Below are 115,343 nucleotides of genomic sequence, written 5' to 3'. Positions count from 1 at the left end.
GACCGCGCCCATGGTCTCGACGTCCACCTTGCCCTTGGCGATCTCGGCCCCAAGGCGGTCGAGGATGCGCTGGGAGCGGTAGCCGTACGCCCAGTCCTTGGTCAGCATGTGCGGGTAGCGCCCGGGATCGACGACCGCGTTGTTCGCGGTCACGACGTAGCCCTCCGGCGGGTTGTAGGCGCTGGGCAGGTCCTGGAAGGGGATGGTCGACTGCCAGGAGTACTCGCCGGTCCAGCCGGGGACGGGCCAGGTGCCGTCGCCCCTGGTCCTGACGGGGATGCGGCCGGGTGCCTGGTAGCCGATGTTGCCGTCCACGTCGGCGTAGACCATGTTCTGCGAGGGAACCTCGAACTTGCTCGCCGCCGCCCTGAAACTCGGCCAGTCACGTGCCGTGTTGAGGTCGAAGATCGCGTCCGCGGTCCTGCCGGGTTCCAGCGCGGTCCACTTGAGGGCGACCGCGTCCGCCGGTTCCCTGAAGACCGTGGCCGCGCCGGGCAGGGCGTCCTTCGCGTCGCCCATGACGTCGGAGATGATCGGCCCGTGCAGGGTCTCGCGCACCGTGAGCGTGACCGGATCGCCACCCGCGACCTCGATCTTCTCGGCCCTCGTGGTGAGTGGCCGCCACTCGCCCATGAACAGGTAGGAGTCGTCCTTCACCCGTTCGAGATACAGGTCGGCGACGTCGGGGCCGAGGTTGGTGAACCCCCAGGCGACCCGGTCGTTGTGCCCGATGATCACGCCGGGCAGCCCGGAGAAGGTGAACCCGGTGACGTCGAAGGAACACCGCTCACTCTTGGTACGGCAGTGCAGCCCGGCCTGGTACCAGATCGAGGGCATCCCCGGCGCCAGGTGCGGGTCGTTGGCCAGCAGCGGCTTGCCCGAGGCGGTGTGCGCGCCGCCGACGACCCAGGAGTTCGAGCCGATGCCGTTGCCCCCCTTGGGGTCGCCCATCAGGCTCGGTACCGCGGCGACGGTCGCGGCGGCCCCGGTCAGCGCCGTGGGGTCGGCGCTCTCCTCGGGGCCGGGCGAGGCGCCACGCGGCTCCTGGGCCTGGTCGAAGCCGTGGTCGGTGACCGAGCCCTTGGTGACGATCGGCCGGTGCGTGCCGAAGGGGTAGCCGGGCCAGAGCTGCTCGACCCGTTCACGGGGCAGCTTGCTCGCCGCCACCGCTCTGCCGATCTCGTCGGAGAGGTTGGAGCGCAGGTCCCAGGCCATGGCCTTGAGCCAGGCGACCGAGTCGACGGGGGTCCACGGCTCCGGCTGGTAGCCGGAGTTGGTGAGCCTGAGCAGGCCGTACTCCAGGCTCTTGCCGAGGGCGCCCTCGTGCTGCTCCATCCAGGAGTTGACGCCCCTGGCGTAGGCGTCGAGATAGCGGCGGGTCTGCTCGGAGAGCATCGGCAGCTCCCGCTCGGCGATCCGCCGCCAGCCCATGGTCCTGATGGCCTTGTCCTCGGGGAGCGTCGAGGGGCCGAACATCTCGGACAGGCGTCCGGCCGTCACGTGCCTGCGGAAGTCCATCTCGAAGAACCGGTCCTGGGCGTGCACGTAGCCCTGGGCGAGGAACAGGTCCTCCGAGGAGTCCGCATAGATATGCGGCACCCCTGTTTTATCGCGATATACGGTGACTTTTCCGGTCAGGCCCTTCACCTTGAGGTCGCCCGACACCTGCGGGAACGACGCTCGTACGGCCAGCACCCCCGCTCCGGCCAGAGCCAGGCAGAGCACCACGAGGGTGGTCACCACCCGCGCGAGCCACATGAGCGGTCGGGGCATCCGGGCATATGGCCGGAACTTCACAAACACCTCCTAGGCGGCGTGCTCGAACAAGTTTGGCAGCTCTTCGCACGTCAGAACGCCGCTTCCACCTCCGCGACCCCCGGGGAACCGCGTGGCGGCCCCGTGTACAACAGGGGAAAACCCGCGGTGAGACGGGAAAAGACGGTGGAACGGCTCAAGGAGGACGGTGACAGCCGGTCACCGGTGACGACGGTGGGTCACAGCGGTGTCTCCAGGACGACGGAGCGCGTGGCGAAGCCGTTGCGCTGGTAGAAGCGGACCGCCCCCTCGTTGCCCGCGTAGGCCGTCACCCCGGCGTACTGCGCCCCGTTGCCCCCGGCCCACGTCCTGAACTCGGCGACCAGCCTGCTGCCGATCTTCTGCCCCCGGTAGGCGGGCTGCACGTAGATGCTGCCCAGCGTCGCGACCGCGACCGGCCGCATCGGGGTCGGCCCCGACAGCGAGCCGGTCATGTGGCCGACGACCCTGCCCCCGTCGTCGGCGACCATCACCAGGCGCGCCGGGTCGCCCAGCGCGGCGGCGAAATGGACCGGGCCGTGCTCCTTCGGCCAGTTCACGTCGAGAGAGGGGTCACGCCTGCCGGCGTCCTCGGCGAAGAGGGCCGAACTGCACGCCACGACCCCGTCGAGGTCGGCGGCCGTGGCCGGCCGTACGACAACGCCATTGTCACTCATGATCGGGACGCTACCGGTCGCCACCGACAAACGGCTTTCAGGAGGGCCGCACCGACCAGTCCTGCCCCTCGGGTGTGTCACGGACGAGCACCCCGAGACCGGCCAGCTCCGCGCGGAGACGGTCGGCGGCGGCCCAGTCTCCGGCCTCCCGCGCCCTCGGGCGCCGCTGGAGCAGCTCGGCCGCGCCCGGCGGCAGGCTCTCGGAGCGGCCGATCCCGCAGGACAGGTCGAGGCCCAGGACACGGTCCAGATGCAGGAACGCCTCAAGCCTGGCGCCGGGCGCGACCGCCTCGTCGCGTTCGAGCCCGCGCAGCAGGCGCAGCGCCAGCGGTGTGTCGAGGTCGTCGTCGAAGGCGTCCTCGATCGCGGAGACCGGCCCCGAGGGCATCGGGCGGCTCGGCGCCTCCGCCCACCCGGCCACCCGCGAACGCCAGCGCCGCAGCGTGGCGTCGGCGACGCGCAGGGCCTGCCAGGTGAGGTCCAGCCGCCCGCGGTGGCGGTGTTCGAGCAGCGCCAGCCGTACGGCCAGCGGGTCGAGACCGGCCCGGGTGACCTCCCCGAGCGCCGGCGCCCCGCCCGCGCGTCCGTCCAGTTCGTGCCCATCGAACAGCAGGTGACCGGAGTGGGCCCAGTGGGCGACCACCTCGTGCCCGGTGACCGCGTCCGACTGGGCGCGTTCGTTCTCGTGGTGCGGGAAGCACAGGTCGATCCCGCCCACGTGCAGGTCGATCCGTTCGCCGAGAGAACGCAGGGCCATGGCCGAGCACCCGATGTGACGGCCGGGCACCCCCCGCCCCCACGGCGCCCGCCAGGCGGGTTCCTCCTCGGTGGGACGCCACAGCACCCAGTCGGCGGGATGCCGCTTGCGCGGGCCGGCCTCCCCGGCGCGGGGCCGCAGCCGCTCGGGGCGGTTGCCGGACAACTCGCCGTAGGAGGGGAAGGAGGTGGCGTCGAAGAGGACGGACCCGTCGGAGGCCGGATAGGCGTGCCCCCGCTCGACCAGCCTGGCGATCATCTCGATCACCGGGCCGACGGTCTCGGAGACCTCGGGGGAGTGCTGGGGCGGATGGATGTTCAGCGCGAGAGCCTCGGCCTCGAACGCGTCGCGCCGACCACGCCCCTCGGCCCCGTGGCCCGCGGGAGGGCGGCCCAGGTCGGTGAGGCCCAGGCAGCGGACGACCCGGACGCCCCGCCGTTCCACCACCCGCCTGACCAGGTCGGCCAGCAGACCGGCGCGCAGGTCGCCCAGGCTCGTCACACGCCCGGCGGCCGGGCCACAGCCGTAGACGCGCATCGAACGGGCGCCCTGCGGGAGGACCGGTTCGACGCGGCGGTGCCGCGTGTCATACAGCCGTAGCATTCTTCGAGCCTACGGGAAGCCTCAGACGGCCCCCTCAAGAAGGACGAGAATGTCGCGATCGCCCCGGTCACGCAGCCGGGCGCCGACATCCTCCTTCGGAGAGCCGTCCGGCAGGCCGATGCGGGCGCCGATGAGACGTATGCCCTCGGCCTCCGAGGCGACGGGCGCGGTGTAGCCGATCAGGTGCAGGGCCCGGTTCAGTGGGGGCAGGGTCGCCGCCGCCGAGGGCAGGTAGCGGGTCAGCAGCTCACCCCCGTCGGAGACCGTGAGGAAGACGTGGTCGCCCTCCGCCGCGTTCGCGGCCACCAGGATGGGACGGATGGAGCCCATGGTCGGCTGGTTGTGCCAGCTGATCACCACGTCGCCGGACGGGGTCGAGGCGGTCAGCTGGCCTCCGGGGGCCATGCCCAGGTAGGCGGCGAACCCGGTGGGCAGCGGGGAGCCGGAACCGCGCAGGTGCTCGGCGTTGACGTCGACCCGGTGCCACCAGCGCCCGTCACGGCTGCGGAAGCACCGCCTGGTCGAGGAGACGTCCCTGCGGGGCTGGTAGTCCGACTGCTCCGAGCCCGCGACCCTGATCCAGCCGCGCTGGGTGCGCTCGAACCCGGGGCCGCCCGCGTAGGCGCGCACCGAGCTCTCACTCACGTCGTAGCGCGAGGTCAGGTTCGTCACGATGGTGTTGACCGAGGCCTCTCCGTTGGCCCGCTCGATCTCCCTGGCGATCATCTCCCGGATGCCGAGATACTCCTCGCCGCCCCACCTGGCCAGGCCGTACTTGTTGCGGTCGAGGCGCAGGAAGCGGTCGTCGGCGGTCAGCTGGTTGCGGATGCCGACCAGGCTGTAGTCCTCGCCGATGCGCTCCTGGATCTCCTCCGGCGTCAGCGCGGTGCCCGCGACCGCGAGCACCGCCTCGGCCTTGTCGTTGACGCTGCGCGGCCAGGGCACCACGTGCCCGTCGAGCACCCGCAACTGGGGTACGGCGATGAGCCAGCGTTCGGCCACGTCCTCGCGGATGCCGAGCTGGCTGACCAGCGAGACGGCCTCCTCAAGGGGGCGCGGCCCGTCGGTGAACAGCTGCCTGGTCTTCTCCCGCAGCTCGTCGGCGCCGCCCGCGACGAGCCAGCCGTCCACCTGGTCGTAGCCGGTGAGCAGGGTCCGCACGAACCGCCAGGACGGGATGCCCAGCGTGGCCAGGTCGCTGCGGTGCCACGGGACGGCGGCGGCCAGGTCGTCGGCGGGGACCGCGGAGCCGAGCCTGCCGCGCAGCCAGGAGACGTGCCCGACCAGCGGGGCGGCGTCCTCGCTCGCCAGCCAGGCCTCGACGTGGTCGCGCAGGTCGCGTTCGATCTGCCTGATGCGCTCCCTGGTCACGGAGAAACGCTGGGCCAGGTCGTCCAGCGTGGCCCGCTGCGAGGCGTAGAGGCGGTCCCTGGCGATGGCCCGCTGCCGCTCGTCCAGGGTCGCGAAGACCTCGTCGATCAGCTCGGGCAGCGGCCGGTCAGGGCGGGTGGGGCGGGTCTGGCCGACGCTCTCCTCGGTGACGGGCTCCAGGAGGCGTTCGATGACCCCGGTGAACATCCGGTGCACCACCTCGCGTCCCAGGCCCTCCGGCGTGCTGACGCTCGAAGCCGGGTCGGAGAACCTGAGCAGGGGCAGGACGTCGCCGAGCATCAGGTGGCCCCAGCACGTCAGGGCGAGGTCGGCCAGGCGTCCGGCGACCTCGGACGTCCCGATGGTCGAGCAGGCCCGGTCGAGCGGGAGCGCCTGCCACCACGCCTCGGGAAGACGGGGGTCGGTTGCGATCGGCGCTACCTGGCCGGGAGAGGTCCAGCGCAGGGGGGGCGCGATGTCGCTCAGGCTGAGGTTCATTGAGGTCCAACCGGCAAAGGGGAATATATCCGCAGTTCAGAGTATGTCGTTAGGTCGGGAGAAAGGGGCTTGCTCGTCCGGAGTGGGACACGTAAAGAAGCTCCCTGGCTCGGGTACACGCGACATAGAGCAGGCCACGCTCCCGTTGGAGGTCGTGCGCCCGCGCGGTCGGGTCCTCCTCGGCCGGGGTGAGGGAGTCGGGAGCGGGCACGACACCGTCGGCGACTCCGATCACGGCGACCCGGCGGAACTCCAGGCCCTTCATGCCGTGCAACGTCGTCACCCTCACCCCCACCTCGCGCAGGGCGTCACGGGCGTCGCGCACGAGGCCCGCCGTCCTGGCGGCCACCCCGATCTCCTGGGGCGGCACGCCCTCCTGGACCCACTGTCCCACCTGTGTGGCCAGACCGGTCAGCTCTTCCTCCGGTGAATCGTAGGCACGGACCATCGGACGTGCCCCGTTCCGCGTCGCGCGGAAGCCGTACAGCTCCTGCACTCCGTCGACCAGGCCGTCCGCGGGGCCGCCGCCGCGCAACCGCACGCCCCAGGTGAGGATCTCCTGTGGAAGCCGGTACGACACCTGCAGACGCCGTCTGATCGCGTCGATTCCCACCGAACCGAGTGTCACCCGGGTGTCGAAGATCCGTTGGTGCGGGTCTCCCACGATGAACAGGTCGTCCCGCCCGTACGGCACCGCCGCCCGCAGCAGCCGCCACTGCGCCGGATGCAGGTCCTGCGCCTCGTCGACCACGATGTGCCGGTACGGCTCCCGCCGCGGCGCGCTGTCGGCCAGCAGGTCCCCGGTCGTACGGCCGAGCAGCTGACAGGCGTCGCCCGCGAGCTGGAGCAGGGTGCGCTTGCCGCGCTCCCTGAGCCGCAGGGTGACGTGCTCGACGGCCCGCCACACCTCGGCCCGCTCCTCGGCGGAGAGCCCGACGCCACGGCCCGACCTGGGGGCGTCGAGATACTCCTGCAGAGTCTTGAGGTTCTGCGCCAGCACGACCTGTTCCCACTCACGCAGCAGGAAGGCCGGGCTGTGGCCGGTGTCGGTCTCCAGCCAGAGCGCGTTCACCTCGGCGGCCCCGGCCAGCGCGGGCGCCCGTCCCTCGGCCTCGGCGACGATGCGGTGGGCCAGCCGGTCCACGTTGCCGACCTCGATCCGCTTACGGGTCACCTCGTCCTCGATCAGCAGGTCGAGACGGGAGGCGAGGTCGGCGCTCAGCCGCTGGGAGAAGGTGACCAGCAGGATCTGGCCCGCGCCACGCCTGGCCAGGAAGGCCGACCGGTGCAGGGCCAGCAGGGTCTTGCCCGTCCCGGCCCCGCCGGTGACCAGGGTCGGCTGCTCGTGGGTCTCCCAGCGGGCCAGGCGGTGCAGCGTCGGCTGGAGGAACACGCACCAGGCGGGCGCGTCGAGGACGTGGTTCAGCTCACGCGGGCTGCCCACGAAGATCGCACGGTCGGGGCTGCGCAGCAGCGCGGCGGTCAGGTCGTCGGGGTCGATCGGCCCGGAGGGGGGCGCGGTCGCCCGGCAGGTCTCAAGCTCCCGCCAGGCCCCGGCCATCGACTCACCCCTGGCCAGCGCGGCCAGCGGGGCGTACTGCGTGGCGGGCAGCAGGGGTTCGAGCGCCTCCAGGGTCAGCTCGTCGGTGATCTGCCTGACGAGGCCGAGCAGCCCGCGTTCGACGCCCAGCTCGGCCATGTCGGTGTCACAGGTGTCGGCGAACAGCCGGACCGAGGTCGCCCCGGCCGCCCTGAGCACGGCGGGCTCGATCCGTTCGAGCGCCTCGGCGTCCCACATCTCGACCACGCCGAGCGCGGTGTTGACGCTGAAGCGGTGGCGTCTCGCGTAGGCCCAGGCCTCCGTCTCCGGCAGGACGGTCAGCAGCCAGTGGACGTCCCGGTGCCTGACCATGACGCCGCGATGGCCCTCGGCCAGCCTGAGGGTGACGACCCTGGGGTCCCTGGCCCCCCTGACCCGTTCCGGGTGCGGAGCCCCCGCCACGTTCTGCATGAAGCGGCGTACCGCGACGACGGCGTCCCGGCGCGCGGGCTGGGCCAGCGCGCCGAGTTCGGCGGGGAAGTCCGGGGAGATCGCGAGTCGGGGCATGGGCTAGGCCAGCAGGGACAACAGATCGCGGTCCCCACGCTCTCTCAACCGGGCGAGCAGGTCCGGCAGTCCGACCTGCCCGGTCATGCCGACGCGGGTGGCGATGACCCTGGCCGCCTGCTCCGCCGTACCGCCGGGTGCCGTGTAGCCGACCAGCCGCAGCGCCCGCGCGACCGGCTCCGTGTCACCGCCCGCCGCGGGCAGGTGCCTGGCCCGCAGGACCCCCTCGTCGGACAGCGTCACGAACAGGTGGCCGCCGGGCTTGGCCCCCGCGTCCTCAAGGAGTGTCCTGAGCGATTCGAGGACGGGACGCTCCTGCCAGCTCAGGCCCAGCTCGCCGACCGCGCTCTGCACCCTGCGGGCGCTCCCCGGCGACAGGCCGAGATAGGCGGCGAACCCGCTGGGCAGCGGACACTCGACGCCCTGGAGGTGCTCGGCGGTGACGTCGATCCTGAGCCACCAGCGGCCGTCGGGCTGCCTGAAGCAGCGCCGGGTCAGCGAGACGTCCTTCAGCGGGCGGAACGGGCCCTCCCTGCGCTCCTCGTCCTCCTGGACGGGTTGCTCCTGCCGCGGAGGCGGGGATCCCTGCTGTGGGGGCCCCTGCTGCGCAGGACGCTGCCCGGCGCCGAGGATGCGCAGCTGCGGGACGCCCGCGAGCCAATCCTTGGCCACCTCGTGGTGGATGCCCAGGGAGGCGACCAGGTCGAGGGCCTTGGACATGGTCAGCGGGGGCTTGGCGCCGCTGATCACGTCGCGGGTGAGGTGACGCAGCTCGGTGATGTCCCCCTCGACGAGCCAGTCCTCGGCCAGCCGGTGGTGGGGCAGGGTGGCCAGCACGAACTGCCAGGCGGGCACGTCCAGCGAGCGCAGCTCACGGGCGTGCCAGGGCGCGACCGTGGCCAGACGGGCCTTGGGCGCGGCCTTGCCGAGCGCCCTGCCGACCTCCGCCAGATGCTCCCGGTACGGCTCCGCCTCCGCTGAGGCGAGCCACTCGCCGAGCCGGTGCCGCAGGGCGGCCTCGACCTCGTCGATGACCTCGGGCGGCACCGCGAAGAGCTTGGACAGGGCCTCGACGGCCGCGGGCGCGTCGGTGAACACCCTGTTCTGCGCGACGGCCCAGCTCCTGTCGTCGAGGTCGGCGAAGGCGCCGTCGAGCAGCGCGTACAGGTCGTCCGGCTGAGGGGCCCGCTCGGCGACGGGCTCAACGGCCTCAACGGGCTCGGCGGACTCAACGGGCTCCGGTTCCGGCTCCCGCAGGGCCTCCGGTTCCGGTGCGGCCTCAGGCTCGGGCCGAGGCTCGGGCTGAGGTTCCGGTTCGGGCTTCGGCTCGGGTCCGGTCTCCGGGCTCACGGCGGTCATCGGCTCGAAGAGCCCGCGCTCGGGAGTGGAACCCACCTGGGGCGGCGGCTTGGGGAGCGTGGACCCGGGGGTCCGCTTCGGCCGTACGGGAAGGGGGATCGGCTTGGGCTCGGGCGGGGCCGGGGGAGCGGCAGGGGAGACGGACAACGGGACGTCCGGGGGAGCCGGAGCCTCCACGGGCTCCTCCCCGGCCTTGTCCGTGGCCCTCTCCGCGTCCTCCTTCTCGGCCTCGGGAGCCTCAGGCGTGCCCTCGGACACGGCCTCAGGCGTGGCTTCGGGTACGGCCTCGGCGTCGTCCTGCGGGGCCTTCTGAGGGGCTTCCTGAGGAGCCTCAGGGGCGTCCTGTGGCGCGGCCTCCTCCCCGGAGTCCTCGGAACCCCCGATGCCCCCGGCATCCTCGATGCCCTCGGCGCTCGCGACGTCCTCGGTCTTCCCGGCACCTTCGGCGCTCGCGGCGTCCTGGGTGGCCTCGGTGGCCTCGGCGTCCTTGACGTTTCCGGCGGCCTCGGCGTTCTCCGCGACGTCCTCGACGGTCCCACCGGTACGGGCGGGTGTGACGCCGGGGGCGGCCAGACGGGCGAAGACCGCGCCGAACAGCGCGTTCAGCACGGGGAGCGGCTGAATGAAGGGCTGTTCGCGCAGCTCGTGACCGGTCAGGGCCAGCAGCCCCGCCCACGAGCCCGCGCGGTCGAGGGCGATGGCCGTACAGGGTTCGTCGGCGTCCTCGGGGTCCAGGACGTACAGGGCGGGCAACACGTCGCCGACGGCGGCGGCGGGCCAGTGCTCCAGGGTGATCCCGGCGAGGATCCCGGCTAACCGCTCGGGGCCGAGCAGGGCCAGCACCCGGGAGACGGGCAGGCTGCGCCACCACGCGCCGGGCAGTTCAGACTGGTCGCGCAAGAGTGGAATCGTGGCCGCGTCGCTCCAGCGGAGCGGCGGCACGAGGTCACTCAGACAGAAGTTCATCCGTTCCCTTCACCAGCCCCTCAAGCCGCCCGAGTCACTCCTCGTCGCCGGGGAACGAGACTCATGGAACAGACCATAGTCTGGCAAATCGCCCCAGCGCATCGGGTCTGGTCAGCGTCGTACGGCCGCGAAGCGGAGCCGCACGTAGTCGGCCATCCAACCGGTCTCCCGCCGCAGGGCGGGAGCGGCCAGTTCGTTCACCCGAAGCAGCAGGGATTCGACCAGCTCCACCGGCTTTCCCTGAATCAGGGAACCGGCGAACGTTCGCACCCAGTCGGCGGCTCCCCCCGGGCACTCGTCGAGCGGGGTCGGCCGGTCGAAGTACTCAAGCAGGCGGAGGGTGAAACCGCCCTTCTCCAGCCGTGTGGCGTATTCGGCCGGACTGGGGAAGTACCACGGAAGATCGGGTTCGGGGAGCCCGTGTTCCCGCCAGGCGGTGGACAGCGCCGCCGTCAGCGCGGCGCAGTTGCCGGCGCCGCCCATCTCCGCGACGAACCGCCCGCCCGGCGTCAGCGCCTGCCACACGTTGGAGATCACCGTGTCGGGCTCCCGCCCCATCCAGTGCAGGGCCGCGTTGGAGAAGACCGCGTTGTACGGCTCCGCGACCGTGAAGTCGCGCCCGTCCCCCACGATGAACTCAAGCCCGGGATGCAGGGAGAGCGCCTTCTCGATCATCGCGGAGGAGCCGTCGATGCCGAGCACCCGTGCCCCCCGTGAGCTGATCTCGGCGGTCAGCAGCCCGGTGCCGCAGCCGAGGTCGAGGACACGCTCCCCCGGCTGGGGGTCGAGCAGGTCGACCAGGGGCGCGCCGTGGGCCGAGACGTATCCGAAGCTGCTGTCGTAGGCGCGAGCGTTCCACCTCATCTGACTCGGGGTGTCGTATCGCAAGACGATCAGCTCACATTCCGAGACGCCACGGCCTCTTATCGGTCCTCCCCAGACACTTTAGAGCCTCAAAGATGTCCCGACATATCAGTCGCATCAGCCTCCGGCTTAACCGACCCTCTCCCCCCACTCCTTCTTGAGGTAGGTCTTGGCCGTGTCGGTCTCGGGGATCGTCAGGATCACCGGCTTCGCGCCGGTCACCGGGAGTCTGGCGGCGGCCTCGGTGTCCAGGGTGCCACGCATCTGCAGGGCCTCCATTCTGACAGGTCTGGCGTACCCCTTGAGGAAGAGGTTCTGACCCCGGTCGGAGAAGAGGAACTCCTGCCAGAGGCGGGCCGCCGCCGGGTGCGGGGCGTCCTTGTTGACGGCCTGGACGTAGTAGGCGCTGAGCACGCTGTCGCCGGGGATGGCGACCTTCCAGCCGTTCGCCTCGTGGGCCGCCCGCTCGGCGTTGTGGTAGTCCCAGTCGACCACCACGGTGGCCGCCCGCTCGTTCGCCGCGAGGTTGCCCGCCTTCTTCAGGCGGCCGAAGAAGGCGACGCCCCTGGCGGCCTCGGCCTTGCCCGCGCTGAGCGAGGCGGCCATCACCCCGTTGAAGGCGGCGGCCGTCTGCCGGGGGTCGCCGGGCAGCGAGACGCTGTAGCCGGGCTTGAGCAGGTCCTGGTAGGAGGCGGGCGTCGCGACCTTGCGCGGGTCGTAACCGATGGACATGTAGCCGCCGTATCCGGCGTACCAGCGCCCGCCGTAGTCCTTCAGGTTGTCGGGCACGTCCGGCCACTGCTGCACCCGGTAGGGGGCGAACATCGGGGCGTTGGCGACCGCGACCTCCAGGCTCAGGTCGAACACGTCCGGCTTGAGCTGCGCGGCGGCCTCGATCTCCCGGCGGCTGCTGGCCGCGGGCTCCACCTGGTTGACCTTGATTCCGTACTCGTCGGAGAAGGTGTCGATGATCTCGCCGTAGTTCACCCAGTCACGCGGCAGCCCGATGACGGTGAGCGAACCCTCTTTCCTGGCGGCCTCGACGAGGCGGTCCATCGTCGAGAAGCCGTCCTTCAGGGAGGCGGCCTGCGGCTTGATCGGCGGGAGCTTCCCGTCGTCCTGTGCCTGTGTGCCGCCGCATCCGGCGGTCGTGGCGATGAGGAGCATGGCGGCGGCGCTGATGCGTACGGTCACTCATCGAATACTCTCGGTGATCGCGCGGTGGGTCGAGGAGGCGCGGCCTTTTTTGGGAAACGACTGGGGAACGACTTACGTCCGGCCGGGCCGTCCGCCCTGGACGACCTTCGCCGCGACGAGTTCGGAACGGCGGATCTCAACGAGCGTGCCGTCGCGTTTGCGCACCCCGAGAAGATCGTCACGCCAGAACTCAAGTTCGCCGACGGCGTCACGGAAGCCCTCGGGAACACGACGCCGGGTAGTTACCCTTTTGCCCACGTCGGAAGGGGTTAGGGTGATTTTGAGGGCAGCGCTGATACCGAGGATCATCGTCTTTTGCCCCCTCCCGTTTCAGACATCTGGTGGGCACGGCAATACTAGGGCGTAGCAACCCGCGGTCGAAGTCGTGCCTAGGTGCGGATAAAAGAAGGAGCCCGAGGTGACCTACGTCATCGCGCAGCCTTGCGTGGACGTCCTGGACAAGGCGTGCATCGAGGAATGCCCCGTCGATTGCATCTACGAGGGCGAGCGCATGCTTTACATCCACCCCGACGAGTGCGTGGACTGCGGCGCGTGCGAACCCGTCTGCCCGGTTGAGGCGATCTTCTACGAGGACGACCTTCCCGATCAGTGGAAGGACTTCTACAAGGCCAACGTCGAGTTCTTCGACGACCTGGGCTCCCCGGGTGGCGCCTCCAAGATCGGCAAGATCGCCAAGGACCACTCCGTCGTCTCGGCGCTGCCCCCGCAGGCCGAGGAGCACTAGAAAACATCCCCGCGGGCGGGGGGCGACGCCGTCCGCCCGCGAGAGTCAGTCACCCGGACGTCCCGGGCGAAGAGGTCCCTTCTCCCGGCCGGTGAGGCGGGGGGACAGTCATCAGCGGGGAGAGCTGTGATCGGCCTGCCAGATTTTCCGTGGGATCGGCTCACGCCGCTCAAGACGCTGGCGCAGGAGCATCCCGACGGGATCGTCGACCTCTCCGTCGGCACCCCCGTCGACCCGGTGCCCCCTCTCGTACGGCAGGCGCTCGCCGACGCCTCCGACAGCCCCGGCTACCCGCTGACCTACGGCACCGAACGGCTGCGCTCCGCGGCCGCGGGCTGGCTCTCCCGCCGTCACGGGGTGAACCTGGACCAGGCCGACGTGCTGCCGCTGATCGGCTCGAAGGAGTTCGTCGCCTGGCTGCCGACCCTGCTCGGTGTCGGGCCGGGGCAGCGGGTGGTCTTCCCCGCGCTGGCCTACCCCACCTACGACGTCGGAGCGCGCCTGGCGGGGGCGGAGCCGTACGCGACGGACGGGTTGTTCTCCCTCGGTCCCGAGCGGGTGCCGCTCGTCTGGGTGAACTCCCCCTCGAACCCGAGCGGCAAGGTCCTGCCCGCCGAGCACCTGCGCAAGGTGGTCGCGTGGGCCCGTGAGCGCGGCGCCGTCGTGGCCTCCGACGAGTGCTACATCGAGCTGGGCTGGGAGGAACAGCCGATCTCGATCCTGCACCCCGATGTCTGCGGAGGCTCGCACGAGGGCCTGCTCGCGGTGCACTCGCTGTCGAAGCGCTCCAACATGGCCGGTTACCGGGCGGGCTTCGTGGCCGGAGACCCGGCGCTGGTCGGGCGGCTGCTCGAAGTCCGCAAGCACGCCGGGATGATCATGCCGGGGCCGGTCCAGGCGGCGATGGCCGTGGCGTTCGACGACGACGCGCACGCCGACGAGCAGCGCGCGCGCTACGCGGCCCGTCGCGCGCTCCTGCGCCCCGCCCTTGAGGCGGCCGGCTGGCGGATCGAGCACTCCGAGGCGGGCCTGTACCTGTGGGCGACCAACGGCACCGACTGCTGGAAGCAGGTGCGCTCGCTGGCGGACAAGGGCATCCTTGTCGCGCCCGGAGACTTCTACGGCAGGGCCGGCGCGGAACACGTCCGGATCGCCGTGACCGCGAGTGACGAGCGCATAAGTGCGGCGGTGAGCCGCCTCCAGTAGGATCGCGCGCCATGACCCCTGAGGTCGCCGCGATACTGGGACTGAGCGCGGTCACGCTCGTTCTGCTGCTGGGCGCGCTGTTCGCGACCACGCGTCAGGACAGGAGGCCACGCGGGTCCGGGGCCCCCGGCGAGTCCCCCGTCCAGGCGGCACAGGCCGCGGAGCCTGCCAGGCCGAGCGCGGGCCATGTCGGCATCGACTACCCCGACCCTCGCACGATCAAGGTCGGTGACACGATCGACTGCCAGGGCGTGCGGACCCGTGTCCTGGGCGCCCTGTACCTGTCGTCGCAGGGCGTCGAGTGGACCGAGTACCTCCTCGACGACGGCAGCCGCCGCTACCAGTGGCTGTCGATCGAGACGCGGACCGGTTCCGACTCCGACGCGCCGCACCTGGAGGTGCTGCTGTGGACGCCGGTGCCGACACAGGGCATGGTCCCGGCCAGGACCACGCTGAGCGTCGAGGGCGTCGAGTTCTTCCCCGTCGGCCGCGGCACCGCGGCCTTCCGTTCGGAGGGCGTCACCTTCATGCCCGAACGCGGCCTGCTCGACTTCGCCGACTACCGGGCCTCCGACGGCCGCCTGCTCTCCTTCGACCGTCCCCAGGACGAGCCCTGGACCTCCTCCTACGCCCAGCCCCTGGCCCCGGGCTCCATCACCATCCAGAAACGGGCCTAGGAGATGTCGACCTTGCCCTTGGGGGTGGTCGTGTCGGGCCGCCAGCCGTTCTCGCCGTCGGCGGACGTCCACGCCTGGCCGCTGTAGCGGACCCGCCGCAGCCCGAACTTCTGCGCGTGGGCGACCGACCAGCTCGCCATCAGCCAGCCGTCACGTGAGGACGCCGCCTCGAACGTGGCATTGGCGCCGAGCGCGTGCACGAGCCCGCGCATCGCCCTGTCCGCAGGGGGGCGCGGTGTCGTGGTGGCCGTGCCCGACGTGCGGGGGGTCGAGGTCGGCTCGGGGAACCAGCAGTGCACGGCCTTGGGCACCCGCCCGGTGAAGGCCGCCGCCAGGATCTTGCCCTCGTCCTCGTGCTGGGCGTAGGCCGACCCGTCGGCGGAGCGCTGCACCCGCTGCGCCGCCTCGTGGAGCGGCAGCTTGAGGTAGCCCTTCACCTTGACCAGCGCGGAGAAGAACTTCCCCGACGCGTAGACCGGGTCGATCAGCTGCTTGGGGGTGCCCCAGCCCTGTGAGGGCCGCTGCTGGAAGACCCCGACGGAGTCACGGTCGCCGAAGGGCAGGTTCAGCAGCTTGGACTCCTGGATGCCGGTGGCGTAGGCGATCACCACCGCCCGTTCGGGCAGCTTCCTGCGGGCGGCGACCGCCGCGATGACCGAGGCGACCTGGGCCTGGTCGATCTCCAGTTCGAGCGTGCCGCCGGGCGTTGTGATCTTGCACCCCTCACCGGTCTCCCGGAACGGCGTCACCCGGTTGATCAGGGTGAAGACCCCCACGGTGATGGCCGCGGCGAGCACGGTCACGATCGCGACGATCGCGATGACCCCTTTGGAGAAGCGCCGACGCACGCTGAAGAACCTACCGATCGCAGACAGCGGGAAGGCGACGGCACTTCCTGCGAACCCCCGGAGGAGCCGTCGCGCTCTGTTATCGTTTCACAGGTTTTGCGAACGGGATCGCCCTTCGTGACGGCGGACGGCCGGGTCCGGGGCGGCCGAAGACCGGCTGAGGATAGGGTCGCCGCATGAGTACGCGGCTGGACCTCACACAGGACGTCGGCGCGCTGACCGCGCGAATCGTGGACATCGAGTCGGTCAGCGGAGACGAGAAGGTCCTGGCGGACGCGGTCGAGGAGGCACTGCGGGCACTGCCGCACCTTCGTGTCGACCGTGACGGCGAGTCGATCGTGGCCAGGACCGGGCTCGGCCGGAGCGAGCGGGTGGTGATCGCGGGCCACATCGACACCGTCCCGGTCGCCGACAACCTGCCCAGCCACGTCGAGGACGGCCTGCTGTACGGCTGCGGCACCTCGGACATGAAGGCGGGCGTCGCGGTCGCGCTGAAACTCGCCGCCGCGCTCGACGAGCCAGCCAGGGACGTCACCTACGTCTTCTACGACTGCGAGGAGATCGAGGCCGAGCGCAACGGCCTGCGCAGGCTCAGCCTCGACCACCCCGACTGGCTCACCGGCGACTTCGCCGTCCTCATGGAGCCGACCGACGGCGAGATCGAGGGCGGCTGCCAGGGCACGCTCAGGGCCGAGATCACCGTGCGGGGCAGGAGGGCGCACAGCGCCAGGTCGTGGCTCGGCGTCAACGCCGTGCACCGGGCCATGCCGGTGCTGGAGATCCTCAACGCCTACCAGGCCAGGCAGCCGGTCGTGGACGGGCTCGAATACCACGAGGGGCTCAACGCGGTGGCGATCCGCGGCGGCGTCGCGGGCAACGTGATCCCCGACGAGTGCGTGGTGACCGTCAACTACCGCTTCGCCCCCGATCTCTCCCTCGACGCCGCGCAGGAGCACGTGCGCGAGGTCTTCGACGGGTTCGAGCTCCGTTTCACCGACCTCGCCCCGGCCGCGCGTCCCGGGCTGACCGACCCGGTCGCCGGGGCCTTCGTCGCCGCGGTCGGCGGCACGCCCAGGGCCAAGCTCGGCTGGACCGACGTCTCGCTGTTCTCCGGGCTCGGGATTCCCGCGGTCAACTACGGTCCCGGCGACCCCAATCTGGCGCACCAGCGGGGGGAGTACGTCTCGCTGGAGAAGATCGCCGACTGTGAACGCAGGATGATCGGCTGGCTCCGCGGCTGAGCGCCGCACGGTACACGGGCACAAATGAAAGTGGCTTTCCTCGCCGGCCATTTGGCGGGGAAAGCCACTTTCAGTCCCGAGCAGCACCCTCGGCAGTTAGACGTGGCTCCGGAGAAATCCGGTTCCCGGTTTTCCCCCAGAATTTTCAAGATTTTTCCAGAAGCGGCGCTAGCGTGTTCGGCATGAAGAAGACACGCCCCGAACGCCGTCAGGGAGCCGCGGTCGTCCGCGGTGACCTGGTCTCCGACTCCACCCACGACCAGCGCCTTCTCGACCGCAGGGGCCCCGCCGACTGGCTGCACATGGACCCGTGGCGGGTTATGCGCATCCAGGCGGAGTTCGTCGAGGGATTCGGTCAGCTCGCCGAACTGCCCGAGGCGGTGACCGTCTTCGGGTCCGCGCGCACCCCGCAGGAGTCGTCGGACTACAAACTGGGCGTGGAGCTCGGCCGCAGGCTTTCCGAGGCGGGCTACGCCGTGATCACCGGTGGCGGTCCCGGCTGCATGGAGGCCGCAAACCGCGGTGCCAGGGAGGCGGGCGGCGTCTCCGTCGGCCTGGGCATCGAGCTGCCCTTCGAACAGCACATGAACGAATATGTGGACCTCGGCATCGAGTTCCGCTACTTCTTCGTACGCAAGACCATGTTCGTGAAGTACTCCCGCGGCTTCGTCGCGCTGCCCGGCGGCTTCGGCACACTGGACGAGCTGTTCGAGGCGCTTACGCTGGTCCAGACGCGCAAGGTCACCTCCTTCCCCGTCGTGCTGCTCGGCACGGAGTTCTGGGGCGGCCTGTACGAGTGGATCAGGACGACCCTTGTGGACACCGGCAAGATCTCCCCGGCCGACCTCGACCTCATCCAGGTGACCGACGACGTGGACGAGGCCGTACGGATCATCGTCGAGGCCGACAGGGACCGGGCGAGCGGTCTCGGGAAGGGACAGCAGGCCGCGCGGAGCACGGTCGCCGACGCCGAATAAGGGTTTCCCCGCGATCCCGGGCCACGACTATGGTTCCGATGTGTTCATATGCGTTTTCCTGGCATCACACCGGAAGATCGACAGGAAGTACCTGACGCTGGCGGAGGAGGTCGGGGCCGAACTGGCCCGGCGCGGGCACACCCTGGTCAGCGGCGGGGCGACGGTCTCGTGCATGGGGGCGGTCGCCAGAGCGGTCAGGGCGGGCGGCGGCCGTACGGTCGGGGTGATCCCGCAGGCCCTGGTGGACGTCGAGGTCGCCGACCACGACTCCGACGAACTGGTCGTCACCACCGACATGCGTGAGCGCAAGGGGGTCATGGACGCCCGCTCGGACGCCTTCCTCGTGCTGCCCGGCGGCATCGGGACGCTGGAGGAGTTGTTCGAGATCTGGACGACCAGGACTCTGGGTCTCCACGACAGGCCGCTGGTGCTCCTCGACCCGTGGGGGCTCTACGCGCCGCTGCGGAGCCTGGTCGAGGGCATGCACGCGGAGGGCTTCACCCGGCCCAACGTCTTCGACGCGATCTCCTGGACCACCACGGTCGAGGAGGCCTTCGAGCACCTGGAGAAGCGGACCAGGCACCTGGAGCCGGGCATCGAGGAGCTAGGCGAGGCCACGGCGGGTTAGCGCGGGGGGACGCCGCCCGGCCAGCGACTCGGTCATCTCGACCGCGAGCCGTACCTGCTCGGGACGGTTGGTGCGGAACACCCTGGCTCCGGCCCACGCGCAGACGGAGGCCGCCGCGAGTTCGGCGGCCTCTCCGTCGTGCCCCGCGAGGTCGGCGGGCGTGACGACGACGGTGTGCCCGGCCCGGACGAACTTCTCGATCTCGGCGATCGATCTCGCCTCGGCCCAGGAGGAATCGCCCTGGTCGCCGGGGGTGAGCACCGTGAGAGCGGTCATGAGGCGATCCTAGATCAGTGGGAGTTGTGGCACGATTCGTATGTGCTGGTCGTACTCGCCCTCGCCGCCTTAGCCGTCATCGCCGCAGTCGTGGCGGTCTCCATGGGGCGGGGTGGTGAACTGGCCAGATTCGTCCCCGACGTCCCCCCGCTTGAGCTGCCCGAGCCGAAGAGACTCGGGGCCGCCGACTTCATGGCCCTGCAGCTGCCGGTGAGCGTGATCGGCTACAACACGCAGAGCGTCGACGAGACCCTCAACCGCGTGGTGAACGCGCTGAGCGAGCGTGACACCAGGATCGCGGTCCTCGAACAGCAGATCGCCGAACTGCTCGCGGGCAGGCTCCAGGCCCGCCACGACGCCGCCCTCACGGCCCCGCCGGTCATGCGCGAGGCCCTCCCCGGGCCCACGGACACGGTACGGCGCGCGGACCCCGAGTCCGAGGAGCCGCCGGCGGCCGGAGAGACGGACACGGACGAGGTCGTGGAGCCCGGGAAGGTTCAGGAAGCTCAGAAGGCTTCCGAAGCCGGCGAACCGGTGGAGACCGGTGAGGTGAACGCGCCCGAGAAGGTTCAGGAGCCGGACGAGCCCCAGGCCGTTCGGGAAGTTCAGGAGGCCGAAGAACCCGGGGAGGCCGCAGAGCCCCGGAAAGCCTCGGAGCCTCAGGAAACCGGGAAGCCCGCGGCCGAGGAAGCCGCCAAACCCGAGGAGCCCCTGGAAACCGTACGGTCCCCTGAGGAGTCCGCCGCGGGCGCCGTCGAGCCCGCCGAGAGCGCCGACAAGGACCCGGACGAGCAAGATGAGAAGGACAAGAAGCGGGAGAAGCAGGGCGTGAAGGAGGGCCGGTGACGGAACCGACACGTTGCGGCTGGGTGAGCTCCGCGCCCGAGTACATCGCCTACCACGACGAAGAGTGGGGCCGTCCGGTCACCGGTGACGACCGGGTGTTCGAGCGCCTGTGCCTTGAGGCCTTCCAGTCGGGCCTGTCGTGGATCACGATCCTTCGCAAACGGGAGAACTTCCGGTCGGCCTTCGCCGATTTCTCCATCCCCGCCGTCGCGGCGTTCGGCGCGGCCGACGTCGAGCGGCTGCTCGCCGACACCGGCATCGTCCGCAACCGGGCCAAGATCGAGGCGGTCGTCGCGAACGCGCGGGCCGCGCTCGACGTCGACCTGTCCGACCTGATCTGGAAGCACGCCAATCCCGGCGCGCCCGTCCCCAGGACACTGGCGGACGTGCCTCCCCAGACGCCCGGGTCGAAGGCCCTCGCCAAGGAGCTCAAGGCGAACGGCTTCCGCTTCGTCGGCCCGACGACCGCCTACGCCCTGATGCAGGCCATCGGACTGGTCAACGACCATCTGGAGGACTGCTGGGTGCGGGGCACCTACTGACCTCGGACCTGACCCCGCCGAGCCGGAACGCCTTCCCGGCGACCCCCGGGCCGTTCAGTTGATCGTCTCGGTCCGGTAAATTCTCCGCGCCGCCACGCGCGCCCGTCCCGCCCGCTCCGGGACCGCTTTGTAACCTGCCACCTCTGTGGCCTGGTCAGGGAAGTGAGAGGTCCCGCGGACCGCGACGGCCCGGATGTCCGCGGGGCCGTCCCCGAGCGCGAAGGACGGTCTTGATTGCCCGATGAGTCGATGCTGGGGCTGATCGTTCCCATTCCGAGCGCGGAGACGGGATAATAGGACATCACAGAAGACGTGAATGCGTCGGCCACCCTCGGGTCAGTCGGAGATCCGGAGCCCGAAGCAGGAAGGGATACACGCATGGCGGCTATGAAGCCGAGGACCGGTGATGGTCCGCTGGAGGTCGTCAAGGAAGGCAGGGGCATCGTCATGCGGGTTCCCCTTGAGGGTGGCGGCCGGCTCGTCGTCGAGCTCTCGGCGGACGAGGCCAGCGCCCTTGGCGAAGAGTTGAAGAAGGTCGTCGTCTGATCCCGGCCTGAGACCAGCGGTGACGCCGGGCCCCGACTCGATCTCGTTCGCGGAGCACGACAGCCACTGCGGCCCGTGCGCCCCTGATCGACGAACACGGCCCTGGCCACCGGACCGCCGGAGCGCGGCTCGTGCCAGGGCCGCGGTGTCCCCCGGCTGATGACTGGAGTTCCACATGCCCATCTCTCCGTACACCCTGCTCACCGGTGCCCCTTCGGAACCCGGGGCCGCCGTCCCGGCGGGGGTGCCGCCGCTCGGGGAGGCAGGGCTGCTCGCCGTACCCTTCTCCGCCGACCGCGCGCCCGAGGTGGAGCTGCCACTGCCCGTCGAGGCCCTGCTGGCGCACTACGAGGCCAAGGGCGAGGCCGGTGAGGTCGTCGAGGTCCCGGTGGCCAACGGCGACGGCGTCGGCCGGGTGCTGCTCTACGGGGTCGGCGACGGCTCGGCGGGCGCGCTGCGCAAGGCCGGCGCCACGGTCGTACGGCGGGGCAGGGGCAGGTCCTCCATCAGGGTCGTGCTGCCGGAGGGGCCGGTGGCAGCGTTCGTCGAGGGCGCGCTGCTGGCCACCTACACCTTCAGGATCGGCGAGACCAGGTCCGCCCCCGCGGCCCTGGTCGAGCTCGTCGGTGACGGCGTCGAGGCCGAGGTCGCCAGGGGCGCCGTGGTCGCCGAGGCTGTCTCGTTCGCCAGGGACCTGGCCAACACCCCGGCCTCGATCAAGACGCCGCAGTGGCTCGCCGAGCGCGCGACGGAGCGCGCCGAGGCGGCCGGGGGCGTCGAGGTGAAGGTGTGGGACGAGCGCGAGCTGCGCGCCGAGGGCTTCGGCGGCATCCTGGCGGTCGGTCAGGGTTCGGTCAGCCCGCCGCGCCTGGTCCGGCTCTCCTACAGCCCGCAGGGCGCCACCAGGCACGTCGTCCTGGTCGGCAAGGGCATCACCTTCGACACCGGCGGCCTGTCCCTGAAGCCGAGCGACGGCATGAAGTTCATGAAGACCGACATGGCGGGCGCCGCGACCGTCATCGCGGCCGTCGCCGCGCTCGCCGCGCTGGGCGCGCGGGTGCGGGTCACCGCCCTGGTCGCCGCCGCGGAGAACGCCTTCTCCGGTACGGCCCAGCGCCCCTCCGACGTGATCACCCAGTACGGCGGGCGGACCGTCGAGGTGCTCAACACCGACGCGGAGGGCCGGCTGGTGATGGCCGACGCGCTGGCCTACGCCGACGCCGAGCTCGACCCGGACGTCATGGTGGACGTCGCGACGCTCACCGGCGCGATCAGTGTGGCCCTGGGCAAGGACGTGGGGGCCGTCTTCGCCTCCGACGACGCCCTGGCGGCCGAGCTGACCGAGGCGGGCACGCAGGCGGGGGAGCGGCTGTGGCGGATGCCGCTCATCGAGGACTACTCTCCGGCGCTGGAGTCGAGCGTGGCGGACCTGGCCAACATCGAGGCCGGATCGACCTACGGCGCCGGTTCCATCACGGCGGCGCTGTTCCTGCGCGAGTTCACCGGCGGGCGGCCGTGGGCGCACCTGGACATCGCGGGCGTCGGCAGGAGCACCGCGGACGAGGGCTTCCTCAGCAAGGGCGCCACCGGCTACGGCGTGCGCCTGCTGCTCGACTGGCTGACCAGGAGCTGAGCCGGGCGGCTAGGAGCCGAGTTTGACGGCGGCCAGGACGCCGTCGCCGAGAGGGATCATCAGGGGGCGCAGTCGTTCGTCACCGCGGACCAGCTTGCCCAGCTCCCGCAGGGCGACGACGTCCGGGTCACGCCGGGTGGGATCGGTCGCCCTGTGCTGCCACAGCGCGCTGTCGAAGATCACGATGCCGCCGACACGCAGCAGGCGGACCGCCTCGGCCAGGTAGTCGGCGTACTCCTGCTTGGCTCCGTCGCAGAAGACCAGGTCGTAGCCGCCGTCGGACAGACGAGGCAGCACGTCCAGGGCCCGTCCCGTGATGAGGCGGGTCCTGCCGCCGGGGAAGCCCGCCTGGGCGAAACCCTGCCGGGCGAGGCGCTGGTACTCCGGCTCGACGTCCACGCTGGTGAGCGTGCCGTCCTGGCGCATGCCGCGCAGCAGCCACAGCCCGGACACACCGCATCCCGTGCCGACCTCCACGACGGCCTTGGCGTTGGTGGCCGAGGCGAGGAAACAGAGCGCGGCGCCGGTGCCGGGCGGGATGGGGGTGACCCCGACCTCCGCGGCGCGTCGGCGCGCCTCCCAGAGGATCTCGTCCTCCCGGTGGAATTCCTCGGCATAGGCCAGAGCGGCCTCCAACGGACTTGTCGGCGTCTCTGCCATCGGCCTCTCCTTCCCGCTTTCTCCGTACAGAGCCATATAGGGACTGGGTCGCAGCCTAGGGGAGCCAAGCCCGATCGGGAACTCATGTCATGCCTGGTGCGTTGCACGGTTTAAGCGGCCTTTGCCGGTCCTGAGGGTAGTGAGTGCGCACGAAGGGACGAAACCAGGCACTATGGCGATAGCGGTGGTCCCGGAGAGAGGAGTGCTGGTGGACGAGTTCGACCACCAGACGGATACTCCCGTGTCTGAATGGACACCTCCCACCTGGGAGGAGGTGGTTCGGACCCATTCGGCGCGTGTCTACAGGCTGGCCTATCGGCTGACCGGTAACGTCCACGACGCCGAGGACCTCACACAGGAGGTCTTCGTCCGGGTCTTCAGGTCCCTGTCGAACTACACTCCGGGGACCTTCGAGGGCTGGCTGCACCGCATCACCACCAACCTGTTCCTCGACATGGCGCGGCGCAAGCAGCGCATCAGGTTCGAGGGCCTGGCGGACGACGCGGCGGAACGGCTGCGTGGCCGTGAGCCGTCTCCCGCCCAGGTGTACGACGACACCCATCTCGAACCCGACATCCAGGCGGCACTCGACGCGCTCGCGCCCGAGTTCCGCGCGGCCGTCGTTCTGTGTGACATCGAGGGGCTGTCCTACGAGGAGATCGCCGCGACACTCGGCGTGAAGCTCGGCACGGTCCGCAGCCGTATCCACCGTGGCCGGGCTCAGCTGCGTGACGCGCTGGAACACCGCGCGCCCCGCGGAGATCAACTCCCCCCGACCATCACCCGCGGGGAGGAACTCGCATGAGAAGCCGCAGTTATGACGAATGTCACGACGAGCCGCTTGGCAAGGAGTGGTCATGAGTCATCTTGGAGAACGTGTTTCCGCGCTGGTCGACGGCGAGCTGAACCACCACGAGCGTGACCGGGCGCTGTCCCACCTCGCCTTCTGCGCCTCCTGCAGGGCCGAGGTGGAGGCCATGCGGGCGCTGAAGAGCCGCCTGAGGTCGCTCGACGGGCCCGCGATGCCCGCCGACCTGACGATGTCCCTGCTGCGGATGGCCGACCCCGGCGACCCGCTACCGCCGCGTGAGCGGCCTTTTCCCAGCGGTTCGCGGACCTTCGGCGGGGCGCCGATCCCCGGCATGCACACCGTCGCGCCGCCGGACAACCGGCCGCGCGGGCGGGCCGCGTCGACGCGCCGTGCCCGCAGGGTCGGCTACGTCGCGGTCGGCGTCGCCTCCGCGGCGGTCGCCATCGGCACGCTGTTCGTCGTCGGCGGTCCCGACCCCGGCCCGCGTGTGCCTCCGGTCGACATGTTCGCCAACCAGCACAGGAACACCGCCCCGTACGGAGGCTCGGCGACTCCGAGCTTCTCGCCGACTCCGTGATCCGGCTGCCCGCCTGCCTGGCCGTGGTGGTCGCCATGGTGCTGGGCCTGGTGGCGGGCAGCCCGGCGCGAGCCGTACAGCAGTCTGTGCAGCAGGGCGAGCGTGACGAGGACACGGGCCTGCGGCTGCTGCGTGAGGCGGCCGCCGCGGCCAGGGGGCGCGGTTACTCGGGCACCCAGTACGTCACGACCTGGGGCCGTTCCGGGTCCTTCTCCTCCATGGTCGAGGTCCGCAACGTCCCCGGGCGCGGCCTGTCGGTGAGCTCACGCCCCTCGGGTACGGCGGGCTGGGTCGACCCCGGCACCCCCGCGGGGAGCATGGCCGCCCCCTCGGAGACGATGCTTGAGGTGCTGGCCCGCAACTACCGGGTGGTCGACGCGGGCAGGACCCGTACCGGCGGACGTGCCGCCCACCTGGTGGACGTCCTGCGCACGGACGGCACACCCGCGGCGCGTTACTGGCTGGACGAGTCGGGGGGCCTGGCGCTGCGCCGTGAGTTGTTCGACGGCCGGGGCCGGACCGTCCACGTGGGCGGCTTCCTCGACCTGACCCTCGATCCGGTGGCGCGTGGGAGCGTCGTCCCCGTGCCGCCTCCGGGCGGGCTCGACCTGGGCGAGGTGCCCGAGCTCCTGGACCGGGGGTGGCGTTTCCCCGCCGAGTTGCCCGGTCGCCTTGAGCTGTTCGCGGCGCACACCGCACCTGCCGGATACTTGTATCTGGGATATTCGGATGGGTTGTCGGTCGTGTCGGTTTTCGTGGACTCTGGTGTGCTTGATGGGGAAAAGCTCCGTGGGTGGCATGCCCAGCGTCATGACGGGCATACGATCTGGATGCGGAACTCAGCCGAGCAGGGGACGATCTGGGCCAGTGGGGACCATGTCTACACCGTCTTCGCGGACGCTCCGGCCGACACGGTCGACGCCGCGGTCGCGGCACTGCCCCACGAACCCGCCCCGAACCTGTGGAACCGGCTGGGCAGAGGAGCCCACCGCCTGCTTTCCTGGGTCAATCCCTTCGGATAGGGCGCGTTTTACGTCTCTCGTATGCCGTTCAGGGGAAGATTGCCGGGTGCCCCCCGGTGAGTTGCCTCATGCGAGGCGAGGAGTGGTGAACATTCGATGACCGACGAGAACCGTACCCACGAGGCGGACGACGCCGAGGGGCGTACGCAGTCGGGCCTCACCGACGACAGAGGCGGTGCAGGCGCGACCTCGGAGTTCTCCAGGCCGGAGTTCCTGCCCGCAGGGCAGACGCCTCCCTCGCCGGTGGACCGGTCCCACGGAGTCCAGGGCTCCCAGGGGTACGGCGAGGGCTGGAGCCAGCTCGGTGAGCCCCCGGGGCGTGCCCGCTGGGGCGCCCGGGAGCCCGAGGGGCCCGGATACGAGGACTGGACCGGGCGTCAGGCCGCGCCTCCCGCCAACGGCGGCTGGGGAGACCCGTCGGGCAGGACCTACCGCGACACCGCGGTCTTCGCCGCCCCCGGGGGCTTTCCGGGGAACCAGCCGCCCCCGCCGTCGCGGGCGCACGGCCTCGGGCTGGGCTGGGCACCGCCGCCCGCGCCTCCGGTTCCCGGTGGGCCGGGGCCGTACGACGGGACCTTCGGCGGGTCGGCCGTCACCGAGCGGCGTGGCCCGCGCACCGGCACGCTGGCCGTACTGGCCGTGGTGATCGCGCTGCTGGCCTCCGCGGCGGGCAGCTTCGGCACCTACCTGCTCACCCGCCCGGCCAACTCCGACCTCGACCCGTCCTACCGGCTGGGGACGGCGCCGAGCGGCTCCAACTCCAGGGCTCCGGAGTCGATCGCGGGCGTGGCCTCCAAGGTCCTGCCCAGCGTGGTCTCGCTGTCGGTCAACGCGGGCACGAGCGCGAGCACCGGCTCCGGCTTCCTGATCAAGGGCGGTTACGTGGTGACCAACAACCACGTGGTCGCCGGGGCCGAGCCGAACAACAGCCAGATCCAGATCCAGTTCAGCAACCGCAAGTCGACCTCCGCCCACGTCGTGGGCCGTGACCCGGAGTCCGACCTCGCGGTGGTCAAGCCGGACGAGACCTTCGGCGCCCCGGAGATCGCCCTCGGCAACTCCGACAACGTGGTCGTCGGCGACCCGGTCGTCGCCATCGGCTCCCCGCTCGGCCTGACCGGGACCGTCACCTCGGGCATCGTCAGCGCCCTCAACCGTCCCGTCCAGGCCGGTGAGGAGAACAGCACCGACACGACCTGGCTGAGCGCCATCCAGACCGACGCGGCCATCAACCCCGGTAACTCGGGCGGACCGCTGGTCAACTCGGCGGGTGAGGTGGTCGGCGTCAACTCGGCGATCGCCACCCTCGGCAGGTCGGTCGGCGGCCAGAGCGGCAGCATCGGCCTCGGCTTCGCCATCCCGGTCAACCACGCCCGCAGGGTCGCCGAGGAGCTGATCACCACCGGCACCGCGAAGAAGTCCCGGATCGGCGTCACCATCGACCAGTCCTACCAGGGCGCGGGCGTCCGCATCGACACCGAGGTCAGGGGCGCCACCAAGCCCGTCGAGCCCGAGGGGCCGGCCGACAAGGCCGGGCTCAAGCCCGGGGACATCATCACCGAGGTCAACGGCATCGTGCTGCAGGACGGCTACGAGCTGATCGCGCTGATCCGCAACAAGGCGCCGGGGGAGAGGCTGACGGTGAAGTTCCAGCGCGGCGGCCAGGAGAAGACGGTCGTCGTGACCGTCGGTGCCGCGTCCCCGCAGCCCACGCCCAGTCCCTCATGATCGATGGAGGGGCTGGTGCGGGCACGGGTCGTGGGCATTAGTCTGGAAAAGGCTCCGGGCGTGTGCCCGGAGCGCCGCCTTGGTGTCATCCCGCTAGGAGATCACGGTGTTCGGACTCGGCTGGCCTGAGATCTTGGCGCTTGTGGTCATCGCGCTCCTCGTCTTCGGGCCGGACAAGCTGCCCCAGGCGGCCGCGCAGGCGGGCAAGACGCTGCGTTCCCTGCGGCAGATGGCCAACAACGCCAAGCAGGATCTGCAGGACGGTCTCGGGCCGGAGTTCGCCAACTTCGACCCGACCGACCTGAACCCGAAGAACTTCGTCCGCAAGCACCTCACCGGTGACCTGGAGGACGAATGGCGCGGCGCCACGGCGGGCGTCGCCGGAGGGGCCGCCGTCTCCGGCCGCACGGGGACCGACGTCCTGGACGACTTCGACGAACTGGGGTACGGCGAGCTCCCGCCCTACGACTCCGAGGCCACCTGACCTCTCGGTGACCCCGCAGTGGCCTCTTGAGGCCCGCCGTACGTCCCGCTCTAGCGGCCCCTGGTCGGGGAGATGCCGAGCTGCATGCCCTTGAGGCTGTTCGACCTCCTGCTCAGGCCCGAGGCGATCTTGATCAGCTCGGCGGCGGCCGGGGCGTCGGGGTCGGTCAGCACGAGCGGCTTGCCCTCGTCGCCGCCCTCGCGAAGCCGCATGTCGATCGGCACCTGGCCGAGCAGCGGCACACGGGCGCCGAGGGTGCGGGTGAGCGCGTCGGCGACCGTCTGGCCACCGCCCTCGCCGAAGACGGCGATCCGCTCGTCACAGTGCGGGCACGGCAGCCAGGCCATGTTCTCGATGACGCCCGCGATCTGCTGGTGGGTCTGCACGGCGATCGAACCGGCGCGCTCGGCCACCTCGGCGGCGGCCTGCTGCGGGGTCGTCACCACGAGGATCTCGGCAGAGGGCATCCGCTGCGCCACCGAGATCGCGATGTCACCGGTGCCGGGGGGCAGGTCCATCAGCAGGACGTCGAGGTCGCCCCAGAAGACGTCGGCGAGGAACTGGTGCAGCGCCCTGTCCAGCATCGGGCCGCGCCACACCACCGGGGTGTTGCCCTCCGGCTTGAACATGCCGACCGAGATGACCTTGATGTCATGCGCGACCGGCGGCATGATCATGTCTTCGACCTTGGTCGGGCGGTCGGAGACGCCGAGCATGCGGGGCACGCTGTGGCCGTAGATGTCGGCGTCCACGACACCGACCTTCAGGCCGCCGGCGGCCATCGCGGCGGCGAGGTTGACGGTCACCGAGGACTTGCCGACTCCGCCCTTGCCCGAGGCGACCGCGAACACCCGGGTCAGGGAACCGGCCTGGGCGAAGGGGATCTCCTTCTCCGGCCCCCGGTTGCCGCGCAGCTTCGTCTGGAGAGACTTGCGCTGCTCGGTGCTCATGACGTCCATCTCGACCTGGACGCCGGTCACCCCTTCGACCTTGGAGACGGCCGTGGTGACGTCGCGTGTGATGGTGTCACGCATGGGACAGCCGGACACGGTGAGGTAGATTCCGACGCGCACCACCCCCTCGGGGGAGATGTCGACGCTCTTGACCATGTCGAGTTCGGTGATCGGCCGACGGATCTCAGGGTCGTTGACGGTCGCCAGCGCGGCCGTGACCAGTTCCGGGGTAGGTGCCATCGAAGTGTCGGCAACGGGCGTCGCGATGAGGCGGCGGGGCTGCCGTCCCTCCTTGTCTATTGTCGTCCAGGCGTTTCACGGACAGTTCGTGCCGCTCCCGGCTGAGAGTGGGAGGGGTCACGGACCCATGGTATGAACCGGGAGTTGACGCCGGGAATTCCGGGCTCCCGCACCCGGGTGATCCCCTATGTAGGTGCGCGTGCAACAGTCTAAGGTTACTGCGTGACCGTTACGGCGGACGAGCCGAAGGAGGCCGTCAGTTCAGAGGAGCTGGTGGTCTGGAGGGTGCTGCAACGCGTCCAGGCGCGTGTCACCCGGGCACTGGAGACCGACCTGCTCGTCGGTCACGACCTCGCCCTGGCCTCCTACGACGTGCTCTCCCATCTGGCGGAGGCGCCGGAGGGCAGACTGCGCATGAACGACCTGGCCGAGCGGGTCCTGCTCTCCCGCAGCGGCCTGACCCGGCTGATCGACCGCCTCCAGCGTGACGGCCTGGTCGACCGCGAGGCCTGTCCCAGCGACGCGCGTGGCCTGTTCGCGGTGCTCACCGAGGCCGGTGCCGTACGGCTGGCGCAGGCACGGCCCACCTATCTGCGGGGCATCCGCGCCCAGCTCCTCGACACCCTGGGCCCTGAGGAACTGCGCCGGTGCGCCTCGATCCTGACCGAGCTCTTCCCCGCGGACGACTGACCCCTCAGAGGAGGTCGTTCGCCGGGGGCCGGGGCTGCTGGAGGTCTTCCAGCAGGCGCTGGAGTTCGGAGCGGACGTAGTCGCGGGTGGCCACGTCGCCAAGGGCGATCCTCAGAGCCGCGATCTCCCGGGTCAGGTACTCCAGGTCTGCCTGGTTGCGTTCGGCCGCGGCCCGGTCTATGTCGGTCTGGACGCGGTCCCGGTCGTCCTGCCGGTTCTGGGCGAGCAGGATCAGCGGCGCCGCGTAGGAGGCCTGGAGCGAGAGCATCAGGGTGAGGAAGATGAACGGGTAGGGGTCGAACCTCCCCTCGCCCGGCACCAGGGCGTTCCACACCACCCAGACCCCGACGAAGACGGTCATGTAGACGAGGAACCTGGCGGTGCCGAGGAAACGCGCGATGCGTTCGGACAGCTTCCCGAAGGCCTCGGGGTCGTAGTGCGCGCGCAGACGCAGGCCCTGCTGTCTCGGCTGGTCGAGACGGTCAACCATGTTCGGCTCCCGGTTCGTGGTTGCGCTCCCGCCAGTCCTCGGGCAGCAGGTGGTCGAGAACGTCGTCCACGGTGACGGCGCCGACCAGACGGCCGAGCTCGTCGACCACGGGCACCGCCATCAGGTTGTAGGTGGCCATGTAGGAGGCCACCTGGTTGAGCGTGAACTCGGGCCTGATCGGGTCGAGCGAGCTGTCCACGACCCCGCCGAGCAGCGTCGAGGGAGGCTCGCGCAGCAGCCGCTGGAAGTGCGCCAGCCCGAGAAAGCGGCCGGTCGGGGTCTCGATGGGCGGCCTGGCCACGTAGACCTGCGCGGCAACGGAGGGCGTGACCTCCCGCTGGCGGATGTGGGCGAGCGCCTCGGCGACGGTCGCGCTCGGCGGGAGCACCACGGGTTCGCTGGTCATCATGCCGCCCGCGGTGTCCTCCGGGTAGATCAGCAGCCGCCGGATGGGGGCGGCCTCCTCGGGCTCCATCAGCGCCATCAGGGCCTCGGCCTGTTCGGCCGGGAGGTCCTGGAGCAGGTCGGCCGCGTCGTCGGGGTTCATCTCCTCAAGGACGTCCGCGGCGCGCCGGGGGGTGAGCCTGCCCAGGATGCCGATCTGGTCCCGTTCCGGGAGCTCTTCGAGCACGTCGGCGAGCCGTACGTCGTCGAGGGCGGCGGCGACCTCGGTGCGGCGTTTGGCGGGCAGCTCGTGCAGCGCGCTGGCCAGGTCGGCGGCGCGCATCGTCTCGAAGGCGACCAGCAGGCCGGCCGCGCCCTGGTCCTTCTGCACCGCGCTGAAACCGCTGACCTCGGCCCAGTCGACGATCCTGGCCGGGCCGCGCCGCCGCAGGCCGAGGCCCTGGCCCACCCTGACGACGGCGACCTTGGTGATGAGCCACTCGGCGCGTCTGACCTGCTCCATGGCCAGGTCCAGGACGGTCACGCGTTCGCCCTCGACCTGCACCTCCAGGTCGAGCATCTGGCCGATGACCAGGCTCTCCGTGGCCCGCTGCTCGAAGCGCCGCACGTTGATCTGGCCGCTGAAGACGACGGAGCCCGCCTCGATGCCGCGGACCCTGGTGATCGGCAGGAAGACCCGCCGCCTGGGCTGCACCTCGACGACGAGGCCGTGCACGCGTGGGGGAGCGGCGCCCGCGAACGCCACCACGACGTCCCTCACCCGCCCGATCTGGTCACCCACCGGGTCGAAGACCGGGGTTCCCGCGAGTCGCGCGATGAAGATCTTCACATTTGCAGGGTAGGTCGCCTTCTCGCCGGGGCGGTTCAAGGCTCGCTCACATTTCGGACGTCCCCTTGCTGTGCGCATATCCGATATGTCAGCATCAAAGCATGCGAACGGTAGTTACATGGGTGGTGAATCCGTGCGGCGTGACGGTCTGCTGATCGCCTTCGCGTCGTCCTGGTGTTTCGCGTTCTCCGGGCCGATGGCCAAATATCTCGGCGCGGCCGGGCTGTCCCCTCTTGAGGCCGTCTGGGTGCGGATGGCCGGGGCCGGGCTGCTGCTCACCGGGGTACTGGCGCTCCTGCGGCCCGCCGCGCTGCGCATCCCGCGCTCCCGGCTGCCGCTCTTCGTGGCCTACGCGGTCGTCGCGGTGGCCGGGGTGCAGGCGCTGTACTTCGCGGCGATCACCAGGCTGCCGGTCGGCGTCACCCTGCTCATCGAGTTCACCGCCCCGGTGCTGGTCGTGCTCTGGGTGCGCTTCGTCCGCCGGGTACGGCTGCCGCGCGCCGCCTTCGTCGGCGCCGTGGTCGCGGTCGTCGGTCTCGGCATCGTGGTCGAGGTGTGGTCGGGCATGGCCCTGGACCCGTTCGGACTGCTGCTCGCCTTCGGCGCCGCCGCCTGCTGCACGGGCTACTTCCTGCTCAGCGACGGCTTCGGCGGGGACGTCGACCCGCTCGGCCTGATCGCCTGGGGCCTGGTCGGCGCGGCGATCGTGCTCGTGCCGGTCTCCCAGCCGTGGAACATCCCGTGGCGGGCCTTCGGCCAGGTCGTCGCCCCCGCAGGAGGCCATCCCCTGCCCGTGCTGGCCGCGGCGCTGTGGATGATCCTCATCGCGACCGTCGCCGCCTACATCCTCGGTGTCACCGCGGTACGCCGCCTGTCGGCCGCCGTCGGTTCGACGGTCGCCTCGCTTGAGGTCATCGCCGGGGCGATCATCGCCTGGGTGCTGGTCGGCGAGGCGCTCGGCCCCTTCCAGATCGTCGGCGGTCTCATCGTCCTGCTCGGCGCCTACCTGGCCCAGCGCGCCACCGCGGACCTGCCCGCCCCCGTTGAGGCCGGGGAACCGGCCAGGGTCGGCTGAGGCCGCGGGTCCCAGGCAGGCCTCAGCCGGGCCTCAGGCGGGTTCCTGGGGCGTCAGCCGTACCACCGTGCAGGCGGCGGCCCAGCGCTCGGGCAGACCCGCGGCGTCGGGGGCGTTGAGCCGCTCCTTGGCCAGCACGGCGACCGCCTCGGGGGAGGCGGCCTGGTCGACCACCTCGACGGCCGCGTCGAAGACGACCAGGCGGGCCCCGTTGTCCTTGCTCCTGAGCGTCACCTGGACCCGCTCCGCCTCGGCGAGGCGGGGCAGGTCCTGCTCGTCCCCGCCGGTGACGAGATAGATCGCGCCGTCGTGCCACACGTGCCAGGCGAGCCGCTGCCGGTCCAGCGACAGCCACAGGACCCCGGACTTCCTGGCGCCCTCCTCGATCACTCCCATGGCACGAATGTACGGCCTTCGCCCGTCGTCCCCGGCGGGGCGGGCTGCCGCTAGCGTTGGGTCATGCGCTCACGACGTTCGTGCCTGGCGGTGCCCGGCAGCAATCCCCGCTTCCTGGAGAAGGCCCAGGGGCTGCCCGCGGACGAGGTCTTCCTCGACCTTGAGGACTCCGTGGCGCCGTCGGCCAAGGAGGGCGCGCGCAAGAACGTCGTGGCGGCCCTGCGGGAGGGCGACTGGTCGGGCAGGACCCGGGTCGTGCGGGTCAACGACCTGAGCACGCAGTGGACCTACCGGGACGTCATCGAGGTCGTCGAGGGCGCCGGGGAGTTCCTCGACTGCCTGATGCTGCCCAAGGTCGAGGACCCGGCCCAGGTGGTCTGGCTCGACACGCTGCTGACCCAGATCGAGAAGGCCAACGGCCTGCCGGTCGGCCGGATCGGCATCGAGGCCCAGATCGAGAGCGCCAGGGGCCTGGTCAACGTGGACGCGGTCGGCGGAGCCTCCAGGCGGCTTGAGACGCTGGTCTTCGGCCCCGCCGACTTCATGGCCTCGATCAACATGCGGACGCTGGTCGTGGGGGAACAGCCTCCCGGCTACACCGAGGGCGACGCCTACCACTACATCCTGATGCGCATCCTGATGGCCGCCCGCACGCACGGCCTGCAGGCCGTCGACGGCCCCTACCTGGCGATCAGGGACCTGGACGGCTTCCGCCGGGTCGCGGGGCGCTCCGCGGCCCTCGGCTTCGACGGAAAGTGGGTGCTCCACCCCACGCAGATCGAGGCGGCGAACGAGGTGTTCTCGCCGTCCCAGGAGGACTACGACCGGGCCGAGCTGATCCTGGACGCCTACGACCACTACACGACGGTCGAGGGGCGCGGCGCGGTCATGCTCGGTGACGAGATGATCGACGAGGCGTCCCGCAAGATGGCGTTGGTCGTGACGGCCAAGGGGAGGGCGGCGGGGATGACCCGGACCACCGCCTTCACCCCACCGGCCCCCTGACTCCCGGCCCGAGGGTTTTTCCCGTCATGAAATCTCGGAATTAAAGCCACAGATAGTGATAATTCCGGCGCCGCGCCGATAAATCTGACTAGAGAGGTCTCGTCATCGGGGCTCCGGCGTGTTGCTCTTGATGTGCACGGTTGGAACCCCCGCCGCCCCACGGAGGTGATCGTTTCCGCGGAACGGGGTAGTAGTAAGGTCTCCTGCGCTTCGCCGTGGCCGTACGGTGACGCGACGGAGTGTCACGGAGATGAATGGAACGGTCCGGAGTGCCCAACCCCGGGCTGGACGGGCTTCCTGCGAGGAGGTGCTGAGCGTGGCCCCGGGCCCCCACGAACCGCGCTCACGAGAGTGGCCGGCGGACGACGAAGGGACGCACGGAGGCGGACGCCGGCGGCATCCGGACTCGCCTCCGACGATCCAGCACTCCCCCCCAGGCCCCTCTGACGACGACCCCCGAGGACTTCCGCTCGCCTCCCCGTGGAGGCTGCCGCCGTTCGCCGCGCCCACCCCGGAGGACGAGCCCCCCAGGGCCCGCCCCGAGGGCCTGGGCGGTGAGCGCCGTCGCGCCCACACCCAGCCGTACGCCTCCCCGGCGGGCAGCCCGCCGGACCCCGACCAGCGTTCCGGCCCCGAGCTGTGGCCGGACCGCCCGCCCGAGCGCAGGCACGGCAGGCGGGACGGCGAACGCCCCGACCTGCTGGTGGCCTCCGGGCCGTCCCGCGAGCGGGACGACGCCCCCGGTGACGGCGACTACGGAGACCTCCTGAGCCCCTCCTGGTTCGACGACTCCGACCCTCTCGGCCCGGCGGCCGAGACGCCCAGGAGGACCGGAGAGGGCGACTACGGGGACCTTCTCGGCCACTCGGGGCGCGACGACGCCCACGCGGTCTTCTCGGCCCCCGGTCCCGACGCGTCCTGGGGGGAGACCGAGGAGCCGGACGTCCCCCGTGAACCGGTCAGACGCCGCCGTGGCGACCGGCCCGACCTGCTGGTGGCCTCGGGGCCGCCGCGCAGCCCCGCCGAGCCCGTCCAGGAGGACCGGACCGGCCCGTACGACGTGTGGCACGACCTCCAGGAGGAGGCGCCGGCCCAGCCGTGGGAACCGGACGAGGACGAGCCCGCCGTACCGGGGGAGGACGACGACCTTGAGCCGGTGCACCGGCTCGGACGTCCCCCCGGAGGCAGGCCCGCCAGGCCCGACCTGCTGGTCGCCGAGGGGCCGCCGGGCAGGAGGGGGTCCGGCGGACGGCACCACCGCTCCACGACCGCCCCCTCCGCGCTGCGCCGTTCGAGCCCGGCCGGACGCGGGCGCAGAGGCCTGGTCGTGCCCGTCGTGGTCGCCGCCGTACTGGCCGCCGCGGTCGGCGGGGGAGCGGTGCTGTGGAGCTGGAACGGCGGGCCGTTCACCACCGGCCTGCAACTCGTCGGAGCCGAGGTGAGTCCCGGTGACACCGACTTCGCCCCGCCGACGGACGCGGGCGGCACCGGATCGAGCCAGGTGCTCAACGCCGTGGCCTCGGCGGGCTCCGTCATGGTCGCCGTGGGCAGCGACACGACCAGCCCCGTGCCCAGGCCGCTGTTCCTCGTCTCCCCCGACGGAGGGGTGACCTGGCAGCTGGGCAAGGTGACCGGCCCGGCCGGTTACGAGAACGGCCCCACGACCGTGGGCAGGGTCGCGGGCGGCGACGGCCTCTGGCTGGCCGCGGGCAACGACCTCCTGGGCGCGGGCCGGGGCCTGTGGACCAGTGAGGACGGCACCACCTGGACCGCCGTGGCCCCGGCGAAACTGGGCGCGTTCATGACCGGCGACAAGATCATGGACCTGGCCAGGACCTCCTCCGGGTTCGTCGCGGTCGGCACGAGAGTGCTCCAGGACGGCTCATCGGGGGCCGTGGCCTGGACCTCCCCCGACGGGCAGGGGTGGAGCAGGGTCGAAGCCGGTGAACTCGGCACCCCGGACCGGGTCAGGGGACTCAAGGCGGTCGTGGCCAGAGGCGACTCGGTGGTCGCGCTCGGCGACCCGGGACGGAGCGGCTCCCCGGCCGTCCTGCGCTCGGCGGACGGAGGGAAGACCTGGACGCGGGCCGGTTCCGCGCCCTCGGGCGTCACCCCTGAGGCGGGCGCGCTCGCGGCCTCCTCCTCGGGGTTCGTACTCGTCCCGATCCAGCGGCGCGACGCGAAGGGCGACGTCGTCGTCTACTGCTCGGAGAGGGGCGACGACTGGGAGCGGTGCGGCGGCATCACCGGCCTGGCCCGGGAGGGCTCCGGGGTCAGGCGCCTTGCCTCCTCGGACGCCGGAATCGCCGCGGTCGCCGAATCCGGCTTCGAACGCTACGCCGTCTACACCAGCAGGGACGGCCGTGACTGGCGCAGGTCCACCGACCTGGGCGACGTGCCCGGCTCGCTACGGGCCCTGGCCATCTCGGAGGAGGGCACCCTCGTCGTCGGCGGAGACGAACGCGCCGCCGACGTGGACAACCGCCTGGTCCTCATCACGGCCCCCGAGGGAGGCCAGGCGCGTCCCGTCGCCCTCGACCGGATCGACGGCCTGACCAGGGCCTCCCGCGACACCGCCAGGATCGCCGCCGGGAACGGCGCATTCGTCGCCGTCGGCGCGGTCGCCGGAGACGCGGGCATATGGACCAGCAGGGACGGCCACACCTGGAAGGGCGCGGGCCCGGCACAGGCTCTCGGCGGCTCGTGGCGCCAGGCCCTCAGCGACGTCACCCGGGGCAGGCAGGGCTGGCTCGCCGTCGGCGGCACGATGACCGACGCCTCCTCGACGGGGCCGCTCCTGGTCGCCTCGGCCGACGGCGCGACCTGGCGCAGGCTTCCCGCGACCGGCCCCCTCGCCCCCGCCGCGGAACACGATTTCCTCGCCCCCCACGCGGTGGCCGCGGGTCCCTCGGGCTACGTGCTGGCCGGAGAGGACCGGGGGCCGTCTGCGACCGTCCCGGTGCTGTGGTTCACCGCCGACCTCAAACGCTTCACCCGGGCGGCGCGTCTGCCCGCAGGCGGTGTCGGCGTGCGCCTGTACGACGTCTCCGTCACCTCCTCCGGGTACGTCGCCGTCGGCGGCATGGGCACCGACGGCCACGAGACCGGTGTGGTCTGGGTGTCCGCCGACGGGATCAACTGGGTCGCGCGTAAACCCGTGCTGCCCGAGGGCGCGACGGCGGCGGGCCTGAGACACGTGGTCCAGCACGGCACGACCATCGTCGCCACCGGAACCGCCGTCACGGGCGACGGGCAACGGGCCTTCGGGGCGATGTCGGAGGACAACGGCATCTCATGGGAGTTCTCCTGGCTGCCCGCCGAAGGGGCGGCCGCCGTACTGGACATGGCGGCGACGGCCGACGGCGTGGTCGCGGTCGGCTGGCAGGGAGCGCCGGGCGAGGGGGACGGCGTCGCGTGGACCTCGGAGGACGGCCTGAAGTGGCAGCCGCACACCCAGACGGAGGACGGCCTCGCCGGGGAGGGCGCGCAACGGCTCGGTGCCGTCACCGTCGCCGGCGACCAGGTCGTCGCCCTGGGGCGTTCGACCACCTACGACAGCGACCACCTCACCCTGTGGCGCTCGACCCTGACGGCCTCTCGATGATCTTCCAGCCGATGAGGTCGTCGAGCAGGCCCGGCGAGAGAGGCAGCCGGGCCAGGTCGTCCTCGGTGAACCAGCCGACGTCCTCCGCGTCGTCCCCGGCGCGGAGCGTGCCGCCGGAGGCCTCGGCGAGATAGTCGTGGATCTCGTAGACGACGCCGCCGGGGCCCGGACGGTCGACCGTGCCCGCCAGGCCGACGGCCCTGACCGTCAGGCCCGTCTCCTCACGCAGCTCACGGGCCAGCGCCTCGGCGTCGGACTCGCCCGGCTCGACCCGCCCTCCGGGGATGGACCACAGGCCCTTCCCCGGGGGACGGCCTCGCCGTACGAGGAGCAACCGGTCCTCCGCGTCACGGATGATCGCTCCCACACAATTTACGCGCACATGAACAAGATTACGGCTGCGCAACGAGAAGCGCCCTTGACGAACCGGGTGTGGACAAAGCACCGTGGGTAGGCGTGAGAGCCGAGCCCATTTGTCCGCGTTGTTTCGGCCCCCTCCGCCCGCCCAGTGCCTGGTCGAGCGCCTGGCGGTGTGGACCGCACGGTGACGTCCTGCCGTTGCAGTCGCCGAAACGCCCCTCTCAGGCTGCGATCGAGGTCCTCGGAAACTCCAGGGTCCCGGCCTGGCTTCCGTGGCCGCTGCCGCAGGGATGGCTGGTGACGGGCTTCGCGGAGGCGGGCGACGAACGCAGCGGCGTCAGAGGCACCGTGGTCGCGATCTCCGGCCCCTCACTGACCCACGGCCCCGCCGACATGCTGATCATCGCCGAGGAACCCGGAGTGGGACTCGGCGCCGGGTTCGCCGGAATCGCGGGAACCGACCCGGGAGAGGGCTTCGGCGAAGGGCCGCCGCACGCCAAGGTCGAGATCATGGGCCATCCCACGCCCATGTGGTGCGTCGAAGCGGCCCCCGACCGGGCGGTCTACGCGGGCGAGGCCCTGGGAAACTGGCTGTGGGCGGTCGTCTGGCCAGGTGAGGCGGGCTACCTGGTGACCCTCGCCGAACTCTCCCTGAGAGACCTCAGGGAACACGACCAAACCCTCGACCTCCCGCTGGGAGCTTTCTCTCCGCGCCTGGAAAACTAGTTGTGTCTCTCTGCGACGCCTTCGGCGTCGCGGGTTGTGTCCCTTTGCTGTGTCTCCTTGCTCCGCCTGGCGGCGTCGCGGGCTTGGGCGCCCTGGGTCGGTGTCTTCCCTCGTCGCTGTGTCTCTTTGCTCCGCCTGGCGGCGTCGCGGGGCTTGGGCGCTTCGGGTCGGTGCTTTCCCTCGTCACTCCGTCGCTTCGCTCCTGCGTTCCTCAGTCCAAGCACCGACGCGCCCAAGCCGACACCCCTCACGCACGGCACCGGTAGGGCCAAGATCAAAGTCTTCGCTTCGGGCTTGTGGTTGGCCGTGCGCTCTTCTTTCCGTGTGGGGGCCGGGGGGCTGAGGGCCGGTGCGGCTCGTCTGTGTGAGCCGGGAGAACTCCTCGTCGTTCTTCGGGCAGGTGGTGAGGCGTGTCCGCCCGAGGGCGGTGGGGCCGTTACCGGGTGGTCTGAGGGGGCCGAATTCCGGGAGGGCTACTTGGAGTGAGGGGAACGGGGATGCTTGCTACCCTGCGGGTCGGGAACGTCTGGTCTGTCATGGCGTGTTCCTTACCGAGGGTCAGGGGAAACGGGTGTTCGACGTCCAGTTCTTCGTCGAGGCGTTCGTCACGATGTTCGTGATCATGGACCCGCCCGGGATCATCCCGCTCTTCCTCGCCTACACGGGTGGTCGTACGGCCCTCGAACGTCGCAGGATCGCCTGGCAGGCCCCCATCGTCGCGTTCTGCCTCATCGTGATCTTCGCTGTTTTCGGTCAGGCCATCCTGGGATACCTGCACGTCGAGGTGGCGGCCATGCAGATCGCCGGTGGCCTCCTGCTTCTGCTGGTCGCCCTGCAACTGCTCACCGGAGACACCGAGCCTCCCGCCAACGCCGTACGGTCCAACGTCAACGTGGCGCTCGTCCCGCTCGGCACCCCACTGCTCGCCGGGCCGGGCGCGATCGTCGCCACGATCGTCTTCGCCCAGCAGGCCGGCCACAAGGACGGCGGCATCCTGGCCCTGGCCCTGGCCATCGCCGTCGTGCACATCCTGCTGTGGGTGTTCATGCGTTTCTCGGTCACCGTCATAAGGGTGATCAAGGAGAACGGCGTGGAACTCATCACCCGGGTCTCCGGCCTCCTCCTGTCCGCCCTGGCCGTACAACTGATCATCACCGCCATCCGCACCCTCCTGAACACCCCCACCTGAGACCGACCCCTTTTCCGTCTTTCGGCTCAGGCCCTCCCGACGCTGTGTGCGAGGGGTTCGGCTCGTGCTTTCCCGGTGCTGGGAGTGAGGGGGTCCAAGCCCGCTCTGCCGAAGGCGGCGTGAAGGGACTTACCGGTGTCGTGTGTGAAGGGTTTCGGTTCGGGCGCGCCGGCGCTTGGACTGAGGAGCGAAGGAGCGAAGCGGATGAGCGACGAGGGAAAGCGTCGGCTCGAAGCGCCCGAACCCCGCGATGCCGTCAGGCGGAGCAAAGAGACAGGGCGTCCGAACCCGCGACGCCGAAGGCGTCGCAAAGAAAACAGGTAAAGTGCGGAAGCGTGACAGCGCGTATCGAGCGAGTGGTGACCGAGGGCGTCGTCGATGTCGACGGCGTCGAGCACAAGGTCGAGAACAACACCTGGATCGTGGGTGACGATGAGGAGGTCATCGTCATCGACCCCGCGCGTGACGCGGAGGCGATCCTGGAGAAGGTCGGCGAGCGGGAGGTGCTGGCGGTCGTCTGCACCCATGGTCTGCCCGACCACGTGGGTGCGGCCATCGAGGTGGCGGCCCGTGACGAGGCCGTGGTCGCGCTCCACCCGAAGGACCGGCCGCTGTGGCGGCTGACCTGGTCGGAGACGTGGCCGGACATCGAGATGGAGGACGAGGGGCTGTTCGGCGTCGCGGGCGTCCAGCTTGAGGTCCTCTCGACGCCCGGCGTCTCGCAGGGCGGGGTCTCGCTGTACTGCGAGGCGCTCGACGCGGTCTTCAGTGGCAAGACGCTGCAGGCCGACGGTCCCGGCAGGATCGGCGGGGAGTATCCCGCGCTGGCCGACCAGCTCACCGCGATCGGCGGCAGGCTGTTCACGCTGCCGCACCGCACCCGGGTGCTGCCCGCGCACGGCGAGGAGTCCACGATCGGCGACCTGGAGCCGCAGTTCGACGCCTGGCTCTCCGGTTCGCTGACCCGCGGCACGGTCGAGGAGAAGGAAGGGCCGCTCACCGACGGCACCAGGGCCGCGGGCATCCGGATCAACCTGAACGACGAGTAGTCCTTTCATGGACCAGCTGCCCCTGGAGGGCATGCCGCGGCGGCTGTACTCGTGCACGCCGTCGCGGTTGAACACCTGGCTGGACTGCCCGAGGCGTTACCGGTTCACCTACCTGGACCGGCCGGCGCCGCAGAAGGGTCCGCCGTGGGCGCACAACAGCGTCGGCGTCAGCGTGCACAACGCGCTGGCCGGGTGGTGGCGGGAGCCGTACGAGCGGCGCACGCCCGTGATGGCGGGTGTCCTGCTGAACAACGGCTGGATCGGCGAGGGGTTCCGCGACGCCGCCCAGTCGGCGGCGTGGCGTGCGCGGGCCCGTGAGATGGTCATGGGCTACGCCGCCTCGCTGGACCCCGCTGACGAGCCGGTCGGGGTCGAGCGTACGGTCGCCACCAGGACGTCCGTCATCGCCGTCTCAGGGCGGGTCGACCGGCTCGACCGGCGCGGTGACGAACTGGTCGTCGTGGACTACAAGACGGGCCGCCGCCCGCTGACCGAGGACGACGCGCGTTCCTCGCTGGCGCTGGCCGTCTACGCCGTCGCCTCCTCCCGGATGATGCGCCGCCCCTGCCACCGGGTGGAGCTGCACCATCTGCCGACGGGCTCGATCGTGGAGTGGGAGCACTCCGAGGAGTCCCTGGCCCGGCACATCGGGCGTGCCGAGGCGATCGCGGTCGAGGCGTCGGAGGCGGACGAGGCCTACCGGGCCTGGGCGGGTGAGGCCCCCCGAGGTTCCCGTACGGCCGCCGCGGGGCGCACGCCGCCCGCAGTACCACCTCGGATCGACGAGGTTTTCCCGCCCAGGACGGGCCCGCTCTGCTCCTGGTGTGATTTCCGCGCGCACTGCCCGGAGGGCCGGCGGGCCGCCGACGGCCGTCAGCCGTGGGACGGCCTCGGCGACGACTGAGGCGTTCTCGAAGCGTCCCCACAGGTCTCAGGAGCGGTCCTTACGGCACGCCTGAGCGCCCCTTGAGACGAGGTTCCGGGGGCGGGTGATGACTGGGGCGCGGGTGTCCGGAATTTGGCGTTCAGTGCATGAGTATCTCAGGGCTTCTGTCGTGTTGTGCCCCGGATTGATCCGATGAAATATGTATCAAAAGTGGTAGATTATTATATTTGGGGCCAATAACAGAAAATAGGTCCGACGTAATTGCCGCCAACCATTGACGAAAGCACTGATATCGGGTCATAACGGTTGTGACCCAAAACCCACGCGTCACATGGAAGGCGGTGCACTCTCATGGTCGAGACCACGGAGCGCCAAGGCGAGAAGGCCACCTGGCACAAGCCCGGTTACCAGGTCGTCGAGGCGTCGATGGAGATGACGGCGTACTTCCTGGCCACCAGGTAACCGGACGGGGGTTCACGCCATGCGACTGCGAATTCTGGGAACCGCCGCAGGCGGTGGCGTCCCCCAGTGGAACTGTGCGTGCCCCGGGTGTACCGGGGCACGCACCAACCCGGCCTGGCGGCGCACCCACGCGTCGCTGGCCGTCGAGGACCACATCGTCAACGCGACCCCCGACATCGCCGAACACGTCGAGACACTGCGTTCCGGCGGTACGCCCACGGAGCGGACACGCGTCATGCGAGTGGTCCTCACCGACGCCGAACTCGACCACACACTGGGGCTGTTCCGGCTGCGCGAGGCCGACGAACTGGAGATCGTCGCCACCCCCACGGTCCGCCGGGCGCTCACCGGCGGGCTGAGGCTGTCTGAGGTGCTCTCCCCGTACGCCGACCTGCGCTGGCGTGACCTGACGGCGGACGGCGAGGTCGCGCTCACCGAGGACGTCGGTGTTCAGGCGGTCCCGGTCTCCGGGAAACGCCCCCGCTACGCCTCGGACGAGGCGGCGGCTCCCGACTGGGTGGTCGCGCTGCGCTTCACCGACCGGGCGAGCGGCGGGACGTGCCTGTACGCCCCGGCCTTCGGCGTCTGGTCGCCCGAGCTTGAGGCGGCGACGGCCGAGGCCGACTGTGTGATCGTCGACGGCACCTTCTGGGACGACGAGGAGCCCCGCCGTACCGGGATCTCCTCGCGCACCGCGACCGAGATGGGCCACCTGCCCGTCGAGGCGACGGCGGAGCGACTGTCCCGGCTGCCCGGCCGGTGCCTGTACACGCATCTGAACAACACCAACCCCCTCGTCGACCCGGACGCGCCCCAGCACAAGAGGCTGGCCGAACTGGGCGTCGAGGTGGCCGCCGACGGAATGGTGATCGAGCTGTGAACGCCGAATCCTGGACCCCCGCCGAGTTCGAGGCCCGTCTGCGGGCAGTGCCCGAGGCGCGATACCACAACCGCCACCCCTTCAACGTGCGCATGCACGCCGGGGAGCTGTCGCCGGAGGAGATCCGCCGGTGGATTCTCAACCGTTTCCACTACCAGCGGCACATTCCGATCAAGGACGCGCTCATCCTCGCCAAGCTGGAGGCGCCGGAACTGCGCCGCATGTGGATCCGCCGTATCCAGGACCACGACGGAAGGCGCGCGGGCGAGGGCGGCATCGAGCGCTGGCTGCGCCTGGGAGAGGCCGCGGGCCTGGACCGCAAGGACCTGCTGTCCGGGGAGGGCGTCCTGCCCGGCGTGCGGTTCGCCGTCGAGGCGTACGTGAACCTGTGCAGGCTGGGGACGCCGCTTGAGGCCGTCGCCGCGTCGCTGACCGAGCTGTTCGCCCCCGACATCATGCGGACCAGGATCGAGGCCTTCGAGCGGCACTACACCTGGATCGACTCCGAGGGCCTGCAGTACTTCAGGGGCAGGATCAGCCAGGGACGGCAGGACAGCGGGGAGGCCCTCGAAATGGTCCTGGAGTGGGCCAGGGGACGGGCCGAGCAGGAGCGGGCCGTGGCCGCGCTCTCCCGCAAGTGCGACGTGCTGTGGGCGCTGCTCGACGCTGTGGACCAGGCGTGACGGCCGCCGAGGCCCCCTCCCCGGGGGCGGAGACCGTGCCCCAGGCCGACTGGCGGCCCCGCCTCGGCTCCGGGATCATCCTGCGGCACGACGCCGTACGGCGGGCCGACCTGCTGGTCATGCCCGAGCGGATCGTGCTGCTTGAGGGCGGGGCGGTCGCCGTACTGCGGCTGTGCGACGGGGTCAGGACCGTGGCGGAGATCGTCGAACGGCTGAGCGCGGACTTCCCCGGGGCGCCGGTGGCCGACGACGTCACCGAGTTTCTCAGCCGGGTGCGCACGGAGGGGTGGGTGCGATGAGTGAGACGGGCGACGGGCCCGCGCCGCCGTGGGCCATGCTGGCCGAGCTCACCCACGGCTGCCCGCTGCACTGCCCCTACTGCTCCAACCCGGTCGGGCTCATCCCGCGCTCCCGGGAGCTGGCCACCGCCGACTGGGTGCGGGTCTTCGAGGAGGCCGCCGCGCTCGGGGTGGTCCACGCGCACCTGTCCGGCGGCGAGCCGCTGCTGCGCGCCGACCTTGAGGAGATCACCGCCGCCGCGGCGCGCAACGGCGTCTACACCCAGCTGGTGACCAGCGGCGTCGGGCTCGACGAGGACCGGCTCGCCCGGCTGGTCGAGGCGGGGCTGCACAGCGTCCAGCTCTCGGTGCAGGACTCGACGGCCGCGGCCTCCGACCTCATCGCCGGGACCCGCTCCTTCGCCGCGAAGGAGCGCGCGGCGGCCCTGGTGCGCGAGACGGGGCTTCCGCTCGGGCTCAACGTCGTCCTCCACCGGCGCAACCTCGACTCCATCGAGGGCATCGTCGAACTGGCCGCCTCCTGGGGCGCCGAGCGGGTCGAGCTGGCCAACACCCAGTTCTACGGTTGGGCGCTGCGCAACCGGCGCGCGCTGCTGCCCACGCGCGAGCAGCTCACCCGGGCCAAGGAGACCGTGGAACGGCTGCGCGAGCGGGTCGAGGGCGTCGAACTGATCTGGGTCGTCCCCGACTACTTCGACGGGGTGCCCAAGCCTTGCATGGGTGGCTGGGGGGCGATCTCGCTGACCGTCGGCCCCGACGGATCGGTGCTGCCCTGCCCGGCCTCCTACGACCTGCCACTGGAGTTCCCCAACGTCAGGGATCACTCGCTTGAGTGGATCTGGCGGCGTTCAGCGGCCTTCGAGGCCTACCGGGGCACGGAGTGGATGAGCGGGCCGTGCGCCGGTTGCCCACGCAAGGAGGTGGACTTCGGTGGCTGCCGCTGCCAGGCCTACGCACTCACCGGGGACGCGAGCCGTACGGACCCGGCGTGTGGGCTCTCACCCGACCACCACCTGATCACCGAGCTGGTCGAGTCGGCGGGGGACGGGGAGCTGGTCTACCGGCGGCCGGAACGGCTCACCCCGCCACGCCAGGCGGTCGGTCCGAACCCCTGAGTTCAGCTGCGCAGGTTCGCCTCGGCGGCGGTCCAGAAGCGGATGAGCGCCGCCGCCGTCGTCTCCGGGGCCTCGACCGCGGGAGAGTGGGCCGCGCCGGGCACGACGACGCAGTCGGCGTTCAGCCGGTCGGCCATCTCCGACTGCGCCATCGGCGGCCAGCCGTCGTCGTGCTCGCCGAACAGCACCAGGGTCGCCACGTCCACCTGGTTGAGCTCGTCGCAGCGATCACGGGCCGCGAGGATCTCCTTGGTCATCACGGACATCCCGACCGGGGAGTTGGCGAAGAAACGCTTGCGCAGGAACGCCACGATCTCGTCGGGCACCCCGGCGGACAGGGCCTCCGGCTCAAGGTGGGTGTCCCACATCCGTTCGAGCCCCACCTCGGGGGCCCTGGTCAGCATCTCCCGGCCCACCTGCTCTCTGGGGCCGACGATCGCAGCGGGGCCGGTGCTCATCATCGTGTAGGAGGCGAACTTGGTGCGGCCGTCGATGACCGCCTCCCGGGTGACCAGGCCGCCGAAGGAGTGCCCGACCAGGTGGACGGGCTCACCCCTGCCGATCAGCTGCGCCAGCGCGTCGACGTCGTTGCCCAGCGCCGCGCACGTGTAGGCCGACGGGTCGTCGGGGCCGCCCGTCTCGAACTGCCCCCGCATGTCGATCGCGACGACCTGACGGCCCGACTGGGCGAGCGTCTGAAGAACCGCGAGGAAGTCCTCCTTGCTGCCGGTGAGACCGGGAACCAGCAGGGCGGGCATGCGTTCGGCGATGCCGCTGACCGGCAACGCCTCCAGCGCGGCGAACGTGCCGGCCGCAGTCTCCAGCCGACGGGCACGGACGCCTGGAGGCAGGGTCAGAAAACGCGGCGTACTCACGTGGCCCCACGATACCTCTCTTGGTGACATGTCTCCGCGCCCCGAGGCCGGACGTGCCGAGATGCGGCAAAGGGGCGCCACCTCGCGGTCGCGCCCCTCGTCACACCGGTACGGCTAGCCCTGGCGGCGGGGACCCCGCTGCTGGCCCCTGACCTGCGGACGGCGGCGGCTCTGCGCCCGCTCGGAGGCGGCGGACGGCGCGATCTCGTCGTCGTCGGTGGCCAGGTCGGGAGACTGGAAGATCACCGCGAACGGGCTGGGCGGGATGATCTTCTCCGGCTGGGGGCGCGGCGCGGGCGCCTCGTCCTCCCAGTCCTGCTCGTCGTCCCACAGCGGAGCCTCGGCGGCCTCCCCACCGGGACCCTCGTCGGTGAGACTCACCTCGGGGTTCAGGCCTGCCCTCCGGTTGCGGCCCCTGCGGGACGCGGTCTCGGCGGGCCGGTCGTCACGGATGTCCTTGCGGGGCGTCACATCCACGTCCACCTCCAGCTCGGCGGGTTCGACGATCGGGCTCTCGACCCTCCGCGCCGCGAGCGGCGCCTGGGTCTCCTCGGAGACACGGTCCCCCCGCGAGCGGCGGCGCCCGGACTCCTCGTGCTGTGCCTCGGCGACGGCAGGCCGGGACTCCTGGGCCTCCGCGGACTCGGCCGCCTCCGCGCCGGTACGGCCACCGCGGGTGCGGCGCCTCTCCCTGGTGCGGGCGGGGCGCTCACGGCGCTCCTCCCGCTCCTCCTCACGGCCCCTGCGGCCGCGTGAGCGGGTCCGGCCCGTCTCTCCGAGATCTTCGACCTCTTCCGCCGCCAGGCCCGCCCTGGAGCGGTTGGCGTGCGGCAGCACACCCTTGGTGCCCTCGGGGATGCCCAGCTCGGTGAAGATGTGCGGTGAGGTCGAGTAGGTCTCGACGGGCTCGGCGAAGTCGAGCGAGAGCGCGTTGTTGATGACCTTCCAGCGGGTGAGGTCCTCCCACTCGACGAAGGTCACCGCGACGCCGGTCTTACCCGCCCGGCCGGTACGGCCGATGCGGTGCACGTAGGCCTTCTCGTCCTGCGGGCAGTCGTAGTTGACGACGTGGGTGACGTCGTCGACGTCGATGCCCCGCGCCGCGACGTCGGTCGCGACCAGGACGTCGATCTTGCCGTTCCTGAAGGCGCGCAGCGCCTGCTCGCGCTGGCCCTGGCCCAGGTCGCCGTGTACGGCCGCCGCGGCGAACCCGCGCTCCTTGAGCTGTTCGACGACCATGTCGCAGGCGCGCTTGGTCTCACAGAAGATCATCGTGAGACCCCGGCCCTCGCACTGGAGCAGGCGGCCCAGGATCTCGATCTTGTCCATCCGGTGCACGCGCCAGACGAACTGGGTGGTCTGCGGTGTCGCCTCGGCCTCGGCGTCGTTGTTCTCCGCGCGCACGTGCGTCGGGCGGTTGAGGTAGCGCCGTGACAGCGCGACGATCTCGCCGGGCAGCGTCGCGGAGAACAGCATCGTCTGCCGCTTGGCCGGGACGAGCTTGATGATGCGCTCGATGTCGGGCAGGAAGCCCAGGTCGAGCATGCGGTCGGCCTCGTCGAGGACGAGCGCGTCGATCTGGCCGAGGTCGAGGTGCTTCTGCTTGACCAGGTCGAGCAGGCGGCCCGGGGTGCCGACGATCACGTCGACGCCCTGCTTGAGCGCCTCGATCTGGGGCTCGTAGGCGCGTCCGCCGTACACGGTGAGGATGCGGGAGCCGAGCTTGCCCGCGGCCGTGACCAGGTCTTCGGTGACCTGGATGGCCAGCTCACGGGTGGGCACGACGATCAGCCCGCGCGGCTTCTTTCGGTTCTTCCTCGGCTTGCCGACACGTTGCAGCATCGCCACGCCGAAGGCGTAGGTCTTGCCGGTACCCGTGCGGGCCTGGCCGATGATGTCCTGGCCGGTCAGGGCCAGGGGAAGGGCCATTTCCTGGATCGGGAACGGTGCGGTGATGCCCTCGGTCTCAAGGGCGTCAGCGATCTCTGGTGTGACTCCGAGGTCTCGGAACGTCGTCAGCTTGGCCTGCCTAATCTCCGTTGAAGGCAGTCCTGCCGGGACCACGGGCGCAAAGGTTCCCCGTGCCGTGTCCTCGCGGAAGGGCTAGCCCTCTCAATGTCATCAGCGACCGCTGCGGCGTCATGCCGACTTGGGGGCGTCCAGGAGCAGGTCTCCTGGATTAACACAGGGCGGTCGCACTTTCACACAGTAGTGTACTCGATACCACAACGTGCAGCCGATTTCTTCGTATTCCAGCTGAAAGGGCAGGCGCCGCAACTCATAGGCTTCCTGCATGAGTGATTCCCCTCCTGGCGTCCCCGACCTGCTCGGAGTGCTCGCCTACGCCGAGTTGACCGCGTTCCTCAGGCTCGCCGAGGACGCCGCGAGACACGCCCCGACACTGACCGACCGGGCCGCGCTCAGCGACCTCGCCGCGACCGAGTACGCCCATTTCCGTCTTCTGCGTGACCGGATAGCCTCGCTCGGGGTCGATCCGGAGGAGGCGATGGAGCCCTTCGTGCGGCCCCTGGACGACTGGCATGCCCAGACCACGCCCTCCGACTGGCTTGAGGCGCTGGTCAAGGCCTATGTCGGCACGGGGATCGCGCTCGACTTCTACCGGGAGGCCGCCGCCCACGTCGACGAAAAGACGCGGGAACTGGTCGAGGAGGTGCTCGTCGACGAGGGTCGTTCCCAGTTCGCGGTGGACCGTGTCGGTGCGGCGATCAGGCAGGACCACAGGCAGGCGGGGCGGCTCGCCCTGTGGGCCAGGCGGCTGGTCGGTGAGGCCCTGAGCCAGGGACAGCACGTGGTGGCCGCGCGCCCCGAGCTGGCGGCGTTGCTGGTCGAGGCGGCCGGGGAGGACATCACCCGGATGTTCGGCAGGCTGACCGAGGCGCACGGCGGGCGGATGGCCGCCCTCGGCCTGACCCCCGGTCCGTGAGCGTCTCCCGGCGTCGGGGGCGGCGCCGGGCGAAAGCGCCATCGGGCGGAACGCCGGGCCAGATGTGGGGTGCGGGAGGAAAAGGCGCCCGGCGAGACCACGCGTCGAGGCGCCAAACGGTTGTACCGTGCGAGACATGAGGGCCTCGCGCCGCTATGGCAGTTTCCTAACGAGATGTGGACCGAACCCCTGGACGTCACGTCCGGTGCTGCGAAGGGGAGGCGCCGACTGTCCGGCGGCCCCTTCGGAGGGCCATTCCGCAAGAAGGGCCCGCCGTCCGCGCGGGTGCGGACTCGGAGAGAGGGGAGAGTGCCCCGGGGAGTGCTGAGACCGCACTGAGGCGTCCGCCGACGCCGGTGCGGGACGTCTCGTCTCCGCCGGCGCCGGAATCGCCCAGGGCTCGGTGACGGGTCGCGCCAGGACCGGTGCGCCGGTCTCACGACCGGCGTCACGGCCTGGCGCGAGCCGTACCGGGTCTGTCAGAGGGTGCCGCCGAAGCCGACGGGGCGTGCCTCCTCCTCGCCGATCTCGACGAAACCGAGTGAGGTGATGGGGACGAGGACCCTGCGACCTTTGCTGTCGGTGAGGGAGAAGATCCCGCGGTCGGCGGCGAGCGCCTTGCCGAGCTCCTCCTCGACCTGCTCGGCCGTCAGGTCCGTCTCGACCACGAGTTCGCGGTGCACCGAGCGCACGCCGATCTTGATTTCCATGTTGCTCCCTTTCGACGAGGGTTGCTCGTCCCATGGTCGCCCCATCGGAGGCACGACATGCGGGCTGATCGCGTCAAGCGAACAGCCGGATCAGTGGTCGGCGGTCCTCGGGAAACCGGAGATGCCGCGCCAGGCCAGGCGGGCGATGAGCTGGGTCGCGGCGTCCTTCGGGATGGAGCCGGTGCTGCTGATCCAGTAGCGCGCGCTGACCTCGGCCATGCCGACCAGGCCGACGCCGAGCAGGCGGGCCTCGTCGCTTGAGCAGCCGGTGTCCTCCTGGATGACCTGGCTGATCATCTCGGCGCTCTCGCGGAGGTTGCGCTCCATGCGCTGGCGGACGGGGGCGATGTTGCGCAGGTCGGACTCGAAGACCAGCCGGAAGGCCTCACCCTGGCCGGAGACGAAGTCGAAGAAGGCGCCGATCGCGGCCTGGACGCGCTGCTTGTTGTCCGTGGTCGAGGCCAGGGCGTCGCGGCAGCGGGCGATCATGTCGTCGACGTGCAGGTCGAGCAGGGCCAGATAGAGCTCCTGCTTGCCGGGGAAGTGCTGGTAGAGAACCGGTTTGCTCACCCCGGCGCGCTCGGCGATCTCGTCCATCGCCGCCGCGTGGTAGCCGTTCTCGACGAAGACCTCCTGGGCCGCGTTCAGCAACTGGCGGCGGCGGGCCAGCCGGGGCAGCCGGGTGCCCCGGGGCTTGGCGTCCGGGGTAGTCGTCACGGCGGTCTCCTCGCGGGGTCTCATGCTGTCTCGCTCATCCTACGCGCGGGTAATCCACGTCAGCGATAATCGTCCTCATCAAGATCAACAGCACGGCTCTGCTCCGTGGTGTCCGCCGTGTCGGCCTCCTGGGGGATGTGGTCGGGCCAGGTCGGGGAGTCCTCCTCGCGTGCCGGACGCTGCTGTTCCACGGCGTCCGCCTCGGGCGCCTCGATGTCGAGTTCCTCGCTGAAAGGCTCCTGCGGCTCGTCCTGCGCGCCTTCGCCGTGAACGTCCATCTCTGACATCTGCCCTCCCGTTGCTCTCCCTGGCTCTCCGGATTCCTCGGTGGACACCTTCCCCGTTCTCTGGGGAATACCGGACATGGCCGGACATCGTCAGCGTACGGCCTCGGATGTGCCCGGTCTCGTGAGCGGGTGTTCGCCCTCGTCCTGTGACGTCTCCGAACACGCGTGCGAGACTTGGGGAAAGCCCCTATCCAGGGAGACGCCATGCGGAGCATCTGGAACGGCGCGGTCTCGTTCGGTCTGGTGACGATCCCGGTCAGGATGTACGCCGCGACCGAACAGCGGAACGTCACCTTCAACCTGGTGCACCGGGAGGACGCGGGCCGGATCAGGCTCCGCAGGTTCTGCGAGGCCTGCGAGCAGGAGGTCCCCTACGCCGAGGTGGCCAAGGGCTACGAACTGCCGACCGGTGAGGTGGTCGTGCTGGAGGGGGAGGACTTCGAGGACCTGCCGTTGTCCACGGCGCATCGGATCGAGGTCCTGCAGTTCGCCCCGGCGGAGCAGATCGACCCGGTCCTGCTCGGCAGGGCCTACTACCTGGAGCCGGACGAGGGGGCCGCCGGGCCGTACGTCCTGTTGCGGGAGGCGCTGGGACGCTCGGGGCGGGTGGGGATCGCGAAGGTCGCGCTGCGGCAGCGTGAGTCGCTCGCGACGCTGCGGGTCAGGGAGGGGGTCCTGGTGCTGGAGACCATGCTCTGGCCCGACGAGGTGCGCCCGGCCGACTTCGCCTTCCTGGAGGAGGAGCCCGAGGTCAGGCCGCAGGAGCTGCGGATGGCCGAGTCGCTGGTCGAGAGCATGACGGCCGACTTCGACCCCTCGCGCCACCACGACGCCTACCGCAGGGCGCTGCAGGAGGTCATCGAGGCGAAGGTCGCGGGCAGGGAGGTCGTCTCCGTGGGCCCGCCGCCGGGGCCGGGCCCGACGGCCGACCTGATGGCCGCGCTGCGGGCCAGTGTCGAGGCCGCCAAGCGGAGGCGTCCCGCCCCCGGGGAAGGCGGGCGGAGGCGCCCTGCGGCGTCCGGTGAGGAGACACGGGGTACGGCGTGAGCCTCGCGTGAGAACGCCCGGCGGAAAGGCGGGCGCGATGAGGACCCCGGAGATTCGAGAATCCCCGGGGCCCTCGCCGGTCTCCACGAAGAACCGTGCTTCGCGTCTATCTGAAAGGCGAATCGATTGGTTCACTCCCGGACGCCCGTATCCTTTTCCTCGCGTATTCGGAGGAGAAAGCGGGAATCGTACCCATTCGCCGGTGGGCGGGAGTTTCGCGGCGACCGCCGGCGCCGGTCGCGCCCGGTCACGTGACTCGGCCTCGTGTCACGTTCACGCCGGGCGCGCCGGACTGACGGTCTGCCGCCGTGGGTCCGCTACGGACTAACGCGCGGCCTCTTCGAGGCCACCACGGCGACCCCGCTCGTTGTCGTTGTCGTTGAAGTTACGGGCAGCGCCACCGCCACCGCCGCCGCCACCGCCGGCGCCGACGTTGTTGGTGTTGATGATGACGAGCCTACGGTGGTGGTGACGCCTCCAGCCGCAGCCCCAGCCGCGGTGGCCCCAGCCACCCCAGCGACGGCCCCAGCCCCATCCGCAGCCGCCGGTGGTGAAGCCGACGCTGGTCTGGAAGGCCGGAACCACGGAGGCCTCGGCGGTCGAGGTCGCGGCACTCATCGCGACGAGCCCGCCCGACAGGGCGGTGCTGAGCGCGAGTCCCGTGAGAATGCTCTTGAACTTGGGCATTTCGTTTCCCCCTTGAAAGGATCGGTTGCCCCCACTCTTTGGGCATTTTCCACACTGGTCGGAAAATGCCCCGGATGACTGTTAATCGGTCATCCTTCGCAGTCTTGTATTTCCGTGCATCTCGCCTACCAAACGGCGATCGGTGGCTTTTACTGTCTCCTTATCTCTCTATTGACGGCGTTGGACTCTTATTAATTGTTTTGATGCGATAAGTCTTTAATGTCGCTTTTGTGCCCACGCTGTACGGCGGGGAGCTATCGTCGAAACGGAAGGCGAACGAGGGGGGAAGTCGTGGGAAGCGAGCCGATTCCGAGCTGGCCCGGAGAGCTGGTCGACCTGGCGGAGAACGGATGGGACGGACGTGTCCACGTGCGCTCGACCCCGCCGGGGCCCAAGGAGAGCGCCGTCTACGTGCACGGCCTGGCGGGCTCGGCGACCAACTGGACCGACCTGATGGGCGAGTTGTCCGACGTGGTCAGGGGATACGCGCTGGACCTGCCCGGCGCCGGGCACTCACCGGAGCCGCCGGGCGGCGACTACTCCGTCGCCGCCCACGCCCGGGCCGTCGTCGCGCTGATCGAGCGCGTCTCCGACACCCCGGTCCACCTGTTCGGCAACTCCCTCGGCGGGGCGGTCTCGGTGCGCGTCGCCGCGACCAGGCCCGACCTGGTCCGCTCGCTCACCCTCGTCTCCCCGGCCCTGCCCGACCTGCTGCCCCGGTACGGCCCGGCACGCGTGGCCCTGTCGAGCGTGCCGAAGGTCGGGGAGTGGGCCGTGGGCCGGATGCGCATGCTGCCCGCGGAGCGCAGGATCACGATGACGATGTCCATGTGCTACGCCGACTTCGGTCGGCTCCACCCCGACCGGCTGAAGGAGGCGGCCGAGGAACTGCGGCGCAGGGACGGCCTGCCGTACTCGGCGGGTGTCCTGACGGGCTACGCCAGGGGGATCGTCGCCGAGTACTTCAGGCGGGGTGAGGAGAACCTGTGGCGTCAGGCGGCCCTGGTGGCCGCGCCCACGCTGGTCATCCACGGCAGGCGCGACCGGCTGGTGCACCCTCGCATGGCCGTCCGCGCGGGCCGGGCCTTCCCGCACGTCAGGCTGGTGCTGCTGCCCGACGCCGGACACGTGGCGCAGATGGAGGTGCCCGGCAGGGTCGCCCGTGAGGCCCGCAGGCTCATCTCCGAGTCCATACCTGTCCCGATTGGGGAATGACAGGAGCATCCGGTTAGGTTGTGAATGGTGCGTGCTGTGCCAGCCGTGTCGTCAAAACCCCCTGAAACGGGAGTAGAACTGTGTCGTTGCCACCCTTGGTAGAGCCGGCAGCCGAGCTGACCGTCGATGAGGTGCGTCGCTACTCGCGCCATCTGATCATCCCCGACGTGGGTATGGCAGGGCAGAAGCGCCTGAAGAACGCCAAGGTGCTCTGTGTGGGCGCGGGCGGCCTGGGATCTCCCACTCTGCTGTACCTCGCCGCCGCGGGCGTGGGCACCCTCGGCGTCGTCGACTTCGACGTCGTCGACGAGTCCAACCTCCAGCGCCAGGTCATCCACGGCCAGTCCGACATCGGCAGGCTGAAGGCCGAGAGCGCCGCGGCCAGCGTCAGGGAGATCAACCCCCTGATCGACGTGATCGTCCACAACGTGGCGCTGACCACCGACAACATCATGGAGATCTTCTCCGGCTACGACCTGATCGTGGACGGCACCGACAACTTCGCCACCCGCTACATGGTGAACGACGCGGCCGTCCTGCTCGGCAAGCCGTACGTCTGGGGCTCGATCTACCGCTTCGACGGGCAGGCCAGCGTGTTCTGGGCCGAGCACGGTCCCTGCTACCGCTGCCTCTACCCCGAGCCCCCGCCCCCCGGCATGGTGCCCTCGTGCGCCGAGGGCGGCGTGCTCGGCGTGCTGTGCGCCTCGATCGGCTCCATCCAGGTCAACGAGGCCATCAAGCTCCTCGCGGGCATCGGCGAGCCCCTGGTCGGCCGACTGATGATCTACGACGCCCTGGAGATGACCTACCGCTCGGTCAAGGTCCGCAAGGACCCCGAGTGCGTGCTCTGCGGCAAGAACCCGACGGTCACCCAGCTTCTGGACGACTACGAGGCGTTCTGCGGCGCGGTCTCCCAGGAGGCCCAGGACGCGGCCTCCGGCTCCACGATCACCGCGACCGACCTCAAGGCCATGCAGGACGCGGACGAGAACATCTACGTGATCGACGTCCGCGAGCCGAACGAGTACGAGATCGTCTCCATCCCCGGCGCCGTGCTCATCCCCAAGGGTGAGTTCACCAACGGCTCCGCGCTGGAGCGGCTTCCGCAGGACAAGCGCATCGTGCTGCACTGCAAGTCCGGCGCGCGTTCGGCCGAGGTGCTGGCGATCGTCAAGAACGCCGGTTTCTCCGACGCCGTCCACGTCGGCGGTGGTGTGCTGAGCTGGATCAAGTCCGTGGACCCCAGCCTGCCGACCTACTAGTCACGGCCGTACCTCACGCCCCGCGGAGCCTCGCTCCGTGGGGCGTGTGTTGTCACGGACATCCGTTGTCATGAGGCGTCCGTTATTTGGGGATAGAGCGGGTGAGATCCCTAGAGGCCGGTTTAAGGTCGAGAATGTGAACGAAGTCCCAGGTCAGCGCAGGCGCGCGTGGATGACGCTGATCATGGCGTCCACGCTGGCGCTGGCCTGCGCGGCCGTGGCGGCGGTCACGGCGGGCGCCGCGGTGACCGAGCTGACCAGGGGCCCCTCCAGGGCGGAGCTCGACCGCGCCGTCGCCGCCGAGACCGCGGGCCGCTGGCGGGCCTGGCCCGCCGGGCGGATCTTCCCCGAGACCGTCGGTTACGCCGCCGAACAGGGCGGCAGGGAGCAGGCGCACCGGGTGGGCATCTCCCCGGAGACCCGCTGTGACCGGGCCGTCGACCCCGGGCTGCGTGAGGCGCTGCGTCGTACGGGATGCCGGGGGGTGCTGCGCGCCACCTACATCGACGCGCTCCAGGGGGTCGTCGTCACCGTCGGCGTCGTGGCGTTCGCGGGGGAGCGGGAGGCGGCGAGGGCCAAGGCCGCGCTGCCCAGGACCGGCCGCCCCTCCCCGGGCCTGCTGGCCCTCGGCTTCCCCGGTACGGTCACCGACCGCTTCACCGCCGTCGGCAGGCAGCGCGGCCTGGTACGGCAGGCGGGGCCGTACGTGGTGATGACCACGGTCGGCCAGGTGGACGGCAGGCCGGGCAAGGCCGTGGGGGAGCAGCGGCCGACGATCTTCGCCTTCACCGGGGACATCGCCGACCGGATCCTCGCCGGGCTCGCGACGCCGGAACGCCCCGACTGCGGCTCCGAGTCTGCTGGACGGTGGCGGTGCTGAGGGTACGGCGGGCGGTTGTGGCGCTCGCGCTGACCGGGCTCTGGCTGGTGCCCGCCGTACCGGCCGGGTGGGCCGACGAGGTGCGGGGCAACCAGCGGCAGGTGCTGCGGACCCTGGACCTGGCCGACGCCTGGCGCGTCTCCAAGGGGGCGGGCGCGCTGGTCGCGGTGCTGGACTCGGGGGTCGATCCCGTCCACCGCGACCTGGCGGGTTCCGTCACCGAGGGCAGGGACTTCACCGTGGGCGCCAACCCACGGGGAGTGGCCCCCTCACGGCTGCACGGCACCTACATGGCCTCGCTCATCGCCGGGCACGGGCATGGTCCCGGCGGGGGCAGCGGGGTGATCGGCGTCGCGCCCAAGGCGAGGATCCTGTCCGTGCGGGTGATCCTGGAGGACGAGGAGCCGGGCTTTCGCACCTTCAACACCGCCGAGCGGTTCGAGAACGTGGTGGCCAAGGGCATCAGGTACGCCGTCGACCACGGCGCCGACGTGATCAACATGTCGATCTCGAAGGAACTGGCGACCAGGGAGGAGCGGGCGGCGGTCCGCTACGCGATCTCCAGGGGGGTCGTGCTCGTCGCCGCGGCGGGCAACGAGGGGGCGGGCAGGCCGGAGGCGACCGGCTACGCCCCCTACTCCTATCCGGCGGCCTTCCCCGGGGTGGTCTCGGTCGCGGCGGCCGACCGCAGGTTGCGCCGGGCCTCCTTCTCCAACTGGAACCCCTCGGTCGTGGTGGCGGCGCCCGGGGTGGACATCCTCGGCGCGGGACCGGGCAACGAATACTGGATCGGCCGGGGAACCTCCCAGGCGACCGCGTTGGTCTCCGGAGTCGCCGCCCTGATAAAAGCGAAATATCCGAAAATGTCGCCCGCGTTGGTCGCGCAGGCCCTGACCAAGGGGGCGACCAGGCGGCCCAGCGGAGGCTACGACACCGGCATGGGCTTCGGCGTGGTCAACGCCCCCCGCGCGCTGGCCGAGGCCGCAAGGATCTCCCGCCACACCCTGACCGCGGGCGGGGACGGCGTCCACGATCCCGCCCTGCCGATGGGCGCGGCGGCCGGGCCGGTCCAGGTGATCCGGCGTGACCGGCGCGGGATTGCCCTCAACGGCGGGGTCGCCGCGGCCGCCGCGCTCTGCGCGACCGCCTGCCTGGTGACGGCCGGATTCGCCGTCCGCCGGGCCCGTACGGCTCCCGCGCCGCCCTGAGGGGTGCCGGGGACGGCAGGGTGCGACCCGCCAAACACACTCCGGCGATAGGGCGGCGGGGGCGCGCGACGTAGCATCGAACTATGTCGAAGCCCGGGCGGTCCCAGGAGCCTGAACGGCATCTGGAGGCCTCGGGACCGCACACGGGCGGCTCCCAGGCTCCGTCCGCCGGTGGACACACCGGTGGGCGCGCCGGGGGCCGTGCCACGGGCTGGCCTCCGAGCGGTTCCCGGGTGCCCCGGGGCTCCCGTCCCCGCAGGAGCACCGAAGGCGGCGCTTCCGGAGCCCCCGGCGCGCCGCGACGTGCCAGGGTCCGGACCTGGCCCGCCGCGGGGCGCCGGGAGAACGGCTGGCACCGCCGTCCCGCGCTTGAGCGCGTCGAGGCGGCGAGCCTCGAAGAGGGCATGCGCCTGCGGGTGATCTTCCTGATCCTGATGGGCGTCATCCTGGCCATCGCCGTGAGCGACGTGCTCGCGGGCGCGGTCGGCGTCCTCCGCGAGACCAGGGCCCGCCCGCTGACCCCCGCCGAGCAGGCCCGCTACATCCAGGAGGACATCGCGGCCCGCTGGCACACCTGGTCGGCCGACCTGATCTTCCCCACCGAGCTGCAGTACGTCGCCCTCGGCCGCGCGCAGCAGTACGCCAGACGGATCGGGCTGGCCCCGGAGACCTCCTGCGGAGCGGGCCTTGACGCCCCGGTCGGCTCGGTGCTCTCCGAGCACGGCTGCCTGACCCTGCTGCGGGCGACCTACGTGGACCAGACCTCGACCTTCGTGGTCACGGTCGGCGTGGCCGTACTCGGCAGTGAGGAGCGCCGGATCGCCGCGACCGGGCAGCTGCCCGTGGACGACCGGGTCGGGGTGCGCCCCGTCGCCTTCCCCGGTACGGCGGGCGAGCTGTTCGGCGCCGCGCAGCGCCAGCACAACTCCTGGATCGCGGCCGGGCCGTACGTCGTCCTCTCCACGGCCGGATACGCCGACGGCCGTACGCGTGAGGCCGTTCCGCCCGAGGAGATCCTGCACAGCGAGCTGTGGCCGACCGCCCAGTCCATCGCGGGACGCATCGCCCGTGCCCTGGGAGACGAGCCGAGCGCCGTACCCCAGTGCACCCAGGGGAACGTGTGCTGAGGCGGCTGGGGGCCGCGGGAGCCCTGATCACGCTCTGTCTGGGGGTCTGCGCCCCGGCGGTCGCCGACGACGTGCGCCGGGACCAGCGCTGGGTGCTGGAGAAGATGAACGTCGAGCAGGCGTGGAAGATCACCAAGGGGGCCGGGGTGACCGTCGCGCTGGTCGACAGCGACGTGGACGCCCAGGTCCCGGAGCTGCGCGGCAGGGTGACCGTCGGGCCCGAGATGGGTTCGGCCGGGCCGGTCGGGGACGACGCGAAGGAGGTCTGGCACGGCACCGCGATGGCCTCGCTCATCGCGGGGGGAGGCCGGGGCGAGGGCGGCCTGCTGGGGATCGCCCCCGAGGCGCGCGTCCTGTCCCTGCCGCTGATCCTGCGTGACAGCGAGCAGAGCGCCCCCCCGCTCCCCGAGCAGGACCAGCGCACCGGGACGAACAGCCCGGTCGCCCGCGCCATCCGCTACGCGGCCGACCACGGCGCCAAGGTCATCAGCATGTCCCTGGGGGCGTACGGCCCGCAGAAGAGCGAGCGTGAGGCCGTCTCCTACGCCCTGGCGAAGGGGGTCGTGCTGGTCGCGGCGGCCGGCAACGACGGGGAGACCCCCTACGCCGTCAAGAAGGACACCTCCTTCTGGAGCTTCCCCGCGGGCTACTCCGGGGTCATCGGCGTGGGCGCGGTGAACGAGCGGAGCGAGCCCGCCGGGTTCAGCAGCGACAACCTGTCGGTCCTGGTCTCCGCGCCGGGCGTCGAGGTGCCCGTGGTCGTTCCCGGCGGGGGGTACCGCCCCTCGGACGGGACCAGTTCGGCGGCGGCGCTGGTCGCCGGAGTCGCCGCACTGATAAAAGCGAAATATCCAGATATCCCGCCTTATTTGGTGGCGCGAGCGTTGAGTTCGACCGCCACCTCCGCGCCGATCGCCGGATACGACGACCATGTCGGTTTCGGTGTGGTCGACGCGGGCGCCGCCCTGGTCAGGGCGGGGGAGTTGCTGCGCGCCTCGGCGGGCACGCCACCCGACGAGGGGGAGCGTCACTTCGGGGCGGGCCTCCCGACCGAGGAGCCCGCCAGGCCCGGCCCCGACGCCCTCAGGCTCTGGGTGTACGGCACCGGCCTGGCCGTCGGCCTGCTCGCGTTCTGCTGGACCGTGGTGACACTCACCCGGCGTTCCGGATAAATGCCATATAACGTCATATATGGGACGGGCTTTGATTCGGTTCGAAGTCTTTTTGGACACCGTTCGGACGCGGACGGCTCCATGCGGCTTCTCACGGTCCGGCGAACGTCGAACATTCGCTAATGTCGCGCATCATGGGGTACGAGTTGCGCGTGGAGCGCCCGGCGCCTCTCGCCTTCGCGGAGCTCGCGAACGTGCTGGGGCGAGCGGGGTTCGAGTTCCGCGGTTCGCAGGAGAAGGGTGAGGTCCTGGCCCGCCACGGCGACGGGGTCCACGCGGTGGCCGTCTGGGACGGCAAGCTCTCGGGCGCGCCGGGCTCCGACTGGCAGGTGGCTCAGCTCGCCAGGGTCTCCGCGCTGCTCGGCGCCCGCCTGGTCGGTGAGGACGGCGAGCAGTACGCGATCCGTGACGGCCTCGTCGAGCAGCTGAACGGCTCGACGGCCTACGAGTTCGGGAAGATCGACGAGATTCTCGCGGCCGGACCCTCCGTATGGAGTCAGTAGGCCACCCGACCCCCTACGCCGAGCGCGTGCTCGACCTGGTCGAGCGCATCCCCGCCGGCAGGGTGATGGCCTACGGCGACATCGCCGAATACCTCGGCGAGGGCGGTCCCCGTCAGGTCGGCAGGGTGATGTCCACCTGGGGCGGCGGCGTGCCGTGGTGGCGTGTCGTGCACGCCGACGGGGCCCCGGCTCCCGGGCACGAGGCGCGCTGCCTGGCCAGGTGGCGCGAGGAGGGCACACCCATGCGGGGCGAGCGCGCCGACATGCGTTTCGCACGCTGGGACGGTCTACCAGAAATCACGACGTAACCGGCTTCTTCGTGGCCCACTAACATTGCCTAGGACAGCGCTCTGTCCGAAAGGCGGTGCCCCCTTCATGGCCACAGGCGTCACGCCCGCCCGAACAGGTGGCGACTCCGTCGCCGACCGTCTTCGGGTTGTCCAAGATCTCTGTGACCGGGGAGAACCGCTCGAATCGATCCTCTCGGCCGTGACAGCCGAGGGACTGACACCCGCGCAACGCCGCCGCTTCGACGCCGGAGTCCTCTCCGGTCCGCTCGGCAGCCGCCTGGATCTCGCGGTCAAACGCGGCGCCGCCCGCCGCCGTGAGTTCGTCACGCTCTTCAAGCCCTACATCACGGGTGTCGATCCCAAGGTCAAGCGTGACCTCCCGGTCGCCAGGAGGCTCGCCTTCCACCTCGTCGAGCACCGTACGATCGACGACCTCGCCGAGGGCGACGCGCTGCAGAGCCTCACCACCGCGGCGGCCGAGCCCTCCCGGCGGGTCCGCAGACGCCTGCGCTGGTACGCCAACCTGCCCCTGCAGGACGAGCTGCCCGAGGCCATGTACCGGCTGCGCGCGGCCGACCTGATCCCGATGACGCACATCGAGGACGTCTCCTGGACCGGCGGGCGGCTGCGCGTCACCGGGCACGCCTACCTCGCCGGGCTCTCCGTCCGCAGCCCCCGCTTCAACCGGGCCTTCGTCGTGCTGCGCGGCCCCCGCTGGCTGCCTCCCGTACGGCTGCGCACCCGCAGGGTCCTGCGCCCCGAGGCCACCCACGGGGCCCGCGAGCCCGGCTGCAACTACGACTGGTCCGGCTTCGTCGCCGAGATGCCCGCCTGGCCGCTGCGCTGGCGCGGCGCCCTGCGCTCCCTGGTGAACGGCGTCAGGCGGACCCTGCGCCGCAGGGAGACCGTGCCCGACACCACCACCTGGCGGGCCGAGATCGCCATCTGGAGCCGTGGCGCCCGAGCCACCGGCCTGCTCCGCGGCCCCTCGAACGGCCGCACCGAGCGTCCGGCCGGGTTCGAGCTCCCCGGCGGCTGGTGGATCCGTCCTGTCTGGACCTCCGACCGCGCGCTGCAGATCGCCCTGCAGCCGACCAGGGCCGAGCTGACCGGAATCCGCCTCGACGGCGACCGCCTCGAACTGACGGTCTTCCTGCCCGGCGGGGAGCACACCAGGGGACAGGCCCGGCTCGACGGCCACCGGATGTCCGCCGAGTTCACCCCCGTCGAGGGGGGTACCCAGGTCGTCGTGCCGCTGGCCGTACCCTCGCTGCTGCAGGAGCGCGACGGCGGCAGGCTCTGGATCGAGCCGAAGGGCGACCCCGCCGCACCCGTCATGATCGGCCAGGCCAGGGAGAGCCGACTGGTCGTCGGCGACCGGGAGATCACCGTGCTGCGCGACCGGCGCGACCGCGTCAGCGTCGCCGCGCACCGCATCCGCCCCGTCATCTCCTCCGCCACCTGGGACGAGGAGGGCACGCTCACCATCGAGGGCTCCTACCCCGGTTCGGGGACCGCCGAGCTGACGCTCAGGCACCGTGGCGGGACGGTCCACACCGTGCCGATGGAGCGCGCCGACGACCGCTTCGCCGTACGGCTGACGCCCTCGGCCATGCCGAAGTTCGGCGAGGCCGTGGCGATGGGGAGCGGAAGCTGGAGCATGACCACCCGCGACCCCTCGGGTGAGGTCGTCCCCCTCCGCGTGGACCACGCCGCGCTGGACACCCTCGACGAGGAGCCGAGGGTCCGCGACGGCAGGGCCTACCGCCTGTTGTCCACCAGGTTCGACGTGCCCGTGCTGATCGTCGCCGAGGACATCCCCGACGACGAGAAGGGCGCCGGGGGCCTGTACGCCCTGCAGCGCTCCTTCTATCCCGACCAGCGGCGTCGTGAGCTGGACGAGGCCACCGTCTACGTCGCCTACGACGGTCGCCAGTACGAGGGCAACGTCCGCGCCATCTACGAGGAGCGCGTACGGCGCGGCGACGACCGCGCGCACGTCTGGATCGTCAAGGACGGCGCCTTCACCCCGCCCGGTTCGGCGGAGCTGGGGTTCGGCTCGGGCATCCGGCCGACGGTGGTCAGGGCGGGCAGCCGGGAGCACTACGCCGTGCTGGCACGCTCCCGGTACGTCGTCACCAACGGTTTCCTGCCGCCCTGGTTCCGGGCCCGCGACGACCAGATGGTCGTGCAGACCTGGCACGGCAGCCCGCTCAAGCGCCTGGGCAACGACCTGCCCCACATGTCCCGTGACCCGAAGCCCGCCGCCTGGCACAGGCAGGCCGCCGAGGTGCGCGGCTGGGACCTGCTGGTCTCGCAGAGCCCCTGGGCGACCCCGATCCTGCGCAAGGCGTTCGGCTACCACGGGGAGGTCCTGGAGTGCGGCTATCCCCGCAACGACGTGCTCTCCTCGCCCGAGCGGGACGAACTGGCCGCCCGGGTGCGCCGCAGGCTCGGCGTCGCCGACGGGGTCAGGGTGGTGCTGTACGCGCCGACCTTCCGCGACTACGACCGCAAGAACTCCTCGCTCAAGCTGGACCTGGCGCGGGCGCACAAGGCGCTCGGCCCGGGACACGAGTTCCTGATCAGGGCGCACTCGATGCAGGCGGCGCCCAACATCCCCGAAGGGCTTGGCCGCGATGTCACCGCTTATCCGGATATAACGGACTTATTGCTGGTGGCGGATGTGTTGATCACTGACTACTCGTCCGTCATGTTCGACTTCGCGGCCACCGGCAGGCCCATGCTCTTCTTCACCTACGACCTGCAGCGCTACTCGACCAAGCGCGGCCTGTACCTCGACCTCGCCGCCGAGGCCCCGGGACCGCTGCTGACCAACGGCGCCGACGTCATCGAGGCCCTCAGGACCATCGACACCGTGGCCGCCGCCCACGCCGAACGCTACGAACACTTCCGCAACACCTACACCCCCCGAGACGACGGCAAGGCCACCCCCCGCCTCGTGGACCACATCTTCACCTGACCCTCGTCCCAGGTCACAGGCGGGACCGCGCCTCCTGGACCTGACGCAGCACGCCGTCGGCCCGGGACGACCCGGCGATGGAACCCGCCTCGTCGAGAAGCCTCAGCGCCTCGTCGCGGCGACCCTCCCCGGCCGTGACATAGGCGAGCCCGACCAGGTTGGCGGCGACACCCGGAAGGAACCCGGCCTCACGGCGGAGCCGCGTCGACTCCTCCAGACGCTCCCTTGCCGCTCCCAGCCGGCCCGCCCGGTGCTCGGCGATACCCAGGTGCCGGAGGGAGTAGGACGCGGTCAGGGCGTCACCGGCACGCACCGCCCGCCGGTGGGACTGTTCCAGCACGGGAACCGCGGCGGTGTCGTCGTTCCGTACGACCTGGTGGAAACACCCGATCCAGAACAGGGCCTCCGCCTCGCCGCGTACGTCCCCGAGGCTCCGGTAGAGCTCGGCGGCGCGTTCGAACAGACCTGGTTCGTACGCCTCCCGGCGCCCGTCGGCCAGGAACCGCGCGTGCGCGACCCGCCCCCGGGCGAGGGAGAGATCGGCCTCGACCGCGTCCAACTCCCGATCGGCCGCCGCCACGGCGTCGGCGTCACCCCCGAAGACCGCCCGCTCGTACAACGCCCCGGCCCGCTCGATCCGATCGTCCGCGCCCATCTCGTCCCTCCACCGCCTTACGGGTCGTTCACAGCCTCGGCAGAGGCTACTCCCGGGCCCCTTGAGGCGTACCGGTGATCGTGGATGTCGTGATTTGTGGTACGTTCCCGCTCGTAAGGTGCAGCGCTCCTCGGTGAGCGCGTCGGGACATCCGGCCGGCACGGCAGCCTCAGCAAGGCTGTCTGGATCTCTCAGTGGAGAGCGTGCTCAGCCATGCCCGCAACCTTCCCCTCGCGCGTACGCGCGGTCCTCCTGCTCGTGGCCCTCCTTCACCATCCTGAAGGAGTCCGGCTCCCCGACGATCGCCGGCGGGCCTGAGGACGACCCCGCTCTTCGACGGCGCCGTCTCGATCCGTGCCTCGGCCCATGTCCGCTCCGGCGCGGGGCCCGCCGCCACCGAGCCTCGCAGGCCCTTCTGACGCTGGGCCGGTGTCTCTCCACCGGCCCGAACCCTGACCACACCATCCGAAGGAACACTTTCATGATTCTCGTCACCGGAGGCCGCGGCGCGGTCGCCACCCAGCTGACCGCCCTGCTGCACCAGGCAGGCCACCCCGTACGCGTCGCCTCCCGCGTTCCCGGCGAGCTCCACGTCCCCGACGGCGTCGCGACCGTCACCTGCGACCTCGGCGACCCGGCCACCTTCCCTGCCGCCCTCCACGGTGTCAGCGCGGTCTTCCTGTACGCCGAGGCGTCACACATCGACGAGTTCGTCGGCGCCGTCACCACGGCGGGCGTCAAGCACGTGGCGCTGCTGTCCTCAGCCAGCGTCCTCGACCCCGGCGCGGCCGACAACCCGCTGGCCGCCTCCCATCTCGACGTCGAGACCGCCCTGCTGAACTCGCCGCTGACCACCACGCTCCTGCGCCCCGGCTCCTTCGCGGGCAACGCGAGCGCCTGGGCGTGGGCGATCAAGGCGGGGCAGCCGGTGAACCTGCCCTACCCGGGCTCCTACACCGACCCCATCCACGAACGGGACATCGCCGAGGTGGCCTTCACCGTGCTCACCGACCCCCACCACCAGGGCGGAAACCTCCACCTGACCGGCCCGCGGACCCTCACCTTCAGCGAGCAGATCGACCGGCTCTCCGAGGCCGTCGGCCGCCCGATCACCGTCAACCACGTCACCTCCGAGGAATGGAGGCGGGAAGTGGCGGCCTACATCCCCGCGTCCTACGCCGACGCCCTGCTCGACTACTGGCACGCCAACGACGGCCGCCCGACTCCGCTCAGCGACACCGTCGAACGGGTCACCGGCCACCCGGCCCGCCCGTTCACCACCTGGATCCGGGACCACATCGCCGAATTCGTCGAGTAACCCTCCCGCGGCCGGGCGGACCTTCGGAATCACTCCTGAGGGCCGTCCGGCACCCGGCCGTCGAATCCCGCACGCTCGCACAACCGATCGGCCACCTCGCGCGAGCCGGTCGTCAGGACTGGGGAACCGCGCGTGAGCCGTAGGCCGGGCCGAAGACGACCAGTAGGGCCAGGTCCTCGGTGATGTCGACGAAGCGGTGTTCCTCGCCCGCCGGGACGAAGATCACGGCGCCGGGGCCGACCTCCGCCTCGCCGTCCGGCGTCACGATCCTGGCCCGGCCCGAGGTCACCACGTAGATCTCGTCCTCGGTGTGCGGGCTCTGGGTGTCGACCCCGCCCGCCGGGATGCAGTACGTCCCGACGGACAGATCAGGCACCTTGAGCTGCTCGACCCAGTCGTTGGCGGACCCACCGGCCGGCTGCGCCCACTCACCCGCACCCTTGATGATTCGCATGCCGACGACCCTACCGAGGGCCGTTCCCAGGTGAGAAAAGTGCCCAAAAGGGCTCCATCCCACGATGCTCACGGGCGGTCTTCGGGCAGGTGCCTTGTCGTCGTCGGCGGTCACGGCTGAACGTCGTCGATCCGGCATGAGCGGTTCTTGCCGCCGGTCGCCGACCGGAAGGCGATGCCGCTGTGACCGGCGGGAGAACCCCGGATCGTGCGGCGGACGTCGGCTAGAGGCGTGTCGCGGTGCGGACGAGGTCGGCGACGGCTTTGGATCTGCTGTGCGGTGGCCAGGCGATGACGGTCGTGACGGTCGGCGCGTCCGGCACCGGCACGATGGCGTGGTCGTCGCGTAGCCGGTCTCGGAGCGACTCGGGTACGACGGCGCAGGCCAGTCCGAGCGCGATCAGTTGGAACAGCTGGGTATGGTCGCGCACCTGCGGGCCGGGGCCGTCCGGATGGCTGCCATCCCGTTCAGGCCAGCGCGGCAGGGGCAGGTCCGTCTGGGCGTTGACCTCGGCCAACGACAGATACGCCCGGTCGGCGAGGGGATGACCCTTGGGCAGGACCACGATCTGCTGTTCGGCGTGCAGATCCTCGGTGTCGAATCCGGCCGTCGTGTCGTAAGGCCGGTGGAGCAGAGCGACGTCGGCACGCCCGGTGCGCAGCAGACCTTCCGGCTCGCCCGGCCCGCACAGCATCACCTCGACCGCCGCGGAGCCCGGTTCGGCGGCGTAGGCGTCCAGAAGCTTCGACAACAGTTCCCTGGACGCTCCGGCCTTGGCGGCCAGCACCACACCCGGCTGGTCGCCCGTGGCACGGCGGGTTCGCCGCTCGGCGGCTTCGACCGCGTCGAGCGCGGTCCGGGCCTCCCGCAGCAGCACCGACCCGGCCTCTGTCAAGGAGATGGCGCGAGGGGTGCGGTGCAGCAGAACGACTCCGAGCCGTCGTTCCAGCTGCTGGATCGCCCGTGACAGTGGTGGTTGCGCCATCGCGAGCCGTTGTGCCGCCCGCCCGAAGTGCAACTCCTCGGCGACGGCGACGAAGTATCGCAACTCCCGCGTCTCCACCCGCTCATCGTATCCAGCGCCGACCACGACCGATACCCGTGCGGTATCGCCGTCCACCTGACCGGTCTTGGACGCCCCACCCGAGCCCGCAACATGATCGGCGGTATGAGCGAACGGACGATCGCGCTGGTGACCGGCGCGAACAAGGGAATCGGATACGAGATCGCCGCCGGCCTGGGCGCGCTTGGCTGGCGAATCGGTGTGGGCGCGAGGGATCGGCGACGCCGAGACACGGCGGTCGGGAAGCTGCGCGCGGCCGGGGTCGACGCGTTCGGTGTGCCGCTCGACGTGACCGACGACGCAAGTGCGGTCGCGGCGGCCGAGCTGATCGCCGACCATGCCGGAGGGCTCGATGTCCTGGTCAACAACGCCGCGATCACCGGCGGCGTGCCGCAGACACCCACCACGGTCGATCCCGCGACGGTGCGAGCCGTCGTGGAGACCAACGTGATCGGGGTCATCCGGGTCACCAACGCGATGCTGCCGATGCTGCGCGACTCGGCGTCACCGCGGATCGTCAACATGTCCAGCAGCGTCGGCTCGCTCACCCTGCACACCACCCCCGGTATCGACATGGGCCCGGTGCCCACCGCCTACCTGGCGTCCAAGACCTTCCTCAACGCCCTCACCATCCAGTACGTCAAGGAGCTGAGCGAAACCAACATCCTGATCAACTCCGCCTGCCCCGGCCTGACCGCCACCGACCTCACCGGCTTCCAGGGCGTCCGCACACCACAACAGGGCGCGGCCATCGCGGTTCGCCTCGCGACCCTGCCCGACAACGGCCCGACCGGCGGATTCTTCGACGACGCCGGAACGGTGCCCTGGTAACAGCCACACCAGCACGAACCATGCCCGTTCTCGACGTCAGCCGCGCGTCGCGCGCCACAGGAGAGGCCAGCCGATAACGTCGTCGCCGGTCAGCCCTCGAACCGCACGACGGTTCCCATGACCGGCTCCGCGGAGACGAACCCGAAGTGGCGGGAGCCGAAGCCGCCGTCCGGGTCGTCGCCCAGGAGGACGAGCTGACCATCGGGTACGGTCCGTTCGGAAGTGGAGGTCGGCTGCGCCGGTAAAGGCGCGGAACACGACCGTTCACGGTTTGGACGGGCGAGATGCCGGTTCGCGCAGGAGCCGGGTCCCGTGGCTGCTTCCGGATCGCGCTTGTACTGCTGTCTGAGCCGGTCCGACCAGGCTCCGCCTACGACCAGCAGTTGGCCGCAACCGCGGTCACCGGAGGCGCGACCATTCGACCCGGGGTCGGGTTCGTCGACTTGATGAGGCTGAACATGTTCTTCCCTTCCGTTGTGAGGATCCGTTGATCGAGGGCGGGGCGCGAATGCCTCACTCTTCATTCCTGGATCGGTGACATCCGGGGCCTGAAAAGGCCGGCGTGGCCGCGCCCGCCGGGGCGGTCGCCGAAACCGCGCCCGGCGCGTGCGGGCCGCTCATGGGATGGACGGCCTCGTTCGGGACTGTGGACGCACAGAAGACGACCAGGGCTACGTGTACCGCCATGTCGTGGCCTTCCTTCTGCTCGGGCCGCCCGGCTGGAGCCCCTGTGCCACCATCTTTTCCGCTCGAACCCGCTCGCGCTTGAACATCGGTACGCGGCTTCTCGGAGCCCGCCGGGACGGTCATCGGGTCCGAAAAGCATGGTTGATTTGCGGGGGCGAATGCCGAGGGCTTTTCTTGATATCTGCGATAGAAGGTCTTTTCGTCGTGGAGGGAATCGCCGGATGCGGAAATGGCTCCATGCATTGACTGTTTCGAATGGTATTCATTGACATGGGTGTTTACTCCTACCCGATGACGTGTAATGCTTCGGCCATGTCCAGGGACAACTTGATGCACGCGCCCGACATCGGCATCAGAATCGAGCGCGCCCGTGGCGACGGCGGTCCTCCCACGGAGTGGTCAGGGTTTTCGCCCGACGAGACGGACGCAGTCGTCCTCTTCCAGGCCAGCGGCTTCGTCCGCGACGCCGAAGGCATGGCGTCCTATCTCGACCCCGTCACCGGATACGTCAATGTCGCCGGCACAGAGGAGAGGTTCGCCGAGCCCCTGGGCCGGGACTGGGTGTACACGGCGATCCTCTTCGAGCCGGGCAGCTTCGCCGATCGCTTCAGCGGCCCGTTGCGTCACGACTGGACCCTCCATGTCAGCGCGCAAGCCGACCTTCGCCATCGGAAGCTGCTAAGAGCCCTTCTGCGGGGAACCGACCGCCTCGAAGCCGAGGAACGGCTCTACCGGCTCTTCGACACGCTGACCCCGTCCCGGTCGGCGTGGAAAGCCTCCGCCGGCACTTCGATGGCCACACGCGTGGTGCATCGTCGGCTGGCGTTGGCCGTCCAGGAAGCCCTCAACGCCGGTTATCTCACGACGAACCTCGAAGATCTCGCCCGAATGGTCGGCGCGTCCCCCAAGCACCTGAGCAAGATCTTCCATACCGTCACCGGCCGCACCATCACCGGCTACCGGAACGACCTACGCGTCCGCGCCGTCCTCAACGATCTGACCGCCGGTGGCGACTGCCTCGCGGATCTCGCCGCCCGCTATGGCTTCGCCGACCACGCCCACCTGACCCGAACCGTCCGCAAGCACCTCGGTGAAGCCCCCTCCGTCTTGCGCGAGGCGCTGAGCGGGTAGCAGCGATCGTCGAACGCGTCGGGCAGGACAGGGTGAGCCGCGGCGGGTGTGGACGTCGAGACTCGCGATCCACTGGTGGCGGCCTCTTCCACACCCGGCACTTCCTGACTGTCACAACCCTGGAACCGGACGCCTGATCGGTAACGCCGGCCACATGTCGGCGGACCCATGCAAAAAGGCCGTACGGCGAGCCGCTCGGAGAGCGACCACCCCATGCCCTCTCGGTGGGACCGGCTCCTTCCGAGGTCGGACGCCGACCGTCCCGGTCGGTGCCTTGTGGGAGAAGGCCGGTCACCGGCGTGAGGCCGGGATGAAGGAGCAGGACCGGGGGGCACAGGCCAGGAGGTCTGGCGTCCGCCGGGGGTGATGGCCAGGTCGAACTCCTCGTGACCCGGTCCGCTTCGGCGTCCTACAAGAGGGGCCGGAGGGGCGGAGTCGGCACGATCATCGTCCGGGATCTGGTGGAATGACGAGTTGTGAGTGGTCAGGGCTGGCGGTTGGTGCGTCGTGTGGGTGCCGGGAGGGCTGTTGCCCCCGTGCTCGACGAGCACCAGCGGGCGGCTGTCACGCATGAGAGCGGCCCGCTGCTGGTCCTGGCCGGGCCGGGGACCGGCAAGACGACCACGATCGTGGAGAGCGTCGTCGACCGGATCGAACGCAGGGGGACGGACCCGGAACGGGTGCTCGTCCTCACCTACAGCCGCAAGGCCGCCGAGGAGCTGCGCGAGCGCATCACGGCGCGCGTGCGCCGTACGACCAGGACGCCGCTGGCGCTCACCTTCCACAGCTACGCCTACGCGCTGCTGCGCCGCGAGGCCGTACTCGCCGGGAATGTCGCGCCCCGGGTGCTGACCGCGCCCGAGCAGCTGCTTGAGATCCGCCGCCTGCTCCACGGCGAGCTTGAGGACGGTGCCCCGCTGTGGCCGCAGGACATGCGGGAGGCGCTCAGGACCAGGGGGTTCGCCCAGGAACTGCGCGACTTCATGGCCCGTGCCGCCGAACGCGGCCTGGACGGTGAGGACGTGGTCGCGCTCGGCCGGGCGCACGGCCGAGCCGACTGGGTGGCCGCGGGCCGGTTCGCGGGCCGTTACCAGGCGCGGTTCGACCTCGACCTGGAGCCGGTGCTCGACTACGCCGACCTGATCCGGGCCGCGGGGGCGCTGCTGACCGACCCCGAGGTACGGCAGCGCGAACGTTCCGCCTACGACGTCGTCTTCGTCGACGAGTACCAGGACGCCGACCCCTCCCAGGAGTTCCTGCTCGGGCAGCTCGCGGGGGAGGGGCGTGACCTGGTCGTGGTGGGTGACCCCGACCAGTCGATCTACGGGTTCCGGGGCGCGGACGTGCGCGGGATCATGGAGTTCCCCGACCGCTTCAGGAGGAAGGACGGCGGGAGGGCCCCCGTCATCGCGTTGCGGGTCTGCCGCCGCAGCGGCGCCGAGCTGCTGAAGGCCTCGCGGCGGGTGACGGCCCGCCTGCCGGTTCCGCCGGGCGGCGCCGGGCACCGCGACCTGAGGCCGCTGCCGGACGTGGAGCCGGGCGAGGTCCACGTCGTGGTGGCCGACGGCGAGGCGCAGGAGGCGGCGCTGGTGGCCGACACGCTGCGCAGGGCCCACCTGCTCGACGGCGTACCGTGGTCACGGATGGCGGTGCTGGTGCGTTCGGCGACCCGTCAGCTGCCGTTGCTGCGCCGGGCGCTGGTCGCGGCCGGAGTGCCGGTCGCGGTCGGCGCGGGTGAGCTGCCGCTGTTCCAGGAGCCGGGGGTGCGCCCGCTGATCAGGCTGATCCAGGTCGCGCTCGACCCGGAGATCCTCGACGAGGCGATGGCGGAGGAACTGCTGACCGGCGCGCTCGGCGGCACCGACATGATCGGGGTACGGCGGCTGCGCAGGGCCCTGCGTGTCGCCGAGCACGAGGCCGTGACCAGTCCGGAGGAGCACGACCTCGACGACCCGGCCCCTGCGGCCGAGCCCCGTTCCTCGGGCGAGCTGCTGGTGGCCGCGCTGAAGGACGAGCGGGAGCTGGTCAGGATCGAGCCGCACGTCGCGCTCCCCGCCGAACGGCTCGCCAGGCTCATCGCGGGCGCCGCGGAGGTCGTACGGCGCGGCGGCACCGCCGAGGACGTCCTGTGGGGCGTCTGGAGCGCCACCGAGCTGGCCGGACGGTGGACCGAGACAAGCCTGTCCGGCGGGTTCAGGGGCACGATGGCCGACCGTGACCTCGACGCGGTCGTGGCGCTGTTCGACTACGCGGCGGGCTTCGTGGACCGGTTGCCGCACGCCGGTGTCGAGGTGTTCGTCGAGGACCTCATCGCCCGGGAGATCCCCGGAGACTCCCTGGCCGAGCGCGCCCCCGACGGCGAGGCGGTGCGCATCATGACCGCCCACCGTTCCAAGGGTCTCGAATGGGACGTCGTGGTCGTCGCCGGGGTGCAGGAGGGGGCCTGGCCCGACCTGCGGCTGCGGGGGTCGGTGCTGGGCACCGACGAGATGGTCGCCAAGGCGGCCGGTTCCGAGCACGAGAACCCCGCGGCCGTCTCGGCGGCGCTGGCCTCGCAGATGCTGGCAGAGGAGCGGCGCCTGTTCTACGTGGCGGCCACCAGGGCGAGGAGGAAGCTGGTCGTCACCGCCGTCGGGGGGGACGACGCCGACGAGCGGCCCTCCAGGTTCCTGGCCGAGCTCGCCCCCGGCGAGACGGGGGAGACGGTCGTGGACGAGCGCTCCCGCTGGCTGAGCATGTCCGCGCTGGTCGCGGACCTGCGTTCGGCCGTCTCCGACCCGACACGGCCCGAGGCGCTGCGCCGGGCCGCCGCCGAGCACCTGGCCAGGCTCGCCGCCGCCGGGGTGCCCGGCGCGCACCCCAACGAGTGGTACGCCCTGACGGAGATCTCCGACGAGCGTCCGCTGCGCTGGCCGGACGACATCGTGCGCGTCTCGCCGTCCGCGGTGGAGAACTTCACCAAGTGCGGGCTGCGCTGGCTGCTGGAGACCTCGGTCGGCGCGGGCGGCACCGACGTCGCCAGGGGCCTCGGCACGGTCATCCACGCCCTGGCGGTGCTCGCGGCGACCGGCGAGGGGACCGAGGAGACGCTCGGCAAACGGCTCGACGACGTCTGGCACGAGCTGGACTTCGGCGGCGCCTGGTACAACCGCAAGCAGCGCGGCGTCGCCGAGGAGATGGTCTCCCGGTTCCTGCGCTGGCAGCGGGACAACCCCCGGGAGCTGGTCGCCCTTGAGGAGTCGTTCGTCGCGACGGTCTCCGAGGGCGTGCAGATCAAGGGGCGGGTCGACCGGGTCGAGCGGGACGGCGAGGGCAGGGCCGTGATCATCGACATCAAGACCGGCAAGCACGGCCCCAAGGAGGCCGACCTCGAACGCCACCCCCAGCTCGGGGTCTACCAGCTCGCCACGCTGCTCGGCGCGTTCGAACGGCACGGGATGACCGAGCCCGGCGGCGCGGCCCTGGTGCAGGTCGGAGACGCGGCGACGAGGAACGCCGCCAAGGAGCAGGCCCAGATCCCGCTGGCCGACGACACCGACCCGGGCTGGGCACGTGACATGGTGGACACCGTGGCGGCCGGGATGTCCGGCCCGGTCTTCCAGGCGAAGGTCAACGACGGCTGCCGCACTTGTGTCGTGCGGGCGAGCTGCCCGGTCAGCAAGAACGGAGACCAGGTGTGCTGAGCCCGGTTCAGCTCGCGGCCAAGCTGGGCATCCTCCCGCCGACGCCGGAGCAGGCCGAGGTCATCGAGGCAGGTCTCGAACCGATGGTCGTGGTCGCCGGGGCGGGTTCCGGCAAGAGCGAGACCATGGCGGGACGAGTCGTGTGGCTGGTCGCCAACGGCCTGGTCCGCCCCGAGCAGGTGCTCGGCCTGACCTTCACCAGGAAGGCCGCCGGGGAGCTGGCCGTACGGGTGCGTGAGCGGCTCAACGGGCTGGTCGCGGCCGAGCAGGTGCCCGCCGAACTGTTGCAGGGCGAGCCGACGATCTCCACCTACCACGCCTACGCGGCCAGGCTGGTCACCGAGCACGCCCTGCGGGAGGCGCTCGAACCCACCATGCGCCTGATCAGCCCGGCCGTCGCGTGGCAGCTCGCCGGACGGGTGGTCAGCGGTTACGACGGCCCGATGGAGCAGATCGAGTGGGGTCCGGCGACCGTCACGCGGGCGGTGCTCGACCTCGCCGGGGAGATGGCCGAGCACCTGCGCACCCCGCAGGAGGTGCGGGAGATCGGCGCCTGGCTGGCCGAGCGGTACGGCAGGCTGCCCGGCACGCCCACCCAGCTCCAGCGCAGGCCACTGGCCACGCAGCGGGCCAGGGAGCAGCTGCTTCCGCTGGTCGAGGCCTACGAACGGCTCAAGCGCCGCCGCGAGGTCGTCGACCACGGCGACCAGATGGCGCTCGCGGCCAGGATCGCCGAACGGCACCCCGAGGTCGGGGAGGCCGAGCGGGGCAGGTTCGCCGTCGTCCTGCTCGACGAGTACCAGGACACCAGCCACGCCCAGCTGGTCCTGCTGCGCTCGCTGTTCGGGAACGGGCACCCGGTGACGGCGGTCGGCGACCCCTGCCAGTCGATCTACGGCTGGCGCGGGGCCTCCTCGGGCAACCTCACCCGCTTCCCCCGCGACTTCAGGACGGCCTCGGGGGAGCCCGCCCCGGTCCGCCGCCTTTCGGTCAGCTTCCGCAACGGCGACGCCGTACTCGACGTGGCGGCCAGGGTGCAGATCCCGCTGCGGCTCGAAGCCCGTGAGGTGCCGGTGCTGGTGCCCGGCGGCAACCGGATCGAGCGGGGCCGGGTCGTGACCGCCTTCCACGGGACCGCTGAGGACGAGGCGGAGTGGATCGCGGCGAAGATCTCCGGGCTGCTGGGCGGTGAGAGCGCCCCCGACGGGCTGCCCTGGGGCGACGGCGAACGCAAACGGGCCAAGCAGAGCGCCTGGGGCGGGCCGCAGTGCCTGCAGCCCCACGACGTGGCGATCCTGGCCCGCAAACGGTCGCAGTTTCCCACGCTGCGCAGGGCCCTTGAGGCGCGGGGCATCCCGGTCGAGGTGGTCGGTCTCGGCGGGCTGCTGACCGTGCCCGAGGTGGCGGACATCGTGGCGACGCTGCGGGTGATCTACGACCCGACGGCCGGGGACGCCCTGGTCAGGCTGCTGTCCGGGCCACGCTGGCGGATCGGTCCCGCCGACCTGAAGGAACTGGGTGACCGGGCGCGTGAGCTGAGCCGGGAGACCCGTGAGGGCGGGCCCGGCGGCGTCGCCGACCCCCTCGACCAGGTCGTCGCGGACATGGCCGAGGAGCGGGGCAGTCTGGTCGACGCCCTCGACGAGCTGCCGGAACGCCCCGAGTGGCAGGAGGCGTTCTCCCCGCTCGCCCGGGTCCGCCTGGTGGCCATGGCACAGGAGCTGCGGGTCCTGCGCGCCCACACCGGGCAGCCGCTGCCCGACCTGGTCGCCGAGATCGAACGCAGGCTCGGCCTGGACATCGAGGTCGCGGCCAGGGGCTCCGCCGGTGTCTTCGCGGCCCGCGCCGACCTGGACGCCTTCCTCGACGCCGCCTCCCGCTTCGCCGGAGACTCCGAGGACCCGACGCTGGGGGCGTTCCTGGCGTTCCTGAAGGCCGCAGACGAGGAGGAGAACGGCCTCGACGCGGGCCGGGTCGGAGAGAGCAACAGCGTCAAGCTGATGACAGTCCACGCCTCGAAGGGCCTCGAATGGCCGGTCGTGATCGTGCCGGGGATGTCCCAGGCGTTGTCGAAGGGCGGGACGCTCACCGTCGGCACGGTCTTCCCGGCCAGGCCGACCGTCAGCCCCAGGTGGACGGAGAACGCGCGCAAACTGCCGTACCCGCTACGGGGTGACGCCTCCGACCTGCCCAGACTCGGCGGTCTGTCCAAGGAGGAGATCGGCGACTTCGACGAGCGCTGCCGGGAGCGGGAGCTCCTTGAGGAACGCCGTCTGGCCTACGTCGCCGTCACCCGTGCCCACTACCTGCTGATCGCCTCCGGCTACCGCTGGGGCGGCGGGTCGAAGCCCCTCGACCCGTCCGACTTCCTGGTCGAGGTCCGCGACACGTGCGGGCGGGCCGAGGTCTGGGCGCCGCCCCTTGAGGAGGGGGAGACCAACCCGCTGCTGGCCGAGCCCGCCGAGTCCAGGTGGCCCGTCACCCCGGCCGGGGCACGGTACGAGGCCGTACGGGACGGCGCGGACATGGTCAGTGCGGCGCTGGCGGCGCTGTCGGCGCTGTCCGGGGAATCCGAGGAGCCGGAGGTCGTCCCGGTAGAGGAGGTGTTCGTCGTCGAGGACGACGAGGTGCCCTTCCCCGACGACCCCTACGACGATCCCTACGAGGATCTCAACGGGGACCTCGGCCCGGCGGGCCGGCCTCTCCCCGAACCCTATGACGACGTCCCCGACCGGGTTTCCCCGGCGTTGCGCGGGTGGGACAGGGAGCGGGCCAGGGCCTGGGAACGCGACATCGAGCTGTTGCTCAGGGAACGTGAGCTGAACCGGCGGCGCGGTCCCGGCCGGGTCGAGCTGCCCACCCATCTGACCGTGTCCTCGCTGGTCACGCTCGCCTCCGACCCCAAGGCCCTGGCCCGGCAGATCCGCCGTCCCGTGCCGAGGAAGCCCGCCCCGCTGGCCCGCAGGGGCACCTCCTTCCACAGCTGGCTCGAATCCCGCTGGGGTCAGCAGCGGCTGATCGACGAGCTCGACCTGCCCGGTTCGGCCGACGAGACGGGCGAGGCCGACGAGGCCGCAGACATCCAGCTGGCCGAGCTGCGCGAGCGGTTCGAGGAGAGCGAGTGGGCGGACAGGGAGCCGCTTGACGTCGAGGTCCCGTTCGAGACCATGATCGCCGACCGGCTGGTCAGGGGCCGGATGGACGCGGTCTTCGAGACACCGGACGGCGGTTACGAGGTCGTCGACTGGAAGACCGGCAGACGACCGAAGGGGAAGAAGGCCGAGGTCGCGGCGGCCGTACAGCTGGCGGCCTATCGGCTGGCCTGGGCACACCTGGCGGAGGTCCCGCTCGGCCGGGTGAGCGCGGCCTTCCACTACGTGCGGCTCAACGAGACCATACGGCCCGCCGACCTCCTCGACGAACGCGGCCTGGTCGCCCTCATCGAGTCGGTCCCCGCGATCGGTTGAACAGCTGACGTGTCAGGTCACGCCAACGCCTCGACCTCCGTGCCGGAGATCGTGTTCTCCCAGCTGTCCGGGCGGGAGGGGGCATGACCACGGTGGGCAGGTCCAAAACGCGGCGTCGCCTGCGTCCTCCCCGGGAGGGCAAGTCCGGGTGTCGTTCTGGTCAGCGGGGATTCCTGGAGATCTCACCGCATCCGGTGGTGACCCACTCCGTCGCCAGGACTCTTACGGAGTCGGGTGGAGGAACGTAAGAGCCGCTCACGCAATGAACGGAATAATGGTTGTCCCCATTTATATGGGATATCGTCGAGCCGTGGAGCTGACGGTCGGGGAATTGTCCAGGCGTAGTGGTGTGGCCACCTCGACCCTGCGCTTCTACGAACGCAAGCAGCTCATAGTCAGTCGCCGTACGGCGGGCAATCAGCGACGTTACTCACGTGACACCCTTCGCAGGGTGGCCTTTATCCGTGCGTCCCAGCAGCTGGGGACCTCTCTTGCGGAGATCGGCTTCTACCTGTCCCTCCTTCCCGAGGGGCGTACGCCGACACGGGAAGACTGGGCCAAGCTTTCGGAATGCTACCAAAAAGACCTGAACGGCCGAATCCAGCGTCTTGAGTGGCTCCGCGACCGGCTCGCCGGATGTATCGGATGCGGTTGCCTGTCCCTGGGGCTGTGCAAGCTGGTCAATCCGGATGACTGTCTCGGGGAAAACGCCTCGGGGGCGCGCAAACTCTATGAGCCGTGATCGAGGATCACATGCCGGGGGCTACGCCGGAAAATCGTAATTTAGAGCCTTGTCAAGCTCACGGTGCGTTTCTCGGACTTGCGTGGCCAGGTGGTGGGTGAGGAGCCGCAGCCCCTCGGTGACGCGCTCGGCGCGGATGGAACCGTAGCCGAGCACCAGCCCGGAGCGTGACCGGTCCTCGGCGCAGTACGCCTCCAGACTCTCGACGGCGACGCCCGACGCGCGCGCCTCCGCCGACATCCGGCCGAGATCGACGGGCACGTCGGGCCTGAGCCTGGCGCACAGGTGCAGACCCGCGGCCGACGGCACAGGCTCGAACCAGTCGCTGAGGTCCCCGCGCAGCGCCGTGAGGACGCGTTCGCGGCGGTCCGCGTAGACGCGGGTCGCCTTGCGGACGTGCCGGGACAGTTCGCCCGAGTCGATGAATCGGGCGAGCGCGGCCTGTGCGGCGTGGTCGCCCTGCCAGTCGGTCAGCCGCCTGGCCGCGCGCAGCGCCGGGCGCAACGAGGCCGGGGCGACCAAGAAGCCGAGCCGCAGCATCGGCAGCAGCGTCTTGGAGAACGTGCCCACATAGACGACCCGGCCGTCCCGGTCGAGGCTCTGCAGCGGGTCGAGAGGACGCTGACCGAAGCGGAACTCGCTGTCGTAGTCGTCCTCGACGATCACGGCGTCGTGGCGCGCGGCCCAGTCGAGCAGTGCGGCCCTCCGCGCCGGGGACATCGGCGTGCCCAGCGGGAACTGGTGCGACGGGGTGACGTGGACCAGCCGGGTGCCGGACGGGAGCGCGTCCACGTCGAGTCCTTCGTCGTCCACGGGCACCCCGCTGACCCGGGCGCCGAGGGAGGCGAACAGCAGCCGTGCCGGGGGATAGCCCGGCTCCTCAACGGCCACCCGGTCACCCGGCTCGATGAGGATTCGGCCGACGAGGTCGAGGGCCTGCTGCGCGCCCTGGGTGACGACGACGTCCCCGGCGTCGGCGCGCACCGAACGGGACAGGCCGACGTGGCGGGCCACGGCCTCCCGGAGGGCGGGGTGGCCCGCTGGCTCGCCGTACCCGGAGGTTCTGACCGTCGAGGCGCGCAGTTCGGCGGCGAGAAGGCGGCGCCAGGTGGCGAGGGGGAAGAGGTCACCGTCGGGTCTGCCGACCCGGAAGTCGTAGCGAGGGGGTTCGGGGCTTTCCGCGGTGTCGGGGAGATCGTCCCAGAAGGGGCGGGGACGCACCCCACGGCCCTGCGGGGCGCCACGCCGTACGGCTCCGGCGGGTGTGGTGGGTTCGGCGACGAAGGTGCCCGCGCCGACGCGGGGGAGGAGGAAGCCCTCGGCCGTCAGCCGTTCGTAGGCCGTGCAGGCCGTGTTGCGCGAGACGCCGAGGCGGCGGGCCAGCTCCCGCGAGGGCGGCAGCCGCTCCCCGGGACGGAGCCTGCCGTCCAGGATCGCCTCGCGGAGCTGCCGGTAGATGCGGGAGGCCAGGTCGCCGGGGCCGTCCAGGCTGACGTGCGGGTCCACGCGGAGACCCTACATTGGCTCTTTCGGTTTCCGGGGAATTGGCCCTTCTGGGGAGCCAATCGAGGCCGTTGGATGGACTCGACCAACGGGGAAACAGCCGAGGAGTTACGTCTTGACCGTCGCCGACATGTGGTTCGACCCGAAGTGCCCCTGGGCGTGGAACACCTCACGCTGGCTGCTGGAGGTCGAACGCGTCCGTGACGTGGAGGTCCGCTTCCACGTGATGAGCCTGTGGCTGCTCAACGAGGGCAGGCAGGGCCTGGAGGAGTGGTATCGGCGCTGGCTCACCGACACGCTCGGCCCGGTCCGGGTGCTCGTCGCCGCCGAGCAGAAGTACGGCACGCCCGTCCTGCGCGACCTCTACACCGCCTTCGGCGACCGGATCCACCATGGGAAGGTCCCGATCGGTCCCGGCCTGTACGGCGACGCGCTGGCCGAACTCGGCCTCGACCCGGGACTCGCCGAGGCGGCGGAGAGCACCGACCACGACGAGGCCCTCCTGCTGAGCCACCGGGCCGGTCTCGACCCGATCGGTGAGGACCTGGGCACCCCGGCCATCCACGTCCCCGGCCCCGACGGGCGGGTCAACGCCTTCTTCGGGCCGGTGGTCAGCCCGGTGCCGCGTGGCGAGGCGGCGGGCGGGCTCTGGGACGGTGTGCTGCTGGTCTCGGCGACCCCGGGCTTCTTCGAGCTCAAGCGGAGCCGTACGGAATCTCCCCGGGTCGACTGACCCGTTGCCTCCGCGTGACCGGCCACGCGGATGATCGCCATTTCGTGGACGGGGGGAGTATGACGCGATTACCCTCCTCGGTATGACCAAGCGGATCACGATCTCCCTGCCCGACGACCTCGCCGACGAGGCGCAGCGCTCGGGCAACGCCTCCGGCTACATCGCCGAGGCACTGCGGGAGCAGCGTCGCATCAGGGAGGGCATGGCGGCCCTGGAACGGCTGTGGGGTCCCGGCTGGCAGGACGACATCACCGACGCCGACCGGGAGCGCGCCAACCGCCTGTTCGGCTCCGCACGGGAGGTCGCGTGACCCCGGACGTGCGGGAGGCCGGGTGACCCCGGAGGACGACGGTCTGACCGGCCACGTCCTCGATCTCGACGCGGTCTGCCATCTGCTCGACGTCAGGAGCAACTACGGGCGTGAGATCGTCCGTCAGTCCGTGCTGCGCAACACCACACTCCTGCTGCCCGCGGCCGCCGCGCAGTGTGTGACGGCCCTGCGGCCCGAGCAGGCCGAGGCCCTGCTCGGGGTGCCGGTGGTGACGGTGGGGAGCCTGACGGCCGCCGACGTCGCGCACGCCGCCGGGCTCGGCCCGAGGATCGCGGCCAACCTGGAACGGCACACCCCGGGCCCCGTCGCGGGAACCGACCTCGTGGCCGTTCTCGCCGCGGCCCATGCCGTACTGCTGGCCGAGTCCAGAGGCGGCTGGCGCGTCATAACCCCGGCCCCTCACCTCTACGACGACATTCCCGGCGTCCGGCTGGAAATCCTCCCCTGATTCTCCCGGCCGATTCCCCGGGTTTCCCTCCAGGAAGGGAAATGTTCGGCTTTCCTGTCCTTGGGTCTTTCCCGATGAGAAGGGTGTGGGGTGCCGGTCGAAGCCCGACGTCACGTGGGGCGGAGGGGTGCGCACGCTCCGTCGCGACGCATTCTCTGAATGTACGGGGACGTAATGGGGTTGTGGTGTTCACCGGTATTACCGCACGTGTTCACCTTGAATGTGAGAACACCTGGAAGGCCTCGCGTCAATATGGTGTGATAAATATTACAAGGGGGTCGCTTTTAATATTTGAAATGTGATCATTGCCGATGAATCGCCCTGTGTGGGTGTATCCGTACCGATCGGAGTTCATCGGAATGCAGCTCAGGCGAAACCTCTCCTTGGCCGCCGCGTCGATACTCGCCGTGGTCGGCCTGGTCGCCTCACCCCCCGCGGCGTCGGCCGCCCCGCCGGACGGCGGCCAGTCCAGTGTCACCTCCGACGTCTTCCCCGGCGCCAGACTCGGTGAGCGCGTCGGCCCCAAGGCCGTCAAGGACACCGGGAAGAACGCCGAGAAGCAGGAGGAGACCGCACGGGTCAGCCCCCAGCTGGTCGCCTGCGACGGTGACGGCACCAGCGGCAAGCGCGTCGAGACCCTGTACGTGCGCGAGGCGACGATGCCGGACCGCTACGCGCAGCTCCTGCCCATGTTCCGGGCCTGGCTGGCCAACGCCGACGACCAGTTCAACGACGCCGCCGCGACCTCCAACCGCAGCAGGCACATCCGGTACGTCACCACGGCGGTCAGCGGCGGCTGCGTCCCCGTCGTGCGCAACGTGGTGGTGCCCGCCGGTTCGCTGGCCACCTTCGACGCCGGAAAGACCGCCCTGCAGGCCCTCGGCTACAACAGCAACGACCGGCACTACCTCATGCTCACCGAGGCCACGGTGATCTGCGGTGTCTCCGACATCAAGAACGACGACCTGACCACCGGGTCGACCAACCTCAACAACGGCCTCGCCTTCTCCCGGGTCGACGCCAGTCCCAACTGCTTCGGGGCGAACGCCATCGCCCACGAACTGGGGCACAGCTTCGGCGCCGTGCAGCTCAGCGCGGCCCACTCGGACGGCTCCTGGCACTGCCTCGACCAGTGGGACATCATGTGCTACGGCGGCACGCCCACCTGGAGCTGCCTGCAGTGGAACGACTACCGGCTGCCCGACTGCAACCGGGACGACTACTACAACGCGGTCCCGACCGCCGGGAGCTACCTGGCCACGCACTGGAACGTGGCCGACAGCGCCTACCTCATCGCGGGTTCGACGGCCGACAGCGACCCCCATCCCAAGGTGGGCAACACCTACGTCATAACGAACGCCTCGACAGGGGGCGCGCTCGAACCCATCGGCGGCGCGACCACGGCGCTGACCGAGCTGAGCCAGCGCACCCGGGTGGACACCCCCAGCCAGAAGTGGCTGATGAGCTACAACACCGGACTGCAGTTCATCAACGTCGGCAGTCGCCTGTGCGCCGACAGCGCCTACAGCGGCACCACGCCCGGCACGACGCTGCTGCAGTACTACTGCAACGGCCAGGACGGCATGCGCTTCGCCTACCTGCAGACCGGCACGAACACCTACGCGATCTTCGACTGGCTCTCCGGGCTGGCGCTGACCGCGGGCGGCGCCTACCCGGCGGCCGTCACGCAGCAGACCTACACCGGCGCGGCCAACCAGCAGTGGGTGTTCAACCAGGTCACCGACGCCTCCCCGGTCAACGGCACCTCCTACTACCTGAACGGGTTCGCCAGCCACGACAACGTCGAGCCCGCCGGCGGTTCGACCGCCTCCGGCGCGCTGGTCACGCACAACGCGCCCTCCGGGGCGACCAGCCAGCGCTGGACCCTCCAGGCCAGCGGCTCCTACTGGAAGCTGGTGAACGTCAACAGCGCCAAGTGCCTCGACCTCGTCACGGCGAGCACGACCAACGGCACCCAGATCAGGCAGGCGACCTGCGGCAGCGGGACCAGCCAGCAGTGGACCCTGCAGAGGGTCGCCGACGGCACGTTCTACCTGGTCAACCGCTACAGCGCCAAGGTGCTCGACGCGCCGTCCGGCAGCGGGACGACCCTCGACCAGCAGACGATCACCGGTAACAACGACTCCGGCGCCGGAGTCATCGCGGGCAACGAGATCTGGTACCTCAACCAGGTCTGACCGGGATCCGTGCGGGCCGTCCGCCCCTCCCCGGACGGCCCGCACGGTCACGCGGTTACGGGTTTCCGCCATCGAGGTCGGAGGATCGCCTCCATGGTCACCACCCCGGGGCCCGCCTAGCGTTGCGGGCATGATCAGACTCAACGGCCTGCGCAAACGGTACGGCGACCGGACGGTGATCGACGACCTGTCCCTTGAGGTCAGGCAGGGCGCGGTCACCGGGTTCCTCGGCCCGAACGGGGCGGGGAAATCCACGACGATGCGCCTGATCCTCGGACTCGACCACCCGACCTCGGGCACGGCGCTCATCGGCGGCCTGCCGTACCACCGGATCAGGAACCCGCTGCGGACGGTCGGCGCGCTGCTGGACGCGCGCGCCCTGCACCCCGGGCGCAGCGGCCGGGCGCACCTGACGGCACTGGCCCGCAGCAACGGCATCCCGCGCCGCCGGGTCACGGAGGTCCTGGAGACGGTCGGGCTCGGGCAGGCGGCGCGCAGGCGGGCGGGCGCGCTCTCGCTGGGCATGAGCCAGAGGCTCGGCATCGCGGGCGCCCTGCTCGGCGACCCCGAGGTGCTCATGTTCGACGAACCCGTCAACGGCCTCGATCCCGACGGTGTGCGCTGGGTGCGCGACCTGATGCGCTCCCTGGCCGACGAGGGCAGGACGGTCTTCGTCTCCAGTCACCTGATGAGCGAGATGCAGCTCACCGCCGACCACCTCGTGGTGATCGGCAGGGGACGGCTCATCGCGGACGCGCCGCTGGCCGAGATCATCGCGCGCGGCTCGCTGGGCGCGGTGGTCGTCCGCACCCCGCACACGGACGACCTGGCCGTACGGCTCGGCGCCGCGGGCCTGCACTGGGAACGGCCGGGGGAGAACGAGCTGGTCGTCACCGGAGCCACGGCGGAGCGCGTCGGCGACCTGGCGCACGAGGCGGGCATCAGGTTGCACGAACTACGCCACCGCGAGGCCTCCCTGGAGCAGGCCTACCAGGAACTGACGGCCGACAGCGTCGAGTACGGCGTACGGAAGGGGCGGGCGTGAACACGTGGGTGAGAGAGCTGGCTCAGGCGATCGGCGGCGAGTGGGTGAAGCTGCGCTCGGTCCGCTCGACCTGGTGGTGCCTGGCCTGCACCACGGCGCTCATGGTGCTCGGCTCGCTGGCGATCGGCGGCGGGACGGCGACGGAGATGGTGCGCCGGGACCTGGCCGGCACTCTGTCCGCCAGCGACCCGGTGACCTCGGCGACGGCGTTCGCCCAGTTCGGTCTGGTCGCGCTGGCGATGCTGACGATCACCCCCGAGTACGCCTCGGGAGGCATCAGGACCACGTTGCAGGCGACGCCGATCCGGGGCCGGGTGCTCGCCGCCAAGGCACTGGTACTGGCGCCGGTGACGTTCGTCGCCGGGGTGGTCGCCGCAGGTGTGGCGACGGCGGTGGTCCACCTGGTGTTGTCCGCGGAGGTGTTCGGCGGCCGGGTGACGGCGCCGCCCGCCGAGGTCGTCCCCGACCTGCTGGGCGTGGGCGTCTTCCTCGCCCTGGTCTCGGTGACGACGCTGGGCGTGGGAGTCGCGACGCGCAGCGCGGCGGGCACCCTGACCACGGCGTTCATGCTGCTGATGGGCGCGCCGCTGCTGCTGGTGATGACGGGCACCTCGATCGGCTTCGAGGCCTCGCTGCGCATGCCGCTGTTCGCGGGCCTGGCCTTCATGGGCAGCTCGGACACCCCGATGGGCGGCCCGGTGCCCTACCCGGCCACGCAGGGGCTGGTGTGGCTGCTGGTCTGGACGGCGGCCGCGACGGTCGCCGGCTATGCCGTACTGCGCCGCAGGGACGCATAGACTGCGCGCCCGTGTCAGGTAACCGGATCACCCGCGCCCTGGTCGGGGTGCTCGCGGGCGCCGTGCTGGGCCTCGTCGAACTGCTCTTCCTCTGCGCGGCGGCGCTCGTCCACCCGGTGCCCGCCGTACGGCCCGGCGTCGAGCGGATCCTGAACCGGCTGACCGCCCTCGAACGGGCGAGGCTGGCCGCCTGGTTCGACCACGAGACGACCGGGCACCCCCGGCGGGACGGCCGTCGCTATCTCGCCGTCCGCGCCCTCTTCGGCCTCCTCACCGGGTACGGCAGCGCCGCCGGGCTGTTCCTCGGCGGGCTGTTCCTCTTCGGCGGCCTGTGGAACCTGGCAGGGGACAGGGCGCGGGCCGTACCGGTGCACCTGCCGGGGGTGCGGCTGGTGACCAGCGACGGGGTGCTCGGCCTCGCCGGAGGGACGGTCGTGCTGGCCCTGACCGTGCTCTGGCTTCTCGCCGCGGGGGCCGTGGAACGGCGCCTGGCCGACCACTTCCTCGGTCCCGGCACGCGGGAGTTGATGCGCAGGCGCATCGCCGAACTGACCGCGACCCGCTCGGGCGTCGTCAGGGCCGTGGACGACGAACGGCGCAGGATCGAGCGCGACCTGCACGACGGCGTGCAACAGCGGGGCGTCGCACTGGCCATGCTGCTCGGCCGGGCCCGGGGCAACCCCGACCAGGCCAGGACCGCGGCGCTGGTCGAGGAGGCCTACGCCGAGTCGCGCCGCCTGCTCGACGAACTGCGCAGCGTGGCCTGGCGGATCTACCCGACCGCCCTGGACGAACTCGGCCTGCGCGCCGCGCTCGCCGGCGTCGCGGAACGGTCGCAGGTGCCGGTCACCGTGCACTACGGGCTGGTCGGGCGCCCCGCCTCCGCGATCGAGACGGCCCTGTACTTCGTCGCCAGGGAGGCGATCACCAACGCCGTCAAGCACGCGGACGCGCGTGAAATCCTGGTCGTCGTGGCCGAGGACGAACGGACGGTGAGCGTGACGATCTCAGACGACGGAGCGGGTGGCGCCGACCCCTCGGGCGGCGGACTGTCCGGCCTGGCCAGGCGGGTCCTGGCGCTCGACGGCACCTTCGACGTCCACAGCCCGCCCGGCGGGCCGACCAGGGTCGTCGCGACCCTGCCGAGGGACGTGCCGTGCGGCTGATCCTGGCCGACGACTCGGTACTGCTCCGCGAGGGCCTGGTCCGGCTGCTCGACGAGGCCGGGCACGAGGTGGTCGCGGCCGTCGGCGACGCGCGGGCGCTGCTCGACGCCGTCGAACGGCACCGCCCCGACGTGGCCGTGATCGACGTGCGGATGCCGCCGACCCACACCGACGAGGGGGTGCGCGCGGCCCTGGAGATCCGTGGGCGCAGGCCCGAGGTCGGTGTCCTGCTGCTGTCGCAGTACGTGGAGAAGACCTATGCCGCGACCCTTCTCTCCGGGGCGGGCGGACGGGTCGGATACCTGCTCAAGGACCGTGTCTCCGAGGTCGCCGACTTCCTGGAGTCGCTGGAGCGGGTGCACGCGGGCGGGATGGTCTTCGACCCGGAGGTGGTGCGCCAGCTGCTCGCCCGAACCACCCGCACCGACCCGCTGGACGGCCTGAGCGGGCGCGAGCGCGAGGTGCTCGGCCTCCTGGCGCAGGGCTTCGTCAACGCGGCGATCGCCGGACGCCTGCACGTGTCACTGAGCACCGTGGAGAAGCACATCAACGCGATCACGGACAAACTCGGCCTGCCGCGCGACCCCGGCTACAACCGCAGGGTGCTGGCGATCCTGCGCTACCTCGACGACTGAGTACGGCCCGGCCGGGGAAACGCGGATGCCGCGCCCGATGGGTCGGGCACGGCATCCGGTTCATCTCCTCGCCCCCTGAAGGGGGCCGGACCCGTCAGGGCACCACCTCGTCACTGAACGGGGTGCGGTTGCCCGGATGGACAGGCGGTGGGAGCGGGCAGCGGTTCAGCCGACCCTACTGGGCCCTGCGGTCCAGGCGACTCCGCTGGGGCCCGCGGTCCAGCCTGCCCCGTTGGGTCCCGCGGTCCAGCCGACTCCGCTGGGCCCTGCGGTCCAGCCGGGATTGTGAGGCTCGCAGGGATTGTGGGGCTCGCAGGGCTTGCGGGGCTCATGGGGCTTGTGGGGCCCATGACACCGAGGCTTCTCAGGTACATGACACCCAGGAGGTCCTTCGGGCCCCTCGGGTCCTCTGGGTCCTGCGGGTCCTCTGGGTCCCTCGGGTCCTTCAGGGCCAGTGAGGCCTGTGGGTCCTGCAGGTCCTTCGGGTCCTTCGGGTCCTTGAGGGCCAGTGAGGCCTGTGGGTCCTGCGGGTCCTTCAGGCCCTGTGGGACCTGCGGGTCCTTCAGGGCCAGTGAGGCCTGCGGGACCTGCGGGACCTGCGGGGCCGGTGGCTCCGGCGGGGCCTGCGGGACCCCGCGGTCCGGCCTCGCGACCGGCAGGGCCTGCGGGTCCTGCGGGGCCTGCAGGACCGGCGGCTCCAGCGGGCCCGGGAGGTCCAGGAGGCCCGGGGGGCCCAGGAGGTCCGGCAGGCCCGGGAGGTCCGGGAGGCCCACCCGGGGTTCCGGGGACACCCTGCGGTCCCTGAGGGCCTCGGGGCCCTGTCTTACCGTCGCGTCCATCCCGGCCATTGTGGCCATCCCGGCCATTACGGCCATTGTGGCCGTTACGGCCGTTGTGGCACCTGCAATGCCTTCTCCAGCACCCACACCATCTGGAGGAGAGGCTGCCGATATGGAAAGTCTCACCGCGCGTGGCGAGGCCCGCGGGCTTGCCCTGCGGGGCGCTTTCCGAGCCAGGGGTCGCGGCGTTCGCCAGCGACTGGGAGGCAAGCGTGAGGAAAGTACCGATTGTCGCCGCCGTGGTGATCAATCCCCGTACGTACCTGCTGGAGTCGACGGTGGAAGCCCGTCTGGTACCACTAGAAGTCATCGCATTCCATGTCGTTGATGATTTCGGATACATGATCCGCCTGATGGCGGCAGGGGTGAAGTACCCGGTGATCGTTACAGTGATGCTTTTGGTTTATTAACGAAGATCAAAGAATTGACTGGTGTGTTCTGTCGCTTATTTCGGCTTCTTGTGTCATATGGAAGGTGGATTTTATCCATATTTCTTGGATGGTCGCAGTTGTCGCCCAGCAGGAGAGATATGTGTGGATGGCGTGATAAATCGCCCAGAGAAAAGCCCGGCTACCGGAGGAAACCGACGCCGGGCATGTGAGCCGGACGGAAGCCAGGAGGGCCCAGGAGAGCTCTAGGAGGGTTCTAGGAGAGCATCGCCAATGGGTTGGCGACCGGGACGTACCTGGCCCGGCGGTCGGCCGAGCGCGCCCACCGCACCGAGAGGTTGGCCTTGGCCGGCAGCGGCGCCCCGGCCAGCAGGTCCGCCAGCGGACGCGGCCACCCCCTGGAGCCCGCGTATCCGGCCAGCACCTCCCCGGCGACCGCCCACAGCTCCCGCACCGGGCCGTCGCCCGCCAGAGAGGCGGCGATCTCGGACAGATGGTTGACCATCAGGCAGTAGACCACCCGGTCCCACCCCGGCCCGGGATCGTAGGTGAGCGCCTCGGCGACCCGCGAGGGCAGCCCGGACAGGTCGTGCCTGCCCGCCACGAGCTTGGTCCCCTCCAGGTCGCGGAAGACCGCCTCGACCGGCGACCCCGACGCGTCCACGCCGACCAGCACGTTCTGCAGGTGCGGTTCGAGCACCACGCCGTGCTCCAGGTAGGCCTCAAGCACCGGGGGCGCGACGCACTCGACATAGGCCCGCCACCAACCGGCCGGGTCGGCGGGCCCGGATCCGGGCACGGCCAGCGCGCCACTCAGCAGCGGGGTCACCCCCGGCCTGCACACCGACCACGGGCTGGTACGGATGATCACACCGAGCCCTTCGAACAGCCGGGTGCCCAGGTTCGCCGAGCGGTAGCCGGGCTCGCTCAGCCAGCGCGTCCCGGGGAAGGAGGCGGCCAGGTCGTCGAAGACCGGCCCGAGGCGCCGGGTCAGCTCGACCGCTCCGGCCAGTTCGTACCACGCGTTCTTCCTGACGCAGTTGGTGATCCGCACATCCAGGCTGAACTTCAGGCACCGGTCGATCCCGGGGTCGTAGACCGTACGGACCGAGGAGGTGGGAACCGCGGGGCGGGAGCCGTACCCCAGGTCGACCAGGCGGCCGTCGGCCAGCGGCACGGCGAGGTCGTCGGCGAGCAGGTCGAGCTGCCACGGGTGCGCGGGCAGGATCGTGTACCCCTCGGGTGCCGGGCCGAGCTCGTCGAGCCGCCCGGTCTCACCCGCCTCGGCCAGCACGTCGTCGCGGACCCCGAGCAGCCGGAGCGGGAAGCTCGCGTGCGCCTCGGGCGCGTAGCGCAGCCAGCCCGTCCCGTCGTGGGCCTTGGGACTCGGATGGAACGGGTGCCCGAAGACCAGCCGCTGCTCGGAGGCCAGCCACGGGTCGGCCGGTTCCCGCCCGCTCCGCCTGGCCGCGAGCAGCGCCGCCATGGCCCGCCTGCTCGCGCCGACCTGGGCGGCGAACTCCTCGTTCGTCCCGCCCAGCTCGCTCTCCACGAGCCCGACGAGCCGGTCGACGTCGAGCGGGCGCCAGGCGCCCCGTCGAGCCAGTCAGGGTGGCCCGCCAAGCGCAGCGCGAGCCCGCCGTGCGTCCTGGCCCGCAGCACGGTGCCGCCGACCCGCAGCAGCACGTACGGCTCGGCGTGCCAGACCTGTCCGCGAGGCCCGGCGACCTCCCTGACGCAGCAGCGCAGCAGCGCGGCGAGCGTCGCCTCCTCGGCGACGGCCGCGGGGGAGACGGCCGCGGAGCAGGGGTCGAGCGCGAGGCCGGTCATGGAATCCTTCGCATCGTCATGTTCTGGATGGCCGCAGGAGGGTGGCGCAGGTAGTTGGGCCCGCTGGTGCCGTAGAACTTGTTCACGTCACGGGCCCCGGTACGCGCCTTGTCGACCAGGGTCCCGGCGACGACCATCGACTTGCCGACGAGCCTGGCCGCCTCAAGGGTCCTGGCCCGCAGCAGCCGGGCCATCGGGTCGTCGCCATACTCGGCGAGCGCCTCCCCGAGCGTGTCGCGGACCAGCAGGCAGGCCCGCGCCGGCGGCAGCGCGCAGAAGGCGACCGCCGCCGCGGCCAGGTGCAGCGTGATCGTCACGAACACGTCGGCGAGCGCGTGCGGGTCGTCGGTCAGCATCCGCTCGTCGGTGAAGTCCGGCACCGCGACGCCCTCGGCCAGCAGCCGGTCCGGTGAGGTCAGCAACCCGTCGTTGTCCTTGACCAGCAGCCTGGCCGGACCGTTCCCCAGCACCAGGGCCAGGTTCTGCTGGTGGGCCTCCAGGGCGGTGCCGTACCGGACGAAGAGCCGCACCTGGAAGCCGAACAGCAGCCTGAGGTAGGCGCCGAGCAGCGCCGTGACGTCCCCGCCGTACCACCGTCCGGCCAGCTCCTCCACGACGGGCGCGCCCCGGGGGGTCGGCGCGGGCAGCGCGGCCACCGGGACGATCTCGCCGGGCGGCAGGCGGCGCAGGAGCCAGCCGAGATACTCGTGGTCCGCGTGACCGTAGGTCTGCTCGTCGGCCAGCAGCACCCCCGGGTGCGGCAGCCGCCGCAGCAGCAGCTCCGCCCTGGCACCGTCGGCGAGCGTGCCCGGCTTGATGGAGCGCCGGTTGCGCAGTCCCAGCGTGCTGGTCGGCAGCGGCAGCTTCACGTGCGTGCCCGCGTCGAGCGCGACCGTGCGCGTCGACAGCGTCGGCCTGACCTCCAGGTACGGCCGCGCCCCCACGACCGCCCACGGGATCTCCTCGACCACGGGAACGGTGAGCGGGTGCACGGGGAAGAGCACATGTGTGCGCGCCAGGGACGAGGGCAGCCCCACCTCCGCGAAGCCCGGCGCGTACGGCATGGCCGCGCCGCGCGCCCGTTCCCGGGGCACGGCCGCCCAGCGCAGTTCGAAGGAGGGCGCGAACTCCGGCGCATAGGCCGTCAGCTCGTCGTCGGACAGCCCGTTCCTGCACCGCGCCGTCGGATAGACCGGATGGTCGACGAAGGCGGCCAGCGTCTCGTACCGTACGGCGTCCAGCCGCTCCCCGGGCCCGGCGGCGGCCAGCAGGCCGAGCACCCGCTCCCGGTGGGCGGCGTGCAGCTCCAGGGCGCGCAGCGCCTGCTCGCACTCCTGGGCGAACGCCTCGATCCCCGGGCCGTCCTCCGGCGGGGCGACCTCCCCGAGGGTCAGCAGGACCTCGCGCAGGCCGAGCGTCTCCTCGGGGGCGACCACGAAGTCCTGGAAGAGCGACCCCGGCACCAGGCGCACCCCGCGCCCACCGGCCAGGGCCAGGGTGACGCCGCCCCTGTTCCCGGTGATCCGCCCGGCCAGGCCGCCGTAGTCCTCGCGCAGCAGCGCGTCCAGGACACGCGCGGCGAGGTACCGTTCCCGCGCGGTCACGCGATCACCCACGGTCTGTCCGCCGCGAAGGCCGTCAGGGCGGCGTCGACGCTCACCCGGTCGGGACCGATCGCGCGGACGACCCCCAGATAGTCACGGTTGGTGTTGGTCGGTTCGATCCGGTCGCCGACGGCGCGCAGCGGCCGGTGCCAGAGCCTGACCCGGGCGCCGGGGGCGGGGGCGACCGCTCCCGGAGCGGAGACGACGGTCCCGGCCCGCTCCGCGACCACGCTCAGCGCGGTCCCGTGCTCCCGGGCACCGCCCAGGTCCCCGGCCGGCAGGCCCAGGTGGACGCCGAGGATCCTCTCGAACAGCGGAACGCCGAGCAGGTTGCCGAGCAGGAGGTCGCAGTGGTCGCCGATCACGCGGTAGTTGACCTCGATGATCCTGGGCCCCGCCTGCGTCATCACGTACTCGGTGTGACAGGCCCCGAAGCCCACGCCGAGCGCGTCCAGCGCCCGCAGCACATGGCCTGCCGCGGGTGGAGGCTCCCAGTCGAGTCGTTCCTCGACGAAGTACGGCAACGGCCCGAGCGTCGTCCTGAAGCCGCCGAGCACCCGTGTCCCGCTCCCGTCGCCGAGCGTCTCCAGCGTGTGCAGTGGGCCTTCGAGGTACTCCTCGACGACCAGCGCCTCACCGGGCCGTCTGGCGCCGATCGCGTGCAGGGCCTCTTCGAGCTCACGGTCGTCCCGCACCAGGACGACGTCCTCACTGGCGACGCCCTCGCGCGGTTTGACGACCGCGGGAAACGGCACGTCCCGGGGTACGGGGTCGCCGGGGGCGAGCCGTACCGAGCGGACGGTCTCGACGTCCGCCTCCGCCAGGCGCGCGCGGGTGAGGGCCTTGTTCTTCGCGGTGACGCAGGCCCGCCAGTCCTTGCCGGGCAGGCCGAAGTAGGCCGCGGCCAGGGCCGTCTCGGCCTGCAGGTGGTCGGAGTTGGAGAAGATCGCGCCGGGCGTGTGGTGGCCGGAGACGGTGTCGATCACCGCGCGGGCGTCACGGACGTCGCAGCCGAGCACCTCGGCCCCGAGTCCCGATGGTGCTCCGGTCTGTCGGTCAGAACGGTGACGTCGCAGCCCAGCGCGCGTGCCGCGGGCAGGAATCCGTCGGTGACCGAGTCGGTCGGCTTGAGCGCGGTGAGGTACAGCCGCATGGGACCCCCGGAATCAGGTAAGCCTAACCTAACTCGCCGCATCCTAGCCGTACAGAGATCATGTCGCTCGGCTGACTGGATATTCACCGCATATGCCCGGCTTGCCGCTCCCCGGAAAGCCGTCCACGGCGAGCGTCGTAGGATGCCAGTCGATCTGGGAGACGGGGAAGAACGTGGACATCACCACCCAAGAAGGACTGCTGGGGCCGCTGCTTCTCGCGCGCAGCGCGATCGACCGCTCCGCCGCGCTACGCGGTGACGCCGAGTGGCTCGAACGCGCGTGGGCCGACGGCGCGACCCGGGTCGTCGTGGTCGACGACGGGCGGGCGCTGGTCAGGCGGCACGGAGACGGGGTCGATCTCGTCCTGCTGCCCACGGACGAGGCGCCGCAGGGGGAGCGCTACCTGCTCGGCCTGGACGCCGAGGGGATCGCCTACTTCGCCGTCTCGGGATCGCTCCCGGCCGACGGGCCCGCCGCGCTTCCCGGGCGGATCGTCTCCGCCGTCGCGCTCTCGGCCATCGAGGAGGGGGCGGACGTCGTCGCCGGACTGCGACAGGTCGGCTCGCTGCTGGGGGACCTGGACGCCGGGCTGCTGGTCTACGCGGTCGCGCTTGAGGCCTGGCACGCCACCCACGCCTTCTGCCCGCGCTGCGGGAGCCGTACCGAGACGCGCTCCGGCGGGCACGTGCGGGTCTGTCCCGAGGACGGCAGCCAGCACTTCCCCCGGGTCGACCCCGCGGTGATCATGCTCGTGCACGACGAGGCGGACCGGTGCCTGCTGGCCAGGGGACCGCAGTGGCCCCAGGGCCGTTTCTCGGTGCTCGCGGGCTTCGTCGAGCCGGGGGAGTCACTGGAGCACGCGGTGGCCAGGGAGGTCGCCGAGGAGGTCGGCGTGCGCGTCGTCGAGCCCCGCTACCTGGGCAGCCAGCCGTGGCCCTTCCCGCGCAGCCTGATGCTCGGCTTCATCGCGCGGGCGGTCACGACGGAGTTCACGGTCGACCAGGAAGAGATCTCCGAGGCCCGCTGGTTCAGCCGCGCCGAACTGCGGGCCGCGCTGGACAGCGGCGAGGTGCTTCCGCCGCCCGAGGTCTCGATCGCCAGGAGGCTGATCGAGACCTGGTACGGCGAGCCTCTTGCCGGAAACTGGTGATCAGGCGTTCAACCGGGCCTTGACCTCGATCACCGAGGGATTGGTGAGGGACGTGCCGTCCTCGAAGAGCACGGTCGGCACGGTCTGGTTGCCGTTGTTGACACTCTCGACGAACTGCGCGGCGTCGGGGTTCTGCTCGATGTCGATCTCCCGGTAGGAGATCCCCTCGCGGGTGAGCTGGGACTTCAGCCGCTTGCATGGGCCGCACCAGGTGGCGGTGTAAACCGTCAGCGCCATTTCGTGAGATTTCCCCTCGTGAGATGTTCAGCGCTCAGTGGCAACAAAGTGAGAGCCGTTCATCTTCCCGTCGCCCGGATTTCCGTAGGTCAGAGGAGCTTGCCCGCGATCCAGTCCTGGACCGTCTCGGCGACCCCGGGAAGCCGGTACATCGGCGTGCTGTGCTCGCTTCCCGGCTCGGTCAGCACCGTCATGCTCACACCGACGGCCTTGAGCCGCTCCTTGAGCCGCAGACTGTGCTCGGCGGGCACGAACTCGTCCTGGGAATGTACGGCCAGCTCCGGCACGTCGCCCTTGCTGGCGTGCCTCGGGACCTCCATGCTGGCCCAGATCTTCGGGCACTTGACGGGTTCGCAGCCTCCGGCGAGCTGGATGGCCGACTCACGCAGCTTGCGCTTGTTCAGGTCGAAGACGTCGGTCGCGCCGTCCTCGTAGGCCAGCATCGGCGAGGTCACCGGTGAGATGCCGACGACCCCGCGCAGGCCGGGCAGCCCGTCCCCGTAGGTGCCGACGGCGGAGGCCAGGTGCCCTCCCGCGGAGAAGCCGACGACCACGTAGTTGTTGGGGTCGAAGGACCACAGGGCGGCGTGCCTGCGGGCGGTGGCGATGGCGTCCAGCGCGTCGGTGCGCTGCGCGGGCCAGGCCGCGTCGCCGGACAGGCGGTAGTTGATGTTGAAGACCGTGTAACCCTGCTCGGCGTAGCTGGTGGTGATCGCGGTCATGTACTTCTTGTCGCCGCTCGACCACCAGCCGCCGTGGATCAGGAAGACACCGGGCCGCTTGAGACCGTCGGTCTGGTGCCAGACGTCCATCCGCTGACGGGGGTGCGGGCCGTACGCGACGGTGTTGATGAAGGTGCCGTCGAGCAGCGGGTTGTCGGTCGAGGCGACCCTCGGGGTCGCGGTGGCCGACGGCTTCTTCGGCTTGGCGGTCGCGCCGGCGGACGGTTTCGCCGTCGGGCTGGGCGTCGGCTTGGCGGTCGAGGTCGCGGTGGCCGACGCCGAGGTGGTCGTGGACGGCTCGGGGCTCGGATCGGCCTTCCTGGCGGAGTGCTTCGCCTTGGTGGAGTGCTTCGTCCTGGCCTTGCGCGTGGTGGTCGCCTTCGAGGCGGTGATGGACGCGCCGCCGTAGTGCGCCAGCGTGGCGGGGGAGGCGTGCGCCGCGGAGGACGTCTGTAGCGCCACGGGGCCGATCACCAACGCCGCCAGGGCGAGAGCGCTCACGGTCGCCGCGGTTCTCACAGGTTTCTTCCTTCCCTCGGACCCCAAAATCCCCCCTCATTGTGGAGGAACTGCCCTTTTTACGCATCTTCTGGAACGACGTAGGTTGACGGCGGCATGTTGCCAGAATGGGCGGAGCTTGGCCACCGACTGCCAGGATGTTCACAGCTGGCCTGTACAACCCGTGTAAGGAGTCCCCGTGGTCACAGACGACGTCCTGGCGGGACTGGATCCGGAACAGCGGGCGGTGGCCGAGGCGGTACGCGGACCGGTCTGTGTGCTCGCCGGAGCGGGGACCGGCAAGACCCGGGCGATCACCCACCGCGTCGCCCACGCGGTGCGCAGCGGAGTGGTCGACGCCCAGAGCGTGCTGGCCGTGACATTCACCACACGCGCCGCCGGTGAGCTCAGGCAGCGGCTGCGCGCGCTCGGCGCCCCGGGGGTGCAGGCCCGCACCTTCCACGCCGCCGCGCTGCGCCAGCTCACCTACTTCTGGCCGCGCGTCATCGGCGGAGACCCGCCCAAGGTGATCGAGTCGAAGCTGCCGCTGCTGGCCAACGCCTTCCGACTCGTCAGAAGGGCCCCGGACCGGGCCGAACTGCGCGACGTCGCGGGCGAGATCGAGTGGGCCAAGGCCACCCAGATCGGCCCCGAGGACTACGCCGAGGCCGCGCGAAAGGCGGGCCGTACGCCGCCGGTGCCCGCGGAGGAGGTCTTCCGGCTCTTCGACGCCTACGAACGGCTCCGCCGCGAACGGCACCTGGTCGACTTCGAGACCATCCTCGAACTCACCGCCGCCGTGATGACCGAGCACCGTGAGGTGGCGGCACAGATCCGCCAGCAGTACCGCTACTTCGTCGTCGACGAGTACCAGGACGTCAACCCGCTGCAGAAACTCCTGCTCGACACCTGGCTCGGCGGACGCGACGACCTGTGCGTGGTCGGCGACCCCAACCAGACGATCTACTCCTTCACCGGCGCGACCCCCAGATATCTGACCGGCTTCTCCGTCGAGCATCCGGAGGCGGCCGTGATCAAGCTGGTCCGTGACTACCGCTCGACCCCCCAGGTCGTCTCCCTGGCCAACAGGCTGATCGACCGGTCGAAGAGCCCGCACCGGCTCACGCTGGTCGCCCAGCGCCCCGACGGTCCGGAACCCGGCTTCACCGAGTACGACGACGAGCAGGCCGAGGCCGCGGGGGTGGCACGCGCGATCCGCGCCCTCGTCGACGGCGGTGTCCCGTCCCGCGAGATCGCCGTGCTCTTCCGGGTCAACGCCCAGTCGGAGGCCTACGAGCAGGCCCTCACCACGGTCGGCGTGCCCTACCTGCTGCGCGGGGCCGACCGCTTCTTCGAACGCCCGGAGGTGCGCCACGCCGTCGTCCTGCTGCGCGGCGCCGCCCGCTCGGCCGCGCGGGACGACGAACTGGCCCCGACCGTCAACGACATCCTCGCCGGAATCGGCCTGACCCCCGTGCCGCCGGGCGGAGGAGGGGCCCGGGAGAAGTGGGAGTCGCTCAGGGCCCTCGCTGACCTCGCCGAGGACATGGCGGCCGAGGGCGCCGACCTGACCGCCTTCGTGGCGGAGCTGGAGCGCAGGGCGGGCGAACAGCACGCGCCGCCGGTCGACGGCGTGACACTGGCCTCCCTGCACGCCGCCAAGGGCCTCGAATGGGACGCCGTCTTCCTGGTCGGTATGACCGAGGGCATGATGCCCATCGTCTACGCCAAGACACCGGAGCAGATCGAGGAGGAGCGCCGCCTGCTGTACGTCGGCGTCACCCGGGCCAGAGAGCACCTGGCGCTGTCGTGGGCGTTGGCCCGCTCACCCGGCGGGCACCGCTCCAGGAGGCCCTCCCGCTTCCTCGACGGCCTCACAGGACGTTCCGGAGGGTCCGGCCGTGCGACGTCGGCCTTCGCCGCGTTCGTGTCCGGAGGGGCGTCCCAGGGTTCGGCTTCAAGAAGGTCCGCCGGGCGTCGCGAGGTGGCCGCGCCGATCAACTGCCGTGTCTGCGGCAGGACCCTCGCCGCGGCCCCCGAGCAGAAGCTCGGCAGGTGCGCCACCTGCCCGGCCGACTACGACGAGGCCCTGCTGGAGAGCCTCAAGGCCTGGCGCGCCTCGGCCGCCAAGGAGGCCAAGGTTCCGGTCTACGTGGTCTTCACCGACGTCACCCTCCAGGCCATCGCGGAGCGAGCCCCGGCCACAGAAAGGGACCTGCTCTCTATAACCGGGATAGGACGCGTCAAAATGGACCGGTACGGCGAGGCGGTGCTGGCTCTCTGCCGTGCCGCCGCAGACCGGACGGAGGACGTGTGAACCAGGCTCTCAAGGAGTTGCTCGACCTGCTGGACCTGGAGCAGATCGAGTTGGACATCTTCCGGGGACGCAGCCCCGCCGAGGACGTCCAACGGGTCTTCGGCGGCCAGGTCGCCGCCCAGGCGCTGGTCGCGGCGGGCAGGACCGTCCCCCCGGAGCGTCACGTCCACTCGCTGCACGCCTACTTCATCAGGCCGGGCGACCCGGCGGTGCCGATCGTCTACAACGTGGAACGCGTCCGGGACGGCCGTTCCTTCACCACCCGCAGAGTCGTGGCCATCCAGCACGGCAAGGCGATATTCACCATGTCGGCCTCCTTCCACATCGACGAGCCGGGCCTCGCGCACCAGGCGACGACGATGCCCGAGGTGCCCGGCCCCGAGGAACTGGCGCCCTTCCCGGAGCGGATGCGGCAGGCCCTGGCGGACATGCCCGAGGACTCCCCCTGGCGGGAGCTGCTGGCCAGGCCGCGTCCGCTCGACGCCCGCTACGCCACACCTCTTACCTGGGAGGCCCTGCGGGACCCCTCGCTGAGCCGTTCCACGACGAACGTCTGGTTCCGCTACGAGTCGGAGCTGCCCGACGACCCGCTGCTGCACGTGGTGCTGGCCGCCTACACCTCGGACTTCACCCTGGTGGACACCGTGCTGCTGGCCCACGGCCAGGCCTGGGGAACCCCCAACGTCTCCGGAGCCTCGCTGGACCACGCCATGTGGTTCCACCGCCCCTTCCGCGTCGACGAGTGGATGCTGTACGCCCAGGAGTCGCCCTGGTCGAGCTCCGCCCGAGGCCTGGCGAAGGGGGAGATGTTCACCCGGTCCGGGGAACTGGCCGTGTCGGTGGTCCAGGAAGCCATGATCCGTGTGAGTTAGTGGTAAAACTGCAGGTAGAAAATATGTTGCCCCTCCCTGTCGCCGGGGTTTAGGGTCATGCTCAAGCAAGTCGGACGCTCCTGTCCGACGATCCACGAATGGAGGTGAGTCCGCTGTGAAGAACATTCTGATGCCGTCCCAGTCTGGGCTTACCTTCATGACCCCTGCCATGACCCTGTCGTTCGGCACGTGCGCCATCCTCGCCGATGGTGCCGCGGCCAGACTCCGACAGGAGATCCAGGTCCAGCGGGAGGCCCAGCTCCGGCAGGACACGACTGTCCGTACCCAAGTTCTCGGCAGCCGACCGGCCACTCCGGCCGCCTTTAAGGCGGCAGGCGCAGGCGCCGTTCTGGCTCCTGAGGGCGGCAGCTACGCACTGACCAAGCACACCGGCAATGGTGGACGGCGTGGTCCGTATTCCTGGAGGCAACCTCCGGTCATAACCTGACCGAAGAAGAGCCTTCAGGCCGCGGATCCGCACCCAGGATTCGCGGCCTTCTTGTTTGTCCGCGTTGTTCCTGTCCCCCCACCTAGAGGTAATCGAAGACCAACACCTAACTGAGAGGTGAAGCAGATGGGGGCCCAGACGATCATGGACCTGATCGACGAAGCCGCAATCCCCTGTCGTACCGACCCCGACCTCTGGTTCGCGGAGTCTCCGGAGGACGTGGAGTTCGCCAAGGCACTCTGCGGAGGCTGCCCGATCCAGCAGGCCTGCCTGGCCCGCGCGCTTGAGCGCGAGGAGCCGTGGGGTGTCTGGGGCGGCGAGCTCATCCTGAGGGGCGCCATCGTCCCGAGGAAGCGCCCGCGTGGTCGTCCCCGCAAGACCCCCGTCGCCGCCTGACCGGCGCGGAACCTGATCAACCAAAAAGACCGTATGTCCCGAAAGGACCACTTCCGATGACCTACCCCAACAGCGCCACCGCCGGTTTCGACATGCTGCCTATGCAAGAAGAACTGGTGAGGGACCGAATACGAACCCTTCACCGGGAGGCGGAGGAGCAGCGCATCGTGACAGGCATACTGCGCCTGAGGCGCGCCCGCCGGAACGCGGAACGCGCCTCGGCCCGGCTGCGGCACGTACTCCTGCGCCTCGTCTGATCGCCACCGGCCACCGTCGATCGCCGTTGATCACCATTGATCAACGGCGCTCGCCGGCGATGAGCGCCGGTCAACGGTGATGAACGCCGGTAAGCGGCGCTCGCCGGTGGCCAACGGCGATGAATGCCGGTGAACACCGCTCAGTTCGGCTCTGGTAAGCGACGCGCGGCACGGATCCACGCCGCGCGTCGCCGCTCGCCGTTGGTCAACAGCAAGCGGCGACGATCAACGGCAACACAGTCGCGAACAGCGACGAGCAGTGGTGAACAGCGACGAGTAGTCGGGCCCGAACGTTCAGGGTCCAGGCATTCCAGGCCCAGAAATTCGGGCCGGGAACGGGCCGCCGGCTGAGCGCCACTTCCAGGCAAGAACCACTTCCAAGGGGTGACTCCTTCCCCGGGTCACCCCTTTCGCATGCTCTCCCCCAGCAGGGACCCCGACCGAGGCCCCGAAAACGCGCGACGCTCTCGAACAGGTGACTCTCCTGGACGTGTGGCCTCTCCGAACACGCGCCCCAACACGCGCTCCAAACATGTGACCCCGAGCATGTGGCTTCCCCGAACGTGTGTTTCTCCCAAACGTGTGACCCCCGAGCGCGTGATTCCCCCAAACACGTGGTCCCCTTGAGTGGAGGCCTTTCTGGAAGCGCAGATCTTTCGGATACACGGTCCTTTCGAACCTGTGATATCCCACAGGCGGCCGACACTTCCGAGAAGTGTGACCTTTCGAATATGCGGCCTTTTCATATGTGCCGATCTTCTGGATGATCGGCCCTTTCGGATGCGTTTCCCTTTTCGTGCAGCCGTACTCTCCAGAGCACGCCGAACCCTTCCAGAGGTACGGTCAAACCGCCCCTGGCCAGGCGATTCTGTCTTGAACGGGCCATGTCGCCCCCGGGCCGTACGGCCAATCCCCCAAGGCGCAGATGAGGAGAAGAACGACCAACAGGAACGGCGCTGAGACGCAAGGAAGACAAAGAGCACCAGGACAGCCGAGACCGGTCAGGAGCTACCGGGATCAGTTGGGCTCCATGGGTCTCGGAGCGTCGCGGAGGTCATGGCATCGTGGATGACGTGCGGCTTCGAAACGGATCTCGGAACGAATGGGGATCTGCTTCAGAACGAAGCGGACTCGGAATAGGGGAGAGCTGTCAGCTCGCGGCGATCGCCTGCTCTTCGGGGTCCTCCTCGACGAAACCGGGAACCCAGCGGATCACCTCCTCGCGGAAGCGGGCCGTGGCACCGAGCTGGCAGAGCACGCCCAGCCCCGCCGCGTGCACACGGTGGATGAGGACGTACGACACCGGCAGGTTGAGCTGGCGTGCCACGTTTCCCGGACGCAGGTCCGTCACCGTGGCGGCCTGCTCCCGCAGCCACTCGCGGCTGAAGGTGAACTCCTCGACCGCGGTCGGCTCGACATAGGGGGCGAGGAAGGCTCGCAGCGCCTCGGCGTCCACCTCGATGTGGGGAAGGATGAACCCTTCGTCGCGCAGCCCCTGAATCACGGTCTCCATGTCGCCGTTGTTGAAGATCCGGGTGAGCTTTCCGAAGGCCGGGGGGTAGCCGTCGGGCAGCCGGTTGACCGCGCCGAAGTCGAGCACGCACAGCCGCCCGTCCTCGACGACACGGAAGTTTCCCGGATGTGGATCGGCGTGGAGCATGCCGACCCGCGCGGGCGAGCAGAACAGGAATCGGACCAGTTGGAGACCGGCACGGTCACGTTCCTGCTTGGTGCCGTCGCTGATGATCCGTGACAGCGGGACACCCTCGACCCACTCGGAGACGAGAACCTGCTCGTTGGCCGCCACGACATCCGGAATCAGGAAGTCGGGGTCGTCCTTGAACTCCAGGGCGAAGGCGTGCTGAGCCTCTGCCTCCCGCAGGTAGTCGAGCTCTTCGGCGATCCGCTCGCGTAGCTCACTGAGGACGGACTTGATGTCGAGCCCGGGAAGCAGCACCCCGAAGAGCTTGCCGAGCCTGGCGATCTGATTGAAGTCGGACAGCAGTGCCTTGCCCGCGCCGGGATACTGAACCTTGACGGCGACCGTTCTGCCGTCGTGCCAAACGGCCTTGTGCACCTGCCCGATCGACGCGGCGGCGGTCGGACGGTCCTCGAACGACTGGAAGTTCTCCCGCCAGTCGTCACCCAACTGCTCGACGAGCACCTTGTGCACCGTCGCGGCGGGTAGCGGTGGCGCGGCGTCCTGGAGTTTGGTGAGGGTCGCCCGGTAGGGGCCGACGACCTCGGCGGGAAGTGCCGCCTCGAAGATGGACAGAGCCTGGCCGAGTTTCATCGCCCCGCCCTTGAGTTCTCCCAGAACCTTGAAGATCTGCTCGGCGGTGCGTTCCTGTATCTCCTGGGCGACGATCTCCGCGGACTTGCCCCCGATCCGCTTCCCCAGTCCGAGGGCGGTACGGCCGGCGAATCCGATCGGCAGGGCCGCCAGCTTGGCGGATCGCGCGACAGCGCGGCGCGGAAGGTCACTCACCTTGGCTCGCGGCGTTTCCCCCGTGGTGAGACACCGCTCCCTCCCTTCGGTGTGGTGTCTGTCAGCCGCGGTCAGCAGCCGACGCGACCATTGTTGGCGAACCCAACTCGTTTCGGAAGCAACGACATCGAGGATGAATACTCCAGGATCGCCGTTTCCATCGCCAGTCAGGCAATACATCCGTTGTGCCGTTGGTCACAGCGGACTCCTCCCCGTCGAGGAAAGCGAGCGCGTGCCCAGTCGCCACCGCCGCGACAAGAGACGACATGACCACGCCACACCCGATCTCCCCCGCGGGCAAGCCGCCAGGACGAGCACTGACGACCGGCCATCCCGGGTCACGATCGCGTCGCGTCAAATCTAGACACCGTAGACAGGTGCTCTGTCCAGGCAGCACCAGAGGACCGATGGACCCCAGGTCCTCGTAGGCGGTCACGAGCAGGTGGGGGATCCGTCGGGACATGAGCTCGTCGATCAGCAGGTCGTCGAGGGGGTCGACCGGTGAGAGCACCACCAGGTCAGGTGCCCTGGCACCGTCGGCCAGCCGGGCGGCCCGATCACCGGTCCACGCGGTGATGGAGGGTGCGAGCCGCTTCACCAGCTCGACCGCGCCCTCCTGCCTGCTTCTGCCCACCTGCGTCCAGGTCAGGCCGCCCGGTGTGACGTCCCGGCCGCGGGCCGTACCGGAGTCGACAACGCACAGGCCGCCTACCCCGGAGGCGGCGAGGAGGGCGGCGATCTGCGCGCCGACACGACCCGCGCCGTACACCCGCACCTGGACGTCCCGCCTGCGTTCCAGCACGGCAAGGCCGCCGTCCGTCGTGCCGGGGGTGAGGGAGAGCGCCTCCAGATCGGGCTGGAGCAGGTCTCGCTCGGCGAGGGTGAGCAGACGTAGCGGACCGGGTGGCGCCGCCGCGTCGTCGACCACCCCCTGGTCGATCAGCAGGTCGAGCAGGGCGCGGCCGTTCTCCCTGCCGAGCCCTGCCTCGTCCGCCCCGGCGAGCACCCCTTCGACGTCGCGCACGCCGTCGAGGCTCTCGACCCAGCGGCGAACCTCGGGTTCCAGGTCGGTCAGCACCACCGCGTGACTGGGGCGCAGACCGAACTGCAGGGTGTGCTCGTCGCGCGCGACCCGACGCAGAACGGGCTTCAGACGTGGTCTCATGTGACCGCCTCTCCTCAGGGAGCCCGAAGGCCAGAAGGGGAGGACCCCGGGTGGACGCGGAGCGTGAGTTTCCGGTCACCCGGTGGTCCCGGGGCAGTCAGAGTGCCACGCCCTCAAAAGATCGCGGAGACGTTTCCCGCCGCCTGTGGATAACTTCCGGTGTACTACGCTCCCGCCATGGACGAGCTCTTGATCGACAGGCGCGACGACGGCGTCGTGGTGCTCACCCTGAACCGCCCCGACCGGCGTAACTCGATGACGGACGGCATGACGGAACAGTGGCGGCTGGCGGTCTCCGACCTGCGTCGCGACAAGGATGTGCGATGCGTGGTCGTCACCGGGGAGGGCAGCGCGTTCTGCTCGGGAGGAGACCTGTCCTGGCTCGCCGACCGAGGAGCGGAGAGCGTGCCCGTCCTGCGTGACAGGATGCTGGGCTTCTATCGGACCTGGCTGTCCGTGGCGGACCTGGAGGTGCCGACCATCGCTGCGGTCAACGGCGCCGCCGTCGGAGCCGGGCTGTGCCTGGCCCTTGCCTGTGACCTGGTCTACGCGGCGGAGGAGGCCAAGCTACTGGTCCCCTTCACCTCGCTCGGCCTGCACCCGGGAATGGCGGCCACCTACCTGTTGCCCAGGGTCGCCGGGGTCGGGGTCGCCAGGGAGATGCTGCTCACCGGCCGCACCATGCTGGGCGCGGAGGCGGCGGCATCGGGGCTGGTGACCAGGGCGTTTCCCCGAGAGACGCTGATGACGCAGGTGCTGGAGATCGCTTCGAGGACCGCGGCGAACGCCCCCGTCGCCACCCGGCTCACCAAGGTGGCCCTTGCGGGCGGTGGGCACGCGGACCTCGACGCCGCGTTGCGCTGGGAGTCTCTCGCCCAACCCGTCACCATGGCCTCCGACGACCTGCTCGAAGGGTTGGCGGCGCAGCGGGAACGACGGTCCCCGAGATTCGGCGGCTCCTGAGGGGATCGGCGGTCCGGTTAATTCCACGGGCTCCAGCCATAACCGATCGGTCTTGCTGAACAATCGACGAACAGGGATTGACCAGCCAGAACGTGTTCGGCCCTCTGGTGTGAATTCGTGATTCTCGGCTACCGTTCATATGTGCCCCCCGAGACAGTCGAGGTCCGTCGAAGTTCTCGTCGTCGGCGGACCGTATCCGCGTACCGCGACGGCGAGAAAACGATCGTGCTGCTCCCCGCCGGGCTGAGCAGTACCGACGAGGAGCAATGGGTGCGCCGGATGCTCGACCGGCTGGCGGCCAAGGAGCAGCGAAGACGCCCCTCCGACGACGACCTCTTCGAGCGGGCGAGCGAGCTCTCGGCACGTTATCTCGACGGGCGGGCAAGACCGTCGAGCGTGCGCTGGGTCGACAACCAGCAGCACCGCTGGGGCTCGTGCACGCCGGATCACGGCACCATCAGGATCTCCACACGGCTCCGGGGCATGCCGTCGTGGGTGGTCGACTACGTGATCATGCATGAGCTGGTCCACCTGCTCGTGCCCAGCCACGGACCTCGTTTCTGGGCGCTGGTCGACCACTACCCCAAGGCCGAACGGGCACGCGGCTTCCTTGAGGGGTTCTCCATGGCGGCGGGCGTCGCGGAGGAGTGTTGACCTCAGAGCGTACGGAGGACCGCCTGGTCGCGGTCGTCGTCACATCGTCGATGTCGGCCGGGGCACCACCGGGGATCGACCCCGGGAGCTTCCTGACGGCCGTCGTCGAGGACACCTACGAACTCGTCAGCACCCTCGACTTCGTCACCCCGGTCCTCGTGACGAGCGTGCCCGGGATGGAAGAGGTCGTCTGGCCGGGCACCCCGGTCCTTGAGATCCCCGAGCTTTCCGGAGCACCCCTGGTCAGGGCCGCGTTCGAGGTGGTCTCGGCCGCCGCGCCGTACGCGGGCCAGGCGGTTCTGCTGAGCGGGGACGCCCCTGACCTGCCGCCGCTGCTGATCGGCAAGCTCTTCCGCGCGCTCGGCAGCGCGGGACTGGCCGTCTGCCCGGCCGTCGAGGGCGGGGCCGTCGCGATCGCCACACGGTCACCGTGGCCCGACTGGGCCGAGATCGGCTTCGACGACCCCGAGCCGGTCAGGACCCTGCGCGCGCTGGCCCCCGCCTCCTGGCGGGTCGCGACCGGCCCCGGCTGGCACCGTCTGCGCGCTCCCGCCGACGTCCACAGGCTCGATCCCGGCCTTGAGGGCTGGGACAACACCCGGGCACTGCTGTCGGTCTGAGAAGACCGGGCTCAGATCGAAGGCAGGCTGAGGTCGGCGAAGACCGCCCTGTGATCGGTGCCGGGGACGGTGTGGATGCTCACCTCCCGCACCCCGATCCGCTGGTCGACCACGACATGGTCGATGGTGATGACCGGCGGAATCCTGCTGTTGACCGGCCAGGTCGGAACCAGCCCCTGACCGGTCCGATCAGCCGAGTCGGCGTAGCCCCGGCTGACGAAACGGCGCATCGCGGCGTGGTCGAGGCTGGCGTTGAAGTCACCGGCGAAGATCCGCAGCCGATCCGGGGAGGCGTCGGGGAACGCGGCGAACGCCGCGCTCCACTCGTGCACCTGGCTGCCCAGCGGCGGGAAGGTGTGCACGTCGACGAACTCGATGTTCCCCACCCCCGGGACGCTGAGCACCGCGGCCGGCATGTTGTGCCCGATGGGCTGGAACAGGTTCTCCAGCGGGGCCAGCGGATAGCGGGAGAAGAGGCCGCTGCCGCTGGCGCTCCAGGCCGTCTGCAGCACGCGGTGCGACATGACGTCCTTCAGCCCGGCCGCGTCGAGCTCCTCGACCATCCCCGGCGTCAGCTCCTGAGCGCTCAGCACGTCCGGCCGCAGCCGTCTGACCAGGTCCATCACCGCGCCCGGATCGGCGTGACCGAACAACATGTTGAGTGTGAGCACCCGCAACGGCGCTCCGGAGGGAGGCTGCGCCGAGGCGAACGCGCGGGGCAGGACACTGAGCCCGAGCGCCGCCGTGGTGACCAACGCCACAGCCGTGGCGGCACGGCGGCGGGTCGCCGCGGCCAGGAACAGAGGTAACAGCGACCCGGCCGCCGCGTACGGCGTGGCCGTCATCAGCTGAGCGGTGAGTGAGCCACGTTCGAGACCGGTGACCCTGGCCGCAGCCCAGGCCGCGAAAGGAGTGAGCGCCGCCCAGACCAGAGCGCTGGGAATCCGGGGCGAACGTCGTCGTCGTACCGGAGTCAGAATCGCGCCACCGGCTGTGTCCGTGCTCACTACGCCTCGATTCATCGGTCACCCAATGTGACGACATTATCGATGGTCGTGTGAGCCGAACATAAACCGGTTCAGATCTGGCGCATCACCTCACGGGCACGCCTGGCGAGCCTACGGGTCGCCTCGTCGGAGAGCTCGGGGATCTCCTCGATCGGAAACCACCGCAGGTCGAGGGACTCTTCGCTGATCACGGCCTCCACGTCGGCGGGGGCGACCGCGCCGTACTCCACGTCGAGATGGTGGCTGTGCGGGGGGTGACACCAGACCTTGTGGCGGTCGAGGGCGAGCGGACCGGGAAGCAGGCGCAGACCGGCGATGCCCGACTCCTCGGTCGCCTCCCGCAGCGCGACGCCGTCGAGTGAGACGTCCCCGCGCTCACAGTGCCCGCCCATGGGCAGCCACATCCCGGCCTTGGGGTGCAGCGTCAGCAACACCCGCTCGCCGTCGTGGGAGATCACCGCGGTCGTGGCCGTCAGATGGCCGGGTACGCACTCCCGCCACATCGCGTCCTCATGGGCCCGCACATGATCGAGGAACTCCCTGCGCAGGCTCTCCTCATCGGCCGTGGGCGCCTTCCAGGCCGCGAGAACCTCCTGCGCGTGCGCGTGCAGGCTCACGCGGCGCCGTCCTGGGGGTCGTCGTTCCCCTTCTCCGGCTCCTTCGGGGCCTCGCCGAGCGACGCCTCAAGGGAGGACAGGTCCAGCTCGGGCTCACCCCTGACGAAACCCTCGGGATTGTCCAGATCATCCGCGGTCGGCATCAGGTCGGGATGGCTCCACACCGCGTCCCGCCCGTCGATGCCCCGGTCGCGCTCGATGGCCTGCCACAGGGCGGCCGCCTCACGCAGACGGCGCGGACGCAGCTCCAGGCCGACGAGCGTGGCGAAGGTCTGCTCAGCGGGACCGCCGGTCGCCCTGCGACGCCGTACGGTCTCGGCCAGGGCGGCCGAGGAGGGCAGTTTGCCTTCGGCGGCACCGTCGACGACCGTGCCGACCCAGCCCTCGACCAGCGCGAGCATGGTCTCAAGGCGCGCCAGGGCGGCCTTCTGCCGCTCGGTCTCCTCGGGCTTGAGCAGGTTGCCGCCGCTCAGCACCTGCTGGAGCTGCTCGGGGTTGTTGACGTCGAGGCCGCGCAACTGCTCCTCCAGCGCGGACACGTCGACCGTGATGCCCCTGGCGTACTCCTCGACCGCGCCGAACAGGTGCACCCGCAGCCACGGCACGTGCTGGAACAGCCGGTGGTGCGCGGCCTCGCGCAGCGCCAGATAGATCCGGATCTCCTCGACGGGAGTCTCAAGCCCCTGACCGAACGCGGCGATGCCGCCGGGCAGCAGGGCGGCGTTCTCCGACAGCGGAAGGCCGATGTCGGTGGAGCCGACGACCTCACGGGCCAGAGAGCCGAGGGCCTGGCCGATCTGCTGGCCGACCAGCATGCTGCCCATCTGCTTCATCATGCCCATCAGCGGCACGGCCATCGCCTGAGCCTCGGCGGGCAGACCCGTCGCGCCGAGCGTGCCGCTCATGGTCTCGACCATGCGGGCGGCGACCGGATCACACAGCTGCCGCCACACCGGGACGGTCTTCTCGATCCACTCGGACCGGCTCCACGCCTGCGGGTTGTTCACCCCGCTGGGCAGCGTGGTCGCCTCGTTCAGCCACAGGTCGGCGAGGTTGAGCGCGTCCACGATCTGGCGCCGCTCGCCTTCCATGACACTCGGATCGCCTTCGGCGGCCACGACGTGCCGGGCGATATTCTTCGCCATGTCCCAGTTGACGGGACCGGAGCTCTGCGGGGCGGACAGCATGTCGGCGAACTGACGCATGGCCGCCGCGATCTGCTCCGGGTCGCCGAACATGGCGAACGGATTCTCGTTGGGGTCGTTTTCCCGACCTGGCAAGTCAGTCACCGCTCTACCTCGTGCAGGATGGAGGAGTCCACAACCGCCACGTTATCCGTCGCATGGTGGGTCAGTGCAAAGTGAGGACCTGGTGCCTACCTCGAAACGCCCCCGGCTCCCGGTCGTCGCCGTAACCGGCGCGGCCTCGGGGATCGGCCGTGCCTTCCTCTCGAAGGTCGCCTCGTCTGCGGATTTCCGCAGAGTCGTGGCCATCGACGAGCAGCGCGGCGACGTACCCGACGTCACCTGGAGGGTGCTCGACGTCAGAGATCCGCTCTTGGCGAACCGGGTCTCCGACATCGACGTGCTCGTCCATCTGGCGGGCGACTACGCGCTCGACGCCGACCCGGCCGAGCGGCGCGCCTACAACCTGCGCGCGGCACAGACGGTGCTCACCGCCTCGGCCGCCGCCCGGGTGCGCCGCGTCGTGCTGGTCACCAGCGCCATGGTGTACGGCGCCGCCCAGGACAACCCCGTCCCACTGCCAGAGGACTCCGCGGTCGCGGCCGAGCCGGACACCGGCATCGTCGGCGACCATCTGGAGATCGAGGCGCTGGTCAGGAGATCACTGCGCAGCCACCCCGGCCTTGAGGTGACCGTGCTGCGCCCGGCGGCCGTCGTCGGCCCAGGCGTCGACAGCGTGGTCACCCGCCACTTCGAGGCCCCCAGGCTGCTCAGCGTCAAGGGCTGCAGCCCCCGCTGGCAGTTCTGCCACGTGGACGACCTGATCTCGGCCCTTGAGCTGGCCGCGCTCGGCTCCGTCTCCGGCGTCGTGGCGGTCGGCAGTGAGGGCTGGCTCGAACAGGAGCAGGTGGAGGAGCTCTCCGGTCTGCGCAGGTTCGAACTGCCCGCAGGACTGACGTTCGGTACGGCCCAGCGCCTGCACCGCCTCGGTATCACCCCGGCTCCCGCGACCGACCTGCACTACGTGGTCTATCCCTGGGTCGTCGACTGCGCCGGACTCCGCGACGCCGGGTGGAAACCGGCCTGGAGTAACGAAGCGGCCCTCACACAGCTGCTCGAACTCCGCGAGGGCAGGCACGCGGTGGTCGGTCGCCGGCTGTCCGGCAAGGAGGCCACGCTCACCGCGGCCGGTGCGACCGTCGCGGTCCTCGGCACGGCGGCGATCGTCCGCGCCGCCCGCAAGAAGCGGCGAGTCTGAAGCCCTCCCGGGGGCGTGTCCCGAGCACGCCCCCGGCCGTCGCCGTCCCGGCCGTGCCTCCCGTGCCCGAAGCGGGGAAGCTTCCCGCCCGCCGGGTAGCCTTTGAGCCGTGAATGTCATCCGCCTGCTCGGCATCCGCGACACACCGCTCTCGGTGGACGAGGTGTTCTCCGCGATCGGCGACCACGCCGCGGGCGGCACGGCGATCTTCGTGGGCACCGTGCGTGACCACGACCACGGCAAGTCCGTGACCCGCCTGTCCTACTCCGCGCACCCCAGTGCGCAGGAGGAGCTGCGCCGGGTCGCGGAGAAGATCGTGGCCGACTTCCCGATCACCGCGCTGGCCGCCGTGCACCGGGTCGGTGACCTCGACCTGGGCGACATCGCCGTCATCGTCGCGGTCGCTGCTCCCCACAGGAGCGAGGCGTTCGAGGCCTCCCGGCGCCTGATCGACGACCTCAAGGCCGAGGTTCCCATCTGGAAGAACCAGGCCTTCGCCGACGGCTCGACCGAATGGGTCGGAAGCTGCGGCTGAGGAGCGATCCTTACAATCTGGAAGGTGACGGCGCGGGGGTGCGGCCTTCTGCCCGGTCACACGGAATAGGCTTCCTCCCATGTCCCGACGAGCGCTGACATTGATGGTGGCAGGCTTCCTCACGCTTCTGCTCGGCGTTGTCGGCGCCCTGCTGCCCGTGCCGTACGTCGTGCTGAGTCCGGGGCCCACGGAGAACACCATCGGTGACGTCAAGGGCAAGCCGGTGATCAGCATCGAGGGCCGGGAGACCTACCCGACAGACGGGAAGCTGAGCCTGGTGACCGTCGCCTACCAGGGCGGCCCGGGCAACAGGATCGACCTGTTCAGGGCGCTCAGGGGGTGGATCGACCCCACGGTCGCCGTCGTGCCCGAGGAGACGATCTTCCCGCCGACCAGCACGGCCGAGGAGGTCGAGCAGCAGAACTTCCAGGAGATGACCAACTCCCAGGACGACGCGACCGCGGCGGCGCTGACCGAACTGAAGATCCCCTACACCTCGGTCGTCACCGTGGCCTCGACCCAGAAGGGCCTGCCCGCGGACGGGCACTTCCAGACCGGCGACGAGATCGTCTCCGTCGACGGCGTCCCCGCGACGGACAGGGAGAGCGTCTCCGGCATCGTCCGCAGGCACAAGGCGGGCGAGACGGTCACCTTCACCGTCAACCGCGGCGACCGCAGCCTCACCGTGGCCGTCCCGACCGTGGCGGCCAAGGACGGCACGCCGATCGTGGGCATCACCATGCGGATCAGCTACAAGTTCCCCTTCAAGGTGAAGATCAACGTCGGTGACGTCGGCGGTCCGAGCGCGGGCATGATGTTCTCCCTCGGCATCGTCGACAAGCTCACCCCCGGTCCGCTGACCGGCGGCAAGTCGATCGCCGGGACCGGGACGATCACTCCGGAGGGCAAGGTCGGCCCGATCGGCGGCATCTCGCAGAAGATGGTCGGCGCCAGAAGGTCGGGGGCGACGGTCTTCCTCACGCCCGCGGACAACTGCGCGGAGGCGGTCAAGTCGGTCCCCGACGGGATGCGGCTCTACAAGGTGAGCACGCTGCACGACGCGGTGAAGGCGATCGACGCGATCCGCACGGGAACCGGCTCCATACCGACCTGCTCGGCGAGCTGAGAGCGCCCCTGCGTACGGTCTCGGGCCCCGAGAACGGCGTCGGGGCACTCATCCGAGGTCTCACGCGTTGACCCGTTGAACCCTGGAACCTGCAGGGGATGTGGCCGGACCCTGCCAGAGCGGCTTAGCACGGCCGTACCCCCACCGGTGTAGGTTTCCAGACACGGACCGTGCTCTTTTACGACAAGGGGTTGGCCTTGAGCTTCCGGACCCCCGGAGCCGGTAGGGCGATGCGCTTGCCCCGCCGGCCACGACTGCTGCTTCCTGTCGCGATAGCGATCGTCGTGATCGTCGCGCTGTTCTTCCTCTTCGCAGGTATATACACCGACTACCTGTGGTACGACTCGGTCGACTACACAGCGGTCTTCTCCGGTGTGGTCGTCACACAGATCCTGCTCTTCTTCGTGGGCGCCGTGCTCATGGTCGGCCTCGTGGGCGGCAACATGCTGCTGGCCTACCGCGCCAGACCCATGTTCGGCCCCGGAACGTTCGGCGGCGCGAGCGGCGCCGACCGCTACCGGATGGCCCTCGACCCGCACCGCAAACTGATCTTCCTGATCGGCGCCGGAGTGCTGGCCCTGTTCTCGGGATCATCGCTCGCGGGGCAGTGGAAGACGTGGCTGGAGTTCTTCAACGCGACCCCGTTCGGTGAGAAGGACGCGCAGTTCGGTATCGACCTGTCGTTCTTCATGTTCACCTACCCCTTCATCAGGATGGTGCTGAACTTCCTGTTCACCGCGGTCATCCTGTCGGCCGTCATGGCGGCGATCGTGCACTACCTGTACGGGGGCTTCAGACTGCAGTCGCCCGGCGTGCACGCCTCCCGCGCGGCCAGGGTGCACCTGTCGGTGCTGCTCGGCGTGTTCGTGCTGCTGAAGGCCGTCGCCTACTGGATCGACGGATACGGCCTGGTCTTCTCCGACCGTGGCTTCGCCTACGGTGCCTCCTACACCGACGTCAACGCGGTGCTGCCCGCCAAGACCATCCTGGCGATCATCGCCCTCATCTGCGCGATCCTGTTCTTCGCCGGCATCGTACGGCCCGGCGGCATGCTGCCCGGTGTGGCCTTCGGCCTGCTGGTCCTGTCGGCCATCCTGGTCGGCGGGGTCTACCCGGCTCTCGTGGAGCAGTTCCAGGTCCGGCCGAACCAGCAGGACCGTGAGCAGCCGTACATCAAGCGCAACATCGAGGCCACCAGAAAGGCCTACGGGATCGACAAGACCGAGGTCATCGAGTACGCCGCCCAGGGCGACGCCTCCAAGGTCAACGTCACCACCGACAGCTCCATCTCCGGTGTACGGCTGCTCGACCCCAACCTGGTCGCCAAGACCTACCAGCAGAAGCAGCGCATCCGAGGCTTCTACGACTTCCACGACCCGCTCGACGTCGACCGCTACCCCGACGAGACGGGCAAGCCGCGCGACACCGTCGTCGCGGTGCGCGAGCTCACCGGGCCGCCGAGGGAGCAGGACAACTGGATCAACCGGCATCTCGTCTACACCCACGGCTACGGCTTCGTGGCCGCGCCCGGCAACAAGGTCGACTCCCAGGGTCTGCCCGACTTCGACGCCAAGGACATGCCGGTCACCGGCTCTCTGGCCGACCGCATCGGCCTGAAGGAGTCGCGGATCTACTTCGGAGAGTCCCCGGCCGCCCCCGAGTACGTCATCGTCGGCGGTGACAGGAAGGTCGGCCAGGAGCTCGACTATCCGGAGAGCAGTGGAACCGGTCAGCAGAACACCACCTACACCGGCAAGGGCGGCGTCCCCGTCGGCTCGTTCTTCAACCGCCTGCTCTACGCGGCCAAGTACGGCGAGACGAACCTGCTGCTCTCGGGAGACGTCAACGCCAAGTCCAGGATCCTCTACGAGCGCAACCCGCAGGACCGCATCGCCAAGGTCGCGCCGTTCCTGAGTCTCGACGACAACCCCTACCCGGCCGTCATCGACGGCAGGGTGGTCTGGATCGCCGACGCCTACACCACCTCCAACTCCTACCCCTACTCCGACAGCAGGAGCCTGGAGTCGATGACCCGTGACACGGTCACCGACCCACGCCAGGTGGTGCAGCAGCCGCGCGACAACATCAACTACATGCGCAACGCCGTCAAGGCCACGGTCGACGCCTACGACGGCACGGTCACGCTGTACGCCTGGGACGAGAAGGACCCGATCCTGCAGACCTGGCGCAACGCCTTCCCGGGGATCATCAAGCCGAAGAGCGAGATGTCGGAGTCCCTCAAGCAGCACCTGCGCTACCCGGAGGCGCTCTTCAAGGTCCAGCGTGACGTGCTTTCCCGCTATCACATCCAGGACCCGGACGCCTTCTACAGCGGCCAGGACTTCTGGAACGTCCCGAACGACCCGTCCTCCGGTGGACACGACATCAAGCAGCCGCCGTACTACCTGTCGGTCAAGATGCCCGACACCCAGGAACCCACCTTCTCGCTGACCACCACGTTCGTGCCACGCCAGGGGCCGAACCTGGCCGCCTTCATGGCGGTCGACGCGACACCGGGTGACGACTACGGCAGGCTGCGCATCCTGCGGATGCCGTCGAACACCACGATTCCCGGCCCCGGTCAGGTACAGAACAACTTCCAGAACAAGTTCTCCGGTGAGCTCAACCTTCTGGGCATCGGTGGGGCGAAGGTCCGCTACGGCAACCTGCTCACCCTGCCGTTCGCCGGGGGCCTGGTGTACATCGAGCCCGTCTACGTGGAGACGGCGGCCTCCTCAGGACAGGAGCCCTACCCGATTCTCCGTCGGGTCCTGGTCTCCTTCGGAGACAAGGTCGGCTTCGCCGAGACCCTCCAGGGTGCGCTCGAACAGGTCTTCGGCAACAGCGCTCAGCAGAACAAGCCGGAGACCAGACCCGATGTCCCCGCCCAGTCGAACACCGTGCTGAGCCAGGCCATCGGAGAGGCCCAGAAGGCCTATGACGACGCCCAGCGTGCCCTGGAGGCCAAGCCGCCGAACTGGACGGCCTACGGCGAGGCTCAGAAGGCGCTGAAGGAGGCCCTGGAGAAGGTGAAGAACGCCTCGGCCTCCACAGCCCCTGCCGCGACCCCGTCGCCGACGCCGAGCTCGTCTCCCTCGGGGACGGCAACCCCTTCGGCGACTCCGTCAGCCACCCCTTCGACCACACCGACACCGTCTCCCTCGCCGAGTTCCTAGGGGCACCGCGGCTATTGAGTTCGCATTCATCGCCAAAGCCGGGTAGTGTGAAAGCACGCCGACGCGGGGTGGAGCAGCTCGGTAGCTCGCTGGGCTCATAACCCAGAGGTCGCAGGTTCAAATCCTGTCCCCGCTACCAAGGGAAGGCCCTGATCTCTCAGAGATCAGGGCCTTCTTCCGTTTCATCCCATGCTTCAAAGGAATCGATTGCCCCGGCCTCGTATCGATTTGCTCTTGGCGGTGGAGGCCGATAGTGTTGAGACATACCGACGCGGGGTGGAGCAGCTCGGTAGCTCGCTGGGCTCATAACCCAGAGGTCGCAGGTTCAAATCCTGTCCCCGCTACCAAGGGAAGGCCCTGATCTCTCAGAGATCAGGGCCTTTCACTTTGTTCCAGACAGGACACCCAGCGGTTAGCGTGCAGGTGTGGCTGACATGTCAGGACCGATCCTGCGCTGGAGAGTGCGTAGAGAACTGCTCATCGTCAAGGTCGTTGCGGCGCTCGCGTTCGCGGTGCTGGCCGTACTGAATCTGGACGACCCACGCGGGACGATCCTGGCGGGCGCCGCAGCCCTGGTGGCCGCCACCCTCGCCCTACGTGACCTCCTGGCCCCGGTGCGGCTCAGCGCGGACGGCGAGGGACTCATCGTGGCGCGAGGCTTCTCCGGCGCCCAGAGAGTGCCGTGGAGTGCGGTCGAACGGATTCGTGTGGACACCCGGACGCGCTTCACTTCCCGCACGGAACTCCTGGAGATCGACACAGGAGAGGAGATCTTCCTCCTCAGCAGGTTCGACCTTGGAATCCCGTGCCGGGAAGTGGCGGATGAACTGCGAGTGTTCAGAACCGGCTTCTAGTCAGGCCCTGACCCTACGGTGCCGCGCTTTGTGTCGGGGGCGAAGGCGAAGCAGCAGGAACGTCTTGTGCAGCGACCAGCCGATGAGGAAGGCCCCAAAGACACACTGTCCGAGACTCGTCCACATCGGTCTTTCGGCCGCTGCGAACACCACCACGCCAACCCACAGGACGCCGAAGACCCCTACGAGGGTCGTCGCACCCCAATCCAGCCCCCGCTGCCACATGCCTGAAGTCTTACAGATCTTGGTTCAAGCCCAGGTCAACGACGCGGAACGCCTCATCTGGGGAGAGTGCGACTTGTGCCGGCACACCTGCGAACGCGCGGCCCGCCTCCGGTGGTGACCGGCGCGGGGGCCTGTTCGAGCTGGGTCAGCAGCGTGGTCGCGGTACGGACGTCCAGCAGGATCTGGTCCACCTCGACCTCGGTAGCGGGGAGCTGGCCCTGCCGGGCGAGTTCCTCGGTGATGTAGGAAAGCGGGTTCGCGCGCCCGGCCGCCTCCGCGGCGGCCGTCGCACGGGCTGCGGTGAGAAGACGTAGATGTTCGGCGCGGAGCATGGCCTCACGCATCCGCGCGTCCTCAAGATCACTCAAAAGGGACCTGGCGACCCTGAGCAGATCACCGGGGCGATCGGCTTCCGCATCGATGTGTGCGCGGATGTCGTCGAACTCTGAACGGGTCATGGTGCTCACCTCCACGGTGGAGTCAGAATCCTGACCCTCGTGCCAACTTCGTATCCGGGGGCGATTGCGAACGGCTTGATAAGCGCTTGCGCGGTCGACTCCCTACGAACGTTTGGGACGCGCAGGTGCTGGGGATGGTTGGCAAGTTGTCTCTGGGACCCGTGGGGCCTGGTAATGTTCTTCTCGCAGAGCGGCGAGCCGCAGAGGCCAAAGAGCTTCGAAGACAGCGACCCGCTCGGTACCCCACCTCCTTGCTCCGGCAGTCGTTTGTCTGAATCGTCCACGGACGATTGGACAGAAGCCGAATGTCAGAGTAAGTTGGAAGGGTTGCTCCGGAGACGGGGTGAGCGAGATCCTAGCGGGTCTGGCAGGTTGGTGTCGAGTGGTTGCGAAGGCAGCGGGTTGACACGGACCGGCCGGAAATGATAGGATGGAAACACGGAAGTTTGTGCCCCTGAAGTGGTCGCACCGGATGGTGTGGCGGCGGACGGTGAACGCGTCCGTTTCTTGAGAACTCAACAGTGTGCTAA

Annotated in this window: 106 protein-coding genes and 2 tRNA genes (1 of these 108 running past the window's edge); 68 read left to right on the top strand and 40 right to left on the bottom strand. The window is 70.4% G+C overall.

From position 1 onward, the window contains the following. The 9 genes from ABZ463_RS15685 to ABZ463_RS15645 all read right to left on the bottom strand — a co-directional run. Nucleotides 1–1,773, bottom strand: the 5' portion of a protein-coding gene (locus tag ABZ463_RS15685; protein WP_362776535.1) for a penicillin acylase family protein. Its footprint begins 762 nt before the window's first position; 1,773 of the gene's 2,535 nt are visible here — the first part of the coding sequence; the start codon lies at nt 1,771–1,773; the stop codon falls past the left edge of the window. Between the two features lie 221 nt (nt 1,774–1,994). Continuing rightward, nucleotides 1,995–2,471, bottom strand: coding sequence for a GNAT family N-acetyltransferase (locus ABZ463_RS15680; RefSeq protein WP_352016527.1), 477 nt, complete (start codon nt 2,469–2,471; stop codon nt 1,995–1,997). A gap of 37 nt (nt 2,472–2,508) precedes the next feature. Next, nucleotides 2,509–3,831 (bottom strand): cysteine--tRNA ligase, encoded by a 1,323-nt coding sequence (locus ABZ463_RS15675; RefSeq protein ID WP_362776533.1) that lies wholly within the window; start codon nt 3,829–3,831, stop codon nt 2,509–2,511. A gap of 21 nt (nt 3,832–3,852) precedes the next feature. Continuing rightward, nucleotides 3,853–5,700: a sigma factor-like helix-turn-helix DNA-binding protein gene (locus ABZ463_RS15670; RefSeq protein WP_362776531.1), complete on the bottom strand. Its 1,848-nt coding sequence runs from the start codon at nt 5,698–5,700 to the stop codon at nt 3,853–3,855. Nucleotides 5,701–5,749: 49 nt separating this feature from the next. Then, a complete protein-coding gene (locus tag ABZ463_RS15665) occupies nt 5,750–7,807 on the bottom strand; it encodes a UvrD-helicase domain-containing protein (protein WP_362776529.1) in 2,058 nt (685 codons plus the stop codon). A gap of 3 nt (nt 7,808–7,810) precedes the next feature. Then, nucleotides 7,811–10,066 carry a hypothetical protein gene (locus ABZ463_RS15660; RefSeq protein ID WP_362776527.1) on the bottom strand — a complete coding sequence of 752 codons (2,256 nt, stop codon included), beginning with the start codon at nt 10,064–10,066 and terminating at the stop codon, nt 7,811–7,813. Between the two features lie 177 nt (nt 10,067–10,243). Then, the gene (locus ABZ463_RS15655) at nt 10,244–10,996 is read right to left on the bottom strand and encodes a methyltransferase domain-containing protein (RefSeq protein WP_352016532.1); all 753 of its coding nucleotides are present in this window, start codon (nt 10,994–10,996) and stop codon (nt 10,244–10,246) included. A 129-nt stretch (nt 10,997–11,125) separates the two neighbouring features. Next, complete coding sequence (locus ABZ463_RS15650; RefSeq protein WP_352016533.1) at nt 11,126–12,190, bottom strand: ABC transporter substrate-binding protein; 1,065 nt, start codon at nt 12,188–12,190, stop codon at nt 11,126–11,128. Between the two features lie 75 nt (nt 12,191–12,265). After that, nucleotides 12,266–12,451: a hypothetical protein gene (locus tag ABZ463_RS15645; RefSeq protein ID WP_362776525.1), complete on the bottom strand. Its 186-nt coding sequence runs from the start codon at nt 12,449–12,451 to the stop codon at nt 12,266–12,268. A 160-nt stretch (nt 12,452–12,611) separates the two neighbouring features. On the opposite strand from ABZ463_RS15645, the gene fdxA reads away from it, so the two are divergent. The 3 genes from fdxA (at nt 12,612) to ABZ463_RS15630 (ending at nt 14,821) form a co-directional block, all read left to right on the top strand. Beyond that, on the top strand, nt 12,612–12,938 hold the full coding sequence (fdxA, locus tag ABZ463_RS15640; protein ID WP_352016535.1) for a ferredoxin: 327 nt from the start codon (nt 12,612–12,614) through the stop codon (nt 12,936–12,938). 126 nt (nt 12,939–13,064) lie between these two features. Then, nucleotides 13,065–14,144 carry a succinyldiaminopimelate transaminase gene (dapC, locus tag ABZ463_RS15635; RefSeq protein ID WP_352016536.1) on the top strand — a complete coding sequence of 360 codons (1,080 nt, stop codon included), beginning with the start codon at nt 13,065–13,067 and terminating at the stop codon, nt 14,142–14,144. Nucleotides 14,145–14,155: 11 nt separating this feature from the next. Next, nucleotides 14,156–14,821, top strand: coding sequence for a DUF4178 domain-containing protein (locus tag ABZ463_RS15630; RefSeq protein ID WP_352016537.1), 666 nt, complete (start codon nt 14,156–14,158; stop codon nt 14,819–14,821). Here the strand turns inward: ABZ463_RS15630 and ABZ463_RS15625 are convergent. Beyond that, nucleotides 14,818–15,669, bottom strand: a complete 852-nt coding sequence (locus ABZ463_RS15625; protein ID WP_352016538.1) for a hypothetical protein — start codon at nt 15,667–15,669, stop codon at nt 14,818–14,820. The two genes, ABZ463_RS15630 and ABZ463_RS15625, sit on opposite strands and share 4 nt — an antisense overlap. Nucleotides 15,670–15,845: 176 nt before the next feature. Between ABZ463_RS15625 and dapE the strand changes: the two genes are divergently transcribed. From dapE to ABZ463_RS15610, 3 genes are all read left to right on the top strand, one after another. Continuing rightward, entirely contained in the window at nt 15,846–16,910 is a 1,065-nt protein-coding gene (gene dapE / locus ABZ463_RS15620; protein WP_362776521.1) for a succinyl-diaminopimelate desuccinylase, read from the top strand. 182 nt (nt 16,911–17,092) lie between these two features. Then, nucleotides 17,093–17,887: a TIGR00730 family Rossman fold protein gene (locus ABZ463_RS15615; RefSeq protein WP_352016540.1), complete on the top strand. Its 795-nt coding sequence runs from the start codon at nt 17,093–17,095 to the stop codon at nt 17,885–17,887. A gap of 40 nt (nt 17,888–17,927) precedes the next feature. Then, nucleotides 17,928–18,515 carry a TIGR00730 family Rossman fold protein gene (locus tag ABZ463_RS15610; protein ID WP_362776519.1) on the top strand — a complete coding sequence of 196 codons (588 nt, stop codon included), beginning with the start codon at nt 17,928–17,930 and terminating at the stop codon, nt 18,513–18,515. Here ABZ463_RS15610 and ABZ463_RS15605 read toward each other — a convergent pair. Further along, on the bottom strand, nt 18,492–18,791 hold the full coding sequence (locus ABZ463_RS15605) for a hypothetical protein (RefSeq protein ID WP_352016542.1): 300 nt from the start codon (nt 18,789–18,791) through the stop codon (nt 18,492–18,494). The genes ABZ463_RS15610 and ABZ463_RS15605 overlap by 24 nt on opposite strands. A 42-nt stretch (nt 18,792–18,833) precedes the next feature. Here ABZ463_RS15605 and ABZ463_RS15600 point away from each other — a divergent pair, with 42 nt between their 5' ends. From ABZ463_RS15600 to ABZ463_RS15585, 4 genes are all read left to right on the top strand, one after another. Beyond that, nucleotides 18,834–19,637 (top strand): hypothetical protein, encoded by an 804-nt coding sequence (locus ABZ463_RS15600; protein WP_362776516.1) that lies wholly within the window; start codon nt 18,834–18,836, stop codon nt 19,635–19,637. Continuing rightward, nucleotides 19,634–20,179, top strand: coding sequence for a DNA-3-methyladenine glycosylase I (locus ABZ463_RS15595; RefSeq protein WP_362776514.1), 546 nt, complete (start codon nt 19,634–19,636; stop codon nt 20,177–20,179). Before ABZ463_RS15600 ends, ABZ463_RS15595 begins: the two co-directional genes overlap by 4 nt. Before the next feature lie 378 nt (nt 20,180–20,557). Continuing rightward, nucleotides 20,558–20,725: a DUF3117 domain-containing protein gene (locus tag ABZ463_RS15590; RefSeq protein WP_012894793.1), complete on the top strand. Its 168-nt coding sequence runs from the start codon at nt 20,558–20,560 to the stop codon at nt 20,723–20,725. A 175-nt stretch (nt 20,726–20,900) separates the two neighbouring features. After that, complete coding sequence (locus tag ABZ463_RS15585) at nt 20,901–22,358, top strand: leucyl aminopeptidase (protein ID WP_362776512.1); 1,458 nt, start codon at nt 20,901–20,903, stop codon at nt 22,356–22,358. A 9-nt stretch (nt 22,359–22,367) separates the two neighbouring features. Here the strand turns inward: ABZ463_RS15585 and ABZ463_RS15580 are convergent, their stop codons facing one another. Continuing rightward, nucleotides 22,368–23,018, bottom strand: a complete 651-nt coding sequence (locus ABZ463_RS15580) for an O-methyltransferase (RefSeq protein ID WP_362776510.1) — start codon at nt 23,016–23,018, stop codon at nt 22,368–22,370. 172 nt (nt 23,019–23,190) lie between these two features. Between ABZ463_RS15580 and sigE the strand changes: the two genes are divergently transcribed. The 5 genes from sigE (at nt 23,191) to ABZ463_RS15555 (ending at nt 27,640) form a co-directional block, all read left to right on the top strand. Then, nucleotides 23,191–23,823, top strand: coding sequence for an RNA polymerase sigma factor SigE (gene sigE, locus ABZ463_RS15575; RefSeq protein ID WP_352016547.1), 633 nt, complete (start codon nt 23,191–23,193; stop codon nt 23,821–23,823). A 52-nt stretch (nt 23,824–23,875) separates the two neighbouring features. Then, nucleotides 23,876–24,406, top strand: a complete 531-nt coding sequence (locus tag ABZ463_RS15570; protein WP_352016548.1) for a zf-HC2 domain-containing protein — start codon at nt 23,876–23,878, stop codon at nt 24,404–24,406. Continuing rightward, complete coding sequence (locus ABZ463_RS15565) at nt 24,403–25,428, top strand: sigma-E factor regulatory protein RseB domain-containing protein (protein WP_362776507.1); 1,026 nt, start codon at nt 24,403–24,405, stop codon at nt 25,426–25,428. The genes ABZ463_RS15570 and ABZ463_RS15565 overlap by 4 nt, the downstream gene beginning before the upstream one ends. A gap of 96 nt (nt 25,429–25,524) precedes the next feature. Further along, nucleotides 25,525–27,156 carry a trypsin-like peptidase domain-containing protein gene (locus ABZ463_RS15560; protein ID WP_362776505.1) on the top strand — a complete coding sequence of 544 codons (1,632 nt, stop codon included), beginning with the start codon at nt 25,525–25,527 and terminating at the stop codon, nt 27,154–27,156. A 106-nt stretch (nt 27,157–27,262) separates the two neighbouring features. Continuing rightward, on the top strand, nt 27,263–27,640 hold the full coding sequence (locus tag ABZ463_RS15555) for a sec-independent translocase (RefSeq protein WP_352016551.1): 378 nt from the start codon (nt 27,263–27,265) through the stop codon (nt 27,638–27,640). Nucleotides 27,641–27,690: 50 nt separating this feature from the next. Here the strand turns inward: ABZ463_RS15555 and ABZ463_RS15550 are convergent, their stop codons facing one another. Next, complete coding sequence (locus tag ABZ463_RS15550; RefSeq protein WP_352016552.1) at nt 27,691–28,833, bottom strand: P-loop NTPase; 1,143 nt, start codon at nt 28,831–28,833, stop codon at nt 27,691–27,693. Between the two features lie 222 nt (nt 28,834–29,055). Here ABZ463_RS15550 and ABZ463_RS15545 point away from each other — a divergent pair, with 222 nt between their 5' ends. Beyond that, a complete protein-coding gene (locus tag ABZ463_RS15545; protein ID WP_352016553.1) occupies nt 29,056–29,523 on the top strand; it encodes a MarR family transcriptional regulator in 468 nt (155 codons plus the stop codon). A gap of 4 nt (nt 29,524–29,527) precedes the next feature. Here ABZ463_RS15545 and ABZ463_RS15540 read toward each other — a convergent pair whose 3' ends face one another. Together ABZ463_RS15540 and ABZ463_RS15535 are read right to left on the bottom strand one after the other, a co-directional pair. Then, entirely contained in the window at nt 29,528–30,013 is a 486-nt protein-coding gene (locus ABZ463_RS15540) for a DUF1003 domain-containing protein (protein ID WP_352016554.1), read from the bottom strand. Further along, a complete protein-coding gene (locus ABZ463_RS15535; RefSeq protein WP_362776502.1) occupies nt 30,006–31,247 on the bottom strand; it encodes a CBS domain-containing protein in 1,242 nt (413 codons plus the stop codon). The genes ABZ463_RS15540 and ABZ463_RS15535 overlap by 8 nt, the downstream gene beginning before the upstream one ends. Nucleotides 31,248–31,380: 133 nt before the next feature. On the opposite strand from ABZ463_RS15535, the gene ABZ463_RS15530 reads away from it, so the two are divergent. After that, nucleotides 31,381–32,322 (top strand): DMT family transporter, encoded by a 942-nt coding sequence (locus ABZ463_RS15530; RefSeq protein WP_362776500.1) that lies wholly within the window; start codon nt 31,381–31,383, stop codon nt 32,320–32,322. A gap of 33 nt (nt 32,323–32,355) precedes the next feature. Here the strand turns inward: ABZ463_RS15530 and ABZ463_RS15525 are convergent, their stop codons facing one another. After that, nucleotides 32,356–32,718 (bottom strand): hypothetical protein, encoded by a 363-nt coding sequence (locus ABZ463_RS15525; protein WP_352016557.1) that lies wholly within the window; start codon nt 32,716–32,718, stop codon nt 32,356–32,358. Between the two features lie 63 nt (nt 32,719–32,781). On the opposite strand from ABZ463_RS15525, the gene ABZ463_RS15520 reads away from it, so the two are divergent. Then, complete coding sequence (locus tag ABZ463_RS15520) at nt 32,782–33,723, top strand: CoA ester lyase (protein ID WP_352016558.1); 942 nt, start codon at nt 32,782–32,784, stop codon at nt 33,721–33,723. Nucleotides 33,724–34,039: 316 nt separating this feature from the next. Beyond that, on the top strand, nt 34,040–37,327 hold the full coding sequence (locus tag ABZ463_RS15515; protein WP_362776497.1) for a hypothetical protein: 3,288 nt from the start codon (nt 34,040–34,042) through the stop codon (nt 37,325–37,327). On the opposite strand, the gene ABZ463_RS15510 is transcribed toward ABZ463_RS15515, so the two are convergent. Next, the gene (locus ABZ463_RS15510) at nt 37,290–37,694 is read right to left on the bottom strand and encodes an NUDIX hydrolase (RefSeq protein WP_352016560.1); all 405 of its coding nucleotides are present in this window, start codon (nt 37,692–37,694) and stop codon (nt 37,290–37,292) included. The genes ABZ463_RS15515 and ABZ463_RS15510 overlap by 38 nt on opposite strands. Nucleotides 37,695–37,759: 65 nt before the next feature. Between ABZ463_RS15510 and ABZ463_RS15505 the strand changes: the two genes are divergently transcribed. The 8 genes from ABZ463_RS15505 (at nt 37,760) to pqqE (ending at nt 44,976) form a co-directional block, all read left to right on the top strand. After that, nucleotides 37,760–38,413 (top strand): DUF6758 family protein, encoded by a 654-nt coding sequence (locus tag ABZ463_RS15505; RefSeq protein ID WP_362776495.1) that lies wholly within the window; start codon nt 37,760–37,762, stop codon nt 38,411–38,413. A gap of 571 nt (nt 38,414–38,984) precedes the next feature. After that, a complete protein-coding gene (locus ABZ463_RS15500) occupies nt 38,985–39,602 on the top strand; it encodes a MarC family protein (protein WP_352016271.1) in 618 nt (205 codons plus the stop codon). Between the two features lie 335 nt (nt 39,603–39,937). Then, the gene (locus ABZ463_RS15495) at nt 39,938–40,651 is read left to right on the top strand and encodes an MBL fold metallo-hydrolase (RefSeq protein WP_352016270.1); all 714 of its coding nucleotides are present in this window, start codon (nt 39,938–39,940) and stop codon (nt 40,649–40,651) included. A 7-nt stretch (nt 40,652–40,658) separates the two neighbouring features. Continuing rightward, on the top strand, nt 40,659–41,555 hold the full coding sequence (locus ABZ463_RS15490) for a PD-(D/E)XK nuclease family protein (RefSeq protein WP_352016269.1): 897 nt from the start codon (nt 40,659–40,661) through the stop codon (nt 41,553–41,555). Between the two features lie 463 nt (nt 41,556–42,018). Continuing rightward, nucleotides 42,019–42,879, top strand: a complete 861-nt coding sequence (locus tag ABZ463_RS15485) for an MBL fold metallo-hydrolase (RefSeq protein ID WP_352016268.1) — start codon at nt 42,019–42,021, stop codon at nt 42,877–42,879. Next, complete coding sequence (gene pqqC, locus ABZ463_RS15480; protein ID WP_352016267.1) at nt 42,876–43,562, top strand: pyrroloquinoline-quinone synthase PqqC; 687 nt, start codon at nt 42,876–42,878, stop codon at nt 43,560–43,562. Before ABZ463_RS15485 ends, pqqC begins: the two co-directional genes overlap by 4 nt. Next, complete coding sequence (gene pqqD / locus ABZ463_RS15475; protein WP_352016266.1) at nt 43,559–43,861, top strand: pyrroloquinoline quinone biosynthesis peptide chaperone PqqD; 303 nt, start codon at nt 43,559–43,561, stop codon at nt 43,859–43,861. Before pqqC ends, pqqD begins: the two co-directional genes overlap by 4 nt. Then, complete coding sequence (gene pqqE / locus ABZ463_RS15470) at nt 43,858–44,976, top strand: pyrroloquinoline quinone biosynthesis protein PqqE (protein WP_352016265.1); 1,119 nt, start codon at nt 43,858–43,860, stop codon at nt 44,974–44,976. Before pqqD ends, pqqE begins: the two co-directional genes overlap by 4 nt. Before the next feature lie 2 nt (nt 44,977–44,978). Here the strand turns inward: pqqE and ABZ463_RS15465 are convergent, their stop codons facing one another. Next, entirely contained in the window at nt 44,979–45,851 is an 873-nt protein-coding gene (locus tag ABZ463_RS15465) for an alpha/beta hydrolase (RefSeq protein ID WP_352016264.1), read from the bottom strand. Nucleotides 45,852–45,965: 114 nt separating this feature from the next. After that, on the bottom strand, nt 45,966–47,780 hold the full coding sequence (locus tag ABZ463_RS15460) for a DEAD/DEAH box helicase (RefSeq protein WP_362776490.1): 1,815 nt from the start codon (nt 47,778–47,780) through the stop codon (nt 45,966–45,968). A 364-nt stretch (nt 47,781–48,144) separates the two neighbouring features. On the opposite strand from ABZ463_RS15460, the gene ABZ463_RS15455 reads away from it, so the two are divergent. Then, nucleotides 48,145–48,795 (top strand): ferritin-like fold-containing protein, encoded by a 651-nt coding sequence (locus tag ABZ463_RS15455; RefSeq protein WP_352016262.1) that lies wholly within the window; start codon nt 48,145–48,147, stop codon nt 48,793–48,795. A 479-nt stretch (nt 48,796–49,274) separates the two neighbouring features. Here the strand turns inward: ABZ463_RS15455 and ABZ463_RS15450 are convergent, their stop codons facing one another. The 3 genes from ABZ463_RS15450 to ABZ463_RS15440 all read right to left on the bottom strand — a co-directional run bounded on the left by ABZ463_RS15450 (nt 49,275) and on the right by ABZ463_RS15440 (nt 50,509). Continuing rightward, nucleotides 49,275–49,505, bottom strand: a complete 231-nt coding sequence (locus ABZ463_RS15450; protein WP_184718831.1) for a DUF3107 domain-containing protein — start codon at nt 49,503–49,505, stop codon at nt 49,275–49,277. A 90-nt stretch (nt 49,506–49,595) separates the two neighbouring features. Continuing rightward, on the bottom strand, nt 49,596–50,222 hold the full coding sequence (locus ABZ463_RS15445) for a TetR/AcrR family transcriptional regulator (RefSeq protein ID WP_352016261.1): 627 nt from the start codon (nt 50,220–50,222) through the stop codon (nt 49,596–49,598). Between the two features lie 59 nt (nt 50,223–50,281). Continuing rightward, a complete protein-coding gene (locus tag ABZ463_RS15440) occupies nt 50,282–50,509 on the bottom strand; it encodes a hypothetical protein (RefSeq protein ID WP_352016260.1) in 228 nt (75 codons plus the stop codon). A gap of 204 nt (nt 50,510–50,713) precedes the next feature. On the opposite strand from ABZ463_RS15440, the gene ABZ463_RS15435 reads away from it, so the two are divergent. Then, nucleotides 50,714–51,556, top strand: coding sequence for a Ku protein (locus ABZ463_RS15435; protein WP_362776487.1), 843 nt, complete (start codon nt 50,714–50,716; stop codon nt 51,554–51,556). Between the two features lie 324 nt (nt 51,557–51,880). Here ABZ463_RS15435 and ABZ463_RS15430 read toward each other — a convergent pair whose 3' ends face one another. Next, nucleotides 51,881–52,243 carry a hypothetical protein gene (locus ABZ463_RS15430; RefSeq protein WP_352016258.1) on the bottom strand — a complete coding sequence of 121 codons (363 nt, stop codon included), beginning with the start codon at nt 52,241–52,243 and terminating at the stop codon, nt 51,881–51,883. 291 nt (nt 52,244–52,534) lie between these two features. Here ABZ463_RS15430 and ABZ463_RS15425 point away from each other — a divergent pair, with 291 nt between their 5' ends. The 9 genes from ABZ463_RS15425 (at nt 52,535) to ABZ463_RS15385 (ending at nt 62,883) form a co-directional block, all read left to right on the top strand. Further along, nucleotides 52,535–53,458, top strand: a complete 924-nt coding sequence (locus ABZ463_RS15425; protein WP_362776485.1) for an alpha/beta hydrolase — start codon at nt 52,535–52,537, stop codon at nt 53,456–53,458. 80 nt (nt 53,459–53,538) lie between these two features. Continuing rightward, nucleotides 53,539–54,720: an adenylyltransferase/sulfurtransferase MoeZ gene (gene moeZ / locus ABZ463_RS15420; RefSeq protein ID WP_352016256.1), complete on the top strand. Its 1,182-nt coding sequence runs from the start codon at nt 53,539–53,541 to the stop codon at nt 54,718–54,720. A 136-nt stretch (nt 54,721–54,856) separates the two neighbouring features. Continuing rightward, the gene (locus ABZ463_RS15415; protein WP_352016255.1) at nt 54,857–55,600 is read left to right on the top strand and encodes a hypothetical protein; all 744 of its coding nucleotides are present in this window, start codon (nt 54,857–54,859) and stop codon (nt 55,598–55,600) included. After that, the gene (locus tag ABZ463_RS15410; RefSeq protein ID WP_352016254.1) at nt 55,588–56,808 is read left to right on the top strand and encodes a S8 family serine peptidase; all 1,221 of its coding nucleotides are present in this window, start codon (nt 55,588–55,590) and stop codon (nt 56,806–56,808) included. The genes ABZ463_RS15415 and ABZ463_RS15410 overlap by 13 nt, the downstream gene beginning before the upstream one ends. 83 nt (nt 56,809–56,891) lie before the next feature. Beyond that, nucleotides 56,892–57,935, top strand: a complete 1,044-nt coding sequence (locus ABZ463_RS15405) for a hypothetical protein (RefSeq protein ID WP_362776482.1) — start codon at nt 56,892–56,894, stop codon at nt 57,933–57,935. Next, nucleotides 57,929–59,107: a S8 family serine peptidase gene (locus ABZ463_RS15400; RefSeq protein WP_362776480.1), complete on the top strand. Its 1,179-nt coding sequence runs from the start codon at nt 57,929–57,931 to the stop codon at nt 59,105–59,107. The genes ABZ463_RS15405 and ABZ463_RS15400 overlap by 7 nt, the downstream gene beginning before the upstream one ends. Before the next feature lie 122 nt (nt 59,108–59,229). Next, nucleotides 59,230–59,610, top strand: coding sequence for a hypothetical protein (locus ABZ463_RS15395; RefSeq protein ID WP_352016251.1), 381 nt, complete (start codon nt 59,230–59,232; stop codon nt 59,608–59,610). Beyond that, complete coding sequence (locus tag ABZ463_RS15390; RefSeq protein ID WP_362776477.1) at nt 59,598–59,918, top strand: MGMT family protein; 321 nt, start codon at nt 59,598–59,600, stop codon at nt 59,916–59,918. Before ABZ463_RS15395 ends, ABZ463_RS15390 begins: the two co-directional genes overlap by 13 nt. Nucleotides 59,919–60,099: 181 nt before the next feature. Beyond that, the gene (locus ABZ463_RS15385) at nt 60,100–62,883 is read left to right on the top strand and encodes a CDP-glycerol glycerophosphotransferase family protein (protein ID WP_362776475.1); all 2,784 of its coding nucleotides are present in this window, start codon (nt 60,100–60,102) and stop codon (nt 62,881–62,883) included. 13 nt (nt 62,884–62,896) lie between these two features. On the opposite strand, the gene ABZ463_RS15380 is transcribed toward ABZ463_RS15385, so the two are convergent. Next, nucleotides 62,897–63,538: a hypothetical protein gene (locus ABZ463_RS15380; RefSeq protein WP_362776473.1), complete on the bottom strand. Its 642-nt coding sequence runs from the start codon at nt 63,536–63,538 to the stop codon at nt 62,897–62,899. 481 nt (nt 63,539–64,019) lie between these two features. On the opposite strand from ABZ463_RS15380, the gene ABZ463_RS15375 reads away from it, so the two are divergent. After that, nucleotides 64,020–64,856, top strand: coding sequence for an NAD(P)H-binding protein (locus ABZ463_RS15375; protein ID WP_362776471.1), 837 nt, complete (start codon nt 64,020–64,022; stop codon nt 64,854–64,856). A gap of 112 nt (nt 64,857–64,968) precedes the next feature. Here the strand turns inward: ABZ463_RS15375 and ABZ463_RS15370 are convergent, their stop codons facing one another. Together ABZ463_RS15370 and ABZ463_RS15365 are read right to left on the bottom strand one after the other, a co-directional pair. Next, a complete protein-coding gene (locus ABZ463_RS15370; RefSeq protein ID WP_352016246.1) occupies nt 64,969–65,310 on the bottom strand; it encodes a cupin domain-containing protein in 342 nt (113 codons plus the stop codon). A gap of 223 nt (nt 65,311–65,533) precedes the next feature. Continuing rightward, a complete protein-coding gene (locus ABZ463_RS15365; RefSeq protein ID WP_352016245.1) occupies nt 65,534–66,373 on the bottom strand; it encodes a LysR family transcriptional regulator in 840 nt (279 codons plus the stop codon). Nucleotides 66,374–66,478: 105 nt separating this feature from the next. Here ABZ463_RS15365 and ABZ463_RS15360 point away from each other — a divergent pair, with 105 nt between their 5' ends. Beyond that, nucleotides 66,479–67,204 (top strand): SDR family NAD(P)-dependent oxidoreductase, encoded by a 726-nt coding sequence (locus tag ABZ463_RS15360; RefSeq protein ID WP_362776468.1) that lies wholly within the window; start codon nt 66,479–66,481, stop codon nt 67,202–67,204. An 89-nt stretch (nt 67,205–67,293) separates the two neighbouring features. Here ABZ463_RS15360 and ABZ463_RS15355 read toward each other — a convergent pair whose 3' ends face one another. Continuing rightward, nucleotides 67,294–67,728, bottom strand: a complete 435-nt coding sequence (locus tag ABZ463_RS15355) for a S26 family signal peptidase (RefSeq protein WP_362776465.1) — start codon at nt 67,726–67,728, stop codon at nt 67,294–67,296. Nucleotides 67,729–68,221: 493 nt separating this feature from the next. Here ABZ463_RS15355 and ABZ463_RS15350 point away from each other — a divergent pair, with 493 nt between their 5' ends. The 4 genes from ABZ463_RS15350 to soxR all read left to right on the top strand — a co-directional run bounded on the left by ABZ463_RS15350 (nt 68,222) and on the right by soxR (nt 76,914). After that, nucleotides 68,222–69,022, top strand: a complete 801-nt coding sequence (locus ABZ463_RS15350) for a helix-turn-helix transcriptional regulator (RefSeq protein WP_362776463.1) — start codon at nt 68,222–68,224, stop codon at nt 69,020–69,022. Between the two features lie 536 nt (nt 69,023–69,558). Further along, nucleotides 69,559–72,705: an ATP-dependent DNA helicase gene (locus tag ABZ463_RS15345; protein WP_362776461.1), complete on the top strand. Its 3,147-nt coding sequence runs from the start codon at nt 69,559–69,561 to the stop codon at nt 72,703–72,705. After that, nucleotides 72,699–76,172 carry an ATP-dependent DNA helicase gene (locus tag ABZ463_RS15340; protein ID WP_362776459.1) on the top strand — a complete coding sequence of 1,158 codons (3,474 nt, stop codon included), beginning with the start codon at nt 72,699–72,701 and terminating at the stop codon, nt 76,170–76,172. Before ABZ463_RS15345 ends, ABZ463_RS15340 begins: the two co-directional genes overlap by 7 nt. A 292-nt stretch (nt 76,173–76,464) precedes the next feature. Further along, the gene (soxR, locus tag ABZ463_RS15335; RefSeq protein WP_352016275.1) at nt 76,465–76,914 is read left to right on the top strand and encodes a redox-sensitive transcriptional activator SoxR; all 450 of its coding nucleotides are present in this window, start codon (nt 76,465–76,467) and stop codon (nt 76,912–76,914) included. 21 nt (nt 76,915–76,935) lie between these two features. On the opposite strand, the gene ABZ463_RS15330 is transcribed toward soxR, so the two are convergent. Further along, entirely contained in the window at nt 76,936–78,420 is a 1,485-nt protein-coding gene (locus ABZ463_RS15330; protein WP_362776457.1) for a PLP-dependent aminotransferase family protein, read from the bottom strand. A gap of 127 nt (nt 78,421–78,547) precedes the next feature. On the opposite strand from ABZ463_RS15330, the gene ABZ463_RS15325 reads away from it, so the two are divergent. From ABZ463_RS15325 to ABZ463_RS15285, 9 genes are all read left to right on the top strand, one after another. Next, the gene (locus ABZ463_RS15325) at nt 78,548–79,150 is read left to right on the top strand and encodes a DsbA family protein (protein WP_352016274.1); all 603 of its coding nucleotides are present in this window, start codon (nt 78,548–78,550) and stop codon (nt 79,148–79,150) included. A gap of 82 nt (nt 79,151–79,232) precedes the next feature. Further along, the gene (locus ABZ463_RS15320) at nt 79,233–79,460 is read left to right on the top strand and encodes a hypothetical protein (protein WP_352016238.1); all 228 of its coding nucleotides are present in this window, start codon (nt 79,233–79,235) and stop codon (nt 79,458–79,460) included. Nucleotides 79,461–79,482: 22 nt separating this feature from the next. Then, complete coding sequence (locus tag ABZ463_RS15315) at nt 79,483–79,929, top strand: hypothetical protein (protein ID WP_362776455.1); 447 nt, start codon at nt 79,483–79,485, stop codon at nt 79,927–79,929. Between the two features lie 359 nt (nt 79,930–80,288). After that, a complete protein-coding gene (locus tag ABZ463_RS15310) occupies nt 80,289–82,127 on the top strand; it encodes an RICIN domain-containing protein (protein WP_352016236.1) in 1,839 nt (612 codons plus the stop codon). Between the two features lie 130 nt (nt 82,128–82,257). Further along, nucleotides 82,258–83,172, top strand: coding sequence for an ATP-binding cassette domain-containing protein (locus ABZ463_RS15305; protein WP_352016235.1), 915 nt, complete (start codon nt 82,258–82,260; stop codon nt 83,170–83,172). Next, nucleotides 83,169–83,969 carry an ABC transporter permease gene (locus ABZ463_RS15300; protein WP_352016234.1) on the top strand — a complete coding sequence of 267 codons (801 nt, stop codon included), beginning with the start codon at nt 83,169–83,171 and terminating at the stop codon, nt 83,967–83,969. The genes ABZ463_RS15305 and ABZ463_RS15300 overlap by 4 nt, the downstream gene beginning before the upstream one ends. An 11-nt stretch (nt 83,970–83,980) precedes the next feature. Further along, nucleotides 83,981–85,135, top strand: a complete 1,155-nt coding sequence (locus ABZ463_RS15295) for a histidine kinase (RefSeq protein WP_362776452.1) — start codon at nt 83,981–83,983, stop codon at nt 85,133–85,135. Beyond that, nucleotides 85,126–85,770, top strand: a complete 645-nt coding sequence (locus ABZ463_RS15290) for a response regulator transcription factor (RefSeq protein WP_362776450.1) — start codon at nt 85,126–85,128, stop codon at nt 85,768–85,770. Before ABZ463_RS15295 ends, ABZ463_RS15290 begins: the two co-directional genes overlap by 10 nt. A 1,051-nt stretch (nt 85,771–86,821) precedes the next feature. Further along, entirely contained in the window at nt 86,822–87,019 is a 198-nt protein-coding gene (locus ABZ463_RS15285) for a hypothetical protein (protein WP_362776448.1), read from the top strand. Nucleotides 87,020–87,254: 235 nt separating this feature from the next. Here the strand turns inward: ABZ463_RS15285 and ABZ463_RS15280 are convergent, their stop codons facing one another. The 4 genes from ABZ463_RS15280 to ABZ463_RS15265 all read right to left on the bottom strand — a co-directional run bounded on the left by ABZ463_RS15280 (nt 87,255) and on the right by ABZ463_RS15265 (nt 91,585). Continuing rightward, the gene (locus ABZ463_RS15280; RefSeq protein ID WP_362776446.1) at nt 87,255–88,550 is read right to left on the bottom strand and encodes an IucA/IucC family protein; all 1,296 of its coding nucleotides are present in this window, start codon (nt 88,548–88,550) and stop codon (nt 87,255–87,257) included. 274 nt (nt 88,551–88,824) lie between these two features. After that, nucleotides 88,825–90,444 (bottom strand): IucA/IucC family protein, encoded by a 1,620-nt coding sequence (locus ABZ463_RS15275; protein ID WP_362776444.1) that lies wholly within the window; start codon nt 90,442–90,444, stop codon nt 88,825–88,827. Further along, on the bottom strand, nt 90,429–91,451 hold the full coding sequence (locus ABZ463_RS15270) for an ATP-grasp domain-containing protein (protein ID WP_362776442.1): 1,023 nt from the start codon (nt 91,449–91,451) through the stop codon (nt 90,429–90,431). The genes ABZ463_RS15275 and ABZ463_RS15270 overlap by 16 nt, the downstream gene beginning before the upstream one ends. Continuing rightward, on the bottom strand, nt 91,415–91,585 hold the full coding sequence (locus tag ABZ463_RS15265; protein WP_362776440.1) for a hypothetical protein: 171 nt from the start codon (nt 91,583–91,585) through the stop codon (nt 91,415–91,417). Before ABZ463_RS15265 ends, ABZ463_RS15270 begins: the two co-directional genes overlap by 37 nt. A gap of 173 nt (nt 91,586–91,758) precedes the next feature. Here ABZ463_RS15265 and nudC point away from each other — a divergent pair, with 173 nt between their 5' ends. After that, nucleotides 91,759–92,736, top strand: coding sequence for an NAD(+) diphosphatase (nudC, locus tag ABZ463_RS15260; protein WP_352016273.1), 978 nt, complete (start codon nt 91,759–91,761; stop codon nt 92,734–92,736). Here nudC and ABZ463_RS15255 read toward each other — a convergent pair whose 3' ends face one another. Together ABZ463_RS15255 and ABZ463_RS15250 are read right to left on the bottom strand one after the other, a co-directional pair. Then, nucleotides 92,737–92,973, bottom strand: coding sequence for a mycoredoxin (locus ABZ463_RS15255; RefSeq protein WP_184718882.1), 237 nt, complete (start codon nt 92,971–92,973; stop codon nt 92,737–92,739). It lies immediately after the preceding gene. A gap of 89 nt (nt 92,974–93,062) precedes the next feature. Continuing rightward, nucleotides 93,063–94,214 carry an alpha/beta hydrolase gene (locus ABZ463_RS15250; protein WP_362776437.1) on the bottom strand — a complete coding sequence of 384 codons (1,152 nt, stop codon included), beginning with the start codon at nt 94,212–94,214 and terminating at the stop codon, nt 93,063–93,065. Nucleotides 94,215–94,392: 178 nt separating this feature from the next. On the opposite strand from ABZ463_RS15250, the gene ABZ463_RS15245 reads away from it, so the two are divergent. From ABZ463_RS15245 to ABZ463_RS15230, 4 genes are all read left to right on the top strand, one after another. Then, on the top strand, nt 94,393–96,510 hold the full coding sequence (locus ABZ463_RS15245) for an ATP-dependent DNA helicase UvrD2 (protein ID WP_362776435.1): 2,118 nt from the start codon (nt 94,393–94,395) through the stop codon (nt 96,508–96,510). After that, on the top strand, nt 96,507–97,382 hold the full coding sequence (tesB, locus tag ABZ463_RS15240) for an acyl-CoA thioesterase II (protein WP_352016225.1): 876 nt from the start codon (nt 96,507–96,509) through the stop codon (nt 97,380–97,382). The genes ABZ463_RS15245 and tesB overlap by 4 nt, the downstream gene beginning before the upstream one ends. Nucleotides 97,383–97,497: 115 nt before the next feature. After that, nucleotides 97,498–97,830 (top strand): hypothetical protein, encoded by a 333-nt coding sequence (locus ABZ463_RS15235; RefSeq protein ID WP_352016224.1) that lies wholly within the window; start codon nt 97,498–97,500, stop codon nt 97,828–97,830. Between the two features lie 126 nt (nt 97,831–97,956). Continuing rightward, nucleotides 97,957–98,226, top strand: coding sequence for a WhiB family transcriptional regulator (locus ABZ463_RS15230; RefSeq protein WP_184718892.1), 270 nt, complete (start codon nt 97,957–97,959; stop codon nt 98,224–98,226). A 1,407-nt stretch (nt 98,227–99,633) separates the two neighbouring features. Here ABZ463_RS15230 and ABZ463_RS15225 read toward each other — a convergent pair. Further along, on the bottom strand, nt 99,634–100,971 hold the full coding sequence (locus ABZ463_RS15225; protein WP_352016223.1) for an AarF/UbiB family protein: 1,338 nt from the start codon (nt 100,969–100,971) through the stop codon (nt 99,634–99,636). A 61-nt stretch (nt 100,972–101,032) separates the two neighbouring features. Next, nucleotides 101,033–102,136 (bottom strand): ThiF family adenylyltransferase, encoded by a 1,104-nt coding sequence (locus tag ABZ463_RS15220; protein ID WP_362776431.1) that lies wholly within the window; start codon nt 102,134–102,136, stop codon nt 101,033–101,035. Between the two features lie 177 nt (nt 102,137–102,313). On the opposite strand from ABZ463_RS15220, the gene ABZ463_RS15215 reads away from it, so the two are divergent. The 3 genes from ABZ463_RS15215 (at nt 102,314) to ABZ463_RS15205 (ending at nt 104,373) form a co-directional block, all read left to right on the top strand. Next, nucleotides 102,314–103,099, top strand: a complete 786-nt coding sequence (locus ABZ463_RS15215) for an enoyl-CoA hydratase/isomerase family protein (RefSeq protein ID WP_362776429.1) — start codon at nt 102,314–102,316, stop codon at nt 103,097–103,099. 141 nt (nt 103,100–103,240) lie between these two features. Continuing rightward, complete coding sequence (locus tag ABZ463_RS15210; RefSeq protein ID WP_352016220.1) at nt 103,241–103,753, top strand: M48 family metallopeptidase; 513 nt, start codon at nt 103,241–103,243, stop codon at nt 103,751–103,753. Continuing rightward, nucleotides 103,750–104,373 (top strand): hypothetical protein, encoded by a 624-nt coding sequence (locus ABZ463_RS15205; RefSeq protein WP_362776427.1) that lies wholly within the window; start codon nt 103,750–103,752, stop codon nt 104,371–104,373. Before ABZ463_RS15210 ends, ABZ463_RS15205 begins: the two co-directional genes overlap by 4 nt. Before the next feature lie 11 nt (nt 104,374–104,384). On the opposite strand, the gene ABZ463_RS15200 is transcribed toward ABZ463_RS15205, so the two are convergent. From ABZ463_RS15200 to ABZ463_RS15190, 3 genes are all read right to left on the bottom strand, one after another. Beyond that, the gene (locus tag ABZ463_RS15200) at nt 104,385–105,380 is read right to left on the bottom strand and encodes an endonuclease/exonuclease/phosphatase family protein (RefSeq protein WP_352016218.1); all 996 of its coding nucleotides are present in this window, start codon (nt 105,378–105,380) and stop codon (nt 104,385–104,387) included. Nucleotides 105,381–105,451: 71 nt separating this feature from the next. Further along, nucleotides 105,452–105,997, bottom strand: a complete 546-nt coding sequence (locus tag ABZ463_RS15195) for an NUDIX domain-containing protein (protein WP_352016217.1) — start codon at nt 105,995–105,997, stop codon at nt 105,452–105,454. Further along, nucleotides 105,994–107,235, bottom strand: coding sequence for a zinc-dependent metalloprotease (locus ABZ463_RS15190; protein ID WP_362776843.1), 1,242 nt, complete (start codon nt 107,233–107,235; stop codon nt 105,994–105,996). Before ABZ463_RS15190 ends, ABZ463_RS15195 begins: the two co-directional genes overlap by 4 nt. Before the next feature lie 130 nt (nt 107,236–107,365). Between ABZ463_RS15190 and ABZ463_RS15185 the strand changes: the two genes are divergently transcribed. From ABZ463_RS15185 to ABZ463_RS15155, 7 genes are all read left to right on the top strand, one after another. Further along, complete coding sequence (locus tag ABZ463_RS15185) at nt 107,366–108,439, top strand: NAD-dependent epimerase/dehydratase family protein (RefSeq protein WP_352016272.1); 1,074 nt, start codon at nt 107,366–107,368, stop codon at nt 108,437–108,439. Between the two features lie 109 nt (nt 108,440–108,548). Further along, the gene (locus ABZ463_RS15180; RefSeq protein ID WP_352016215.1) at nt 108,549–108,974 is read left to right on the top strand and encodes a molybdenum cofactor biosynthesis protein MoaE; all 426 of its coding nucleotides are present in this window, start codon (nt 108,549–108,551) and stop codon (nt 108,972–108,974) included. A 79-nt stretch (nt 108,975–109,053) separates the two neighbouring features. Further along, nucleotides 109,054–110,100, top strand: coding sequence for a PDZ domain-containing protein (locus tag ABZ463_RS15175; protein ID WP_352016214.1), 1,047 nt, complete (start codon nt 109,054–109,056; stop codon nt 110,098–110,100). Between the two features lie 230 nt (nt 110,101–110,330). Beyond that, a complete protein-coding gene (locus tag ABZ463_RS15170; protein WP_352016213.1) occupies nt 110,331–113,276 on the top strand; it encodes a UPF0182 family protein in 2,946 nt (981 codons plus the stop codon). A 62-nt stretch (nt 113,277–113,338) separates the two neighbouring features. Further along, nucleotides 113,339–113,415 (top strand) — tRNA-Met (locus ABZ463_RS15165). A 131-nt stretch (nt 113,416–113,546) separates the two neighbouring features. Beyond that, nucleotides 113,547–113,623 (top strand) — tRNA-Met (locus ABZ463_RS15160). A gap of 87 nt (nt 113,624–113,710) precedes the next feature. Further along, nucleotides 113,711–114,130: a PH domain-containing protein gene (locus tag ABZ463_RS15155; RefSeq protein ID WP_362776423.1), complete on the top strand. Its 420-nt coding sequence runs from the start codon at nt 113,711–113,713 to the stop codon at nt 114,128–114,130. A 278-nt stretch (nt 114,131–114,408) separates the two neighbouring features. Here ABZ463_RS15155 and ABZ463_RS15150 read toward each other — a convergent pair whose 3' ends face one another. After that, nucleotides 114,409–114,813, bottom strand: a complete 405-nt coding sequence (locus tag ABZ463_RS15150) for a hypothetical protein (protein WP_352016211.1) — start codon at nt 114,811–114,813, stop codon at nt 114,409–114,411. Nucleotides 114,814–115,343: the final 530 nt, after the last annotated feature.

Origin of the sequence: Streptosporangium sp. NPDC020145 (genome assembly GCF_040631275.1) — a bacterium.
GTDB lineage: Bacteria > Actinomycetota > Actinomycetes > Streptosporangiales > Streptosporangiaceae > Streptosporangium.
This window is presented reverse-complemented; position numbering and strand designations above follow the sequence as displayed.

Coding starts and splice junctions, on each gene's coding strand:
- ABZ463_RS15680 (WP_352016527.1), bottom strand. CDS start 2,471: ATGAGTGACAATGGCGTTGTCGTACGGCCGGCCACGGCCGCCGACCTC.
- ABZ463_RS15430 (WP_352016258.1), bottom strand. CDS start 52,243: ATGCCCAAGTTCAAGAGCATTCTCACGGGACTCGCGCTCAGCACCGCC.
- ABZ463_RS15370 (WP_352016246.1), bottom strand. CDS start 65,310: ATGCGAATCATCAAGGGTGCGGGTGAGTGGGCGCAGCCGGCCGGTGGG.
- ABZ463_RS15455 (WP_352016262.1), top strand. CDS start 48,145: ATGAGTGATTCCCCTCCTGGCGTCCCCGACCTGCTCGGAGTGCTCGCC.
- ABZ463_RS15585 (WP_362776512.1), top strand. CDS start 20,901: ATGCCCATCTCTCCGTACACCCTGCTCACCGGTGCCCCTTCGGAACCC.
- soxR (WP_352016275.1), top strand. CDS start 76,465: ATGGGATATCGTCGAGCCGTGGAGCTGACGGTCGGGGAATTGTCCAGG.
- ABZ463_RS15630 (WP_352016537.1), top strand. CDS start 14,156: ATGACCCCTGAGGTCGCCGCGATACTGGGACTGAGCGCGGTCACGCTC.
- ABZ463_RS15605 (WP_352016542.1), bottom strand. CDS start 18,791: ATGACCGCTCTCACGGTGCTCACCCCCGGCGACCAGGGCGATTCCTCC.
- ABZ463_RS15375 (WP_362776471.1), top strand. CDS start 64,020: ATGATTCTCGTCACCGGAGGCCGCGGCGCGGTCGCCACCCAGCTGACC.
- ABZ463_RS15360 (WP_362776468.1), top strand. CDS start 66,479: ATGAGCGAACGGACGATCGCGCTGGTGACCGGCGCGAACAAGGGAATC.
- ABZ463_RS15215 (WP_362776429.1), top strand. CDS start 102,314: ATGGACGAGCTCTTGATCGACAGGCGCGACGACGGCGTCGTGGTGCTC.
- ABZ463_RS15265 (WP_362776440.1), bottom strand. CDS start 91,585: ATGCGGCTGTACCTCACCGCGCTCAAGCCGACCGACTCGGTCACCGAC.
- ABZ463_RS15570 (WP_352016548.1), top strand. CDS start 23,876: ATGAGTCATCTTGGAGAACGTGTTTCCGCGCTGGTCGACGGCGAGCTG.
- ABZ463_RS15305 (WP_352016235.1), top strand. CDS start 82,258: ATGATCAGACTCAACGGCCTGCGCAAACGGTACGGCGACCGGACGGTG.
- ABZ463_RS15320 (WP_352016238.1), top strand. CDS start 79,233: ATGACCAAGCGGATCACGATCTCCCTGCCCGACGACCTCGCCGACGAG.
- ABZ463_RS15355 (WP_362776465.1), bottom strand. CDS start 67,728: ATGAAGAGTGAGGCATTCGCGCCCCGCCCTCGATCAACGGATCCTCAC.
- ABZ463_RS15325 (WP_352016274.1), top strand. CDS start 78,548: ATGTGGTTCGACCCGAAGTGCCCCTGGGCGTGGAACACCTCACGCTGG.
- ABZ463_RS15150 (WP_352016211.1), bottom strand. CDS start 114,813: ATGACCCGTTCAGAGTTCGACGACATCCGCGCACACATCGATGCGGAA.
- ABZ463_RS15675 (WP_362776533.1), bottom strand. CDS start 3,831: ATGCTACGGCTGTATGACACGCGGCACCGCCGCGTCGAACCGGTCCTC.
- ABZ463_RS15560 (WP_362776505.1), top strand. CDS start 25,525: ATGACCGACGAGAACCGTACCCACGAGGCGGACGACGCCGAGGGGCGT.
- ABZ463_RS15405 (WP_362776482.1), top strand. CDS start 56,892: ATGTCGAAGCCCGGGCGGTCCCAGGAGCCTGAACGGCATCTGGAGGCC.
- ABZ463_RS15670 (WP_362776531.1), bottom strand. CDS start 5,700: ATGAACCTCAGCCTGAGCGACATCGCGCCCCCCCTGCGCTGGACCTCT.
- sigE (WP_352016547.1), top strand. CDS start 23,191: ATGGCGATAGCGGTGGTCCCGGAGAGAGGAGTGCTGGTGGACGAGTTC.
- ABZ463_RS15490 (WP_352016269.1), top strand. CDS start 40,659: ATGGACCAGCTGCCCCTGGAGGGCATGCCGCGGCGGCTGTACTCGTGC.
- ABZ463_RS15350 (WP_362776463.1), top strand. CDS start 68,222: ATGCACGCGCCCGACATCGGCATCAGAATCGAGCGCGCCCGTGGCGAC.
- ABZ463_RS15590 (WP_012894793.1), top strand. CDS start 20,558: ATGGCGGCTATGAAGCCGAGGACCGGTGATGGTCCGCTGGAGGTCGTC.
- ABZ463_RS15540 (WP_352016554.1), bottom strand. CDS start 30,013: ATGGTTGACCGTCTCGACCAGCCGAGACAGCAGGGCCTGCGTCTGCGC.
- ABZ463_RS15395 (WP_352016251.1), top strand. CDS start 59,230: ATGTCGCGCATCATGGGGTACGAGTTGCGCGTGGAGCGCCCGGCGCCT.
- ABZ463_RS15460 (WP_362776490.1), bottom strand. CDS start 47,780: ATGGCCCTTCCCCTGGCCCTGACCGGCCAGGACATCATCGGCCAGGCC.
- ABZ463_RS15435 (WP_362776487.1), top strand. CDS start 50,714: ATGCGGAGCATCTGGAACGGCGCGGTCTCGTTCGGTCTGGTGACGATC.
- pqqE (WP_352016265.1), top strand. CDS start 43,858: ATGAGTGAGACGGGCGACGGGCCCGCGCCGCCGTGGGCCATGCTGGCC.
- ABZ463_RS15255 (WP_184718882.1), bottom strand. CDS start 92,973: ATGGCGCTGACGGTTTACACCGCCACCTGGTGCGGCCCATGCAAGCGG.
- ABZ463_RS15615 (WP_352016540.1), top strand. CDS start 17,093: ATGAAGAAGACACGCCCCGAACGCCGTCAGGGAGCCGCGGTCGTCCGC.
- ABZ463_RS15155 (WP_362776423.1), top strand. CDS start 113,711: ATGTCAGGACCGATCCTGCGCTGGAGAGTGCGTAGAGAACTGCTCATC.
- ABZ463_RS15580 (WP_362776510.1), bottom strand. CDS start 23,018: ATGGCAGAGACGCCGACAAGTCCGTTGGAGGCCGCTCTGGCCTATGCC.
- ABZ463_RS15220 (WP_362776431.1), bottom strand. CDS start 102,136: ATGAGACCACGTCTGAAGCCCGTTCTGCGTCGGGTCGCGCGCGACGAG.
- ABZ463_RS15520 (WP_352016558.1), top strand. CDS start 32,782: ATGCGCTCACGACGTTCGTGCCTGGCGGTGCCCGGCAGCAATCCCCGC.
- ABZ463_RS15230 (WP_184718892.1), top strand. CDS start 97,957: ATGGGGGCCCAGACGATCATGGACCTGATCGACGAAGCCGCAATCCCC.
- ABZ463_RS15655 (WP_352016532.1), bottom strand. CDS start 10,996: ATGAGGTGGAACGCTCGCGCCTACGACAGCAGCTTCGGATACGTCTCG.
- ABZ463_RS15190 (WP_362776843.1), bottom strand. CDS start 107,235: ATGTTCGGCGACCCGGAGCAGATCGCGGCGGCCATGCGTCAGTTCGCC.
- ABZ463_RS15170 (WP_352016213.1), top strand. CDS start 110,331: ATGCGCTTGCCCCGCCGGCCACGACTGCTGCTTCCTGTCGCGATAGCG.
- ABZ463_RS15175 (WP_352016214.1), top strand. CDS start 109,054: ATGTCCCGACGAGCGCTGACATTGATGGTGGCAGGCTTCCTCACGCTT.
- ABZ463_RS15390 (WP_362776477.1), top strand. CDS start 59,598: ATGGAGTCAGTAGGCCACCCGACCCCCTACGCCGAGCGCGTGCTCGAC.
- ABZ463_RS15525 (WP_352016557.1), bottom strand. CDS start 32,718: ATGGGAGTGATCGAGGAGGGCGCCAGGAAGTCCGGGGTCCTGTGGCTG.
- ABZ463_RS15550 (WP_352016552.1), bottom strand. CDS start 28,833: ATGGCACCTACCCCGGAACTGGTCACGGCCGCGCTGGCGACCGTCAAC.
- ABZ463_RS15310 (WP_352016236.1), top strand. CDS start 80,289: ATGCAGCTCAGGCGAAACCTCTCCTTGGCCGCCGCGTCGATACTCGCC.
- ABZ463_RS15440 (WP_352016260.1), bottom strand. CDS start 50,509: ATGTCAGAGATGGACGTTCACGGCGAAGGCGCGCAGGACGAGCCGCAG.
- ABZ463_RS15380 (WP_362776473.1), bottom strand. CDS start 63,538: ATGGGCGCGGACGATCGGATCGAGCGGGCCGGGGCGTTGTACGAGCGG.
- dapE (WP_362776521.1), top strand. CDS start 15,846: ATGAGTACGCGGCTGGACCTCACACAGGACGTCGGCGCGCTGACCGCG.
- ABZ463_RS15665 (WP_362776529.1), bottom strand. CDS start 7,807: ATGCCCCGACTCGCGATCTCCCCGGACTTCCCCGCCGAACTCGGCGCG.
- ABZ463_RS15450 (WP_184718831.1), bottom strand. CDS start 49,505: ATGGAAATCAAGATCGGCGTGCGCTCGGTGCACCGCGAACTCGTGGTC.
- ABZ463_RS15485 (WP_352016268.1), top strand. CDS start 42,019: ATGCGACTGCGAATTCTGGGAACCGCCGCAGGCGGTGGCGTCCCCCAG.